The sequence below is a fragment of the Aestuariivivens sediminis genome (assembly GCF_022662105.1).
Taxonomy (GTDB): domain Bacteria; phylum Bacteroidota; class Bacteroidia; order Flavobacteriales; family Flavobacteriaceae; genus Aestuariivivens; species Aestuariivivens sediminis.
The window spans coordinates 1-115,343 of the sequence record NZ_JAKMCP010000007.1 but is presented as its reverse complement, the minus strand read 5'-3'; the positions used below and the strand labels follow the sequence as shown (position 1 = coordinate 115,343).

Genomic DNA, 115,343 nt, shown 5'->3' with positions numbered 1-115,343 from the left:
ATCCGTTGCAAATTTGTTCGCAATGTTACCAAGTCCAATAATGCCCCAGCGTATCGTTCTAGGCCGTAACTGATTTTTCATTTGTTTTAATTAATTGAAACAGGCAAGCCATAGATATAACTATAATACACCCTACGAAGTTTAACCATAGAAATGGTAAATTGATCATCTCATATTCATTTAAAACATATAAGATAAAAACAATAATCTGAGTTACAATTGCAGCGATAAATACAGCATTACCCTTAACGAATTTAAAGAAGAAAGCCAATAAAAAGATGCCCAGTACGTTACCGTAAAATATGGACCCGATAATGTTTACCAACTGAATCAAATTTTCGGCAAGATTGGCTACACAGGCTACACCAATGGCTATGATGCCCCAGGCAAAGGTAAACCATTTAGAGGCCTTTACTTTTTCAGTTTCCGTTTTTTCACCGGTATTTCTTATATACAAATCAATAGTGGTGGTTGACCCCAAGGCATTCAATTCACTCGAGGTACTGGACATGGCGGCGCTCAAGATAACAGCCAATAGCAGGCCAATAAGTCCACGCGGTAAATTATTCAATATAAAATGAATAAAAACATAATCTTTGTCGTTACTTTCAATTTTTACGTCCTGTTCTTCAGCTACTTTTTCTATAATAAGCCTGGCTTCGTGTTTTACATTGGCATTTAAATCATTCATCTTCCTAAGATCCTTTAAAGCCTGTTTTTTATCCTTAGTATTTAAGAAGTCTTTTATAATTTGTTGTCGATTATCAAATAAATTGTCTTGTTCACTTTGCAAAGCTTGAAAGGCCTCTGCTTGTTTGGAATTTAAAACGAGTTCGGTGGCAGTGGGATTAAAATTTATGGGGGCATTATTAAACTGATAAAACACAAAAACCATAACACCAACGAGCAAAATAAAAAATTGCATGGGAACTTTTAACAAGCCGTTAAAAATTAAACCCAACTGCATTTCTTTTACCGATTTTCCGGATAGATAACGCTGAACCTGACTTTGGTCTGTACCAAAATAGGATAACATTAAGAACGTCCCGCCTATTATTCCACTCCAAAAGGTATAGCGGTTATTTAAACTAAAGGAAAAGTCCAGAACTTTCATTTTGCCACTAGCACCGGCAATCTCCAAGGCTTTTGTAAATGTAATGTCTTCAGGGAGTTTACTTATGATGATAAAAAACGCCACCCACATTCCGATAAAAATAACCACCATCTGATGTTTTTGCGTGACATTCACAGCACGGGTACCGCCAGAAACCGTATAAATGATGACCAATAAACCAATAATGATATTTAAGGTCAGCAAATCCCATCCCAGGACTACCGATAGGATTATAGCCGGTGCAAAAATGGTTATGCCCGCGGCCAAACCACGCTGTATTAAAAATAATAAGGCAGCCAGTGTTCTGGTCTTTAAATCGAACCGATTTTCTAAAAATTCATAGGCCGTGTACACATTAAGCCTATAGTACAATGGAATAAAAACCATGCAAATAACAACCATGGCGATGGGTAGACCAAAGTAAAACTGAACGAATCCCATTCCGTCGTTAAAGGCTTGCCCTGGTGTAGAAAGAAAGGTAATAGCACTGGCTTGAGTGGCCATTACAGACAAACCAATGGTCCACCATTTGGATGAATTCCCACCTCTTAGATAGTCTTTAACATTCTTACTTCCTCGCGTTTGCCATGTACCATAAATTACGATGGCTAGAAGTGTAATGATGAGTACAGTCCAATCGACCCAGTTTAATGCATGCATATTAAAAGGCTTTGGTTATCAGGTAAAAGGCAATAATATACAATACATTGGCAATAAGTATTATGGAATACAGCTTAAGCCATTTCGGATTGCTATGTTTGGAGTCACGCATAATCAATCGTTCATTTTGGCTTCGAGTTCAACTTTATCTTTACCTATGGACAGCATGTTGGCAAATAAACGGTAGGCCCCGGAAACCCCTTCCGGAAATTCCCTAAAAAAACTTAGCCCCGTGTAGATGTAATAGCCTTTACCATATTTTGCGACTAATAAACTTCCATCTTTCGGCGATTCGCCCTTGTCATTCATGGATAGGATGGGGGTGTATTCTTCAGACCAATCACTTGGAAAATACAAACCGCGTTCCTGTGTCCACCCTTCAAAGTCCTGCTCTGTTATTTTGTTGGGATAATTGAGCAGTTCGTGTTGAGGGGCCAGGAACCTCACTTCAGCATTTTCATTAGTAACACGATCCCTGGAAAGTTTTATGGGGTATGGTGCTAGATCGTTGGCATGTAATTCGTATGTCGTGTTATATTGTGCAATAATATTTCCTCCTTTGGCCACAAAATCGAATAGCAGTTGCTGTTTATACTGTAAACTTTCAACGGTGTTATAGGCCCTAATTCCCAGAACTACCGCATCAAAAAGACTGAGTGTTTCGGCAGTGATTTCTTCTGGTTTTAGGGTTCTAACATGATAGCCTATTTGTTTTAAACTTTCTGGAACAACATCACCTGCCCCCTGTATATATGCAATGTTTTCACCTTTCTTTTTAAGGTCCAATCGCACAACTTTACTCTCACTGGGCAATAAAACGGTTTGAAATGGAATATGGTTATAGTCGATTTCAATAAGTTCCTTAGTGTACAGGTTATCGCCTATGTGAACTATTGGACTTACATAATCTTCACTTTGATGTTTTGAGGGTAATACTGTAAATGTGACGGTCTGTTCCTCGCCTTTATTGGCTATACTTACATTTTGTTTTTCAGGATACACCTTCCAGTCACTTGGATGGCAAATTTCCACATATCCATTCAAGGAATCTCGACCTGCTTTAACCAGGACCGAAATATCCCGCGGTTTATCCGTTTCAAAAATGATGACCTTTTCAGTAATTTTTGCTGACGCTTCTGGAATAATCTCAAATGGACGATATAGTTCACCTTTGTCAGGTTTGGAATATCTATAAATTACCGGTTTCGAATAGGTGATGGGGACCTTATTAATAAGCAGATTAAAATGGAGTTCATAAACCCTCGGTGTTTCAGGCAAACCTATTAAATCCGATTCAGGGACTTTGTACATCCCAAGCGATCCTTTTCTAATGAGCCAATAAGGAGTTGTAGGATTTTGTTGGTTTGCAATTTTCAAAGGTTCGTGAAACAGGTATGTTGTGTTTTCGGCAAGCGCAAGATCTTTGGCAATATCCAATCCTTTCGAATTGGTTATACTCATCAATTGAACAGGTACGTTCGAGCGGTTTAAAACTTCAATGTCCAAATTAACGATCTCACCGGGTGTTGCCCAGTACGTATCGGCAGAAACTTCCAGATAGAGTCCGGCGCACATTTCGATAATTGATTTGAGTGCCTTTAATTTTTGCCTTTTCCAATGTTTGTCTTGTATATTTTGCAATAATTGATAGGCTTGGAGCAATTCGGGGATATGAACTGAGGGGTCCTTAAAATTAAAGTTCTGTTCTACCTTATTTAAAATAGCACCTATGGCCTTACCGCCTTGAATACGATTCCAGGAGGTATCTATACCCGAAAAGATATCCTTTGCATCGTCAAGGGGGTCACCTTTTAAAAATTCAATGTATTCGACTTGGGAACCGCGTTGTGCTAACCTCCCAAAACCCTGACATAGGTGCTGACTGCTTGCCAATGCAGCAATTTCATTATTGGAAAGGCCCTTAATGGGATAATACACACCTATATCCAAACGTAGCATATTGCTTTTATCGGCTTTTTTGAAATTCTCTTGACTCCCGTAAAACCACCATCCGGGGTTAAAAAACAAGCGTTTAGGCTGCCAAACCCCCCATTCTTTAGCGGTTTCCGGAAATGCTGAAGCTTCATTTGATAAATTAAAGGCTTCCATGCTTAACATAGCTGAACTGGTATGGTGGCCGTGGGTTGAACCGGGGGTTCTATGATCAAAACGATTTATTATGATATCCGGTTTAAAGGACCTCAGGGTTCTCACAACATCACTTAATACTTGGTCTTTATCCCAGATTGACAGTGTTTCGTCCGGGTGCTTGGAATACCCAAAGTCATTGGCTCTTGTAAAAAATTGTTCACCACCATCAATTCGCCGAGCAGCCAAGAGTTCCTGTGTTCTTATAACCCCCAACAATTCCCGTAATTCAGGCCCAATAAGGTTTTGTCCTCCATCACCTCGCGTTAGTGACAGATATCCTGTGCGGGCTTTCACTTTGTTGGACATATACGAAATGAGCCTCGTGTTCTCATCATCGGGATGTGCGGCAATATATAGAACGGAACCTAAAAAATTAAGTTTTTGTAAGGATTCGTAGATCTCGATCGATGAAGGGGTTTTGGGGTGTTGGGCGCTGGTAAAGGATAAGAAGGAAATGGTTACTAAAGTAAGTATGGTCGATCTTAGCATAACTTCAATTGATTAGCTGGAATTCAAATATAACAAAGTTATGTCGAGGATGTTTGGCTTTTAATGTTTCTTTAACTTTAAATGATTACAACCATTTTTTCCGTTTAAAGTAGTAGAGCATGCCCAAAAATATGATGAGCATGACTCCCCAAATCATAAAATAACCATATCGGTATTTTAGTTCGGGAATATAATCGAAGTTCATGCCATAGATGCCGGCAATAAAGGTAAGCGGAATAAAAATGGAGGCCATAATGGTCAGTACTTTCATAACCTCATTCATTTTATTGCTAATGGTCGTCATGTACATGTCCATTAAACTCCAAATCATTTCACGGTAAATATCTATGTTTTCAGAAACCTGAATCAAGTGGTCGTAAATATCGCGAAAATAGGTTATGGTTTTTTTATGGATCAGTTTGTTTTCATTTTTTTCCAGGCGATTAATAACTTCGCGTAGTGGAAATATGGAACGACGCACCTTAAGGATTTCACGTTTTAAATTCTGAATATTTTTTGTAGCATCATCAGTTATGTTCCCACTAAAAATATCGGACTCAAAATCCTCAATCTTATCTCCCAATAATTCAATAACACTAAAATAATGATCTACAATGGCATCAATAAGGACATACAGCAAATAATCGGCTTGCATTTGTCTGACCCTGCCTTTGGACTGTCGAATGCGATCCCTTACCGCATCAAAAACATCACCTTCAGCTTCCTGAAATGTAATAACATAATTTTCACCTAAAATAAAACTCACCTGTTCCGATTTTATCTTTTCTTTTTCATCATAGTACAGCATTTTAACGACCACAAATAAATAGTCCTCAAATTCATCAATTTTAGGACGTTGATTCACGTTAACGATATCCTCTAATACCAAAGGGTGAATGTGATAATGTTCGCCTAATTTTTCTATGGCCTCGACATAGTTCAATCCGTTTAAGTTGATCCATGTAGTCGATTCGGAAAGTTTAAACGCAAAGCTTTCTTCAACCGATTTCAATTCCTTTTCGGTACATTGCTCTTTGCTGTAATCAAAAACGTCAATGGATAGTTTTGGTTTGGCACGGTCTCCGGTATAAATAACACTTCCGGGAACTTGACCTAATTTTTTTTTCGAAAATTGTGATCTTTTTTTAGACATTGTAGAATCCTATCCTTTACGCTCTTTAAATATAAACAATATTTATACAGCTTCACCATCGTCATCAATGGCATCTTTTTCAATGAGGGTTACGGCCTTTTGAAGGATTAAGTTGTTAGGATAGGTTACCAAATCGCCATTCTCCAGTCTTAGATGTAAATGAAACGCTCTAATATCCTCAATTATCGCAGTAATGGGAAAATCTTTGTCGTGAATTTCTATTTTATCGCCCACCTTATAGGGGAAATTGAAGAACATGATAATGCCGGAGGTTATATTACTCAGAATGGACCAAATAGCAAATAGGCCAATTCCAATGATGGCAAAAACCGAAGAAAATAATAAGGTGATTTCTTTGGGGTTGGTGCCAAAAATATAAGCTTCGACAAAAATGGCAATCACTAAGAACAATACACTTAAATAGCGACGTATTAATCGTATGCGAGCGTCATTAATACCATTTTTTTTGGCCACTTTGGTAATGGTAAAATTGGTAATCGCACGAATAATCAAAAGCGACAGGAGAACTATTCCTGAGGTTATGAGTTCATGCTTATAATCATTTAAAAAACTAATCATAGGTATTGAATTTTTTTGCAAATATACACGACATAAATTACAAATTTAATTTAGTTGCAGCGTATCTCTTAAGACCTCATCTTTATTACTGTTTTTTTGCCAATATGGCGATTTTATGGTTTTGAGTTTCGTGGCTTTTGTGGTTAAGGGGGTAGAGTTGGTGTCCGGACTGCTTTTAATCGTTTCTTCCCATTTTAAAATATCATGGGGAAACTCAGGGTTAAAGGTAATGGAAAGGGACCGTTTTAATTCCGGGTAATCTAGAGTGTAAACCTGTTTTTCCAATGTCGCAAAAGCTTTATAGGACTTAATGGAGACATGACGTAGCCTGTTAAACTCTAAGGCCGGTATGACGTCGAGTGCTCCTGTTGGTAAGGCATTCGGATCAATGCGTAGTTTGGTCCACAACTCATTTTCCAGGATGGCTTTTTCTAACTTGAAGCGTTCATCGGCTTCATTTTCGAAATAGGAATGCGATGTGACTTCAAGGGAGTCCCGGTTGTTGATTTGCGTATAGATATGACCACACCATTCTTGAACGGAACAGGATACCTTAATGGCATGTGCGTTATTCCCTAAAGGGTAAAACGTACTCTGCATGATGGAATATGGGTAAATGCCGGTATTAAATGTTTTTGTGGCATTTAACTTTAATACCGTCATCGTGCTGGTATCGCTATGTTCAGCCTTAACTTGTTTATCGGTTAAAAACGGTTCGGTAACATAAACCAGAACCGCTTTGCCTTGTCTTAGTTCTCCATACCGTGCTTGTTCAAGCTGATACGACGATATTTCTGCTTCGCCAGCAAACCAATACCGCTTGAATTCTTGTGTCAAGGGCGTTGAATTGGTGCTGCCTGGCATCACCGATGATTTTGATGGATTTTCGGTAAATACCATGTTCTTAGCATCCTTTTTACAGGAATGTGTTAAACCAAACAGCCCTAAAACAAACCAAAACAGAAGGTTTACCTTTATAATTTTTTTTAACATGCCCATCATATCTGTAAAGTTACAAACTTATATGGCCTCTGCAATATCGTTTAACGTTTTATAAACCAGGTGTGTGGGTAGGCCCATGACATTAAAATAGGACCCTTCCAATTTGGTGACACCAATTTGTCCAATCCATTCCTGTATACCATATGCGCCCGCTTTATCAAAAGGGCTGCATTTCTCTATATAGTACCTTATTTCTTCGTCGGATAAAGATTTGAAGGTCACTTTTGTAATATCGTATAGAGTTTTTTGAAAGGATTGGGTTGTAAAACTAACCGAGGTAATAACGTCATGGGTAGCATTGCTCAATGCACTTAACATACTATAAGCTTCCGCTTTGTCCTTGGGTTTACCCAGAGCCGCCCCGTCATGCCAAACAATGGTGTCACTGGTAATGAGGATGTCTTTAGGGGTTAATTCTGACTTAAAGGGCAAAGCTTTTAATTCCGATAAATAATTACTGATTTCGAAATGTGTGAGTCGCTTTGGATATTCTTCTTTTATGGGCTTTAAACGAATCTCAACATCGAGTTCCAAATTTTTAAAAAATTCATGTCGGCGAGGTGATCCGGAAGCCAAAATAATATGATAATCTTTTAATTTGTCGTTTAGCATGGTTACAGAAGAATATACTTGTATAAAAGTAGGGAAAGCATGCCAAAAAGCATCACTAGTTTTAACAGGTGACTCAAATGGTTGAAATCCTTTTTGGTTTTGGCATTTATCAATATAATACTACTATAAAGTAGTGGGCCAATAACAAAACACAAAAAGTAACCCGATGCTACAGGGTTTCTATACAGTGAATTAATAGTATACATGGAAAGGCTTATTGTAGTCATCAACATTAAAACAAATACAATAATCCGTGTCCACGAGAATCCAATGACAATAGGTAAGGTATGCATGCCCGTTTTGTTATCGCCATCAACGTCCTCCATGTCCTTAATAATTTCACGAATGAGGTTTAAAACAAAAGCAAATACAGCATAATAAAGGATGGTTTTAAATACGGATAACTGTATGTGTTGGTTTTCCGGAGTAACTGCAGGTAGCAAATCGAAAATACCAACAATTAGAATGCTTAAGGCCACTAAAATAGAAATGACAATATTACCAATTAAAAACAGACGTTTTAAATAACTGGCATACACATAAAGCAATGCCGAACTCACCACAAACACCGAAAAGAAAGCACTTTTCCCTACCAAATGGGAAACATAAAACCCCAAACCAACACCAAGAAGGTTAAAAATTATAAACCCATTAAAAGCGGCCTGTTCTGAGAGGAATTTGTTAATAATAAGTTTATGAGGTTTGTTAATGGTATCCGTGTCTATATCGTATAAGTCATTGATAATATTTCCTGCAGCAGCAATGCAAGTGGTTGCCATGATAAGGATAATAATCCCCAACACATTTAGACTTGTATTAACCCCAAGTGGTTCCAGAAGCGCATATTTTATTAATAATTGAGCCAAGGCAATCATGCATAGGTTTTTCCAGCGGATGAGATTGAGAAAATTCAAAAGTATCAGGATTTAATTAGTCTTCTTTTTTGTGTTTTTAGTGGTATGATGTGGGTCCGTCGTGAGTGTATGGGGTGCAAAGTTAAGTGGATCATGGCCTGGGGGGTTATCGTTAAAGGTAGCTTTCACGGAGGAAAATGTCTTTTTCTAAAATGGGTTAAATACTTGCTTTAGGTATGGTTTTCAAATCCCCATATATCCAGATCCGGTAACAGGTCTTCTTCGTGCTCGTTTCCATGGAAAAAAGATGTAATCGTCAATCGTTTTTGGCATCATAATAATCATTCCATTTACCTTGAACTTTTAGAACCTGTTCGATGACATCACGAGCAGCCCCTTTCCCCCCTTTTTTATGGGATACATATTTTGAAATGGCTTTTATTTCCGGTACGGCATCCTGAGGACAGCAAGGCAAACCAATCATTTTCATGGCCGGAATGTCCGGAACATCGTCTCCCATATACAACACATTTTCATGCTTGATGCCCCTTTTACTGAAGTATATGTTTAGTTGCTCCATTTTATTGTGGGCGCCTAAATAAATATCTTTAACCCCAAGACCTTCTAACCGCAATCTCACTCCTTCATTGGTTCCTCCCGAAATGATCCCGATATTATACCCTTTGTTTACGGCCATTTTTATGGCATAGCCATCCTTGATGCTCATTGTTCTGAGCATTTCACCTTTGGTAGTAACTATTACGGATCCATCGGTTAGAACACCATCAACATCAAAAATGAAGGTGGTGATATGTTCCAAATATTCCTTATAACTTTTTTCTTCCATTGTTTTTTGTTTTAGCCTAATTATTCTTCGGAATGTAATTGCCGGAAGGGACCCGAGCCATGGGTTTCCTGAATGGAGGAGGTCAGTAACTTGTAAATCTCCCTGTACTGTTTTTTATTGAGTTGCTTTAAATGACTTTTTATGGTCTTTGCATCACCGCGTTTTGCAGGACCCGTCTGCGCCATATATGGAGAAACCGTTTGGACTTTTTTTGCGGTTTCCAGGATAAGTGGTTTTAAGAGTTCGAACTCAGCCCCATGGGCCTCGGTAATTTCATGTCCAATGCGGTATAATTGATTGGTGAAATTGTTAACGAAAACTGCAGCTAAGTGTAACGAACGCCGTTGGTCACTATTCACCTTTTTGGTCGGGCTGCCCATACTAACGGCCAATTGTTTAACCAAATGGTAATCCGGCTTATGCAGGGTTTCTATACAAACCGGTACCTGACTAAAATCGATTTCTGAAGTTTTACTGAAGCTTTGTATAGGATAAAGTACGCCACGTCTGTTTTTTTTATCCAGATCGTGCACATTGACACTGCCCGATGTGTGCAATACCAATCGGTTTTCAAAAGGGAGTTGCGTCGATAATTCAGCAACCGCATCATCGCTTACCGCCAAAATATAGATATCGGACTCTCGCAGAGTATTCAGATCATCAGTGATATCAACCTTGGTTTTATAGGATGTAATGGCTCTTAGGCTCCTATTATACCATTGATTAACTGTTATGTTCTCAGCCTTTTCAAACGCTTTGTATAAATGTGTGGCGACATTACCTGCACCAAGGATGCTAACAGAAATCATGGTGCTAAAATAGGTAATAATGTGATATTTAAAAACAGGTAATCACAACTTTATGGACAAGCCACCATCTTAAAGACCGAAACAAGAATTAGAATGGGCATGACGTGTCGTACAGGGTTGTATATATGCATTTCATACTCAGTGGTACATTTCATGTAGAATACCAGAATGTTCAACATGTATAACAACGCATTAGGCTCGTGGTGGCATCCAAAAGACATTAAACCTTTAAAAGCATTTCTATCCTGTTTAGAGGAAATCTAAATGCCGTTCAATCCATTCCGTAACTATCTGTAATTTTAACACGATTAACTAAATTGAAATATGTAAATTTGCACGACCTCAAAAAGAGTGTGTACCATGCAAGAAAAACTCGCCAAAATTCTTTTTTCTACAAGGCTCACGGCTATGTTATTCATAGCCTTCGCTGCCGCTATGGCAACCGGAACGTTTTTGGATGCCGGGCAAGATACGTCGCCCACGCCATTCACCAGAACATTAATTTATAATGCGTGGTGGTTCGAGTCTATTTTGGTACTGTTTGTCGTCAATTTTACAGGGAACATTTTTAGATTCAAACTGTATAAAAAAGAAAAATGGGCAACCCTAATGCTTCATCTGGCATTTATATTTATTCTTATCGGTGCCGGTATTACACGCTATGTTGGTTTTGAAGGGATGATGGCCATTCGTGAAGGGGCCACGGAAAACACGTTTTTATCTCAAAAAACGTACATTACATGTTATATCGATGGAGATTATAAAATTGATGGTGTTGCACAAAGACGTCCTTTAGAGATTGAAGTTGATTTTTCACCACGATTGGATAACGATTTTACGGTTGAAACCGATTATAACGGACAACCGATTACAATTACCTTGGACAAGTTTATCACTGGTGCGGAGGAAGATATACTACCGGATGACCAGGGCGAAGAATATCTAAAGATTGTGGAAGCCGGTGCTAATGGGCCACATAATCATTTTTTAAAAGTTGGTGAGGTCGCGAACATCCACAATATCCTTTTTGCACTGAACAAGCCTACCGATGGTGCTGTAAATATTACGTATCAAAACGATTCGTTAAGCATCAAATCGCCATTTGAAGGGGAATATATGACCATGGCAACCATGGCTCAAGGCCAATTAATTAAAGATAGCTTACAGCCGTTATTTTTACGTTCGCGTTATGTTATTGGAAATATGCAATTGGTATTCCCTAAGCCAGTAGTTAAAGGGGTCTTTGGCGTTGTAGCAAAATCCCAAATGCTAAAAAATGATCTGGATGGCGTAGTCCTTAAAGTAACTACTAAGGGAGAGACCAAGTCTATTGGTTTACTGGGTGGAAAAGGGATAGATAATAAATTTAAACAACTACATCTAGGCGGTTTGGATTTTGCCTTTAAATATGGTTCCAAGACCTTAACCTTACCGTTTAGTATAAAGCTGAACGATTTTGTAGCAGACAAATTTCCGGGCTCCAATATAAATTCGGCCTATTCCAGTGATGTTACTGTAATTGATAAGGAGCAAGGGAGTTTCGACTATAAGATTTATATGAATAACATTCTAAACCATCGTGGCTATCGCTTCTTCCAGTCGAGTTTTGATTCTGATGAAAAAGGAACTGTTCTATCGGTAAACCATGATTTTTGGGGAACCTTCTTTACCTACATTGGCTATTTTATGCTTTTCTTTGGATTATTGGCCATTTTATTTGTCCAAGGATCCCGATTTTCCGATTTAAAGAAGCAACTTAAAAAGGTGAAATTAAAGAAGGCAAAACGGCTTGCGGTATTCTTGATATGTCTGGGGCTTAGCGGATTTTTACAAGCGCAAACGCAAGACCCGGGTCATGATCACGAGACCCAAACCGCAACTCACCTAAAGCCCGGTAAAGCCCAGATGGATTCTATTTTGGCGGTCAATATAACCCCTAAAGCGCATGCTGAAAAATTTGCGCATCTGGTTATTCAAGATTCTGATGGACGAATGAAGCCGGTAAGCACCTATGCTTCTGAAATGTTACGCAAATTGAGTAAACACGATAGTTATGAAGGTTTTGATGCCCACCAAATCTTTTTATCCATGCAGGAGAGTCCGAGGTTGTGGTACAATATTCCCATCATTTATTTAGCAAAGAAAAAAGCAGACACCATTAGGCGCATTATAGGAACCAGCATAGAGGACAAGTATGTGACCTTGGCCGATTTCTTTACCGAGCGGGGAGAGTATAAATTGCAGCCCTATCTTGAGGAGGCTTTTAACACCACTAAACCTAATGGTTATCAAAAAGAAATCCAGGAGGCCCATAAACGTGTAAATTTGTTGTACAATACCATTGAGGGAGAATCCTTAAGACTGTTTCCAATACCGAATGATGATAATAATAAATGGATTTCGGCTTACGATTACAGATTTAACACCCATAAAATTGAAGATTCGCTTTATGGGAATTTTATAAAAAATGGCCTCAGGGCCTATTTGTTTACCCTGGACAGTGCTAAAAAAAGTGGTGATTTTTCAGAAGCAGAGAAACTGTTAAGCGCTTTCACCAAGACACAGCATAAATATGGAGCCGAGGTTATGTTGACGGATGATAAGATCCATACCGAAGTCCTTTACAATAAGTACGATATTTTTAAAAACATATTCAGTTGGTATATGTATGCCGGTACTTTAATGTTTGTGTTGTTGATTGTTCAGATTTTAAGGGATAAGAGTAAATCCATAAACGTGGTCATAAATCTCTTGAAATGGATTATTGTGGGGTTATTTGTATTACATTTAATAGGTTTGATTGCGCGCTGGTATGTGTCCGGGCATGCGCCGTGGAGTAATGCCTATGAATCCATGATTTATGTGGCTTGGGCAACGATGTTATTTGGGTTGATATTTGGTAGAAAGAGTAACCTGACCCTGGCTTCCACAGCTTTTGTAACTTCAATATTATTAATGGTAGCGCATTTCCAGTGGATGGATCCGGCTATTGGTAACCTTCAGCCTGTTTTGAACAGCTATTGGCTCATGATTCACGTTGCCATTATTGTGGCAAGTTATGGACCCTTTACTCTGGGTATGATTTTAGGTGTGGTGTCTTTGTTTCTTATGGCTATTTCATCCCGAAAGAATAAAACCAAAATGAAATTGAACATTAAAGAACTGACCATTATTAATGAAATGGCCTTAACCGTTGGCCTGGTCATGCTAACCATTGGTAATTTTTTGGGGGGTATGTGGGCCAATGAAAGTTGGGGACGCTATTGGGGATGGGATCCCAAGGAAACCTGGGCACTCATTAGTATTATGATATATGCCTTTGTGATTCACATGCGATTGATTCCCGGTCTTCGTGGACGATGGTTCTTTAACTTGTGCTCGGTTATCGCCATAGCCTTTATCATTTTCACTTATTTTGGTGTAAATTTTTATTTATCGGGATTGCACTCGTATCAGTCCGGACAACAAATAGCCAGTTTTAAAATCATAGCCATTGCCCTTTCAGCGATTGCCTTGCTTGGATTTTTTGGGTACAGAGGCTATACCAAACATTTTAAATCATAGTTGCTTTTACCATTTTCTTAATGAAATGGCTTCGGTTATACCCCATATTCCTTTAGTTTTGTATATCTAAAACATGAATTATGGGATTATTTAAGGAATTTAAAGAGTTTGCTGTTAAGGGTAATATGATGGATATGGCCATTGGTATTATTATAGGAGCGGCATTTAATAAAGTAATAGATGTGTTGGTAAAAAAGGTCATGCTGCCACCGCTTTCCTTACTTACCAATGGTGTAAATTTTCAGGATAAGCGAATTATTTTAAAAGAAGCCGTTAAAAATATGGATGGCACCCTAAAAACCAATGAAGTGGCCATTGGATATGGGGCGTTTGGGGAGGCTTTTTTAGATTTTTTAATTATCGGATTTACCGTATTTGTTGTGGTTAAGTTTATGAATAGACTTCGGAATAGGGCTCACGATTCAAAAGATGACACGGTAGCCACCCCAAAGGATATAGAACTGCTGTCCAGGCTTACCGAGTTGGTTGAAGAACAGAATACGCTGTTACAATCAAAGGAAAAAAAGTAGGGTATCGCATGCCATTAGAAAAGATGGGATAATCGGTCAAAAGAGATGCTTTTAAAATCTGTGATCACCTGGTCTGCCAAAGAATAATCCTGGTTTTTGGAGTGCTTACTGTCGTACCCAACACAAAAAATATCGGCTGCACGGGCAGCTTCAATACCATTGGTGGAGTCTTCAATAACCATGCATTCTTTATGGCTGTAACCCGACGCCTGAGCCGCTTTAATAAAAATTTCGGGATGTGGTTTGGATTGGTTTAGATCGGCGCCACTTAATTTGGCCTTAAAATACCTGTTAAGCTCAAAGCGATCAAAAATGCGTTCAATATTCGGCATGGATGCCGAAGACCCTAATACCAATGTTAATCCGTTGGAATGGTAATCCTTAATTAAATCCAAAACACCATCAATAAGGGTAAAACTTTGGTCATTGTCGAACAAATATCTGTAATGCTTGCGCTTTAGGGCCACTAAGGTTTCAGGAAGTGCCTTCAGATTAAATTGTTGGCAAAGGTCCTGACAGATAGGCAAGGTCGCTTTTCCCGTATACGATTCATACAGGGCATCACTAACCTGGATGTTCACCTCTTCGAACATCAGATCATAGGCTTTACGGTGAAGGGGCTCACTGTCTACAATAACCCCGTCCATATCAAATATGACCGCTTTGAGCATAAATTTTTTTTTTTGCGAAGATACATATTGCCTGAAACCATAAGAAACAATTTTGTAGTTTTAAATTATTTGTTCATATTTGTGGCTTATGATTGTTTAATTCTACTTCCGTTTGGTATCGAGATCCTCTCGAACAAAAAAAGCGCTGGATGTCTTAGGTTACATTTGGCTACGTTTATCTTTATTATTGACTTAGAATGCAATCAAATAAAATTACCTTAAAACAATTCATTCATTATTTTAAAATAGCCGTTACAGGTAAGGAACAGGAATTTACTTCTGGAAGTATTCGAAGAGCGGTATTTATGCTATCCATTCCCATGATCCTGGAAATGCTCATGGAGTCCATTTTCGCATTGGTGGATATTCTATATGTATCTCAGGTTAGTGTAAATGCTGTCGCAACCATCGGTTTAACAGAATCCGTAATCACCCTGGTATATGCGGTAGCCATAGGTTTAAGCATGGCAGCCACGGCAGTAGTGGCTCGACGGGTTGGAGAGAAGGATTTAAAAGGGGCTGCCATGGCCACCGTTCAGGTGATCTTTCTTGGTGTCTTTGTTGCTGCAATTATAAGTACAATCGGCATATTGTTTCCCAAAAACATTTTAGCCCTTATGGGTGGGGAAACCGATTTGATTGAAGAGGGGTTTGGTTACACACAGGTACTTCTTGGTGGAAATGTAACCATTATGTTATTATTTTTAATAAATGCGGTTTTTAGGGGTGCGGGGGATGCATCAGTGGCTATGTGGACCTTAGTACTCTCCAACGGACTGAATATCATTCTGGATCCCATTTTTATTTTTGGTTTCGGGCCTATACCGGAATTTGGTGTTCAGGGGGCAGCAATAGCAACCACGATAGGTCGGGGGACGGCTGTAATATTTCAATTGGCCATTTTGTTTATCGGATACAGTAAAATTAAAATCGGGTTTAAGGATTTGATATTAGACCTCAAGGTCATGTTTAATTTAATTAAGGTGTCTCTGGGTGGCATCGGACAGTTTTTAATTGGAACCTCATCCTGGGTGTTTTTGATGCGTATTATGAGTGAGTTCGGGAGTGAAGTTCTTGCGGGTTATACCATTGCCATCCGGGTGATGATGTTCACCATAATGCCGGCATGGGGAATGAGTAATGCAGCTGCTACTTTAGTGGGTCAAAATTTAGGAGCTCAAAAACCGGAGCGGGCTGAACAGTCGGTTTGGAAAACGGGAAAATACAGTGCTATTTTTATGGGTTTGGTTTCCCTGGGATACCTGGGGTTTGCGCCACAAATTATTACCTTATTTAATACGACTCCCGATGTGGTGAACTATGGGAGTTTATGTTTGCGTATTATTGCTGCGGGCTATATTTTTTATGGTTATGGTATGGTGGTCATTAACGCATTTAATGGGGCAGGAGATACCAAGACCCCGACCTACATTAATTTTGTGTGCTTTTGGTTATTTCAATTGCCATTTGCCTATCTCATGGCCATGAGTTTGGATTTTGGGCCTTCGGGTGTATTTTGGGCCATAACGCTTGCCGAAGTATGGATTGCGATTATTGCTATAATTTGGTTTAAGAAAGGGGACTGGAAAACTGTTGTGGTGTAAACGTAAATTCGTAAATTACTGTCCTGAAACAACTAAACCAATTGTATCATGACCAAAGGAAGACTGGAAGCCTTCACGGATGGCGTTTTGGCGATCATTATCACCATTATGGTATTGGAATTAAAAGTCCCCCATGGAGGCGACTTTGAGGATTTAAAACCCTTACTCCCTGTTTTTGGAAGTTATGTGCTGAGTTTTATTTACTTAGCCATTTATTGGAATAACCATCATCATATGATGCAGACCGTTAGACATGTCACCGGTGGCATATTATGGGCAAACATGCATTTGCTGTTTTGGTTGTCCCTAATCCCATTTGTTACCGGGTGGATGGGTGAAAATCATTTTACTGCGGCATCTGTTTTCTTATATGGTATAATTTTGTTAGGTGCGGCCATAGCCTATTTTGTTTTACAGGCGTTGATTATAAAAAGTCACGGTAAAGATTCCATTTTAGCAAAAGCCCTGGGCAGGGATATCAAGGGGAAAATGTCTCCTGTTTTATATATATTAGGGATTACAGGTGCATTGCTCAACGTTTGGATAAGTGGTTTCTTTTATATCTTGGTCGCTGTAATTTGGCTTATTCCGGATCGTCGCATAGAAAAAACCTTGAAAGCTGAATTCACAGAGTAACCTTATTTCTTTCTCCAATCTGTTTTGATAAACAGCCCGACTTGAAGTCTATGCAGGTTCATCCTATTCATGGTGTTTCTGTTGAAATATCCTAGTAGAACCGTGCTCGATTTATTCCAATGGATGCCCAATCCACCATTAAACCGGTTTTCCGGGGTGTTACTCAAATTAGGAGAAAGCAGCCATTCGTTTTTTAAATAAATAAATAGCGCATGACTGAGTTTAAGTTGGGTTGCAATGCGGTATCGAAACCGGGTTACCGTTTGTTTTGATGTTGGGGTTCTTAAAAAGCGATGTTCCACTTTAAATCGATGCTCCAGAGGGACTTTAATTAAATGGTGCTTGTAAACAATATGTTCAGATATTCGGTTTTCAAGAGTATGGGGAGATGAGATATCGATTGTCCCGTCATAATCCGAATAGCCGTAAGAAATGGATCCGGATGCATGGGGCGTTATTTGATAGTTAAGACCGGCATTTAACAAGATAAAATTAAAATTATCATTGACCTCATAGAGCCATAACAGGGAATAGGTACTGATGCTGAAGTTTTCAGATATTTTATGGGTAGTCCCAAATTCATAACTAATCCCTAATTTGTCCTCAGGATTAAGTTGTGCATGACCTGTACAAAATGTTAAAGTAAAACCTAAAACGAATACAAGGTTTTTCATTACCTGTAAATATATGTGTTCTGAATTAAATTAAAAGATTAGTGTTTCTTACAATGTAAAAGGAGCTCCGGAAGAGAGCCCCTTTTACGGTTAATAAGAACCTATTAAAAGTGTTCATTTAAGTGATGGTGTTCATCAATTAGTGGTCCACCTTCAATAATTTGCTGAGACGCTTGTTGTGTGAATTTCTCAAAATTTAAATGAAATGAGTGTGCTAGTTGGATGGCTTTACCAATATAGGCCCCTTTTTGTAGCCAGGTGTTCATTGGATCCAGAATCTCAGTTGGTACACCGGGACAGTATTTGGGCATAAACAAGCCGAAAATAAAATTTTGTTCGTAATCCACGCCATCTAAATCGCCATTCAGGATAGCCGTAATCATGGCTCTTGTATATTTTAGTTTTATTCGAGATCCAATGCCATAGGGGCCGCCGCTCCACCCTGTATTAATGAGCCATACATTCACACCGGCCTCCTGCATTTTTTTGCTCAACATTTCGCCATAAACGGTTGGGTGCAATGGCATAAAAGGTTCACCAAAACAGGCAGAAAATGACGGAACTGGTTCCGTAATGCCGGCTTCTGTTCCGGCAACCTTTGCCGTATAGCCCGAAATGAAGTGATAAGCCGCCTGGCCGGGCGTTAATTTGGAAACAGGAGGTAGGACACCAAAGGCATCACAGGTCAAGAAAAATATATGCTTTGGATTATTGGCATACAGGGTTTCCTGAATATTTTCAATGTGATAAATAGGATAGCTTACCCGGGTATTTTGAGTAATGCTGCTATCTTCGTAATCCGGTTCGCCATTATCTTTAAACACGACATTTTCAAGTAAAGCTCCTGGTCTTATAGCTCGGTATATGTCCGGTTCTTTTTCTTCAGTTAAATCTATGACTTTTGCATAGCAACCTCCCTCAAAATTGAAAATGGTGTTGTCTGCCGTCCAACCATGTTCGTCATCACCAATTAGTTTTCTGTCAGGATCGGCGGAAAGTGTCGTTTTACCTGTACCTGATAACCCAAAGAAAATAGCAGTATCTCCTTTTTTCCCAACGTTGGCAGAACAGTGCATGGGCAATACATTTTTTTCGGTTGGTAAAATCAAATTTAAGGCTGAAAAGATGCCCTTTTTCATTTCACCGGTATAAGCAGATCCCCCAACCAAGGCAATTTTCTTGGTAAAGTTCAGGATGGAAAAATTACCCTGACGTATACCATACCCTTTAGGGTCCGGACATTCGTAACCGGGAGCACATAAGATAAGCCAATCTTCCTTAAAGTTTTCTAACTCCTTGGCACTTGGTCTCAAAAACATGTTGTAAACAAATAAGTTAGACCAGGGATATTCCGTGATGGTTCTTATCTGAGTTCTGTATTCCGGTTCGGCACAAACATAGCCATCCCTGGCGTAAATTTCTTTTCCCGAAAGGTAGCTTATAATTTCATTTTGCAATCGGTCAAAATTTTCGGGAGTTACCGCTTTATTCGTTTTTCCCCACCATACCTTATCTGCAGTATAATCGTCTTTAACAATAAATCGGTCCTGGGGAGAACGTCCGGTGAATTTCCCTGTATTAATGGCCAAGGTACCATTAGAGGTTTCGCGACCCATTCCTTTTTCGATAGTAATTTTTTGAAGTTCTTCCGGGGCTAAATTCCAATTCACAATACCAGCCGTTATACCATATTGTTCTAAACTCGTGTCTTTGAGTAAGGTGTCTGAAGTTTTCATTTTGTAAGGGTTTTATGGTTCTTATTTATATATTATAGCGTTAAAATGGCCAAATTATTGGCACCAGTATGAGCGATAGGATTAAAAATATTAGCAACAAAGGGGCTCCGACCTTAAAATAATTCATAAATTTGTAGTTGCCGGCAGTCATTACCATGGCATTCGTTGTGGTCCCTATTGGGGTTAAGAATGCCGTGGAAGCACTTATGGCTACGACAATCATGAATGGCTCAGGGGATAGATTCAAAGAACTCGCTGCCAGGATGGCTATCGGAGCCATGAGCACAGCAGTTGCAGAATTATTTATGACCTGACTAAAGGTTGTGGTCAAAAGAAAGACCCCGCCAAGTAACATTAACGGGTTAACGGAACCCAGATAATTTACCAAACCGTTTGCAATCAGTTGGGCAGTCCCTGTTTTTTGAAGCCCAATACCCATGGGAATCATGGCGGCTATCATAACCACGCTGGTCCAACTAATGCCCTTATATGCCTTGGATATCGGAACACATCCGGTTAACAAGATAATACCTGCCGAAATTAACGCCGCCATGGCACCAGGTACAATCTTAAATACCATAAAGAGTATCATTAGGATAAGTGAACCCAGGGCGATGTAAGATTTAAAATTGAGTTTGTCCACATTTTTGGCCATGCCTTCCGGACTTCCTATGATGACCAGATTCTCGTGTTGTTTTTTGAGATTGTCAATATCTTCCCAGGTACCTCGAAGAAGAAATGCATCTCCGGCCTTAACGGTGATTTCCTTATCCTCCAGAGGTTTATTATTTCTTGAAGCGGCGAGTAACTGTATGCCAAATCTGTTAAAATAATCGCCCAGGCGATAATGTCGTCCCACTAAAATAGAATTGGGATTAACAATAACTTCGGTCATGCCCACCTCTTGATTGATGAGATTGTTCTTGAGTTCATCTGTAATCGGCTCAAGGGGTAGGAGTCCGAGTCTGAATTTTATCATTAACCTGTTTATGGCTTCTGTATCTCCTTTTACCGTAATGATGTCATGGTATCTTAATTCCGTATTGGTACTGGGAAATTCTTCGAAGCTATGTATGCCCTTTAAGATATTGGGATGTCTTCTTTTCAATCGGATAATAGAAACTTGATAATCCTTTTCAAGATGCCAATCTTCCAGTTTGGTGTTGATAAGCGGTGATAGACTTCGTATTCTTAATCTGTAATAGTCATTGTCTATTTTATAGGCTTCAATCCATTTGTGCAATGTGGATTCAATATTTACAGGTTTATTGTTGGTATTGTTTTTTGGCAATAGCCGGTAACCGATATATCTAAAGTAGACTAAAGCGATAATTAACAGGGGAGCTCCAATTAAGGCAAACTCAAAAAATGAAAATCCCTCAAAACCGCCTTCAATCAGGGCATTACTCGCAATAATATTGGGAGGCGTACCTGTTAAGGTCAGTAATCCACCCGTGTTCGAACCAAAAGCAACAGGCATCAGCATTTTTGAGGGTAAGGTACCTATGCTCCAGGCAGAAGAAATGGTTAGAGGCATCAATGTTGCTACCGTTCCGGTATTACTCACAAAACCGGAAAGGACACCAGCACCCAGGGTAACAATAACCAGTAACTTAGGGACACTTTTTCCGGCCCATTCCACAAATTTTTTACCTGCCATTGCAGTCCAGCCTGTCTGTGCAATGCCTTCACCAATAATAAAAAGTGCGGCAATCATGATCACCGTGGGATTACTAAAACCACTGAGGGTTTCAGTGACATCCAAAATACCGGTTAGGAACAAACTGATCATGGATATGAGTGCTACAATATCCGGAGTAAATTTTCCCCATATAAAAAGCCCAATGGTTATGATTAATATGGTGAGCATTAAATAGATCATATCTGGAAATTGTTTATTAGTTTTACATGAACGACATCTTATTTAAATCATAAGAATGGATGTTATGTTTTACAAGGTAAAATTACGCTGGAACAGGACATAATTATTATGACTAATGTCATACTTTAATAAGACAAAGCACTTTTAATAAATTGTGAAAATTTCATAGCATTTAATCATTAAGTGGTATACGAAAACGTAATAGTAATGTCGCTTTTTTAAGTATTCTTAATATATTTAAGAAAAATAAAGTTAAATAAAACCAATAATTACGACATAAAATAAAAAATGAGCAAAAATTCTTCCAGAAATGGCAGCGAACCCGTTGCCTAAGGGGATCTGAAATCGTTTTTTAAGTTTAAACAATTTATGACAGATATATGAAATTAGATATACTAGCCATTGGTGCCCATCCTGATGATGTCGAGTTGGGTTGCAGTGCCACCATAGCCAAAGAAGTTGCCCAAGGTAAAAAAGTGGGGATTATAGATTTAACACGTGGAGAATTAGGAACCCGTGGTAGCGTTGAAACCAGGGAGGAAGAATCTGCTCGTGCTTCAGAAATTCTCGGATTGGCCTTTCGAACTAACATGGAATTTAAGGATGCCTTTTTCAGGAATGATCAATTCCATCAGATCGAATTAATAAAAATGATAAGGCAATACAAACCGGACATTGTACTTTGCAATGCGGTCGACGACAGACATATAGATCACGGTAGAGCCAGTAAATTGGTGAGTGATGCCTGTTTCTTAAGTGGACTGTTAAAAATTAATACCCGTTTTGAGGATGATGGGGATTGGCAGGATCCTTGGCGTCCCAAACAAGTCTATCATTATATACAATGGAAAAATTTAGAACCGGACTTTGTAGTCGATGTTTCCGGCTTTATGGATAAGAAAATGCAGGCTGTCCTGGCCTATAAAACCCAATTTTATGATGCCGGTAGTACCGAGCCGGAGACCCCCATATCAAGTAAAAATTTCACAGATAGTATTTACTATCGCGCCAGGGATTTGGGTCGTTTAATAGGGGTGGAGTTCGCCGAAGGCTTTACTGTAGAGCGGTATGTCGGTGTAGAGAGTTTGTTCGATTTAAAATAAGGACATCTGTCAGGGTTTAAAATATTAAAAAAAGGTTTTGTAGAGAAACTGAAATAAATTACATTTGCACTCGCAATAAACCTGCGATTTATATGGTGGTTGTAGCTCAGTTGGTTAGAGCGCCTGATTGTGGTTCAGGAGGTCGTCGGTTCGAGACCGATCTTCCACCCAAAAATACAAGCCTTTCAAATTTTGAAAGGCTTTTTTTGTGTATGTTACTTACGGGTTTAGTCTAAGGTAATACGCGCCTCACGATTGGCCAATTCCCATGCCATATGAAAAATTAAACGGGTACGGGTTTCCAAAAAGGCATAATTGATTTTATCCGGGGTATCGGTTGGTTTATGGTAGTCGGCGTGGGTGCCATTAAAATAAAAGATGACCGGAATGTTGTTTTTTGCAAAATTATAATGATCGGAACGATAGTAGAATCGGTTAGGGTCATCATCGGCATTATAGGTGTAATCGAATTCTAAATTGAAGTACGTTTGATTTACCGTCTCTGATAGGTCATGCAGTTCCTGACTCAGTTTGTCCGAACCAATTAAATACAGATAATTGCCTTGATCTTCATGCTTGGGGTCTACGCGACCAATCATATCAATATTTAAATTTGCGACTGTTTTTTCCAATGGAAAAATGGGATCCACATCGGTGTAGAACTTGGATCCGTACAACCCAATTTCTTCTCCGGTTACATGCAAAAACAGGAGAGAACGTTTAGGACGATCACCCGCTTTTACAGCAGTTTGAAAGGCTTCTGAAATTTCCAAAATGGCTACAGTTCCGGAACCGTCATCGTCGGCACCATTGTTAATATTCCCGTCATTGGAGATGCCTATGTGATCTAAATGTGCCGAAATAATGATGACCTCATCCGGTTTTTCAGAACCCTCAATATAGGCTATCACATTTTCAGAGTCTTGAGCCAGATTATTAAAATATGACGCCGGAATCTCCTGATAATAATCACCCTCAGCTATGGGGGAGGCAATGCCATTGGCAACGTAATGGTCCTTGATAAAGCTAATGGCTTTTTTTTGTCCGGGTTCTCCGGTTTTCCTGCCTTCAAAATCATCGGAAGCATAAACATAGAGCATGTCCTTTAATTCACCCGCCGTAATGGTCTCGGCAAATTTTGTAACCGTTGCGCTATCCGTAGAGGCTAATTTATTTGTTTGTGACGAGCTACAGGCAATCATTGAAAATGAGATGCACATCATCAGGATAAGTTTATTTGAACACATAACCTTAGGAGTTAATTTGTAATGCCATTTAAAAACGTTTGAAAGGGAAGCTATAATACAAAATTATAAGTTAAGCCTGGTCGAATTAGGTCTATTTTAACAATTCATGGTGCTCATCCGGTGCCAATTTATGGGGCTGGTTGGCCAATTGCCAGATTGTGGCAAAAATGAGTTGTGCTCTTCTTTTTAACAAGTTATATTCTATTTTGTCCGGGGTGTCACCGGGCATATGGTAATCTTCATGTTCTCCGTTAAAATAGAAGATTACCGGTATGCCGTGTTTGGCAAAATTATAATGGTCGGATCTGGTATAGTAATGGTTTTGATCATCTTCGGTATTAAACCGGTAATCCAGGTCTAAATTACAATATGCGGCATTCACTTTTTCTGAGGTATAATGAAGCTCTTTGCTTAACCGGTCCGAACCAATAAGGTAGACATAGTTAGGATGGTCCTTGTGCATGCTGTCAACCCTTCCAATCATGTCTATATTGAGATTGGCAATGGTATTTTCAAGAGGAATTACAGGATAGGTCGTATAGTATGCTGAACCTAATTTACCGATCTCCTCGGCGGTGAGATGAAGAAATAGGATACTCCTTTTAGGGCCGAATCCGTCATTCTTCGCCATTAAAAATGCTTCGGCCATCTCCATAATTGCTACAGTTCCTGAGCCGTCATCATCGGCACCATAATTAATGTCACCATTTTCGGTGATACCAAGATGATCAAAATGCGCCGAAACAATAATTAATTCGTCCGGTTTTTCAGATCCCTCAATGAACGCCAGAACATTTTCGGAAGAATTGGCGTTGTTTGAAAAAAATGAGGACGGAATGGTTTGATAATAGTTGTTATTGCCAAAGGGAGAGGCGATACCCAGGTCCTTGTAATAGTCTTTTAAGAATTTAGCCGCTAATTTTTGACCTTCTTCACCAACTTTACGCCCTTCAAATTCCTCAGAGGCAAATGCGAATAAAAGCGTGCTCAATTCTTCGGGGGTTATCGTATTGGCGTAGGTCATGACTTTGGTGCTGTCTATCAGTTTGATGCTGTTTTTAAGATTTTTAATTTTTGTACTATACTTTTCGCTAGCACAGGTCCCCAACAAGGAGAAGAAGGTGAGAGAGAGGAGAGTTTTGATAAGCATAATTACAGATTATCCCAAGCAACTTACAATTAAATCATTATCCGGAGCTAGAAATGGGTCAATTTAAAATTTTAACAATTTACTTTCAACAAATATAAACATAATAGGGAAAAATACTTACTCTTCGATATCGATATCTTCCAGACCTTCAAGGTCTTCAAGATCAAGGTCAATGTCCTCCAGGGCCTCAATAGCTTCCTCTTCAAGCTGGCTTTCCTTTGCCTCCAGAGCGGTGGTCTCAGCGACTTCGGTGCTGGTAAAAACAGCCTTATAGATCGTAAAACAGAGAGCGACGCCAGTAAGTAAAAATGTAAACGGAATGATTTTCTTGACTTCTCCTGTTTTTCTAGACCAATAAAAGGCGATCAAACCAAAAACCAAGGCTGCCAAAGCAGGTATGACCGCTAAATTCGATAGGGGTAAAACAGCAAATATTGCCGTAAGTACGGAACAAACTATGGCTAAACCTGTACATACTGTTTTCATAACTTAATGTTTTAGACCGGTGACGGATTTAATTTTAAGTTCACCATTTCCAACGGGAATTTTAAATTTACCGTAAACAATAATTTTGTTGTTGTCCGCCGTTAGCCACAACAAATTGCTGTTGTTCCCTTCAAGTATCTCAGCACTTGACCCTATGGCTAATTTATAACATTCTTTTTTACCGATAGCAGTGCTTATCGTTTCCTTTCCCAAATAGGTGATCTGTGCTTTAGTTTCCTTTCGATCAAAAAGGATGGTTAAGGATTTACTTCGACCAATTTCCATGTGTTCAAAATCAAATAGTCTAATGTGGTATAAGGTAGAGACAATGTCTTTTGTATAGTTACCAATGGATACGGTTTTGTTTTCTACGTTATTGTTTTTTTTGGTTTGAACAGATTTTACCGTGTTGGTTTTATGACTAAACGTGTACTTCATCGCTTTGTAATAACTGCCTTCATTGATGTCACGGTTGTATAAATACGGGGTAAGGGTATTTGGGTTGACGTAACTTTCATACAGGTCTCTTATTTTAAAAAAATTATCCCATTTGCTGTAAGTTGCTGCAGTGCATTTTAATCTCAACAGGGTGGCCTTTGAGGTTTTTACCGGACTGGTTTCCATTGTTACCTGTGCAATATCCGTTAAGAGGCCGGACATATTATAAGAGGCCGTGTAAATGAGCTTTTCATGGGTGCCAATGGCAGAATTTTGAGGACGTGCCGTTACAGAGAACAAGGTTAACAGAATTAGGGTAATACGCATTACATATAGTTTTACGGTTAATAAATGGGTATGGTAACATTTATTGTGCCGAAAATACAATGCTTTAATGTATTAAACTAATTTTTTGTTTTTTGGACAGTAAAAGAATACTGACTGATAATTATCATGTTTTTAACTAACTGGCCTTATTATATTTAGTAAAATTATTGAAGCACCATGAAATCGATACTTTTACCAACAGATTTTTCAAAGAATTCATTGAATGCCATTAATTTTGCCATGACCTTTTTTAAGAATCAGGAATGCCACTTTTATATCATAAATGTGCAAAAAGCATCGTCTTTTATTTCTGATGACATGATGGTGGTATCCTCTTCGGCAACCATCTACAACACCATCGTCGACGCTGCCAAAAAATCGATCCGTAATATTATAACCAATATAAAAAAGAAGTACCATAATAGTAAGCATACCTTCCATTCCATAGTAGATTATGATAACTTTACAGATGCCTTAAATCAGGTTTGCGACGCCCATGATATTGATTTAATTTTAATGGGAACCAAAGGGGCTTCAGGCCTGGAAAGGGTGATTTTTGGCAGTAACACCATCCACGTTATACAACGTTGTACCACACCGGTATTGGTTGTACCCGACGGTTATAAGTTCACGGATCTGTCAAAAATTGTTTTTGCCACTACCAATTTAGAACCATTTGCCATTGAGGATATGCAACTGTTAAAGGAATGGGTGAGGTTGTACCACTCCAATTTGTCTATTCTCCATATTGCGGATCAAAACCACCGGGCTTATGAGTCCTATGATAATCATGATTTTTTTAATACCAATTTTGAGAATGCCAATCATGATTACATCGACACGACTCAGAAAGATATCCTGGGGGAAATATATACCTATATCCACCTGAATAAAACGAAGATGCTTGTCATAAAAAACAAGAAATACTCCTTTGTACAGCGATTGTTCGCGAGCAATAGCCTGGAAAACCTGGCCTTTAAGATTGACATTCCCTTTTTTGTGTTGCCCTGTAATTCGATATTATCTTAAGACCGGAGTCAGGGGTATCCATGGTAATCTTTTACGCCTTTTAGTCTGTTTTTGCTTTTTTGAAGTGATCCTTTAAAATTTAAGGATTAACGCTTAACTTTATGCAATCATTACAAAACCGGACTTAATCTTAAAATGTATTACAAACTTTCTTTTCTAATTATCATAGTATGTTTTACTATGTCCTTTGGTCAGAGCACCGAATTGGATAGTCTTACAACGATTTTTGAAGACCAGAAAGAAGTTGATTCAATCAGGTATGAGGCGGGATTGGACGCTTTTATGGTGTTGTTTAGGCAGAATCTGGATTCGGCAAGAGCCTTTGGTTCAAGGATACTTGAATATTCCAAGGAAAAGCAAAATAAAAAATGGGAGGCTACAACGTACCGGTTCATCGGTAATACCTATGCCATACAAGGAAAATATCTGGAAGCTCTGGATTATTTTTCACGGAGTCATGAATTGCATGCCAAGTTATCCGATAGAAAAGCGATGGCTACCACCTTCAACAATATAGGAACCACCTATTACGAATTGGGTAATTTTACAAAGGCATTGGACTATTTGCTTCAGGGCCTTAAGATTGCCGAAGACTTCAACGATAAAGTCAACTTAGCGAGGGTAACCAATAATTTGGGAAATGTGTTTATTCGGCAAAAAGATCACGAAAAAGCATTGGAATATCTCAACTACAGTTTAAAATTAAAACTGGATTTGGGAGACCAACGTACCCTGGTACATGCCTATAATAATGTGGCTCTTGTATATTCCGATTTAAATCAATTCGACCTGGCCCTTAAGAATTTATTAAAATCAGCAGAGCTGGCTGAAGATGTTGGAGATAAACGAGGCGTAGCCCGTGCCTACAACAATATCGGGGAGCTGTATAACAAACAGGGCAAGTATGCGAAAGCCCTTGAATATTTGAATAAAGGGATACGTATTAAAAACGATATTGGTGATACTGACGGATTGATCACAGCGTATTTATATCGGGGTGGAGGGACTTATCTCAGCATGGGAAAATATCAATTGGCAAAAACGGACTGCGAAAAGAGTTTGAATTTGGCTGAGGCATCCGGCGTGTTAATTGCACAAAAGGAAGCTTGTGAATGTTTGAGCAGGGTTTGGGAAAAACTTGGGAATTATAACAGATCCTTAGCCTATTATAAACAATCGATACAGGCAAAGGATTCTTTGTTTAATCAAGATAAGGCCAAGGAAATTACCCGGCAGGAAATGCAATACCAGTTTGAAAGGCAGCAACTTGCAGATAGTATTGCCTTTAATACTCAAAAAGCTGAACAAGAATTGCGTTACACCCGGGCTATAAGTAAACAACGCAATAAAGTAAACCTCGTCATTTTTGGTACTATAGGACTATTGCTTGTCGGTGGGTTTTATTGGCGATCCAGACAAAAGACCTTGAAGTTAAAACAAGAACGCGAGGTCATTAGCAGATTGAAACAGGTTGATCGACTCAAGGATCAATTTTTGGCCAATACATCACATGAACTAAGAACCCCCCTGAACGGTATTATAGGTTTGTCTGAGTCTTTAAAGGATGGTGTCGCGGGGAGGCTTCCTGAAAAAGCTATCGAAAATCTGGATATGATAGTCCATAGCGGGAAGCGGCTTTCCAATTTGGTAAATGATATTCTTGACTTTTCTAAACTGAAGAACGAGGATTTGTCGCTGGCGATTCAGACCATCGATATTTTTCCAATAGTAGAACTGGTTATAAAGGTATCCAGTACCTTGGCAAAGGGGAAAGACCTTAAAGTCATAAATTCCATTTCAAAAACGGTTCCATTAGTTCTGGCCGATGAAAATAGACTCCAGCAGATTTTGTATAATTTGGTGGGCAATGCCATTAAGTTTACTGAGCAAGGCACCGTCGACATTACAGCAACTGTGGTTTCGGATGTTTTGAAAATATCGGTTTCAGATACCGGTATTGGTATCCCGAAAGAAAAGTTTGAGTCTATTTTTAAGTCCTTTGAGCAAGTAGACGGGTCTGCCTCCAGAACCTATGGCGGCACTGGATTGGGTTTAACGGTGACCAAGCAATTGGTGGAACTGCACGGCGGTAGCATTGAAGTTGAATCCGTTTTGGGTCAGGGGACAACCTTCAGTTTCACACTTCCTATAAGTCAGGAAAAGCGGGACCGTGTGGTCCCTGTTCATACGGAGCCAAGAATTCAACAGGTGCAGTATAGTACCACCGATACTGCGGCTGAAGAAGTCAGGGACACGCATATCCAACATGCTGACCTCACAATCCTCATTGTCGATGACGAACCTATTAATCGGCGGGTTTTGGAAAACCATTTAACCGTTGCAGGCTATAAAGTCGTTGAGGTTGGCAGTGGGAAGGAAGCGCTGGAACGTATTCAAAACGGTGGAGCCTTCGATTTAATCCTTCTGGACATTATGATGCCGAACATGTCGGGTTATGAGGTGTGCGAGACGATACGAAAAAAATATTCAAGCAGTGAACTCCCTATTGTCATGCTTACCGCTAAGAACAGGGTGAGTGATTTGGTTACCGGATTTAATGTAGGAGCCAATGACTATTTAACCAAGCCATTCTCCAAAAATGAATTGTTAAGCAGAATAAAAACCCATCTTAACCTCTACGGTATTCACAAGGCCACCAGTAGGTTCGTACCATCGGAATTTTTAAAGTCTGTGGGAAGGGAAGCCATTACCGAAGTCGTTTTAGGGGACCATATCCAAAAGGAGGTGACGGTTTTGTTTACCGATGTCCGAGACTATACCCATCTGGCAGAGTCCATGACCCCTGAACAGAACTTTAAGTTCGTAAATGCTTACGTAGGACGCATGGGGCCCTTGATTCAGCAACACAACGGTTTTGTAAATCAATATTTGGGAGATGGTATTATGGCGCTTTTTCCGGACCAGGCCGTTCATGCATTGCGTGCGTGTATTGCGATGCAGAAAACCATTTTAGAGTATAATTTAAGGCGAGAAAAAGAGGGATTTATGCCCATATCCGTGGGGATGGGGATGCATACGGGAGCTCTGGTCATGGGAATAATAGGTGATGTTTACAGAAATGATACCGCCATAATAGCCGATACGGTTAATACCGCTTCCCGGGTGGAAGGAACCACAAAATATTACGGTGCCAACATCGTGTTAAGCGAAGATAGTATGGCTACAATAGACGATAAGGAGGCGTTTAATTTTAGGTATTTGGGCCGGGTTAAGGTGAAAGGGAAAAACGAAGCCATTGGAGTTTATGAATGTTTTGATGGGGATGACGACATCAGTGTAGCATTAAAAATAAAGACCTTAAAGGATTTTGAAAAGGGACTTAAACATTTTTTTGGTAAAGAGTTTCCCAAGGCCTCTGCAGCCTTCGATAGGGTGCTCACTAAAAATCCTAAAGATCAGGTGGCGAAATACTTTGTAACGAAATCGGCCGAATACACGATCTCAGGGACCCCGGAGGACTGGGATATGGTAAATGTATTAGATACCAAATAATAGGAGGTGTCAAAAAACAGCCTGATAAAACGATGTCATGAAGAGCACAGTGCATAGGGGATACTTGTCTCATAATACCCCAATTCCACTGCGCTCCATATGACCTATACATCCATGAGAAGGCCTAACTGTAACAACGCTAATCCGTTATTGACTTTCTTTAATATAGCCCCAGCCTTCTTTTTGTTTCTGAATGATTTCCAATATACCGTCCGGGACACTTTTAACACCCGAAAGTAATTGGGTCGAATCCACGTCGTGTCGTTTCATGGTACCCTCACATATTACAAAGTCGATATTGTCCATTTTGGCCAGCATCTCCAGATCATCTCCAACGGTCGATTTGTCTTTAAGTACCATATCCATGGCACCACTGTACATCACGACTTCAAATTTGGAATCCGGATAGGCATTGGACATCGCTTTGACGTGTCTTATGGCAGATTCATGCACTTTCGTATTATTACTGGTAACATCAAAAACGATTTTTACCTGGTTTTCCTGAGCAAATCCCATGGAAGTCAATAATAACACGCAGCATATTCTTATTAATAGTTTCATGATTAGAGCAGTTAAATTATTCACCTGCAAAAACATAACCACATCCTTTGGCCTGTGCCCTTGCTAGTGCCCAAACACCGGATGGGACGAGTTTAATCTCATCGAGCATGCCGTTTACCCATTCTTCATAAACTTCTTCAGGATTTAAGCCCATTGTTTCTGCTACTTTGTTGCTGTAAACCTTGGTAGCCAAATCACAGGCACAGAACATAGCGCCTCTTTCCGAAAGGCTTTTTATTCCTGCCGGACCATTAATCGGGTAATCACCATCCTGTGGTTCATAAAATGGATTACGAACAGCAAAGTCGCCGGTATGGTCTTTTACACCAAAAAATTCCCCTAATTTATACTTGGCCCATAATTCATCTTTAAACGCCAAACACAGTCCGGTATGACGTATAACGGTCATTGCAGTAATGTCGCTATCCGGGGATCCTGTGGAATTGTTGGAAAGGTAAAACGCCCAGTTCCATAAGATGGGCAGACCCATATGTGGTGTAGAACCATCATAGACTATGCGATGGGTTCCATGAATTTTGTCAAACCAGTCTTCGGTTTCAGACATTTTGGAATCCGTAAAAATTCCTGATTCTGCGTACATCGGATTAGACAGCATAGAAATGGTGCTTGCAGTTGCTCCCAGTGCCAATGCGCCTAGAAATTGTCGTCTTGAATTGTTTTCCATTGTTTTCATAATTACTTGGTTTTAGTGATATTAAATTTTTGCTTATAATATTCCATTATAGGTTGGAATGGACCCAGTTGATGTTGTTCCATAGGAAAGTGATCCGCATATGGCGGATAAGGCGTAGAAACGGGTTTTTTCTTCAAGTCGGGAAAATCTTTTTCAGGGTTTGCCTTTTTTGGACGGTCCTGTGAATTTATAAACCCCGCGACATCATAGGCTTCCTCATCCGTTAGTATCGGATTATCATACAGGGTTCCGAAAGGCATATTGCCCTTAATAAATTGTGCGGCCGTGATTACCCTGGTCATGCCTGCACCATGATTATAGGAGTTGTCACCCCAAAGAGGAGGATATTCATAACCACTGCCATCCGGGCGCATCAAGCCCTGGCCATCTTTACCGTGGCAGACAATACAGTGTTTAAGAAATACCGATTTACCATGAGTTAAATCTACAGCTCTATCCGGAATTTTAATTTTTAGAAATCCGGTACCTTTAATTTTACCATCTTCAGGAGCATAACGACTCAACCAATGGAGGTAGGCGATAATACCTTTCATTTCCTTGCTGTTTTCGGGCAGCATCCTTCCGTTCATACTGCGTTCCATACAGCCATTAATCCGTTCTTCTATGGTCCCTATTTTATTTTCTCTGCCCCTGAATTGGGGAAACCTCTGGATAATGCCAATCAAAGGCGCGGAATACGGTTTTGTGCCCAAATTCAAATGGCAGTTTTTACAAGCCAGTCTATTCCCCTGATAGACCATTTTGGGGTCACCATTATCCGGACCAATATATTTGGGCGTATTGGTGAATAATTCGTATCCATAGTTTAATAACTCCGGGTCTTTAGCGTCATTTAAGATTGAAACATCATAGTTCATATAATAGATTTTATCCGGAGCATACTTGCTTTTAAAGAGATGCTTGGGCAAGGCATCGAAACAGTAAAGCATGAAAACTACAGTCAGCGTCATGAGTAAACCACAAAAGAGGACCATTCGTTTTAGTATTTTTTTATATAGCGTATGTTGTTCCATGACATTATTTTAAACCTATTAAGTACATAACCATCCGCAAGGTGCAAAGCCCATAATAATTGTAAAATGGTAAGGCGATAAATTTGGGGGACTGTAACTTTAAAGGCATTATTTTATAAGTTACAGGTTTAAAATCCAGGCCACGGATTTTTATTATGGTTAAATTACAAAAAATTTGCATTTGTCACTTGGTTTTTATTTTGGTATATCCATTTCGTTAGTCTGTTTCGAGATTCAAAAAGCGGGTTTTTATTAACCCGTTGTGCATTTTGAATAAAATTAGTATTGAGAATCAAATTTTAGTTCTTAAACTAGTGTTCTCGATACAATTTTCTATCGAAAATCACTCGAACTGACATTCATTTGTAACATATAAATCAAAATGCACAATGGGTTTTTATTAATAAAATATCATAGAATGTTCGGTTAACTTTTCAGGGGCTTCAGACAGACCGGGTTTGGCGCTGATGCCTTTATTGGCATAGGTTCTGTATCGCCTGTCAACAGCTTGTTGCATATGTGCCATTCTGCTTTCAATCGATGCGGGATCACTTTCCAACAATTTTGAAAACCGCTTTTCCAGCATGACATAGTCTTTGATTGGTATGGAAGGCGGCTTAGAATCCAATTGAAATGGATGCTCGTTGGTGCGAAGCCTTCCGGGATCGTTTCTGTATAATAGCCATTGCCCGGAATTCACAGCAGCTTCATGATACCGTCTTGGGGTTTTGGTATCTATCCCGTGTGAGTCACTATGACAATAGGCTATAATTATTGAAGGACCATCATGGCATTCTGCTTCGATAAAAGCCTTTAACGTTTGTTCCTGGTTGGCACCAATGGCTACCGAGGCCACATACACATGCTCATAATTCATGGCCATTACACCCAGATCTTTTTTCTGCTTTTGTTTGCCGTTGAAGGCAAATTTGGCTCTGGCCCCGAAGGGTGTCGCTTTGGAGGCTTGTCCGCCTGTGTTATCATAGACTTCATTATCCAGAACTAAAATATTGACGTTTTCGCCTGTTGCAATTACATGATCCAACCCCCCATAGCCAATGTCGTATGCCCATCCGTCACCACCAACAATCCATACGCTCTTTTTAACTAAAGCATCCACCACCGTTAAAAGCAGGCGGGCCTTTTTGGAATTTAAATCCTGGAGGTGATGTTTTAAGGAAGCAATCCTAAGGCGTTGTTGGTTAATGGCCTTTTCATGGTCTTGTGTGGCATGGAGGATGTCATAGACTAATTCAAAAGGCAGTTCAAAAGCGAGTTCATGAAGCAGGGTTTTGGCCTGTTCTTCCTGCTGGTTAAGGGATAGTCTAAAACCAAGTCCGAATTCGGCATTGTCTTCGAACAGGGAATTGGACCAGGCCGGTCCTTGTCCTTTACTGTTTTTGGCCCAGGGTGTGGTTGGTAGGGCCCCTCCAAATATGGAACTGGCCCCTGTGGCATTGGCAATGAGTAATCGGTCACCAAAAAGTTGAGACATGAGTTTCAAGTATGGGGCTTCGCCACAACCTGAAATGCCGGTCGAATATTTAAATAGAGGTTCCTGCAATTGCTGTTGACTTACTGCGGTGAGGTCTATCTTATCCCGGTCTATTTCCGGAATGGTTTCAAAGTAGTTCCAGTTTGATTTTTCCTGGTTAAAAACAGGCATCGTATCTGTGGGTTTTAGCGCATTTGGGGTACAGGCATCTATACAGTTGTAACACCCATTGCACTGTTCCGGGTTGATTTGTATGGTATAGTTCATGAAATCGAAGTCCTTGGAGAACATATGCTTCATGGATTGTGGAGCCTGTTCCAGGTAGGAATCGTCATATACTTTTATTCGTAAAGCAGATTGCGGACAGGCCATACTGCAGGCACCGCACTGGGTGCATAAATCGGTATTCCAGTCGGGGAGCAGCGCACTGTTTTGGGGCGCATTATATATGGAGGTATGGGTTGGATAGGTGCCGTCTATTGGAAAATCACTAACATAGAGGTCTTCCTCTTTATCGAGAAGCATCTTTCCCAAAAGGGTTTGCTTAAAGGCATCACTAAATAAAACCCTGTCTTCCTTTTCAATGGCATATTCGGAGGTATCCATTTTTTGGATGAACCGGTTAATGTGACTCAGGTTGTTGGAGTGATCCCCTGTTGTCATGGCCAGAAAGCAGGCGTGAAAGCCTGAAATTTCCAGGGTGTTCGGGCTGTGGGATTCGGGTAATCGGGTCAAGTCAACAATGTGGACCTTAATGGCCTTGTCCATAATGCTGTGCTTCACTTCAGCCGGAAGTGATGGCCATAAGTTTTGAGGTTGAACTGCCGTATGGATTAAAAGGGTGCCCTTGGGTTTAAGGTTGTCAACCACATTGTTTTTGGATAGCATGGTGTCCGTGCACGCCATAAAATCTGCCTGCTCAATAAGGAATGGGGCCTTAATGGGGTGCGAGGCGATTCGAAGGTGTTCGGCATCAAAAGCGTTGGATTTTTTATAACTGATTTTTTTATATCCCTGTACGAAGGTGTGGTGGTCTTTTCCTATAATATCCAGTGTGTTTTTGAAACTGTTGCTGTGAGATGGACTTTTTTCCCGGTAGAATATGGCTTGATAATAATCATCGCCAATCGTTATGGTATCCGAATAAGGTAGGCTAAGATGGGTCACGTCATCAACAATGCCAATGGAAAAGTTGTTTTGAGGAATACTACTTTTTAAGTTGTCGTATATGGCTTTAACCATGGAGGGGGTGAATTCTTTTGAAGACAAGCCATAACGACCACCGACTACTACTGGTAAATGGGGGATTTGATGGGTTTGGTATGCTTCGGATAGCGTTTTTACAATATCCAGGTATAAGGGTTCTCCGTTGCTTCCCGGTTCTTTTGTTCGGTCCAGAACAGCAATGGATGTCGTTGTTTTTGGTAAGGCTTCCAATAGGTGTTTGGTACTAAAAGGCCTGAATAAACGGACTTTTATTAATCCGAATTTGTGGCCCAGGGCATTTAGGTGTGCTATGGTGGTCTCAATGGTTTCTGTAGACGACGCCATAGATAGGATGACGTGTTGGGCTTCCGGATGGCCTGCGTATTCAAATAGCTTATACTGTCGATTGGTTTTCATGGCAAAGGTATCCATATGATGTTGCACGATATCCGGACAGGCGGTGTAGAGCGAATTGACGGCTTCCCGACTTTGAAAGAACACATCCGAGTTCTGTGAAGTGCCTCTAATAACAGGATGGTTCGGATTTAGAGCTCTCCTGGTATGGTTTTCAATGGTTTTGATATCCAGTAATGCCCGAATCACCTCATCCGGGAGGGTTTCAATTTTTGAGAATTCATGGGATGTTCTAAACCCGTCAAAAAAGTGAATGAAAGGAATCCTGGATTCCAGGGTAGCCATTTGGGCAATTAGGGCAAAATCCTGTGCTTCCTGAACCGATGCACTTCCCAGCATGGCATAGCCCGACTGACGCACGGCCATCACATCGCTATGATCTCCAAAGACAGAGAGGGCATGGGTGGCGATACTTCTTGTGGCCACATGGATGACATTTGGGGTTAATTCACCGGCTATTTTGTACAGGTTAGGCAGCATGAGTAACAGACCCTGAGAGGAGGTAAAGGTGGAGGACAATGATCCGGTCTGTAAGGCCCCATGCATCGTTCCGGCAACACCCGCTTCACTCTGCATTTGAAAAACAGTGGGTACCTGTCCAAAACAGTTCGGTTGGTTTTGGGCGTGCCACTCCTCAACAAGCTCACTCATTTCCGAGGCAGGCGTTATGGGATAAATGGGAAAAACAGCATTGGTTTTATACGCGATTCCGGCTACGGCTTGATTGGCGTTTAGAATGCTATGGTTTGAAGTTTTCATGCCCTGATGGTTGATTTTAAGAAAGAAGATAGATGGCTGCCTGAAGGAGGCAGCCATCTTAAACATAGGGTTACGCCTTTACGATTTCTATTGAAACGGGGGTCGGGTTGGTAATCATGTCGAATACCGGAGAAAATTTAGCCAGATTTTCAAGTTGTTCGGCGGTGGCATCCGATTTTACTTTTAAGGTAAATTTGATACCGTCAAAACCTTTGCGTACTTCGGGATCCAAGCCTAAAAAGCCGTGCAAATCAACACCTCCATTTATAGAAGACTCTGCGCCTTCAATGCTAATGCCATGAGCAGCGGCATGGTACACCATGGCCCCTGTTAAACAAGAGGCTAAAGCGTGAAGAACCACTTCAGGAGGGGTTGCGGCCTCATTTTGCCCTAATAAGACTTGGGGGTGGCTACATTCCATAGTGAAGGCTTCCTCACGAGAGGTGTCTTCCTGGCCCACACCATAAAAACTTTTAATGCTGGACACACAATGTCCGCCATCTATCCAGTTGTTTTTGGCTCTGAATTCAAACTTGGCCAATTCCGGATTTTGTTGAACGGCTCCAATTGTTTCTACTAATTGATCTACGTTTACTCCGTTTTTTACATTTGCTGTTGTAATCATGTTTTCTAAAATTTTAAATTGTTAATTGATTTTTACATATTTGCCTTATTAAGGGCATATGCTGTGCCAAAGATTGTAAAAACTTGATAATCAATTAAATAAGTTAAAATTTAACCAATAAAAGAGTAACGATAAATCATGCATTAACGAAATATCGTTATATAATTACGAAAAGTCGTGAATTTTAAAGCTGTTGTACCTTAGGCAGGGGAAGGTCCTCGTTTAAAACGTTTTGGCATCGACGTCCTTAAGAAACGTGATGACCCCTTCAAAGTATGTTTTTTGGTCATCATACTGAGACAAATGGCTGCCATTTGCACAATACAGGAATCGACCCTGTTGTACTTCCTGGGCAATCCATTTCATGTGTTCCGGGTCCATGGTGTCGTATTGGGCACCAATGGATAGGGTAGGAACCGCAATGGTATGCAACCGGTTCTTGATGTCCCAGTCTTTTAGGGTGGCATCGCCCTTTATACCAAATTCACTGGGTCCTTGCATGGTGACATAGACATCCGGATTGGTATGGTGTATGGCCCTGTTTACAGAGTTTGGCCATTGGTCCAAAGGCATTCTAAGGATATGAGCCGTGTAATAGTGCTCCATGACTAAGTTCAAATACCGTTCGTTACTGTAATCCTCATTAGTCTCATAAACCATAATTTCCTCTAAAACTTCCGGGGGTAATTGCGGGGCCAGTACCTCGTCGGAATAGTGTTGATATTCAGGAATGGAGGCTACCATGTTTGAAATGATTAACCCCTTAAGGTGCTGTTGATATTTCAAGGCATACTCCATGGCCAAAATCCCTCCCCAGGACTGGCCTAACAGATAAAAGTTATCCTGATTGAGACCCAGGGCTTGTCTCACCTGTTCCACTTCCTCCACAAAACGTGGTAAATCCCATAAGGAAAGATCGTCGGGTTGATCACTGTAATACGACCCCAATTGGTCATAATAATAATATTCAATGCCTTCCTGTGGAAAATAACCATCGAAGCATTCATAGAGTTCATGGGTCATGCCGGGGCCACCGTGCAGCAGCAAGACTTTAATTTTGGGGTTATGGCCTACGCGTTTGGTCCATACCTTGAACTCCCCCTTCGGGGTTTGTATGGGAATCATCTTAATCCCCCCTGTAAACTGATCGTCGTAATTGGAATTATCGTGATAGTCCTGAATCGACATCACCGGATTGGAGCCGGTGCTGGCAGTGGTTTCTTTTTTGGAGGTGGTATTGCAACTTGCAACGAGTAAAAGGAGGCAATAAAAAAAGGAATGTTTCATGTTTTGGTTATGGGTTATTTACCTAACCAATGTACAAAAAATATCTTTTATTATATAGGCCTTTCAATGTTTAAAGCCTTCATTTTTGAGGCTAAGGTTGTGGGGGGTATCTGTAATAATTCTGCAGCACCGTTTTTACCGGAAATTTTCCAACGGGTTCGCTTTAAGGCCTTTAATATGTTGTCCCGTTCCAAGGCTATGAGTTGTGTTGAGGTGAGAATGCGGTCTTGTTTCGGTTCTTCCGGGCCCGGATCCATAGACGTTTGGTTGGGAATAATAGATTGCCAGTTGATGTTCCCCTTTTGGGAAACGATAACCGCTCGTTCTATTAAGTTTTGCAGTTCACGGACATTGCCCGGCCAATGGTAAGATTTTAAAAAGGCCTTATCGGCATCACTCAGCGTAATGGTAGGTTTATTGAGCTTTTTTGAAAATTGTTGGATCATTTCCTCAGCAATATGTGTTATATCATTCCCCCGGTGCCGCAAAGGCGGGACCTCAATGGGAAACACATTTAAACGGTAATACAAATCTTCCCGAAATTGACCTGTTTTTGTATATTCCAGAAGATTTCGGTGGGTGGCGGCTATGACCCTGACATCGACCTTTATGGTTTCCGAGCTCCCTACGGGGTCGAATTCACCCTCCTGAATGATTCTTAGTAATTTAGGTTGCAGCTCTATGGGTAACTCACCGATCTCATCCAGGAAAATAGTACCCTGGTCTGCTAACAAAAAGCGTCCTTTTCGACTGGTGGTCGCACCGGTAAAGGCCCCTTTTTCATGACCAAACAATTCGCTTTCTATGAGATTGGCAGGAATGGCGCCACAATTAATTCGAATGAGGGGTTTGTCGTTTCTGTTGCTTTCCTTATGAATGGCCCGTGCGACTAACTCCTTACCAGTTCCGGTCTCACCCTGGATCAATACGGTAGCATCTGTTTTAGCGACCTGGTGAATATGGTTTAGGACCGTTTTCATGCTTTGGTCTTCGGCAATGATGCCATAGCTACTGGTCAACTCCTGGATTTCTTCCTCTAAATACGCCGTTTTGTTGGTTAACAGGGTAATGGTTTCTTCGGCTATTAATCGGTCTTCAATATTCCTTAAGATGAGGGTGTAATAGGTGTCTACGTCGTTGCCGTAGGTGCTAATGGTTCCTTCATTTAAGGTTTGGGTGTCGTTGGACCCTATCACTTTAATGATGCTCGGAAGGTATTTGTTGGTGGGCTTTTTCGAGGCTTCGGATTTCACGATATCTTCTATGAGTTTAGCACTGTCATCGGCTAAAAAGAACAGGATGTTGCGTTGCAGCGGGTCGTCATTTTCGAGGAGCTTGTTGGCAGAGGCATTGGTGAGTACAATTTTAAACTGGCTGTCGAACATGATAATGGCATCCATCGCGCCATTAATGAGCCCGTTCATTTTGCTGTTTGCGATTTCAATGGCTTGCTTGGATGACGCCAATCGCTCCTGAATGGTATCCAGTTCACGATGGCGTTTAATCATCACCGCCAAAATACCTTGCGCAAATCCGCTATCACGTTTCATGAGGTCTAAAAAATGAACGCGTTCTATTTTTAGAACTTTGGTGTTTTCAATAGCGGTTATCGATGCCGAACGGGGGTCGTTATCGATTAAAGCATATTCACCGAAACAGTGGCCCGATGTAAAGGTATCGTAAATATGAGTTTTATCATGCACTTTAACAGCACCCGAAACGATGGCATACATGGCATGACCTTCGTCCCCCTTTTTAAAAATAGATTCATTTTTAATATAGGTTTCTTCAGCAACATGTTGACTCAATTCCTTGAGGGATGCTTTCGAAACCTCAGAAAAAAATGGGATTTCAGATAAAAATTTTATGAGCTCTTGGGCTACTGTAGCAGACATAAACTGAACGGTTATTAGGCTAAAGATAAAAATTATTATAAAGGTATTGTATTTTGGTTTTTTAAAACACATACTTTTTAAAGATATTTAATTAAATTAGTTGTTTTACTCCATTGTATTTATGACACAGCACCGACAACTTGTTGCAATAATGTTTACGGATATTGAGGGGTATACTTCCTTGATGCAGAATGACGAAAAGGAAGCTATGCTTATCAGGAAAAAGCATCGAGAGGTATTCGATACGATTACAGGCCAATTTAATGGTGAACTCATTCAATATTTTGGAGACGGCACCTTAAGTATTTTCAGAAGCTCTGTAGAGGCCATAAAATGCGGCATTGAAATGCAAAAGGCCTTTAGGCAGGACCCCTCAATTCCCGTTAGGATAGGTGTTCATGTGGGGGATATCATCAGAACGGAATCCGACATCATTGGAGATGCCGTTAATATCGCTTCACGAATTGAATCCCTGTCTGTGGCCGGTAGCATTTTAATCTCAGATAAGGTTAATGATCAGATAAGGAACCAAAATGATATTACCACCAGGTTTATTGATTCGGTTGATTTTAAAAATGTGAATAAGGTCATTCCTGTTTTTGCCGTAGCCAATGACGATCTCGTGATCCCGGAAAAAAATTCGCTTAAAGGCAAGACCAAACCCAAGGACTCCGAAGTCTATAAAAGCTATCGTAAAAAAAGTATTTATGCCCTAATGCTTTTAACATTTATCATATTTGTCCTGATGTACTTTATCATGAAAAGGCCGGGCATGGATTATGAGCTCAAGGAGCCTACCATAGCCGTATTGCCCTTTGCAGATATGAATAACAGCAGTGAATCCAATATGTTTACGGATGGTATAACTGAAGACATTATCACCCATCTTTCCAAAATTCAACATATACAGGTGATTTCAAGAGCCTCTGCCATGCATTATAAAGGGACGGATAAGCCAATATCCGAAATTGCCAGGGAATTAGGGGTCAATTATGTGTTGGAAGGCAGTGTACGTCTGGATAACGATCAGGTCAGGATTAATGCAAATTTGGTTGATGCCGCCAGCAATAAAAACCTGTGGGCGGATAATTACGATAATACCCTGGTGCAAATATTTAAAATTCAGAGCAATGTTTCCAAGGCCATAGCCAATGCCTTAAAAATAACCTTGAGTGATACCGAGGAATCGCGCTTAAACAATGAGCCAACCAATAACCCCGAGGCTTACACCGCCTTTAAGGAGGCACAAATGTTTTTGAACAGAGGAGGCGGCAAGGTTGAAGAGTTAAGAAAGGCCGAAAGCCTGTTCCAAAGGGCCATAGATTTGGACCCTGAATTTTGCCGTGCTTATGTTGGTGTGGCCGAAACCTATCTCGAATATATTTTCTGGGGGAGGGAATCTCCCAAAAAGATGTTGGAACAGGCCTCGACTCCTGCCTTGAAAGCGCTGGCTATTAATTCTAACGATGGTGGTACCTTTGGGGCCTTAGGCGCCATTAGCTATTACAAATACGAAAAGGAAACCGCCATTCTTTACCTGAAAAAGGCTATTGAAATTAACCCGAGCTATGTGAGTGCCTATAACAAATTGGCCTGGATTTATACCTACGAAGGCAATCTGGAGTTAATGGAAGAACACTTCAATAAGGTTTTGAAATTGGATCCCTTATCCACCAAGTATATCGGCGATATGGGACAGGCTTATTATTATTTGGGGGAATATCAAAAAGCGATAGATTTGATGGATGATGGACTAAAACGCTTTCCCAATGATAATATGCTCATATGGATGAAAGCCTCCAACCTTTCAGGTTTAGGAAAATTTCAGGAGGCTATCGACCTTTATACCTCACGAAGTGTAGCCTCCCATACCAATTGGATGTTGGGCTATTGTTACGGTATGATTGGAGAACGCGACAAGGCCATGAAAATATTGGACTACCAGTTAAATAAAAATGAATTGGTGTATGTCCCCCCCTATATGATCGCTACCATATATATGGGGCTGGGGGATGTTGAAAATACCTTAACCTGGTTGGAAAAGGATTATGAGGTGGGAGGACAAGGGCTTTTCTTTTGGGGTTTGGCACAGGACATTAAATTCAGACCCATAAAAGATGAACCGAGATTTCAGGCTTTATTGGATAAGGTTCCCTAAACCAGCCTGGTAACCCCTTGACCTGTGGAGCACAAGGATTTCCCTTTTTTACTGTAAACTAGTGGCATGAGCCGGTATAGGTTTGATGGGCCTGACCCTAAAACTTGAACCAAAGCCGTGCTGATTTCCTATTTTTTTGTAACAGAATCCCTTTAATGGCGACCTATTGGTGTCAATCAAAAAATACAAGTATCATGAGAGAAGATAATCAACTTATCGTTATGACCCATTTAAGCCAGTTAATTACCCTATTAGTAGGCTTTGGCAGTTTATTACTACCCCTAATTCTGTGGTTAACCCAAAAAGAAAGGGTATATCAAATGGACCAGCACGGCAAAAACATTATAAACTTTCAATTGAGTTTAATCGTGTACTGTTTAATTTGCATCCCCTTAATCTTATGGTTTGGTCTGGGATTATTAGGCTTTATCATTCTTGGAATCATTTCTGTGGTTTTCCCTATTGTAAATGCGGTTAAGGCCAGCAAGGGAGAAATTCCTAAGTATCCTTTATCCCTTAATTTTATAGGCTAGTTTTTAGAGAAAAGGAGAAAAACAAAACGCTCACCAGAAGGGGAGCGTTTATTCTTTACAGACCATGGAAAAGTTGTCGAACAGGTCTTTTTTTTTAGGCATTTAGCATCACCGGCATGACTAACATGATAATTTGTTCGCCTTCATCCAGGCCATCGATGGGCGTCAGAATCCCGGCGCGGTTGGGTAAGCTCATCTCTAATTGCACATCATCCGACCCCAGACTGTTAAGCATTTCGGTCAAGAAACGGGAGTTGAAACCAATTTGCATATCATCCCCCTGATAATCACAGGTTAACCGTTCTTCGGCCTTATTACTATAATCGATATCTTCAGCTGAAATGTTGAGTTCTGCACCCGCAATTTTTAAACGGATCTGGTGTGTGGTTTTATTGGAGAAAATGCTCACACGGCGTACGGAGTTTAAAAACTGGTTTCTGGCTATAATTAATTTATTTGGATTTTCTCTGGGAATGACCGCCTCGTAATTCGGGTATTTTCCATCGATTAACCGACATATCAATTCGGAATTGTCAAAGGTGAATTTAGCGTTTGAATCGTTGTATTCTATGGTCACTTCCTCTTCGCTGCCCGCCAAGATGCCTTTCAATAGATTCAAGGGCTTTTTGGGCATAATGAACTCGGCCACCTGGTTGGCCTTAATATCTTCTCGCGTGTATTTCACCAATTTGTGCGCATCGGTTGCCACAAAGGTTAGGCCCTGATTTGAAAATTGGAAGAACACACCACTCATTACAGGTCTTAAATCATCATTACCCGCTGCAAAGATGGTCTTGCTAATGGCTGTTGCCAAAATATCGCCTAACAATACCGTTTTACTGGGATCTTCCAGGGAAACGGCTTTAGGAAACTCGTTGCCATTAGCATAGGCCAAGGCGTACTTACCATGGTTAGAACTGATTTCAATGGTATTGTTATCCTCGGCAACAAAGGTTAAAGGTTGCTCAGGAAAGGTTTTCAAGGTATCCAACAGCAGGCGTGCAGGAATGGCAATATTACCGGTACTAGTACTTTCCACATTCAACGTAGATGACATCGTGGTCTCTAAATCACTAGCCGAAATGGTCAGTCTGGACTGCTCTAATTCAAAAAGGAAATTATCTAAAATGGGTAAGGTGTTTGAGCTGTTGATAACACCACCTAAAATTTGTAATTGTTTTAATAAATAGGTGCTAGATACTATAAATTTCATCAGTTATTCTTTAAGGGTTTTAATGGTTGGATGTTGCCATTCATGTTTTAAATAGTTGTTGTTGTTGTTCCAGAACAACATTTAAAATCATTGCATCGTTTCATTATAAAAACAGTGTTTTTTGGTCATGAAAACTATCTACAAATATATTCGATACGGTCTAATATAGGAAACAAACTTATTAACATTTAGGCGGCGTATTTTTTCTTTCTGAAGTAATGAAATACCAAACCGAAAAGCACTAACAGTAGCAGTGGTAATCCAATGTTAATGCATTGCCACTTCACTTTTTCACGAGCTATCTTTTGAGGATTTAAAAATGCCATTGCAATTTCCCTGGTCCTAATGTTTATAAGTCCGTCATCATCCAGCAAATAATTAACGGCATTCAACAAGAATTCTTTGTTACCTATGGTTTGGTTACTCGATCGGTCAAAATCTAAAGGTAGCGGCCGGTTTCTGTCGATATCGTTTTTAATGACATCGCCATCGGCTATAACGATCATCTTCGTTGGCATACTTTGGGTTTTCTCTCCTATGACCTGAAACGGTTTGACCCGGTTATGATAGACCGAAGTGAATGCGCCTTCAAGCAGAACCGCCAGCGGTTGTCGGCCTTTGTCATACCCTGCAGGATCCTGCTTTTCGGTAGCCTTTTCCAATTGGATCTCCAAAGGGGTTCCTTCCAGTTTGGTCAATTCCGAACTTTGCAGCAGGATGGTCTTGGTAATCGTATTTTTTAGCGTATCAATGGGATTGGCAAAATCAAATTTTACAAGGTTCAAATTGTTGGTAACCGGGTGGTTTACCTGACTTGATGCCAGCGGGGAATACGGCCATTGCAGACGCATAAAACGGGTATCGTTCCCGCTTCCGGTGGCGAGCATTATGGGGGCAGAATACAGATCGCCCACAAGCACCGGGTTAATTCGAACACCATATTTAAAGAAGAAATCGGTAAGGTTCAGATCTCTGGCAACGGCAAAATTGGCACCGGCATCGTTCATCAAACTATCCTTTTCCATCGCCACAGCATCAATAAGCCATAAACTTTTGCCACCATTCATGATAAACTGATCCAATACAAATTTTTCCGCTTCCGTAAAAGCCTCTGTTGGTTTCGCATTAATTATTAAATCGAAGGCCTCCAAATCTTTCAGTGTTTTTTGGGGATCCGATTGCACACTGTCCAGAGTGAATTTGGCCAGGAAGTAATAGTCTCCCAGCTTTTGTGCAAAATCGGCAATATAGGGGTCCTTTAATTGCCCGTTACCTTTAAGTATGGCTATTTTATGGCGTTTGGGCTGCGTTAGTTTACTAAAGCCATCCGCAAAGGCATATTCCAAATGTTGTACCGAATTGCTGACCAGTTCCTGTTGGGTGCTTCCAATCTTGTTTTTTAAAAGCGGAATGCTCACGGTTGCCCCCTTATAACTGGCCAGGGCCCATGGGAAAATAATGGCCTGTGAGGCCTTTCCACTTTCCTGAACACTCAATTGCATGGGGGTTAGTCCGCGCCGGGTCAAGGCCTCGATATTCTGTGCTTTGCTTTGGTCGTTTTCTAGCGGGTCGATAAATTTAAAGACCAAATGGTTGTTTTTGGCCTGGAACTCCTCCAGCAACTGACGTGTTTCATTTTGCAGGCGTCTAAATTCAGAGGGAAAATCATGGCCTTGCAGGAAGATGTCTATTTCAACAGGGGATTCAATTCCACCGAGTAGCTTTACCGTAGCCTGGTTCAAGGTATAACGCGAGTCCTTGGTCAAATCAAAACGTTTGTAGACCTTACTGCTCAGGTAGTTCACCACCACAAGGGCCAGCACGAAGAGAATAATATGCTTCAAGGGTTTATTCAAAGGTCTTTTCTATTTGGTATTGTTTCATATGCACAACACGATCGTTCTTAAATTGGATTTCCAAATACTCGTAATTCGTATTAAAAGCACCCGGTTTAACCCCTAAATTGTAATTCCATTTATCAGGGGAATTTATTTTTAGGGAATCGTCCCAGCTATACCAGTCACATGTCCCCAGCAGTTCTTCCACATTATCTTTAGGTTTACCGTATAAAATCTTGGTTGCCATTAAATGCGCACTCATTTCATAGCGTAAAAACGGTTTCGCTTCCCAGGCCCCGCTATTAAAATACTTTTCATGATGGTAGCTGCTGAAGATATTTATTAATGGATATACCACATAAAAATATAACAGGGGCGTGGCCACCAGGGTAATGAGAAGCACCACCCATTTCCGCTTGTCTATGGTTGAGGCAAATAGCCAAACTAAAATGAAAACCAGTACCATCAACAGGATGAAAATAGGAGTCAGTATCATTTATTAGCCCGTGTTAAATTCAAGTTGGTGAGGCCGATAAAAAGGATGCTCACACTCAAAAAATAAATAATATCCCTCGTGTCCAAAACTCCGCGTCCCATGCTGTTAAAATGATAACTCATCCCCAGTTGCGCGATAAATGAACTTGAGGTAAAATCGGCAATGCCTTCAAATCCAATATAAAAGAGCAAACATATAAAGACCGCAGAGATAAAAGCCACGATCTGGTTATCCGATAGGGTGGAGCAACATACGCCAATGGCCGTATAGGCAGCCACAAGAAATAACAGACCGAAATACGACCCCAGGGTACTTCCCATATCGATATTCCCAACGGGATTTCCCAATTCATAAACCGAATAGACATACAGTAATGTTGGCAAAAGGGCCATGAGGATAAGACTAAAAGCTCCAAAATATTTACCTAAAACAATACTCAGGTGCGATAGGGGTTTGGTGAGCAATAATTCTAAGGTGCCTTGTTTTTTTTCATCTGAAAAACTGCGCATGGTTACGGCAGGGATTAAAAAGAGCAATATCCAGGGCGCCAGAAGAAAGAAGGACGACAGGTCTGCGAATCCGTAATCCAAAATATTAAAATCACCTTTAAATAACCATAGGAACAGGCCGTTAAGCACTAAGAAAATGGCAATGACCAAATACCCTATGGGGGATGCAAAAAACGAGTTTATTTCTTTTTTAAGTATGGCAAACATAACTTACAGGTACTCCCTTCAACACGGCTCCGGGCAGTTTTACGATTATGGTCCTTTTTCCCAGTCGGAATTTTAATTCACGAATATAAAACATTTTACCGTTTACTGAAACAGTTAATGGTCTTAGTTGACTGCGGCCACTTTATCAAGGCTCCAGGCTTCAGGTTTTAAGTTGAACAGGGGTTTTGTTTGTGCCCACACCGTTTTAAATACCTCGGACTGGCGGTAGTTTTCCAAAGCGGCTGCACTATCCCAAAAACTATAGGTGAAAAAAAGGCTGGGATCGGTAAGATCTCTGTACAATTCTAAATGTGCACAACCTTTAAAGGCCCTGATGGTCGATTTATGCGTTTCAAAAAGGGTTAAAAAGGTGGCGATATGATCCGAATGGAATCCCATTTTCACTATCCTTATAATCATAGATCTTCTTTTAGCTCGGTCTTAAGGGGGCGTTCGGGATACACATCGACCGTATTTTTAATGAAATTCACACTAACGGTATCCATTAACTTTAAACCCATAAGTGTGGAGGCACTGCCCACGGTATTGGAATTACTTTTATACACGGCTATCTCTAAAAAATTTCCGGAATTAAAAACGACCAGACCCCGACCTTCATCGTGGCGTTTGTCTTCAGGAATGTCAAAATTTACAATGTCGCTGTATTTGTTAAATACCTTTTTAAATTTATGGTTACGCGCCGATATTTCAAAATCGCGACCTTTTTGGACGCTTTCAAAAAAGGATCGCTTGATGTTGGTTATAACATTACCGTAATTATCGACATAAATGACACTTCCAATAATTTGGGTTTTGTCGTCGTTGATGTAAGGCACCACGTTTCTAATGGGTTTGATGTCATTAATGGGCTTGCCAATAACCTCTAAAGTGCCGCCCCTGGCTATGTGGCATGCCACCTTAACGAACACGTCGAGAACGGGAAAACTGGTCTGTATTTTGTCGTGAATGTTAATTTCAACAATTTTTTCAGGAGCAATTTCAGAACAGATCATGCTCATAATGCCGTTGTTGGCACAAATAAAAAAATGATCATCCAACTGTAAGGCAATATGCTTGTTATCCGGATTTATTTCGGAATCAATACCAATGATGTGAATGGTCCCCTTTGGAAAGCTTCTGTAGGCATTTTGAATGATGTATGCGGCTTCGGGAATATTAAAAGGAGAGACCGAATGGGAGATATCAACAATTTTAACATGGGGAAGTTCACTGTAAATAGCGCCTTTTGTGGCGCCAGCAAAGTGATCCTTTTCACCAAAATCAGTGGTTAATGTGATGATCGCCATGGGCAAAATTGTTGATATTTTTTTAGCATGTGGTCGCTCAAATTTATGTATTTTTGAGCATCAATTATATTGTATTACAAATTACAAAACTAATAAATCATTTCATCAGAGTACATATATTTTTTATTTATGTATGATGAAGTTGTAAACAAAAAACGAGCCTTTGAACGAAATTATTATCGAACTTGAACAGATTACTCCCAAAGAATTTTTTGGAGACCATAATGTAAACATCGAACTTTTAAAACAATACTTTCCTAAACTAAAAATTGTTGCCCGCGGAAATAAACTGAAAGCCTTTGGCGATGAAGAATTATTAGAAGAATTCGATCATCGGATTACCATGCTTCTCAAACATTTTGCAACGTACAACAAACTCGATGAAAACACCATTGAGCGTGTATTGACGAGCCAGAGCAGTGAGGACTACAATACCTCAAAGGAGAGTGGAGAGGTCATAGTACACGGGGTAAGTGGCAGGATCGTCAAGGCTCAGACGGCCAACCAGCGCAAACTGGTGGAGAGTATGAAAGTGAACGACATGGTTTTTGCCATTGGTCCGGCCGGTACGGGTAAGACCTATACAGGGATAGCCTTAGCGGTACAGGCCTTGAAGAATAAGAGCGTAAAACGTATTATCTTAACCAGACCGGCGGTGGAAGCAGGAGAAAACCTGGGGTTTCTTCCGGGGGATCTCAAGGAAAAACTGGATCCTTATATGCAACCCCTGTATGATGCCTTACGCGATATGATCGCACCCGAAAAACTGGCCCATTATTTAGAAAACGGCACCATACAAATAGCGCCTCTGGCCTTTATGCGCGGGCGTACCCTGGACAATGCCTTTGTTATTTTAGACGAGGGCCAGAACACGACCCATGCTCAAATGAAAATGTTTTTGACGCGGATGGGAAAGAATGCCAAGTTTTTATTGACGGGCGATCCCGGTCAGATAGATTTGCCTCGCCGTACCATTTCAGGGCTCAAGGAAGCCTTGTTGATTTTAAAAAATGTAGAGGGCGTAGGGATGGTCTTTTTAGACGACAAGGATGTGATTCGGCATAAACTGGTAAAAAAGGTGATAGAGGCTTATAAAAGTATTGAGAACAGAGAGTCTTAAGCTTTGGAGCCCTAATCGGATGACCGCCTTAGGACCGGTCGGGGCATTGCCGGTATACTGTGAGGCTCCCATCCGGACTCAAACCATAGGAACAAATAATATTTAATACCGTTACCAACTTTTGACAACAGCAAGCAATACCATTACAGAGACCCATTTCAATTTTCCCGGACAAAAAAGTGTGTATAAGGGGAAAGTTCGTGAAGTGTATAATATCAATGATGAGCAATTGGTTATGATCGCGACCGATAGGCTTTCGGCCTTCGATGTCGTGATGCCCAAAGGAATCCCCTATAAGGGGCAAATTCTAAATCAGATCGCCACCAAAATGATGGCCGCTACCCGGGATATTGTTCCCAATTGGTTAACGGCTACCCCGGATCCCAATGTAGCTGTGGGGCATTTGTGCGAACCCTTTAAGGTAGAAATGGTTATTCGCGGCTATATGTCCGGTCATGCCGCCCGTGAGTACAAAGCCGGTAAGCGCTCGTTGTGCGGGGTGCCTATGCCCGAAGGCATGAAAGAAAACGATGCCTTTCCGGAGCCTATCATTACACCGGCCACCAAAGCGGAAAAAGGCAACCATGATGAGGATATCTCCAAAGCGGATATTTTAAAACGCGGTATTGTTCATGAGGCCGATTATGCGGTTCTGGAAGATTATACCCGTAAGCTTTTTAAACGGGGCAGTGACATTGCGGCCTCAAGGGGCCTGATCCTGGTGGATACCAAATACGAATTTGGTAAGACCAAAGACGGTAAAATCGTATTGATTGATGAGATCCATACGCCCGATTCCTCGCGCTATTTCTATGCCGAAGGCTATGAAGAACGTCAGGCCAATGGTGAACCTCAAAAACAATTGAGTAAAGAATTTGTACGCCAATGGTTAATAAGCAACGGCTTTCAAGGTCTGGAAGGACAAACGGTACCCTATATGAGCGATGCATACATCGAAACCGTTAGTGAGCGTTACATAGAGCTTTATGAAAACATTACCGGAGAATCTTTTGTAAAGGCCGATGTATCGCACATCCAGGAACGTATTGAAACCAATGTCCTGGCCTATTTGAAATAAAAATACATTCAGGGCGCCTCCCGGCAAAGTGCCCGGGAGGCGCTCTGAACGATAGGGATGCTATTCGGTCTGTTCCTGTGGCATATTGGAGTTAAAAATATCCCTGCACAGGAGCCACTGGCCATCCACCCGTTTCCAAAGGACTAAATACTTGCCATGGTCTATTGGAGTGTCGTCGGCCGATAAGGTATATTCCCCTTCTTCCGTTACCAGATCTTCTGTTCCCCAAACCTCGATGGTGGTGAGCTCCAGTCCGTTTACCCCGGAATTGATAAAACCGGACATCACAGAGGTAATGGCTTCCCGTCCAACAATAGATGGACTGCCCGTCATCATGAACTTCCCATCGGTGGTGTATAAATTGGCCACTCCCGCAGAGTCCTTGGCCATAAAGCGCTGCTCGAAAACGTCATTGGCCGCTATGATCTCGGTTTTGGCCGTGGCAAGATCGAATGCCGGTTCGGCAGCGGGCTCTTCGGATTGTTCGGTTTGATTTTTACAACCGGTCATGACCGCCATGCAGCATAAAAGTATCGCGACATAGCGTATCAGTTCGATATGTTTTTTCATTGTTATGGGTTTTAGTTATGCCTACTCTTTACGGTTTTCGGCGGCTCCGAAGGTACCCTAACAAAAATGGATTAAGCGGTATTCTGTGGGTTTGCCGGGACACCTCAAACCAGGACTTCACTAATTTGTACCACAGGTTCAATATTGGTAAAATTAGGAAGGTCTCCCATGATCTTATCGGCATGGGCACCAAAGGAATTCTGAAAGCTCTCGATAGATTCAAAATAGATATTTCCCATGGCGACATAAGGGGCAGCGCTGTCCGGAGCGCCTCCTGACAGGCCTTTTTCGATGGTAGCCCCGAGGAGGGCATCCCCTAGAAGTCCCCCGACCATGGGAACATGCTGATGGCAATAGTAATCCATGTCGAAGGTGCTTCCGGCCTTACCGGGATACAAAACGCTGACTTTAATAGTTCCTTTTTTCATAGGGTTGGTGGTTTAAATAAATGCCTACTCTGAACGGTTTTCGGCGACTCCGATAGTGTAAATCTCAAGTGAAGGACATGCTAGAGCGGGTGCAAAACCACATGTTTTACCGTAGTGGTTACAAGTAGGAAAGATACTAAATTTATAGACGTATTGGAGGGGATTATCATAGAAAGTGATATGCATAAAGGCGTATTTCGGTTTGAATGCCATAAAGGGCCCGGTTCGCGGTAAAAATGCTTGTGGTGAATTACAGCCGCTTTCACCCATTGCGGTTATTGGGTTTCGAGAACACAAGGCCTACGGCATGGTCGTAGGGGTACTTGCCCTATTTATTCCCTGGTTCTTATTGCTTTCTTTCGGGAAACCAGCTATCCCGTAAAATCATCCAGTTTCCATTTTCTTTTTTCCAAACCACCAGATAGGTGCCTTTTCCCACCACTTGTCCGTTTTCATGAGACCATACTCCGGTCCCTTCCTCTACAAGTAATTGGTCATCCCCCCACAGTCCTATGGTGTTGAAGCTCGAACCCGTGATACTATCCCGGATCATGCTCCCAAAATTCTTTACAATAGCGTCTTTTCCAGTCAAAGAGGGCATGATCACCGCATCAGCAAGATACATATTGCCCAACGCTATGGAATCGCCATTCCGCAGATGGTTTTCAAATTCACGCAAACGCTGTGCAATTTCCTTTTCCAAAACGGAGAGGTCTGCCGGATTCGATGCCATGCCCTTTTCAGTGTCTTTTCCGTTACAACTGGAGAGGAACAGGCCGGCAATTAAAACCGTTAGAAAAATAGCATTGGTCAATTGAGTTGTTTTCATGGTTTCGATATTTAAATGGTTTTAAAGGATTCGTGCTCCGGCCAATCGGGTTTTCAATCTCAGTCGCTTTCAGGATTCCCCAATTCTTCAGTCCTAAATTTAAGGAAAACCCCCAAATAATACACCTTGTCCAGTGATATATTGGCCACCGGGTTATCAATACATCCAAAATAGGATAGGATTCCTGCCATTTACTTTTCAGGACCCTCGGGGTGCAGATCCCGGTAGGGCTCTGGCAATCCAACAGGTCATGGGTTCTAGGTATGACCAACTTTGGAGTCGCAGGTCGGAATCGTAAGGCCTAAAAGATAGTCTATTTTAGTTTGGATTGGTTGCAGTGCCATGAATTATCAAGGTTCTCTGGCGTGGTTAAATCTTAGATGTAGGGATTACCAGGGGAGGTTCAGAGCTTTGATTTCAGAATGATAGAGCTGTTCAAGCTTTGCGATCAGATCTTGAGCGATGGCAAGATCGGCACTTCGGACATTAGCGCTGAGCTGTTCCAAATTGGTATTGCCGGGAATCACGGTGGACACCGCCTCATAGGCTAAACAAAAGGCTATGGCGAATTGGGCCAGGTTTTTTTCTGGTCCAACAATGGCCCTCAATCGATCCACCAGGGCCGCTCGCGTTGTAATATCGGCTTTGGTCCAACGACTGCGAATGTCATCAAACCGGCTTTCAGCAGTGTATTTGCCCGTTAACCAGCCGGAATCCAGTGGAATTTTCACAATGATAGCCACGGCCTTATCTTTTGCCATGTCAAAGCCGCCGCGGGTATCCTGGTGAAAGATATTAAAGAAGGCCTCAATGACTTTGGAATTGGTGGTTTCCATTAAGAGCTTCATGTCCTCACAGGTATCCAAAGACGCCCCGTAGGCCTTTATTTTACCTTCATCCATTAAGGTTTCCAGGATCTCGTAATGGTCATTTTTATGGCCGTCGAAATAGGAGGAAGGCGGATTGTGAATCATTAAGGAATCGACATAATCCACCTGAAGTCGTTTTAAGCTGCCTTCCAGAGAAGTTCTGATATAATCGGGGCTAAAGTTTAAAGCCCCCGTAACGGTATGGCCGAATTTAGTGTTTATGACCATACGGCTCCTGTCCATGCCTTTAAGGGCCTTACCCAGGCGTTCCTCGCTCGTACCATGACCATAGTTTGGAGCAGTGTCAAAAAAATTGAGGCCAAAATCAATGGATTGGTGAACCAGTCTTAGGGCCTCAGTTTCCGACATGTTTGTCCAACCGGAGTGCTGTCCCAGTTGCCATGCGCCAAGGCCAATTTCGGAAATGGCGATGGTGTCTTTTAGGTAGGGTCTATATCGCATAAAGTCTTAAATGAGGCTTTAGTGAGTTATACATTCCGCCATAGACAGCGTTTTATGCTTTAAGGGTCCTGAGACTCAGGCGGATTTAAAGTTAAGGTTTTTTGGGCTAATGGGGATTGGTACATCGCCATGGCTTTTACCGGTGATGGACTAGCGTGATTTATGGGTTCAATTCATGGGCTATCATGTGAATGATATTCATGGCCTTATCGATTCATGTTTTGGTCTCCTGGTTGGTGATCATACATAATACGGCCCTTCTATTGAGGATATTCAGGAACTCCTTATTGTTCAGAAGTGCGGCATAATCACTGGTCATAATGGCATTGTCGGGGAGGCGCTCCAGGGTAATATCATGGAAGCGTGCCCGTGGAAAGGCAAACACTTTCACCAAGTCATTATAGCAAATATGTTTGGACAATATTTCTAAATAGCGCCCCAGGTATAAGTCGTTTTGACTGATTTCATCTTCGATCACATCGGCCACATCCCCCGGCAATCCTGCAGCTAAAGGCGTTTTGCCTGTTAGCAATGCAGCTCTGGAAGGCGAACAAACGGATGCGGCAGCATAAAATTGCGTAAACCGTACTCCGGTTTCCGCCAGCATATCAATATTAGGGGTATACAGGTCCTTAGCACCATAACAATTGGCGTCGATGGTTCCCTGATCATCGGTGTAGATGATAAGGACATTGGGTAATCGGTTTGCATTTTGAGGGCTGTTATGACAGGCATATGCAGTAAGAACAACTAGTAATGCAATACTAAGGGGTCTCGTTCTGAATGGTTGTCTCATCATGATTCTCATAGTTTTATATTATTAACTGCAATGGTCTTGTATAAGCATTGGTACCATGTTTAAAGATTGTATTTTTTCGGTTTAGTGAGCAGGATCGCATCGGCCGACACCAGTGCAGTGACCTGGTATAAGCCAATGACCGTCCTGTAGTGTGGGGCTTTCGGTTTTCTTAATTATGAGATCTTCGTGTTTTCAAGGTCCCCGTTATAGGACTTTGCCTTCAATGGGATTGGTCTTCCAGGTACCTGTCAATGATGGTTTTGATACGTCTGATGTCCTTTAAGACCACATTCAGGTCATAAAGATTGCCATATTTGATTTCTTTGGCATAATCCAGAAGTCTGTGAAAGTCGCCGTTGTTTTTTAGATCTTCAAAATTCTTCGGGTAGTACAATTTTGCGGGTAATTGGTTTTTCCTCATTTCAAATTTGATCTGCCCGAAGTATTCCTGGAACTGAGGGGTTAAGTAGACATAGGTCACTTTTTCTGCCGTTTCCTCACGTTCTTTTAAAAACGAATATTGAGTCTCATAAAGATAGGTAATCGCCTTTCTAATGGAATCCTCAACGATAATTTGAAACCCGATATTGGAAAGATTTTTATAGCCACTGGTATTAAGGGTATAGGTGGGATTGAAGGTAATACTCCCAAAACTGCGGGTTAAGGCGTCCGTCAATGTGCCGTTTGAATCCAGGATTCCTTCAATGTCCTGCACAGTTTTAATGCCTTCTTCGTTCAATCTAATATCATTTTGAAGGGATAAAAGGTCTACACCCAGGTTTTCAGAGATTTCTTTGAGCACCTTTATTTCAGTAATAGCCGCTTTCCTGTTCTCATTCCAATTATTTATGGCTAATGCAATCAAAATCCCGATAACCACGAGAATAATTTCCCCGATGGCATATTTAACATAGGTTCCGGTTTTTCCGTCTGAAAGTAATTGCTGGCGGAGTTTTCTAAAAAAGGTAATCATAATGAAGTGGGATAGGTATGCTGTGAGCGGCTATCGCAACCAAGGGGCTGCCCGACCTTTGATGTTGTAGGGCAACATGGTGTTTCGATAAACTTAAGCAGTTTAGCATGCGTTGGATGAATGAATAATGAAAGATAAGGAAAATGAATATAAAGGAGGTATTGGTGGGTTTAAAATTCATTTAAAAGCCAAACAAAACAAAGTAATAGAGTGTAAATCCCTCTTTTTGTTTAGGTGTTTTTACTTATATTTAATAAGCATTAATTCATTAGTGTAAATTAAGGATGATTAAAAAGAACAAATTCGGTACTTCACCCGTTTTTTTTACTGCAATATCAACAATTTTAGGGGCGATAATGTTCCTAAGATTTGGTTTTGCAGTTGGTTCTGTAGGATTTTTAGGAGCTGTCTTAATTATATTGATTGGTCATATGGTTACTATACCAACAGCCATGGCCTTAGCCGAAATCGCTACGAACCAAAAAGTGGAAGGTGGAGGTGAGTATTTTATTATTTCCAGGTCTTTTGGTATCAATATCGGTTCGGCAATTGGCATTGCCCTATATTTCTCTCAAGCCATTAGTGTGGCATTTTATATTATCGCATTTGGTGAGGCATTCGAAGCCATTAAGCCATGGGTGGAAACGGAATGGGGATATATCATTTATGATAATAGGTTGTTTAGCGTTCCTGCATTACTATTGTTGATATGGTTAATGGTAAAAAAAGGCGCTAATTTAGGGGTAAAGGCACTATATATGGTAGTAACGCTTTTGGGTATTTCTTTAATCCTGTTTTTTTGTGGTACTACAGGATATTCAGAAACTTTTGATCCTTCAACATTGTTTAAAAATGTTAGCCCGGAAAAAGGATTTTTTTATGTTTTTGCAATCATCTTTCCTGCTTTTACTGGCATGACCGCAGGTGTAGGCCTTTCGGGTGATTTAAAAGATCCTAAAAGGTCTATACCACTTGGGACATTGACAGCCACAATTGTGGGGATGATCATTTATTTCTTTATTGCATACAAGTTGGCATCCTCGGCATCCTCGGCTGATTTAATTGAAAATCAGTTGATCATGGCGGAAATTGCAATCTGGGGGCCCATAATTCCAATAGGATTGGCCGCGGCAACCATCTCTTCAGCTTTAGGTTCATTTATGGTAGCGCCGAGAACCTTACAGGCCATTGGAGGAGATAAGGTATTTCCGAATAAATTCTTGAATTTTTGGGTCGCAAAAGGAACAAAAAACAGTAATGAACCAAGAAATGCCACCATTGTTACCAGTATTATAGCATTATTGTTTGTTTTGATGGGAGATGTGAATGCCGTTGCGGAAATAATAACAATGTTTTTTATGGTAACCTATGGTTCACTTTGTCTTATTTCTTTTTTTCAGCATTTTGCAGCTGATCCTTCATATAGGCCATCGTTTAAGTCCAAGTGGTACCTTTCCTTTTTGGGAGCGATTATGTGTGTCTATTTAATGTTTAAGATAAATACACCTTACGCACTTACTGCTGTGTTCTTAATGGTATTGCTTTATGTATATATTTCTTCACAAAGTGATAACCATAAAGGAATGGCCAATATTTTTCAAGGAGTCATCCAACAATTGAGCAGAAGGTTGCAGGTATTTCTTCAAAAATCAGAAAAAGCAAGTGCCGAAGAAGACTGGAGACCTTCAGTGGTTTGCTTAGCTTATGATAGTTTTGAGCGTTTTGATACATTAGAATTAATGAAATGGATTTCGCATAGCTATGGTTTTGGTATGTATGTCCATTTAGAACATGCCTATCTTTCAAGTACCACAAAAATTTCTGCAGATGAAAAACTTGAAAGACTCATACATTATGTGGCCATTAACAAATCGAATGTATTTGTAGAAACATTGGTTTCCCCATCAACAACTTCAGCTATTGCTTTTATTATTCAATTACCGGGAATTTCAGGACAGCCCAATAATATGGTTCTTTTCGAATTTAAGAAAGGTGAAACAGCATGGTTGTCAGATGTACTTGACAATTACAACCTAATAAAAACAGCTGGTCATGACGTGTGCATTCTTGCAAGCTCCGATAAAGGCTTTGGCTTTAGAAAAGAAATTCATATTTGGATCAAAAAAGAAGACTATGAAAATGCGAATTTAATGATCTTACTATCATATATTATTTTGGGCCATGCTGATTGGAAACATGGTCAAATAAAGATTTTTGCCGCTTTTCGTGAGGAAAATATTGCGAAAGAACAGGAGAACTTGATTCAGTTGTGTTCTTCAGGAAGATTACCTATATCTCCGAATAACATTAATGTTATTCCTTTGGAGGAAAATAAAAGTAAAAATCATTTAATTAATAAATATTCTGAAGATGCAGACCTTACCCTAATTGGTTTCCATGAAGGCCATGTTAAATCTGAAGAGCATAAAGTATTTGAGGGATATGAGAATATAGGTAATATTCTTTTCGTCAATACCTTAAAGCCAAAATTTATTAAATAATCATTATCAGATAGCAATCGCAATTCCATACTGTTTGAATGTTATATTCGTTTGAGTCCCGTCCGGACGGCAACTAAGATGTGGTCTTGTTTATACCAAATAGGGATAACGTAGTGAAAGCCCATTAAAATGGGAATTTCAATGCGGAGCTTTCCTTTTTTCTTAATAAGAAAATTGAGATGCCTGCCTGTCGGCAGACCGGTTTTTTTGTTTTAGGGGTATTCTAACGCTATTGAAAAGGGGTACATAACACAAGTTCTTCTGTGGACTTTTTTGTGTTTTTATACCAAACACCATTATTTAATTTGAGTCAAATAAAATATGTTTTAATCCTCTTAGGGTGTTGAGTTTTAACTGATAATAATCCTTACCTATTTTAACGAGTTCATTAATCTCTTTGAAAAGGATCTTTTTGTCTTCTATATTATAACTACATGTGTAGGCTAGTTTTATTATTCTTTGTATATTTTGATAATCGTTATTTTTTCTAATTTCGCATTGGACCTCATTTAAATTGGAAATACAAGTTTTACTTTTAATAAATTCAACTTCATCATTTGATATCACAAAGTTGGCATTCGCACAATAGGTTAAAACGTAGGCTTTTAATTGATTCTTTTTATAATCTTGTTTCATAAATTCCATTTTAAAAATTTTCAATACTTTTATTAATTGAATATAGCCAGGCATCAAATAATTTTTGAGCAAGCTTCTCTTTTTTAAGCCTTTTAATTAAATCCACTCTGGTACCTTTTCCTTGATGATAAACCGTTTGTCCTTGTTTGGTATCAAATACAAAAATGTGTTTGGTGTCTAAAAAGTCTCTTATTTTGTCGGATAGCTTATAGTTTTTTGTTTGTCTCGCTTCCTCTCTTATGTCAATAAGTTCATCAATATATATGTTATCAAAATCCATGATTCTTTTTTTTGATTATTATGATATTTTATAAATATGTTAATACTAGATTTAAACTAAATTGAATAAAATTTGTATGAATAGCTTCTATCTCAATATGTTAAATGAGATAATAATTCAGAATTAAGAAAGCTATTTAATGTTTCTCCTTAGAGGCTCTTGTGCTTTTTGCTAGAACTTACTTTATGTTTCATTAAAATGACAATCTTAAAATACGAGAGAAGAACGCATCATTTTAATAATCGTTCTCCTGTAAAGGCGAATTGTTCCCATTTCGGTAAAGGATGAAAAGGAGATGCCTGTATATCTCTAAATAAACGTTCAAGTACGTTAGACCTGTAGAAACTTTGTCCTCCAATAGCTTCCATGGCATATTCTACAGTTTTCTTTGCATTTTCACCGACATTAGTTTTGTGAGATAGTACATCTACAGTTAGGTCTTCAGAAGGAATAAAATCCAATTCATTAGTAATTGCACACATCGCTTTCCATTCCGTTTGAGCACTTAGCAAGACATTATTCAACCTACCTATAAGAGTAGTTATATGCTTTTGGTTTCTGTGATATTTCTTGCCTTTTTGTATAGCTATTTCTTTAGCCTTTTCTGCGATACCTACATATGCAGACATTATTAAAGGTAATGCTACAGTAAGCACAACATTCCATACTGGATGAAATTCATTTTTTGGTCTTGATAGGGATATTGCAGAGTCAGGTATAAAAACATTTTCAAATAAAATAGAATTAGAACCTGTTCCCCTCATACCCATAACATCCCAATTATCTAAAATTGAAACACCATTTGTTGTCATTGGAACTGCAAAATGTAGAACTTCCCAATTATTGTTATTAAGGTATGTTCCACTAGTCACAACCAAGTCGCCACCAGCAGATTGACTGGCAAAATGTTTAGTGCCAGAAAATAAATACCCGCCATTTCTTTTCTTAAGTTCACCATTAGATCCAAGCCAGTCTCTAGCTCCAGTACTTATAAGTGCTAATTCATTATTAGCCACATTACGTAACATATCCACTCCTATGCCTTCATTTTTGTATTTCCATACAGTTGCAGATATTAAGTGTTGATGCATTGAGAAAGCTAAAGCTGTTGAGCTACAATAATGGGCAATAACTCTAATAATATCACACATTTCTTTATGTGATACGCCTCCACCACCGAGCTCTTTAGGAATGGCAGCAGAGAAGAATTTTAATTCTTTTAGCTGTAGATAGTTGTCTTTCACAAAGGAGCCATTAAGATCATATTCAAAGGCTCTATGTGCAAAGTCTTTGCCAATACTATGTGTTTTTATTATCCAATTTGTTGATTTTAAGGTTGCTTCCATAATACTATATTATTTAAATTAGTATTACAAATTTCGCAGATTACATAGGGTTAAACTTTGCTTAAAAGTTTAAAAAATAGCTTGAGAAGGTCAATATCCTACGAGGTGATTCTTTTTGAGAAGGAGCTCGGAGTCACACCATACTTTGATTTAAAAACCCTACTAAAGTGAGATACGTCTTCAAAGCCGCTTTCAAAGGTTATTTGAGTTATATTTAAGGATTTTTTTAAAATCAAACTAGCTGCATATTCAAGTCTCTTATTCAGAAGCCATTTACCTGGGGTAGTATTATAATGGTTAAAAAAATCTCTCTTAAATGTTGATAAACTCCTATGGCATAATTTTGCATATTCCTCTAGCTTTAAGTTATATGAAAAATTGGTCTCCATTATATGCGTGAGAGAGGGAACTGGATTTACGGTAACAGATTGTAAGTAAGAAATTAATAAGTCATTTTCACAATTGTATAAAATGTTAATGAGCAACTCTTTTAATTTCAACCTGAGAATAGCCTCAGGAGGTTCTTTTTTATCCTTGAAATAGGGATACATAGATTTAATAAAATCATTAATGTAATCTTTTGGGAGGAGTTTTGTTGCGGTAAATTGATGTATATTAATTTGATTGTTGACTGGGATATTATGAATTACATCTTTTAGAGCTTCCCTTATAATGTCATCTGGCAAGAAAAACCCAAACATGCAAAAATCATCATCAAAGAATTGCTTGACAATGGCAGCTCCTTTTTTGACAAATAAGGTTTGTCCCGCTTCCATTAACCATTCATTCTCAATGGTACGCCAAGTCTTTTTACCACTTAGAACATAGATCAAATAATCAGATTGTGTATAAATACCTACCTCTTCATCAACAACGCCACATGTATATTCAACACAAACTAATTCATCCAGTGAAAATTTGTTAAATACTAAACTGTCCTTTATGTTTTCAAATAAGTTATCCATAAAATTTAAAAACAGATGTAGGGTTGTCACAAAACCTAATCTTAAATAATAGCCGGTCTAACAAATTTAATCATAAAATATAAATTCAATATTGAGATTACAACAACTACCCTAAATCAACACTTTAATTTCCTGATTTTATATAACCCCAACCTTCTCCTTGTTTTTTTACAATTTCATCGATAGCATTATTTACAGTTTTTACGCCATCCAGAAGTTGTTCTCTTTTAATGTTAAATAGAGACATACTTACTTCACAAGCTGTGAAACTTATGTTTTTGTTTTCTATATATTTAGATATTTCATCTGAAACTACAGATTGATTTTTCATCATCATAGGGACGGCTTCTCCATAAGCTATCACATCAAACTGTGTATTAGGATGGCTATCCGTCATAATTCTAAGCGTTAGTAAAACAGATTGGTACACCTTGAAATTTGTGCTAGTTACATCTATAATTATTTTACGATTTACATCCTGCGCAGAAACACTAAAGATTAATAATCCAAAAGCGAAGCTTAAACATATTTTTTTCATGATTTTAAAGTTTTAATTATTTGAAGCAAAGAAAGACTAGAAAACAATTTTAAGTTTTGCTTAAAAGTTCAATGATTTGATTTTAAAGTTAGCTTTAGAAAAGAAACAAAGCAGATAGCTATAGGTTTTTGAGCTTAATACATTGATAATGAGGGTGTTTTAAAGTCTTTTTTAGTCCCGTCCAGACCGCTATTAAAAAGTAGTATCGGTCCTGGAAAGGTGACGACGTAGTTTAGTAACAGACGGAGAAACTTTTCCTTATTGGGGAGGGGTTTTTTTGTTTAGAACCGAGGTAAGGACAAAAAAGCATTAGCCTATGGCGACAGGCTTAATTCTAAATTTTTTGATTTTAGACGTCAGTGTTGTTCTTGGAAGGTTGAGTAACTCTGCAGCACCACCCTCACCGGATATTTTCCAATTAGTAATATTTAATGCTTTAATGATATTGTCCTTTTCAAGCTTTAAAAGTTGATCACTGGTAAGAATACGGGAGTTTTCTGCTTCGTCAGGAATGGGTTTACCAGGCATTGGTAAAATAGAATCCAAATTAAAATTTCCATCAGAGGACGTAATTATGCCGCGCTCAATCACATTTTGTAGCTCCCTGACATTTCCAGGCCAATTATAGGTAGTCAATTTATTCAAATTTTTTGTTGTAGGAGGCATTACATAAAGCGCTTTATTTTTTGTAATCTTTTCAAAAAATGCTTTAGCAATAAGAATTATGTCATTTCCTCTTTGTCTCAAAGGAGGTATATTGATTGGAAAAACATTTAATCTATAGAACAGATCTTCTCTAAATTTACCTTCTTCTATTCGTTTTTCCAGGTTTCGGTGTGTAGCAGCAATGATTCTCACGTCCACTTTTTTAGTTTCAGAGCTACCCACCGGCTCAAAAGTTCCTTCCTGGATTACCCTTAATAGTTTTGCTTGCAAGGGCAGAGGCAGTTCGGCTATCTCATCCAGGAAAATGGTACCATGATCTGCTAAAGAAAACCGTCCTTCCCTTGATGTTAAAGCACCTGTAAATGCGCCTTTAACATGGCCAAACAGTTCACTTTCAATTAATTCAGAGGGAAGAGCAGCACAATTAAGAGTTATCATGGGTTTAGATTTCCTTCCACTTGATTCATGTATCGCTTTTGCGAATAATTCTTTTCCCGTTCCTGTTTCACCCAGTATCAATACATTGGCATCTGTTGGTGCCACCTGAATAACCAGATCAAGACATTTTTTGATAGGCTCGCTTTTACCGATTATATAGTTGAATTGTTGTGCATTCATCTTTTCTTTTAACATAATCGTTTCAACATTCAGTTCCTTTATTTTTAATTTGTTCGAAACTTCATCTTTTATGTTTCTTATATACAGGGCATAATATAAATGCTTTTCAAAGTGATAGGATGAGATATTGATTTTAGCCGGAAAAGATTCTCCTTTACAATTAATACAAACCAGAGGTTCTTCTAAATGTAATGTGCTCTTAGTATTATTTGCAGCATTGTATTTTAAAAGCGCTGAATTTAACTGTGTTAATGAGGCATAATCAAAAACAGTCTTGATATCCGTTCCAATGAATGTTTTGTTTGCAACTTCAAATATTTGATTTGCAGCTTGATTGGACTGTGTGATTTTAAATTCGGAATTAAATTCAAGTATTGCATCATTTGTACCATTGACCAATCGGTTTAATTTGGATTCGCTTTCAATAACTTTTCTTTGTATAATTTCACGTCTTAATTCCGCTCCTGCTCTCGAAGCAAATATCTTGAATATAGCGTATACTTCAGGAATTTCAGGCATGGGCTTATTGTCTAATAAAGCCAGATGACCAAGTATTTTACCATCGATATCCTTTAATGAAATGCCCATATAACTAACCGCTCCAAATGGTTTTAGGTCAGTATCTTTAGGATAAAGATCAACGACTTTATCCGGAATATGACACAGGTCTTGATTTTCTATGACATCCTGACAAGGTGTATCTGTAATAGAATATTCGTATTTCTCAACATAATCCCCATTTAACCAAAAGGCTAAAGCTTTTAATTTATAGTGTTCTTCCAGATATTCTGTAACCCAAACGCCATGAACATCCAAAATTTCCGACAAATGTTTTACGAGTGCTCTAAAAAACGCTTTCCCTGTAAATTCTGAAGTTGTTTCAATTATTTGTTTTAATGCAATTAGGGCTGGTACTCTTTTACGTTCTTCCATGACACACGATAAGAATTGACCAAATTAAGGTACCCAAAAATTTAATTATGACGAAATTTCGACAATAATATTTTTGCTCTTATTTTGTAAAACATTGAAAAACAGATTGTTATGATATTGGCATTTAATGTGCTTATCACAAAGCATGATTAACAATAAATTCTTATAACAATGGAAACATTACAAAAAACAACAAATGGAGTAGACCTTAATAGGTTACACGCCACAATTAAAGCAATTGGAGAGAATCCAGCGATTGCAGATTTTAAATTCAGAGCATCCAACAAATGGGTTGATGGAGCTAACAATGTATCATCAATTAAAGGCTTTTACGGCGCTTGCCAGGAAGATACTTCCAGAGATGTCAATTTGGTATTGGAGGCAGATGAACCTGATGTATTGCTAGGGACCAATAATGGCCCGAATCCTACAGAAACCTTATTGCATGCCTTGGCGGCCTGTATCACAACCACCTTGGTTTATCATGCCGCAGCAAAAGGCATTCAATTAAAAAGAGTGGCTTCTACCTACGAAGGCGATCTGGACTTACATGGATTCCTGGCTTTAGACCTGAATGTGGACCCCGGCTATAAGGTTATCAGGATTACATTCGATATTGAAGGAGAGAAAAAACTTTCAGACCGACAAAAACAAAGATTGTTAGATGTTGGCAGACAATTTTCTCCAGTACATTCCATGGTTTCTAAAGCCGTGCCAATGGAGGTACTATTGAAGTAATTGACTTGGGGCAGGGACATGTTCCCTGCCTGTAACATTTTAGTAAAATAAAATGGGTGAACATAAATACAAGCGACAATTAAAAATTAGAAAAAATGTATAAAAATTATGAATTATTAAAAGGAAGTAGAAATACTGTGAATAATAATATTGCCAAATATAAATATTTAGGAAATTCATTACGGATCGTTATTTTACAAAGCAGGCGATATAGAGCCATTTAGTAAAAATTAGATATTAAGATATAAACCAAAAATTAATAAAAATGAAAACAAATTTTAGAATTAAAAACACAGTGGTTTTATTCACTTTAACAATGTTCTGTTTAAACTCATGTAATACAGAAGAATTAGGAACACATGAGGCAGATCTTTTTACGAGCAATTTAGTGGCTGGTAAAGGGCATGGTAAGGTTCTACATCATGTAAATTTAGGATCCAATGATGTGTGTACTTTTATTGGACAACCAAATGGATGTGATGCAAATTTCTCATTAGTTGCCAATTTGTATGCAGATGGTTTTGTAACCGGGCAATGGCAAGACTCCTTTGCTGATGGTGGAGAAGGCATTCACGTCGATATTGATTGTGCAAATTTTGGTTACGGCCCTAATGGAATTACATATGCCATAGTTTCCGGAATAATAACAAATGGAACCATTTTGGGTCAAGATGTAACCGGCCAACGTGCTACGACTTTTGCAGCTGATCATGGGCCTGGTAACCAAGAGGATTATATGAGCTTCTCTATTTTGCCTGGAGATGTAGATTGCAATCTTTTAACGGATGAAGATGCCATAATTTACACTTCAATTATTCCTTTAATAACAGGCGAAGTAGTTGTATGGTAAACCCATTTGAGTAATGAAACAAAAAGCTTATGACTATTGTTGTAGGCTTTTTTATCTAATCAATTAATAAGTAGTAATAATGAAAACGTTGTGTTTTTACATGAAATATGAAAGAGGCGGGGCGCAACTTCAAAAATCAAAGACCAATGATGCACAGTAAATTAATCATTTTATCAACTTTTATTTTACAATCCTGTATGACCATTTCTAAACAAACTAAACTGATATTTGAACCTGTAAAATTGACGTCAACATATGAATTCAAACTCTCACTTGGCACAAAAGAAATAAATATTGAAGTAGAAAAGGGCATTTTTCTCAATGGTTTCCTCTATGAGAAAGAAGAAAACAAGCTCCTCATGATATATTTTCAAGGTAATGCTAAAAACCTTCAAAACTTTCTAGATAACCATAGTATGGTTTTAAACTGGGGTTACAATGTTCTAGTTACAGATTATAGGAGTTTTGGAAAATCTAACGGTAAACTGAGTGGGCAGTCGCAAATGTATGACGATGCTGATAAAATTTATGACTATGGAATACTATTGGGATACAAACCACAAAATATAATTTTGTATGGCTATTCAATGGGAACCGCGATGGCAGGTTATTTGGCTTCAACAAAAGAAGCAAAAGCGCTAATATTGGAAAGCGCCTTTTCGTCAATACCAGAAATAGGTTGGGTAGGCAATAAAGCTCCAAATTACGAACTTAATACCGCTGAAAAAGCTAAACAAATAAACATTCCTACATTATTAATTCACGGTGACAAGGATAATGTAATTTCACCAGATCACTCTCAACGAATTTTTGGTAACTTAAGGAGTTCAAAGAAAAAAAGAATTGTATTACAAAATGGAGGGCACGGTGATTTACGTAAACGCCCTGAATATCAAATGTTAATAAACGAATTTATAAATCAAAACTAAAACAAGAAAGTCGCCATGGGGTAAACAATAACAGCTAGAAATCTTGTCGTGGTATATTTGTCAATTATGATTCATAATGATGTAGAAATGAATAAAGTATAAGAATTGAAAATAATTTAAATTAAGTATCACGCGCCAACCTTATGGCCAATTTAAGGATTGGGTTAAATTACAGGTTAGCCACAATATAAACAGAACGCAGTACAAAATGAACGATATAGAAATAAGATTAGCAACTAAAAAAGATGCTCAATTTATAGCACTACTTGGAAGAATTACATTTACCGAAACTTTCGGACATTTTTTTAGAGATGAGCAAGATTTATTGAATTATTACAATTCAACATTTTCGGTTGAAAAAATTGAAAACGGAATTGAGAAATCAAATAATGTTTTTTGTATAGCTTTTGCAAACCGACTACCTGTTGGTTACGCAAAACTCAAGTTGAATTCCAAATCAGAATTTATTGACACGGAAAACACTTGCCAACTTCAAAAAATATACGTTTTGAAAGATTTTTTGTCAAAGAAAATTGGATTTGAATTACAAAATCTACTCTTAAAAAAAGCCAAAGAACTTGAATTTACAGAAATTTGGCTTTCTGTGCTAAACAGTAACGAACGAGCAATAAGCTTTTACAAAAAAAGCGGATTTGAAAAAATTGGAAATCATTACTTTCAAATTGGAAAAGAAAATTTTGAGTTTTCTGCATTGAAAAAAAAAATACAAAATACTGTGGTTAACAATGTATAAACGCAATAGCGGCTAAAGGGTTTAATCGAAAGTTATTTCGCAAATTTAACACCAGTAATAAACCGAAAGTTCGGCTTCAAAATCCGCTACTGCGTTTACACGAGACCGTTAAACAAAATTTTTTACAAGGCATTATAAGTTTATAACATTATATTTAAATCATTCAACCAAATAATGAAAATTACAATTCAAGACATTTTAAGCGCGCAAAAACGGATTTCACCTCATGTTTTTGAAACCCCTTTGGAATACTCCATTGACCTTTCTAAGGAAATCAACACGAACGTATATCTTAAACTAGAAAATTTACAGGTGTCAGGAAGCTTTAAACCAAGAGGAGCTTTTAATAAAATTCTTAAGCAGCAAGAAATAAACCCCAAAACAGAATTTGTAGCTCCAACTGCTGGTGGACATGGTGTGGGACTATCCTATGCGGCCAAAAAATTGAATTCAAAAGTTCATATTTTAATGCCTAAAGATGCGGATAAGGATAGATTGAAGGACATTAGAACCAATAATGCATCCATTCAATTATTTGAATCGGTAACTGAAGCAAGATTGGAAGCGAAGCGATTGGAAAAAGAAAAGGGATTTTGTTATGTTTCAGCTTACAATGATGTTGAAATGATTGAGGGAGGTGGAACCATTGGGTTGGAACTTTTGGAGCAATTGCCTAATGTGGACTGTTTGGTTTGTGGTGTAGGAGGAGGTGGTTATTTGGCAGGATTGGGCATAGTAATGAAGAGTATCAATCCTAATATAAAACTATATGGTGTTCAGCAAGAAAATGCTCCATTTTTGGCAAACTGGTTTAGATCTAAAGTCTATCCCTCAAACTTTAAAATAAAGCCTTCAATAGCTGAAGGAATTGGAGCAGAAGTAGAAGAAGATTCAATTACCTGGAATTATATCAACGAATTTGTAGAGGATTTTTTAATTGTATCTGAAGCTGATATTATTGATAATATAAAATGGACAATAAAAAACCACAAACATTTTGTAGAACCTTCAGGCATTGTTGGATTGGCAGGGATAAGAAAATATCCTGAAATATTTAACAAATTTAAAAATGTGGCAACAGTAATAACTGGGAGAAACATGTCGTATGAAAAATTTTTAAGGATTATAAAATAAAGAAGTTCTCATCTAGTTTATGAGATGCCGAAATCGATTAAACAGCCTATGGGTTTCAAAAGCGTTTGGGCACTTAAGTATTCAATAACTAAATGGGAAACTTAATGCTAAAAACGGGAGTATAGCACAAAATATCGATCATTTAATGAATACCAATAAATCTTATTTTATGATAATCGAACAGGCAAAAAAAGGGAGGTATAGAAAACCATATTCAGCAAAAATAGGAATGTTGGTAAACTTTTTTGGAAAGGTTATATTAAAATCAATTAACCCGAATAGAAAGAAAAAGTCACGAACATTTAAAATTTGGGAACCAAACAAAACAGGAGTATTTTAGGATATTATAATTGATTTTAAAAATCATCAAAATGAATTAAAGAAATTGATGACAACTCTTGAGATTTGATCACAAGTGATTTTGTCATTTTCTCACCAGTCCATAGGCATATTGTCTATAAATTGGAAACCGTCTTTGAAATCATTATACGTCACGAAAATCGACATTTTAAACAGGCTAAAGAGGTATTAAAGGACAAAAATTTGATACTCTGGAAAAAATGTTTTAATGGTTTCAAGTTGGCAACAACATACTTGGGCTTTAGGATTGTATTTAAAATTCATTTTCAAATACTGCAATAGCTCTTACTGGAGAGCCTGTTCCTCCTCTTATTTTTAAAGGCAGTCCAATAAACCTGAAACGTCCACGACCAATTAAAAGATGAAGATTGATCATATTTTCATAGTGTGTAAAACCCATTCTACCACAAATTCTATGAACTTCCTTATTTGAAATACCTGATACTCCGGGAGACATAGTTTCTACGCCAAAGGCAGATATCCTTTTTCTTCCAAGCCATGCGGCAGCTTCCGAAGTTATACCCGGACCATTAGGCCAGTCAAGGGTATTATAGGTCTTACGATAATGATCTGTATAAATCAATACAGTATCTCCCGTATTGATTTCAACCTTTTGTTGTCTGCAAGCTTCTTCTATTTCTAGAGATGTAATCAATTCTTTCAAGTTCTTGCGTGAAAAGTCCAGGCAAATGCCTTCAGTATAAAACATTGAAAGCGGCATAGTGTCTATTGAATTTTCCTTAAACTCTTTCGCCATGTGGTTAAGCGCATCTACATGTGTACCTGTATGCTCTCCCAATTCCAATTTATAAACAGCTGGTGTAACTGTACCAGAATCTTTAACACCGTCCCACTCCTCGTGTGTATTATGAATTGTCATTTTTACTTCGGGAAGTCCTTTATACACTGGCATACCCCCATATATTTCTTGGCTTAAGTCAATTATTTTGGTCATACAATTCTAAATAAGATTTCCTAAAAGTACGAAAAGACTAATTATCTATTCAAGTCCTGTCCTGATTGCCACTAAAATAAGGTGTGGGTTATCCCAAAACGGGTTAATGTAGTGAACCCCTAAGAAATCAGGCTATCCCATGCGAAGCTTTCCTTTTTTATTTATGAGAACATCGGGGTATTTGCCTGTCGGCAGACCGGCTTTTTTGTTTTAGGACATAATGGTATAAAATATTTTTTTTAAAAATAATAAAGGATACGCAACGGAATGTCAAAGATCGTGTAACTAGGCTTATTTGAATAAATGTCATTTACAGGGTCATAATAATCTTTATTAAATTTACCAGCACCATATTTCATAACTATTGAAAGTTTAAGCTCTTTATAAACCTTAAATTCATAACCTAAACCTAATTTATAACCTAAGCCAGAACTATTAAATATATAATCACTCTTTGGACTGTGGTAATAATCTATAATGCCACCTTCCAAATTAATTAAAAAGTTAAATTTTTTAAAGGGGAAAAACTGAATCTGTGCAAACCAATTTGTAATAGCAGTACTTTCATAAGGGTTATCAAATTGAAAGGCGCTGTCATTTTCATATTCTTTGTATATGCCATCTGTCACATTAAAAAGCAAGCCCACATGGAGCCATTCTAGAGGGATATAACCTGCACAAAACCCGACAATGAAAGAAGAAGAATGCTCATTTTTAATGCTTTCAGGAGATGCCTTTAACCAACCGCCTCCTAAATCCAAACCAATATAAATTTTCTTCCAATTGACATTTTGTTTCCTCTTTTTAAATGTGTCTGTTTCTTGTCCATAGTTATTGTAATTGTTGCAAATAATGAACATAAATGGTAATAAGTATTTAAAGATCCTTGCCATTTTTTTAAAGATTTTATCAACTAAAAGATCAGGTAAATTAGCTAATCTCATAGAAGCAATTTAAACTTATAAGTATGGGCAGGACATTTGTAGTTGTGTATAAGGAGCTGAATTAGTGAGATTTATAAAGATACAAAAAAGACATATCAAATATTCGATAATCAGAAAATAAAAGAAGGTTAACAAAAAACAATTCTATTCTAATACGTTTTTAAATTAGAGGAAGGACTCTAGTTTATACCATATTTTAGTGTACCCTTGGGGTACCATTTTCTTCAAAGGGGCACCATAATGCATCATTTAATTAAAAATCATGAAATTATATATTACCGATATGCTTGATAAAGCAAAAAACCAATTCAAAAAGTAATTGGCATATAAGGTGCAGACAAACATTTGCCAAGAAAAGAAAAGAATGTTCAACAGGACTTTTAATGAACCCTAAAAACTGGAACGCTAAGAAACAATTTGTAGAATCACCAGAACCAGATCCTGAACGCATAAACACATAAACACATAAAAACCTGATTAAGAACAAACTTAGCCAGGTTTTTAAGTTTTTATAACTTGATTTTAGGCACTTTTCACCTTATTATAAACCATACTGGTTAAAATACCTAAAATGCCGTAAAATATGAGATTCAATATGCCATTAATGATTGTGCCTGACATATCCATTATGTTAGCAAAAGCCAAATCATACCATCTTTCTCCAAATCCAATAAAGAGACCAACTAATAATCCATAAGTTGCTCCATGAGCGATGGTATGCCCATTATTAGATAATTTAGAATAAATTGTAGAAAAAGCAAATGCCACTATAACACCGGCGATAATATTATGCATGAGATCAGGGGTCTCCTTCCAGACTCCGGTTGCAGTGCCTTCATGTCCTGCAAAGAATGATGATCCAAGCTTTATCCAAAGCAAGTAACCTCCAATGTAGGACCACACGGCTCCTACTAATGTTGAAACTAAATTCGTTTTTGAAAACATAAATAAAGATTTTAATTGGTTAATACGCAACCTAAAGTAGATAAAATTATGATATATGTAAAAAAAACCTTAAAAATTTACGAACAATGTAATTTATAAAATAGTTAATAACTGTTGGACTACATTCAGGCAATTTATAGGAGCTAGTTCTTCTTTAAAATGACTTCATTATAATTTGGGAAAAGGCCATAAATTTGATGTGAGTAGCAATCCCATGCGAAGTTTTCCTTTTTTGTTTTGAGCAAGGCCAAAGCCATGATCGTAGAGGTGGGATTGACCCCGGCTCCCGTCGTGAACGAACTGCCGTCCACCACAAACAGATTGGGCACACTGTGCACCTGGTGGTCCCTGTTCACCACCGAATGGCGTTCTGTGGTGCCCATCCGGACCGTGCCCATTAAATGGGCCATATTGGTGGGATGTGCCGGCATGTTTTTCGAATTTTCTGAGAGCGCATAGGTCTCTTTGGCAGCGACAAGGTGGGTCGTGGAGGCCTGGGGGATTGGATAGAAGAAACCACAGTTCCCCAAATCAGATATGAACGGCCGGAAGAGAAAATGGAACAGCTTAAAGCAAATTTCAGGCAGGTGGTTTTTTTGATATCTGATGGCTTTAAAGTATTGCATTGAGGCTTTGTGGATCAATCAAAATCCTTATTTTCGGTACATTCCCTAATGAAAAACTCGAACGAATGGGTATTTGTCGACAAAATTTTCAAAATCTACAAATGGTAAATTTAATATGTATTTTTATCATTGGAATGAATCTTTGTTGTAATAATTAATTAAAGTTTCCTTTTACTTGGAGAAGCGTTAGAACTTATCAGGAAGTAATATGGCCAATTAGACAACCAATAGAAATGTCATTTTACCTAAAAACTTTACGTATTAAATTTAAAATAAGATAAGCATTGTCAAACCCCTTTCTTATTTTCTTGAATGCCGTGCGCATATGGGATTCAACTGTTTTTTTTGATATTTTCAGCGTTTCAGCTATCTCAGCATAATTTAATCCACGAAGTTTATTTAGCTCCAGTACCTTTTTTGGCATAGGCGGTAAGGCCTCTATTAACTGTTTTAATTTTTTTATGCGAACATCAATAATTTCTGGATCTTCCTCAATGGCTTCTCTTAAGGCTTTTTCCTTAAAATCATTAAGCAAGGTCCTTCTTCTTTTGATCTTTCTGTAATGGTCTAAAAAGGCGGTGTAGGAGACCCAATATAAATAACCTTTAACCGTTTTAGCAATTTTTATTTGGTGCCTGTCACTCCAAAATGAAACGAAAATATTTTGGACAATGTCCTCTGCGATTTGAACATCGTTGGTATGAGATACAATATAAACAACAAGGGGATGATAATATTTTTTAAATAATTCATCAAACGCACGTTGGTCATCATTTTTAATCTTATCAAATAAAGCCCAATCTTCCATGTATTATCAATTAATCCCTAAGTGATTTTTAACGCCGAAATATACAAATATAATTTCTTAATTTTTTTTGATTTTAACTAAGGGTTTTTGAAAACTCATGACGATATACTAATAAATGGAGAACGATTTAATTAAATGCAGAAAATAATTATAAAATACTTGGTTGACACCTTAACCGATGCACAAACCGAAAAATTAACGGAATGGCTTAAAGATTCCAAGAACCAAAGGAAGTTCAAAAAGATGGTAAAGGAGAATTATGCCATTAATTTAGCATCGTATAAAATTAATGAAGAGGCTGCACTATTAAAGGTTAGAAAAATAATTGAAGACCGAAATAAGCCTGTAAGAAAACTATTTAGATACATTGCTGCCGCATCGGTTTTGCTGTTTGTTGTGCTCACAGTTGTTTTAAATCACAAAGGAAGTCTTGATCAGCAAACGGAATCTCCTGTAATTGTAAATACAAAAATAGTACCTGGCACCAATAAAGCCACCTTAACCCTAGAGGATGGTTCTCAAGTGCCATTGGAAAAAGGAGCTTCTTTCCAGACGTCCAATGCCAGTAGTAATGGAGAGCAAATTGTTTATTGGCGTAAACGTATAAATACTATAACAAAGGAAATCGAATACAACTATCTAACCATCCCAAGAGGTGGGCAATTTTATGTTGTGCTTTCAGATGGCACCAAGGTTTGGTTAAATTCAGAGTCGCAATTAAAATACCCGGTAGCATTTAATGATGGAGAAATCCGTACAGTAGAATTGGTATATGGAGAAGCCTACTTTGATGTTTCTCCAAGCACACTGCATAAGGGATCGAAATTTAAGGTGCTTCATAAGGCTCAAGAAGTTGAGGTGTTGGGTACTGAATTTAATATCAAAGCGTATCAGGATGAAAAAAATGTATACACCACCTTGGTTGAAGGAAAAGTAGCTGTGAGCGCATCTAATATGAAACACGTATTATCGCCGAATCAGCAAACAAATCTGGATCTGGATAGTAACGCGATGACATTAACCAAGGTTAGCGTTTATGACAACATTTCATGGAAAGACGGCATTTTCAGCTTTCAAAGCAAGCCCTTACAAGATATTATGAAAGTGCTTTCCAGATGGTATGATGTAGATGTGGTCTTTGAGAATAAAGCACTTGAAGATATTACGTTTACCGGGGTATTGGGAAAACATCAAAATATCGATAAAATTCTATCTACCATAAAAGCCTTAAGTATAATTAAAAACTATGAAGTAAATGACCAAACCATAACACTAAACTAAGAATAGGGGAATAAAGTTCAGACCTTGGAAATCTTACGACTTCATCCCCCATTATAGATTACTAATTAATTAAATGTTTAACTAACTAATAACCATGCAAATTTATGGAAATTAAACTAAAAGAGGCTCTTTCCTGTTTTAGAAAGAAATTACTAATTATTATTATGAAAACCTTCATTTATTTATTTTGTTTTGCGGCTTTAAGCTTTGTGCCAAGCAATGTCCTGTCTCAAAACATTAAGATAAAGATAGATGAAGATAAGACCTTGACAGTCGAAGAGGTATTCGGTTTAATAAAAGAGCAAACGGATTATAAATTCATTTATCAAGATAGAATATTTAAAGATTATCCTAAAGTCGAGTTGAAGAAGGGTTACATATCCGCAAATGATTTGTTGAAAAAAAGTTTGTCTAAAGGAAATCTTATTGTAACGCTTGAAGCCGATAACACTATTTGGGTAAAAGAAGAATCGTTGGATGTTGTCAAACAGCAGGGCATCCAGGTTTCGGGTGTCATTACGGATTCCAACGGACAGCCTTTGGCGGGAGCTAATATAATTGAAAAGGGGACAATCAATGGTACTCAAACCGATTTCGATGGTAGGTTTAGTTTGGAGCTTAAAAATGAAAATACACGTTTAGTCATATCCTATTTGGGCTTTGTAACCCAAGAAATAGGTATTACTGAATCACGAACATTGAATCTCACTTTGAAGGAGGATACTTCCAAACTTGATGAGGTGGTGTTAATTGGGTATGGAACTACAAAGGTGAAAGACCTCACGGGTTCTGTTGTAAAGATTGACTCAAAAGATTTTCAAAAGGGTTTCGTAACCAATGCAGAGCAGTTGATTGCCAATAAGGTTGCAGGTGTGCAAATTACGCCAATAAGTGGGAGACCTGGGGCAGGAAGTTCCTTCCTTTTAAGAGGGGGAGCCTCTTTAAGTGCTTCCAACAATCCGCTATTTGTTATTGATGGAGTTCCGGTAGGCGCTTCTGACGGGCCAGGGATTTTAAGTGCTTTAAATCCTGAAGATATTTTATCATTTAGCGTCTTAAAAGATGCATCGGCAGCGGCTATTTATGGTTCAAGAGGGTCAAATGGGGTAATTATTATTACTACTAAAAAAGGGGGTGAAGGTGAATTCAAGGTATCCTTTTCTTCTGGAACCTCGATATCAACAAATATTTTTAAGCAGGATGTTTTAACTGGAAATCAATATAGAGCTGTTGCCGAAGAAGCTTCTATAATATCAGGAATTCCAATTGAGGATTTCAATTTAGGAAATGAAAATACAGATTGGCAGGATGAGATCTACCAGGATGCCTTAACAACTGATAATACCATTAGTGTTAGTGGAGGTATTAGAGGATTGCCATACCGTTTGTCACTTGGATATTTGGATCAGGATGGGACGCTTAAGACAGGGAATTTTAAAAGAAGCACTTTGAATTTAAATTTAAGTCCTAGTTTTTTTGATCAGCATTTAAAAGTCAATGTAAATATAAAGGGGATGAGTCAAAAAGAGCGAATAGCAAATGAAGATGTGATTTATAGAGCTGTGACTTTTGATCCTACTCAACCGGTTTATGATAGCGACTCTTATTATGGCGGATATTGGCAATACGAACAATTTGCATCAAACCCGTGGATTTTGGGGTCACATCATAACCCTGTTTCACAACTGTATCAAATTGATTCACGGGCAACCAGTCTCAGAAGTATTGGTAATATGCAATTGGAATATAAGCTTCCTTTTTTTGAGGACCTGTCTTTTAAATTGAATACAGGTTATGATATTGCAAGAAAAAAATCAAGAAGGTTTATTCCGGCAACAAATTTTTTATACAATGTTGCTAATGGTGAAATATCTGGAGGAGACCCTTCTCAAGAAGTGAATAATTTATTTGGGGAATTTACGATAAATTATATAAATGAATTAAAGGCTATCCTTAGTAAAATAGAGGTTTTAGCGGGGTATTCTTATAATAGTTTTAAAACGAAGAATTATAACTACCCTGTTTACGATGAAGATGGTGTAGAAAACCCCGGCTCTGTTCCTAATTTTAATTTTGACAATATTGAGAGCACTTTGATTTCCTATTTTGGGCGACTGATTTATACCTTAGATAATAAGTATGTCCTCACAGGTTCAATTAGAACGGATGGGTCTTCACGGTTCTCCAGAGCGAATAGATGGGGTGTGTTTCCCTCGGTATCGGCAGCATGGAAAATAAATGAGGAAAATGTCTTAAAAGACTCCCGAACTATATCAACCTTAAAACTAAGAGCGGGATATGGAATAACGGGACAGCAAGATGGCATTGGCGAATATGAATACATCCCGGTTTATCAATTTGGAGCTGCAAGTTATACATATCCTATAGGGAATAGTTTGATACAGGGCTTTTATCCTCAGGCTGTAGATAGAAACAGAAAATGGGAACAATCTGAAACAACTAATATTGGATTGGATTGGGGGTTGTATAGGGACAGACTTACCGGGAGTTTTGAAGTGTATAAAAGGGATACCAAAGATTTGCTGAACGATGTGGCCTTACCCTCAGGAACTAATTTCGCCAATTCCATTGTAAAGAATATTGGAAGTTTGGAAAATACAGGTTTAGAAATTAAGCTCAACGGCAGTATCGTTCGAAATGAAGATTTAAACTGGAACCTTTCAGCCAATTATAGTTATAATGAAAATAAAATCACGCGATTGGGAGAGGGCGATGATAGTGAGGTAGGCTTACTTAGCAGTAGCCGTATTGTTAATACGGTTGGATACCCAAGAAACACATTTTTTCTTTACCATCAGGTTTATGATGTTAACGGAAATCCTATTGAAAACCAAATGGTTGACCTCAATAAGGATGGCCTTATAAATGAAGAAGATCGTTATCGAACGAAAAGTTCGGCTCCTGAACATATTATAGGGTTTAGTTCAAGCATTAATTACAAAAAGTTAACCTTGAGCATGGCTTTTCATTCAAATTTGGGGCAATATATATATTTTCAACCCAAGGATAATTTGAGAGAGCTCTATTTTGAAATTATACCTTACAATTTCAGTACGACTTATTTTCAAACAGGCTTCATTAAAGATAACTCAATCAATCAGGATTTTAGTGACTTTTACTTGCAGAATGCATCCTTTTTAAAGATGGATAATATCAATTTGAGCTATGATTTTGGAAATATCATTAACTCCAAAAAAAGAAATTCCAACTTAGTGGTTTCAGCCTCGGTTCAAAATGTATTTGTTATTACAAATTATACAGGTGGTGACCCAGAAGCTCCATGGAATTGGGGAGCAGGGTTAGGAGGTCTATATGGCGCTCCAAGAACCTATTCAATCTCTTTAAATCTGAATTTGTAGTGTAGTAAGAGCGTTGTAGAACTAAAAAAACAAAAATGAAAATATTAAGTATAAAATTATTGAGCATTTGTTTGGTGGTATTATTAGGTTTATCGTCATGTGCAAATGATTTAGACTTGTTTCCAACAAACGAAATTCAAGGAGATGAACTTTTTGTATCAGTAGAAGCATATAAACAAGGACTTTCAACTGTTTATCAGAATTTGTCCGGATTTGACGGTAGTGGTGTATATAGATATTATTGGACATTACAGGAATCGGGAACCGACGAAATGGCAAGTAAATGGGATGGTGGACAGCAGACAACCCAATTGATTTGGTCTTCGGATCATAACATGTCGGCAGAACGATATAGGGAAATACTATATCTAGTGAGTTTATGCAACAATTTTATTTTAGAGGCTAGTCCAGATGTATTACAAAAACGTGGTTTTTCTGAGGCTGATAAAGCAGAAGTTGAAATTTATCTTAGTGAAGTGCGTTTTGTCAGGGCCTATGCTTATTGGATGTTACTTGATTTATTCGGGAATCCAACCTTTGCGACCGAAGTTACTTTAGCCAATGGAGATACGCCAAGTCAGATTAAACAAGGGGATTTATTCGAGTTTATTGAATCAGAATTACAAGACATCGAATTGAACATGGTCGAAGCCAGATCTAATGAATATGGCAGGGCAGATAGAGCAGCGGTTTGGTCTTTATTAGCGCGATTATATTTAAATGCCGAAATCTATTCGGGGGAGGCGCATTTTACCGAAGCAATTAGCTATAGTAAAAAAGTAATCGATGCGGGTTATGCATTAGAACAGAAGCATGCATGGTTAATGTTAGGAGACAACCATCTTAACACCAATGAATTTATTTTTACGTTTAATTATGACAATGAATTTGGCAATCCATGGCGCAGTACAAATGTCAATATTCTTGGACCGGCAGGTGTGCCACCTTCGATAACAGGCTTGACGGCAAGTTGGGAAGGTTTGCGCGTGAGATCCGAAATCCCGGCGTTGTTTCCCTCTTATGATCCAAGCATTGATAAAAGAGCTGTATTCTGGACCGATAATCAAACCTTGGAAATTGAGTCCTTGTTAAATCCAAGACATGGATACTCTATTTATAAGTTTAGAAATGTAGATAGAAATGGGGTTCCAATTCTACAAAAGAACACGAACAATAGTGCCAGTGACGTTGATTTTCCTGTTTTTCGATTGGCAGAAATCTATTTTATTTATGCCGAGGCTGTTCTAAGAGGGGGTACTGGAGGAGATATTGCAATAGCTTTGTCATACATTAATAGAATTAGAGGACGAGCGTATGGCGATAATCCGGATAGCACTTTAGGCAATATTTCTTTGTCGGATTTGACATTGGATTTCATACTTGACGAACGCGCAAGAGAATTACTTTGGGAAGGGCATAGAAGAACGGATTTAATTCGTTATAACCGATTTACCACAGCCGACTATTTATGGGAATGGAAAGGTGGTGTGAAATCTGGAACTTCTGTGGACAGTAAGTATAATTTATTCCCTATTCCAATATCAGACCTACTTACAAATCCTAATTTAAAGCAAAATCCCGGTTATTAGTAAAACGGCAAAAGAACCCATCTTAAACCTAAGGACAACGGTGCTCTTAATTATAATCAATGTAGAATTAAAATCCATATAGCTTCTAAACGATTTAATATTGAGTTAACATGCTGAAACAATTCAAAAACAAAAATATTAACTAAAACTAAATGTAAATTATGAAAAAGGCAATACTTTTTTTAGCGGTTTGTACGTGCTTAATTTTTAAGTTAAATGCACAAAATAGTGTGTCAATGACCAATTATATCACATCACAAGGACCAGGTTTAGATGTGTCGGTAGATTACTCTTACACAAATAGTGAATCGTTTGAAATGGAGTTTCATTGTGCGATAGAACGAAGAGACCCGGCAGTGGGCTGGCAACCGGTTTCAGATGTTGCACGAACCACTCTAAACGTACCGGCCGGGACCTCCGATTCGGGTACACTGGTTTTAAGTATTCCGGAATTAACCACTTTATCGGCAGATTTACCGGGAGATGAGTTTTACAGAATTACTGTGGAGTTAAGAAAACCAGGGTTGTGGACCGAAGACCCAACGGGTTGGTGGGATTGGTACGCAGGAGCGTATGACAATTTTGAGATAGCAGTTCCCCTGGTATCAATGACTAATTATGTGGTTAAACAAGAAGTTGGTGGTGATGTATCTGTAGATTATTCTTATATGAATAATGAAGTGTTTGATATGGAGTTTCATTGTGCGATAGAACGAAGAGATCCTGCAGTAGGATGGCAACCGGTTTCAGATGTTGCCCGAACCACCTTAAATGCACCGGCCGGGACGTCTGATTCAGGGACACTTGTTTTAAGTATTCCGGTATTAACCACTTTATCAGCGGATTTACCGGGAGATGAGTTTTATAGAATTACCGTGGAGTTAAGAAAACCGGGGTTGTGGACCGAAGACCCAACGGGTTGGTGGGACTGGTACGGAGGATCGTATGACAACTTTGAAATAGTTGCTCCAAGTTTAGGTGTCGATGATCAAGTCATCTATAATAGAATATCAATCTACCCTAATCCCGTACAAAGCAGATTGAATATTTCTAATTTAAAAGAGAACCAGGTAAAGTCCTATCAAATTACAAATATTCTTGGAAAATCAGTGTATAAATCAATTGAGAACGATTTAAACTCCGTGGATGTTTCAATGTTGAAAAGAGGGATGTATATATTGTCTTTAGGCACTGATTATGGATATAAACACATCAAATTTGTAAAAGAATAAAAGATAAATTTTAATAACCCATATTACCAATTTGGACTAAGGGATAGGGCTTTTTTACCATAAGTTCCGGCCCAAAGTGTCAATAAAAAAAATTAACAAATGAAAAAAACATCTAATTTAATGGTATTTCTACTGGCTGCAATCATGTTTTATTCCTGCGATGAGAAAATCCCAATTTTTATTGCTGATTTGAGTTCCGAAACCATTGAAATACAAACCAATCTTTCAGAGGAATATTTACTTTCTAAGGAAACAGAAAATAATATTGCCGATCGAATAATCTGGAATGAAACGACCTTAGGGACTAATATTAATTATCAGGTTCAGATGTCCTCAGACCCTTCGTTTAACTCATTTATTTTGGTAGGAACAACAAGCGCTAACAATTACGTTATCCTAGTAAAGGATTTCTTGAGATTAGCGGGTGATTTAGGCTTGGATAGTGATCCGTTAACAACAGATATTGATGGGAATCCGAATAATAGGGGTACGGTATATCTAAGAGTAAAGGCTTCTATAGGTAACGGTGGGGCAGGTTCAGATGAGATTTTTTCTGAGATAAAGAGTACAATTATTACTTTAATAGAAGTATCTGAAGCGGATGATTCATGTGATCCATTATGGTTGGTTGGTGATACACTTCAAAATGTCGGCTGGGGATGGTCTTCTCCCTTAGAAACCACTTGTGAAGCCGGCATTCATACCGTTAAAGCTTATTTTATTAATGGGGTGGACAATGGAAAATCCTTCCGTTTTTTTGCTGTGTTTGATAGTTGGGACACAAATAACAGTTATCAATATTATGTAGACCAGGGTTATGCCATAGATAGTAAATTTATTGGCAGTCAAGACACCGATAATTTTGTGTTTACAGGAACAGACGGGATATACGTATTAACTTTGGATACCAACACGAAGGAAATTATTCTTACAGCTTCGGAGTCTTTTTGGGCTATTGGTGGGGCGACTCCCGGGGGTTGGAATTTAAACTTTAATGACGCTACAGAACTACCAGAGATATCTCCAGACCTGTGGCAAACTACGCTTGATTTGTCCAATGACAGTTTCAGATTTTTTGATACTTCGGCTATAAATGCTGGAGATTGGACTTCGGTTTACAATTATGACTATTTTATCGATTTAGGGTATTCGATTGACAACCGGTTTGAAAGTGATGGCGGCGGAGATTCTAATATTGTATTTACAGGTGTTTCCGGAAGCTATGTACTTACCATTAACGCAAGCGATAAAGTAATTACTCTGGAATAAATAATGATACTTCGCACTTAATTAAGTAGGGATTTGGTTTGCTTTTTTTTGTGAAGACGAAATAGGGAGGAGTTACTTCCTCTCTATTTTAATTTTAAAAGTGTGTTTGGTGAACGATTATTTTCTCCTGGCTAAAGGATAAAAAACGTTATAAATGGGCATAGATAAAGTGTAAAAGAACAGAGAATTCTTCCAAGTTAAGTCCCAAATTTTCAAATGATTAAAAATAAGATAGGAAGAATCGTAATTAATACACTATCTAAAAAAATCAAAAAAATAGAAATGAAAATTTTTAGAAATATAATTTTGGCTATTTTTTTGGGCTTTTTTTTCGGATGTAGTGAAGGGAATAGTCCCTTTATAAATAAGAAGAAGTTCAACGATGGTTGGTCGTTTAGAGTGGAAAATGATTGGGATTCCATAAATACACTTTCTAGAAAACTTGTTGCCATTGAGAAATGGAAGGAGGTAGAATTGCCTCACACCCCTAGAATAGAACCGGAAGTCGTTAATAACCAATGGCAAGGCATTTGCTGGTACAGAAAGAATTTTAAGTTGTCAAAATACCATAAAGGGAAGCAATTACTGTTGAAGTTTGAAGGTGCCATGAATATTGCAGAGGTATGGGTAAATGGCGTTAAACTGGTGGAACATCATGGAGGGTATTTACCTTTTGTTGTAGATTTTACTGAACAAGCTATTTTCAACGGGTCAAATACAGTAGAGGTACGTTTAGATAATAGGGATAACCCCATTACCGGACCTAAACCCCTAAAGGTGTTAGACTTTAATACATACGGAGGCATCCATAGAAATGTCTGGTTAATAGTTAAAGATGGTTTACATATAACCGATCCCATTTTAGAAAATAAAACGGCAAGCGGTGGTATTTTTGTTACATATCCTTTCGTGTCGGATAATCTGGCTAAAATAAATGTTCAAACCCACGTTAAAAACAAGTACGAAAAAAGCGTATCGTTTCGAGTACAAAATACAGTACTGAAAAAGGATAGTATAATTGCTATTGTTAAAAGCAAGGAGCAGGTTTTAAAATCAAATAAAAATAAAAAGGTTGTACTTGGAATAAATGTTGAAAATCCAGAGTTATGGTCCCCGGACTCACCTCATCTTTACCAATTAAAAACAGAGATTTTACTTGATGACATGGTGGTCGATCAAGAAATTACAAGGATTGGTATCAAGACGATAAAGTTTGTTGGGCAAGATTTTTACTTGAATGGTAAAAAGACCTTTTTAAGAGGCGTTAACAAACACCAGGAATATCCTCATATTGGATACGCACTCTCGGATAATGCAAATTATAGGGATGCAAAAAAAATCAAGGAAGCAGGATTCGACTATGTGCGATTGTCACATTATCCACACGCCCCGTCTTTTATGGACGCTTGCGATGAACTTGGGATAGTAACTATCGATGCCATTTTGGGCTGGCAGTATTTTAGCGAAGACAAAAGGTTTCAGGAGCACGTGTTCCAAACAGCCAGGGATTTGGTTAGAAGGGATAGGAACCATGCATCGGTTTTGGCATGGGAAGTATCGCTAAACGAATCTTGGATGTCCGAGACATTTATGGATTCCTTGCATACTATAGCGCATCAGGAGTACCCGGGAGATCAATGTTTTACCGCCGGATGGCAACCTTATGGTTACGACATTTATTTGCAGGCCAGACAACATCGTTTAGAACATTACGATTCAGAATTAAAAAAACCGTACAACGTATCAGAATATGGGGATTGGGAATATTATGCCATGAATGCAGGACTCAATCAAGACAGTTGGGACAACGTGCTGCAAGCGGATAGGTCAAGTAGGCAATTACGAACAGTGAGTGAAACACGTTTGTTACAGCAGGCAACAAATGTGCAGGAGGCCCATAATGATAATTTAAGCACCCCGGCTTTTGCCGATGGGTATTGGGTGATGTTTGACTATAATAGAGGATATTCAAATGATTTAGAGGCCTCTGGAATCATGGATATTTTTAGATTGCCAAAGCCGGCCTATTACTTTTTCCAAAGTCAAAGAGATCCAGATGCTTCATATGGCCAACCAATGGTTCATATAGCCAATCAATGGAAGAAAGATAGCCCACTTAACATACGGATTTTTAGTAATTGCGATGAGGTAGAGTTGTTTTTAAATGGCACAAGTTTAGGACGTAGAAAACCTGATAAAAATTTGATTTCGGACAACCTGAGGCACCCGCCTTTTACCTTTCAATTAGAAAAGTTTATTGCCGGTAAGATAGTAGCAAAAGCCTATTTGGATAGCGAGATAGTCGCTGTGCATGAAGTACAAACCCCGGAAAAGGAACATAGAATGTTTTTGTCTGTGGATTTAAATGAAAGGACATTAGAAACAAACGATATGGTTTTTGTTTACGCCAGTATAGTGGATGAAAAAGAAACATTAGTTACTGATTACAATGGAGATGTCGCGTTTCATATAGAAAGTGGAGATGCAGAACTAATAGGAGAAAATCCGGTATTCTGTAAAGCTGGTATTGCTTCCATTTTATTAAAGACAAATAAACATTCCAGTCAACTCAAAATCTCTGCATCTTCTTTTGTGAAAAAGTCAAATTTATTATTAAGTGATTCATTGAGTTATTGGGTAAAAGATGAAAAAATCAATTAAAAGAAATAGCGTGTAACTAATTTAGAATTAGAATAGGAAGAGCATTAAAATAAAACTTGTGATTCAAGTTTTATGATAGTGATGAATTTGTAAAATTAAATGAATATAATAAACATGAAAACTCCAAAACAATTAAAGGCGAAAACAACAATTGTTCTAATAATAACAGTTATATGTGCTTTTGTAGCCTGTAGTAATAGCGAAGATACCGGTTTACCAAATATAGAAGATCCAACTCCTGACAGATTCATGATTAAGGCCATAGATGCTTCTTTTGTTCCTGAATTAAGAGCACTTAACATTGAAACATTTGATACATCCGGTATGAAACTGGATTTTTTGGATATTTTATCAAATTCAGGCTTTAATACCATTAGATTAAGACTTTGGCATACTCCCGATAATGAGCATTCAAGCTTAGCTGAGGTTAAGTCCTTTGCAAATGAAATTAAAGCAAAGGGCATTAAAGTCTGGTTGGACATTCATTATTCCGATACCTGGGCAGATCCAGAAATGCAAGAAAAACCAAAAGCCTGGGACAATCTCAGTTTAGAGGTATTAAAAGATAGTGTTTTTCAATACACCTCTAAGGTTATCTCACAGATTGAACCAGATTATGTACAAATAGGAAATGAAGTGAATAATGGTTTTTTATGGCCAGAAGGTCATAGTAGTGATTTAACCGCTTTTAAAAACTTGATACAGGAGGGCGTTCAGGCTGTAAGAAGTACTTCCCCAGAAGCAAAAATAATGCTCCATTACGCGGGGCACATTGGAGCTATAGATTTTTTCAGAGATTTAAACGATATAGATTATGACATCATTGCATTGTCATACTACCCGTATTGGCACGGGAATAAATTAGAACATTTTCAATTTAATTTTAACCTGTTGTCAAGTGACTTGAACAAGGAAATTGTAGTAGCGGAAACCATATACCCTTTTGCGTCTTTAGAAGGAACAGATCGTTTTTTGGTTTCTTCTTATCCTGCTACACCTGTTGGGCAAAGAGATTTCGTCGAAAAGATAAACGAAATAGTCGAAGATAACCCAAAAGGATTAGGAATTGGAATTTGGGGAGGGGTAACTGGTGCATATATGCGGCCAAAACCAGATACCTATAATGGAACGCATTGGGAAAACCAGGCAGTGTTAAACTATGATAATGTTCAATTACCAATACTGGAAATCTTTCAATAATGAGACTTTTTTTGATTCACAATCAAATTTAAGATTGTGCTCTCCAAATAAACACAATAACATAAATTCTATAAATAAATGTTTGAATTAACCCTTAAAATAGTAACTCGGTTATATATAATCCTTCTATTAACTATTGGCAATCCTGTTTTTGGGCAAGGCTTTGGAAAATCACAAACTCTAAACGACTGGTATTTTCATTATGGTGATGTTCATTTAGGAGGAAGACAGACACTGGATCATAGCACGTGGGAAAAAGTTCATGTGCCTCATGATTGGTCAGTAACCTTTCCTGCAAGTCCCGATAAAGCCAGTTGTACAGGTTACTTGCCCGGGGGAATAGCGTGGTATCGTACGAATTTAGATATCCCGGAGGACAAGGATGGAAAGCGATTGTATTTGTATTTTGAAGGGGTCTATAGAAATAGTGAAGTTTATATCAATGGTAAATGGTTAGGGAAAAGACCAAGTGGTTATGGGTCATTTATATATGAGATAAGTGAGTATGTAAATTATGGAGGAATCAATGTGGTAGCGGTAAGAGTGGATCATGAAGAAGATGCAGACTCCAGATGGTACACGGGTTCTGGAATTTATAGAGATGTACATTTGGTTACTGCAGCACCAACACATTTTGATCTCTGGGGCGTTAATTATACCACTGAAATAAAGGAGAATAAAGCAGAAATAAAAGTAACAAGTCAATTAACCAGTACTTTAGGTTCTGGTGCTTTTAAAGTGAAGCAAGAACTTGTTGACGCTACAGGTAAAGTAGTTGCTACATCTGCTCAAAAAGTAAAAATTACTTCAGAAAAAAAAGTTAGTTCAAATCAAATTCTTAAAATAACCAATCCTGAACTATGGCGTATAAATAATCCCTATTTATACCAATTGAGAACAACACTCTATCAAGAAAGCAAAATCATGGATACGTCATTAACCAATGTGGGAATTCGTTCTATTGACTTTGATGCAGATAAAGGATTTGCACTTAATGGGAACCGGATGAAAATCAAGGGGGTATGTTTACACCATGATGCAGGGGTATTAGGGGCTGCCGTCCCAAAGGAGGTTTGGAGAGAACGGATTCTAAAATTAAAGGAATTAGGGACTAATGGAATTCGTACGAGCCACAACCCACAGGCAACAGATTTGTATGATTTATGCGATGAACTAGGAATGTTGGTAATGGACGAGGCCTTTGATGAATGGGAATATCCAAAAAAAAAATGGATAACGGGTTGGAATCATGGCGTACCCCAATTTCAAGGCGCCGCAAAAGATTTCAGAGAATGGGGGAAACATGATTTAGAAACCATGGTAAAACGTGATAGAAATCATCCGTCAATTATTATGTGGAGTATAGGGAATGAAGTAGATTATCCTAATGATCCTTATAGTCATCCGGTATTAGCAACTGGGGCTATTAGTCAGCATTTTGTAAAAGGCTATTTGAAAGATCACCCTCATGCCGATCGATTAGGCGATATTGCCAAAGAATTAGTGCCTATTGTAAAATCGATAGATACCAGCAGACCTGTAACTGCGGCTTTGGCAGGAGTCCTAATGTCTAACGAAACAGCATATCCCGGAGCATTGGATATTGTAGGGTACAATTATACAGAGAGTAGATATGAGGAAGACCATGCAAAATACCCCAACCGTATACTCTATGGAAGTGAAACACGTCACGACTTTCATGCCTGGAAAACTGTAAGAGATAAAGATTTTATTTTCGGACAATTTATCTGGACAGGCATTGATTATCTGGGAGAAGCACATGCCTGGCCGTCCAGAGGGTTTGAATCAGGATTGTTAGATTTTGCTGGCAATATAAAGCCCATAGGCTATTTTAGACAATCCTTATGGGCTGAAAATCCAATGGTTTATATTGGAACCTACCCCGTAAGTACCAACAATGGATTAGCAATTGATGCACCAGATGTTTGGGACTATAAAGATGGTGATCTCATAAGGGTGGTGTGTTATACCAATACAGAGAAGGTGTCTTTGTATTTAAATGGAGAGCAAATAGGGAAAAACCGGGAGTATGATGATGAAACGGGCATAGTGTATTGGGATGTCCCTTTCATAAAAGGAGAATTGAAGGCAGTAGGTTATAGGGATGATGTTGAAATGGTTTCAAAGACAATACAAACTACATATCGACCTGAATATTTAGAATTAGAAATAAAACAGGCCAGGTTAAAATCTAAAAACGATGTTGCTATTATTGAAGTCAGAGCCATAGATGCCAACGGGAATTTAGCCAAAAAAGCGGATAATGAAATTACCTGCATTGTTAGAGAAGACGGAGAACTTTTAGGCATTGAAAATGCATCAGGCAATGTGGCAGAGAACTATACAGACAATAAGCATAGACTTTTGGATGGAAGGGCAACAATTTACCTAAGAGCAACTAAAGATAAAGGAGAAATCGAATTGAATGTTTCAACGCCATATTTACCGATAGTGCATAAAAATGTAACGATAGAATAGACGTGCTAAATGGTAAGAGTATGGTGAACTATGTCACAATTATTTTAGTCTTGGATATTTTCTTTTTCTTAGATGCAAGACCACATTATGAAAATTAAAAAGTCATCAGAAATGACGAATTACGGAATAGAGAATGGAAATGTTGGAATCTCATTGGGGGCTACACAGCCTTTAAACTGTTTACGCTTGACTTTTTCGATTTGAGTAAAGAAACTATTCGTAATGCGCCTATTTTAAAGCAGGTAATGCATAAAAAGCACTTATTGTAATGAAAAACACAAAAAAAATATCACATCTGCTGGTTACATGTCTTGTGTTTTTATCAAATAGTTCTTGGGGTCAAATGGAATCCGCCAATTGGTATTTTGGATACCATGCCGGATTAAGTTTCAGTGAAACAGAAGTGAACCCACTTTCTGATGGGAAATTAAGGACAAACGAGGGGTGTGCCACGATATCCAATAACAAAGGAGAACTTCTCTTTTATACTGATGGCGTTACAGTTTGGGATAGAAACCATTGCGTTATGCCTAACGGGAAAGGCCTTTTGGGTAATATATCAAGTACGCAGTCAGCCATAATAGTTCCTAAGCCGGACTCAAAAAGTATATACTATATATTCACTGTGGCAAATGCAGCTCAATCAGCCGGCTTAAGATATACGGAGGTTAATATGGAACTGAATAATGGATTAGGAGACATAACTTTGTTGAAAAATATTTTTCTAATGGGGCCTTCTACTGAAAAAATTTCAGCAGTTAGGCATGCCAATGGAAGCGATTTTTGGGTAGCATCACATACTTGGAATGGTGATGACTTTCTGGTTTTCGAGGTTAACGACTCCGGAGTAGTTCAAGTCCCCGTTGTTTCAAAAGTTGGCAGTTTTCATGGAGGTGAAGTTAAAAATAGTATTGGATATCTTAAAATAGCTCCAAATGGTAAAAAACTGGCTTTAGCTAAATGGCATATCAATAGTACCGTCGAAGTATTTGATTTTGATACGAGAACGGGAATGGTGTCAAATCCGATTTTGTTGGATGAAATTTTTAGAAAAGGCCCTCGTAATGGCGCTTATGGAATTGAATTTTCACCTGATGGTAATTTGCTGTACGTGACAGATTTGGATTTGATTGACTTTTCTAGTTTACTTTACCAAATGGATTTACACAATTTTAAAAAAACGGCTATAATCGATTCTGTTTTACTGTTGTATGAAGGGCAAGAACTTTTATCGGGTATTCAATTGGCAATAGATGGAAGGATATATATATCCAATGGGTTAACCTCTTTTTTAGACTATATTGAGAAACCCAATGTCTTGGGCTTAGGTTGTAATTATGTAAATAAGGGAACGGATCTCAATGAGGGGCTTGCAGTCTATGGGCTTCCGCCTTTTGTGCAATCTTCATTTATAGGCTCTATTGAATGTGAAAATGTTTGTTTAGGAGAAATGAGTGTTTTTGGTATAAGTACAGATTTACCCCTGGATGAGGTGCATTGGGATTTTGGGGATGGTACCACCTCTGGGGAATTGGAACCGGAACATCAATTTGTTACCACAGGGACATTTGAAATAAAAGTGAAAATACAATCCGGATATAACACCTATTTTTTATCCTATTCCTTAGAAGTTTTTGAAAATCCTGTTATTGATATGGCGAATACTTGGACCATATGTGCGGGTGAAGAGGAGAAAATTTATGTAAACAGTTTACATGATTCTTATTTATGGTCCACTGGCGAAACTGCACCTGAGATTATGGTGAATACTCCCGGTGTCTACTCACTAACCGTTTTTGATGGGGAGTGTTCCGCTTCTAAAAATATTAAAGTTATCATGTCCGGACGCCCTGATAACGTAAATATAAGCAAGATGGATTGGACGATATTCAATAATTCTATAGAGGTAAGGGTTAATGGAGTAGGGAATTATGAATATTCCTTGGATGGTGTCAATTATCAGAATAGTGCAATCTTCAAAAACTTAAATTCTGGAAGCTATAACATTTATATCAAGGATAAAATTGGATGTGGAATAATGGTAAAGGAGGTTCATGTTTTTGACTATCCAAAATACTTTACACCCAATGGCGATGGGTACAAAGACTTATGAAATATAACACTTCCTTGCTAATAAAGACTACTTTTTGTTGTAAGAAAAAAATAATGGTATGCTGCAACACCGGGATTCCCCCGGTGCCGTATAGGCTCATCCCTGTGGTAAAGGCGCCTGACGGTCCCTATCCATGCCATGCCATTCGGCGGTCCCAGATCCTATCGGCTGCCCGTAAGGCCAAAGCCATGATTGTAGAGGTGGGATTGACTCCCGCCCCCGTCGTGAACGAACTGCCATCCACCACAAACAGATTGGGCACACTGTGCACCTGGTGGTCCCTGTTCACCACCGAATGGCGTTCTGTGGTGCCCATCCGGACCGTGCCCATTAAATGGGCCATATTCGAAGGGGGCGGGACATGGACGGATATCGCGCCCGCAGCCTCCAGTAATTCCGTGGCCTTTTTCGCGGCATGTGCCAGCATGTTCTTCGAATTTTCGGAGAGCGCATAGGTCACTTTGGCCGCGGCAATGCCATTGGAATCCACAACCGTATCATCCAGTGCCACCGTATTGCCGGGCTCGGGCAGATCGTCTACCAACACGGTGAGTCCCACCTGATGCGGAAATTGTTCGCGAAAAGCCTTATGGTGCTGGGCCCCCCAGGGGATGTTGGAGGTCTGACTCAAGGGCCCGAAGGTCCGCTCCCCGTAGAGCATATACCCCCGTTTAAAGCCGCGCCGCTCGTCGGTTTCATAAAACTGCTGACTGTACAGCGGACTGCCCATGGGGCCAATATGCCCATCCATAGCCTCTTCAAAGATACCATGGACGAACAGGTTGGGGTGCACCATAAAATGGGTGCCCACCAGGCCCTGGGTATTGCCCAGCCCGTCCGGAAATAAGGACGACCTGGAATTCAATAAGAGGCGTGGGCTTCCAATGCCGTTACAACATACCACCACCACCTTGGCCCGGATCTCATGGATCTGTCCCGCCTTATCAAAATAGATAGCGCCCCTGGCCCGACCATTTCGGTCTACTGTAATCTCCTTGACCCTGGACCAGGTCCTGATCACGGCACCCCGGTCTATGGCCAGGGGCCAGTAGGTGCGGTCGGTCGTTACCTTGGCGCCCATGGGACAGCCAAACATGCATTTTCCATGGAGCATGCAGGGGTTCCGGTTCTTATAGGCTTTGGAGATAATACCCTGGTCGCTCACCCACCAGTGCCAGTTGAGCTTCTCAAAACCCTTTACCAGGGTGTGACCCATCTTACCGATGGGCAGCGGCGGAGTGGGCCGTGGCGGTCTGGGGGGATTGGCCGGATCCCCGGAAAGTCCTGAAACGCCGATCATCATGTCGTTCAGGTTATAATAGGGCTCCAATTCCCGGTAGGTCAGGGGCCAGTCGTCGGCAACCCCATCCAGGGTTCTGACTTTAAAATCGGAGGGATGGAACCTGGGGAAAATGCCCTGCCAATGGATGGTGGAGCCCCCAACGGCATTAAACATCATGATAAAGGGCGGATGCTCGCCATGACTCGTTACAGGATAGTCCTCCGGCCGCTTGCGCATATTCGGACTCAAACTGAAGTCCCCATCCCTCATAAGCTGGGTTTCGTAATTGGAATTTAGAGAGGGAAAGGTGGCGGGGTCTACCCAGCCGCCCTGCTCCAAACAAACCACCTTGGCTCCCTTTTCGGTTAATCGCCACGACAGGGCCGCTCCGGCCGCCCCGGCACCTATCACCAGTACATCAACGGGATCTTGCTTCATGACTTCAGATTTTGGTATAGAAGGGTGCGGATTGCTTCACACGATCCAACAGGGCGTCATCGAAAGGCTCCATTTTAGGGCCGGTGGATCCCGTGGGATGGGGTTCGTAACCAATTAAGGGAAATACGCTTTCATTGGTGTAATAGCTTTCATAGGTAAAGTCCTTAAGAACCTTGAATACATCGGGGTGTTGCTCCTCCAGAGCCTTTAAAACGGTAACCCGTTCGGGGGAACCCATTTTGGAAAACTGATAGCGGGAGGCCTCATCGATCCGGGCAATAAGCCCCTCAAACAGGGGCGCCAGCTCCGGCAGTTCCTCTATAAGGGTCATGATATAGGCGACGCCGCCCACCTGGGATGCCGAGGGCATGTCATGACTGGCGGGAATAAGTTCATCCATGGCCCATGACAAGGTCTCTTGTTGGGCCGCATCCAGGGGGGGATCGGATTTGGATTTTTTGGTGGTGGTGCAGGCCAGGGGGAGGGTCAGGGTGCCCGAAGCCAACAGGCATTGGGCAAAAACAACAGCCTTGCTAAAGCGTCTTCTGGACCAGGGTTGGTGAGGATTCATAGTCTACAGCTTTAAAGAGGCTAAGCCTGAGAGGGTAGACATCGGTATCACCAATGCAATGGGTTCCAAAAGGTAATTAAAAAAGATGAATAATTCACAGGATGCATCCACTTTTTAGACTCCGGGAGTCACCAAAGAACAGTTTGAAACTCCTGTTTTCGGCCCTGTCCATGGCCTTAAAAAATCCCTGCGAAAGAATTCAAATTTTCTGCTTGGAAAATTTATTTTTCTAAGCAGAAAATGGAAAACTTCTAGGCAAAAAAAATATTTTTCTAAGCAAAGAAATTAATTCTCTAAGCATCCTTCTTAGGCCCTGTAAACACTGGTGTTCCGAACGATTTTTTCGAATTTTATGGCAGGAGCATGGCTGTCATGTTGGGGTCCCGGGGCCGGTCATGAGGAAACGGGCCTCAGGCCGAAACCGACCCTCATGTTAAGGGCGTTTGGGTTTAGGCTGCATCCTATGGTGCCTGGGCCTCCTCGTAAATGGCATCCAGCAAACCCTCCGTCTTGCTGTCTGAAGTCAGTTGCCAGAACATGATCCCGCCCAGTTTCCCGGACCTGGCATAGGCCGTTTTTAAACGTACTGAGGTCGTGTCGTCGTATGAAATAAAGATACTGTCCCGGGCATGGTACAGAAAGGGGGCCTGGGCCGTACTATCCCAGTACTTTACAAATCCGTTTTTATTTTCCTGGTTGGCCTGGAGACCGCGAAAATTGGCCCAGCCTTGCCATACTCCGGTATTGGGCTGGAACAATCCGTGGTTTTCCGGGGGTACCCCTTGCCAACCGCGACCGTAAAAGGCGGCCCCGATAACCAGCTGCTCCGGTTTTACACCAAGGCTCTCGCAATAGGCGACAATGGCTTTGGCCGAGCGTTGTTTCAGGTCGGGATGATCGGAATGATACGGACTTAAATTGGTGTGGTGGCTGGTAATCGGCGACCCCCCCGTTGCGAAATCGTAGGTCATGATATTCATGTAATCGGCGTATTTCATGACCTCTGGAGTTTCGACATGCTCATAATAGCGCTCCCATCCTGCTGAGGCAAAGGTTAAGGTCATGGGTCGGTCCAGAGTGTCCATGGCCTCACGAAGTTCCTTCATTAGGGCCGTAAAATTTTCTTTGTCGGCAGGCCGATGCACATTACCGGCACCTTCCAGGCCGGGATATTCCCAGTCTATATCCACGCCATCCAGGTCGTATTGGTTTATAAAGGCCACCGTACTTTGTACAAAGCCTTGTCGTAATTCCGGATCGTTGGCCATATCGGAAAAACCACCACTGCCACCCCAGCCACCACAGGCGATCATCACCTTAAGATGGGGATGGGTCTTTTTATAGGCCACCAGTTTTTTCAATTCCTCATCATAGCGCTCATGTTTAAACTGCATTTTGTTATCGATCACCTCGGTAAAGGAAAACAGGATATGGGTTAATTTTTCAAAGGGGATGTCCTCAGGGGTATAGTCCCGGGACGGGACATAATAGGCCATGATCGCAAAAGGGCTCTTAGGGGGCTCGGATTGGCAGGACCCCAGAAGGGCTCCCGCAATACAAATAAATACAAGGCGTGTTCTTAACGGTATCATGATGTTTGTGTTTTCGGTTTCTTTTTACTGGCTTTGGCCATGGGGTTAAAGGCCAGGCACAGATCCAGCCAATAGTCTAAATCGGTGTCGGTATCCAATCCTGCAGGGGTCACATAAATATAGCCGCGCATGGGGCGACCGGTAAAATCCATGGGCAGACATTCAGGTTTACGCAATGCGGCTTCATAGGCGGCTTCCCCAATTCGGGCCATAAGGAGACTGTCGCCGGTGTTTTTGGCCGTGAGCAGTCCGCATAGCATTTTGTGGTCCACTTTAAAACAAAGGCCTCCCATCATTTTTAATTCCGTAAAAATAATGTGTTTCTCTTTGAGTTGCCGTCGTATCCTATCGGCTAAAAATTCGTCATAGGCCATATGCGGTTGCGCTTTGTTGTGGGGTATCGATCATTTGACAGAGGGGCGTATAAGTTGGAACAATTTCCTTAGTTTTCCAAACAACCTTCCAAAAAATCCGTAAAGGAACGCATTGGTCTTTGCATAATGGAAGGCGATAAGGCATACCAGAACGATAAAACCAAGGGCCCCTATAATCGCTTCTGCAGGCGTTAAGGATTGACTAAAATAACGTTTTAAACCGTAACCGGTATAGCTGCCATAAATAAGGATGAAATGAATGACGTAAATGGATAAGGTCTTCTGTCCGATTTTAGTGATCAGGGACTGCTTCAAAAACCGCTCAAAGGTGTAGAACAGTGCAAACAGTACCAAAACATTGCCAAAACGGGTAAAGAGGTAATTATAGTTGGCCGAAGCTTTTAGGAGCTCCACATCGGTGGCGTGGTACAGTTGTATGAGAAACCACGAGGAACAGTGGATCAGCAAAAGGCCCACACCCAAAAAGGTGAGTATGGTCAACAACTTGAACTTTGGCCTGTGGACATGCCTGAAGAACACCGTTGCCAACCAGGCCCCGTAGGCCGTATAACCCAGCCAGGGTAAAATGGTAAATACCGAACCATGGGCTTTGCTCAGATAATTTTCAAGGAACAGGGGGAGGGCGGGGACGGCTAAATGCCGATATAAGGGTTCCGTTACAAAGCAGGCCGTACCGAAAATAGCCAAAACAGTGGATAGGACATAGCTGTGCCGTTTCAGGATGAGGTGGAGGCCCACCAAAAGGATAAGGGACAGGCCGATACATTGCAATACATCAACGGCCAAAAAATTAGTGTTGAAATGTCCCGTTAACCAGTTGAACACATTAATGCGTAAACTATACCCGATACCAATCAGCAATATCCCCCGGGAGAGGCCTTTACGGATTCTGGGGGCATCGTCTCCCTTGGCGTAGGCTCTCAATAACAGATACATAAATACCAATCCCGATATGGTAAAAAAGGTCGGTGCGGTGATGCCCCTAAAATATAACCAAACCCTATAAAGGGCATTTGAAGGGTCCCTGAAACCCGGATGGATTAAGGTGTCGATAAAATGACCCTGGAGCATCATCAAAATAGCAAATGCTCTTACCGTATCTATAAAATACAACCTGATGGTTTGCAAAATAATGGTTTTGGTCAGGCTAAAGATACTTCGAATTATTTTAAAATTTACTGGGCTAAAATGATATATTTATAAAATATTTGCAGATCATAGTCGATTTATGGAGCAATTCCTCAGGGATTTTTCATCGTTTGTTTGGGGCTTACCCTTACTGATACTTTTAGTGGGTGGTGGCTTATATCTGTTGCTCCTGTCACGGTTTTTACCCTTTCGTTATTTGGGTCACGCCCTACAGGTATTACGAGGAAAATACGACAATCCCAATGATTCCGGACAAATCAGTCATTTTCAAGCCTTAACCACGGCTTTGTCGGCTACCGTGGGTATGGGCAACATCGCGGGGGTGGCCGTTGCGATTTCTATTGGGGGACCGGGGGCCATTTTTTGGATGTGGATCAGTGCCATTATAGGGATGTCCACTAAATTTTTTACATCGGCACTGGCCATCATGTATCGCGGAAAGGACGGGGCCGGCGTATTGCAGGGCGGACCCATGTATTTCATCGTAGAAGGTTTGGGAAAAGCGTGGAAACCGCTTGCAGTCCTGTTTAGTGTTTGCGGACTGGTGGGGGCCCTGCCCATATTTAACGTCAACCAAATGACCCAGGCCATCAATGATATTTTATTGGAACCCCGGGGTATTGCGGTAGGATTTAAAACCAATATCATTATTGGATTGGTACTGGTGGTCCTAACAGGGGTGGTCATTCTGGGTGGCCTGAAACGCATTAGCCGAACGGCTTCCAAACTGGTACCGGCCATGGTAGTGTTGTATTTTGTTTCCGTACTTGTGATATTAGTGAAGAACATGGACGTGATCCCCTATTATATGGCCTTAATTTTTGAGGATGCCTTCGATGGCAGTCTCTTTAAGGCGGATTGTTTTTTAGGCGGATCCCTGGGTGGCATCATCCTGTTGGGCATTCGCCGTGGGACCTTTTCCAATGAAGCCGGTATAGGTACGGCGCCCATGGCCCATGGGGCAGCCAAAACCAATGAGCCCATACGGGAAGGCCTGGTAGCCATGTTGGGCCCGGCCATAGATACCCTGGTGGTGTGTACCCTTACCGCACTGGCTATTTTGGTAACCGGTGTCTGGGAAACTACCGATGCCAACGGGGTGAGTCTAACGGCTTCGGCATTTGCCGATGCCATGCCCGATTTTGGGACCTACGTGCTGTTAGTATGCATTGCCGTTTTTAGTTTGTCATCCTTGTTCTCCTATGCCTACTACGGGACCAAGTGCATGTCATTTCTCTTTGGGGATCGCCATAAGCATTACTACAATTACATTTACATTGTGAGTATCGTCTTAGGGGCAACCACGACCTTGTCCATGATGATTAACCTGATCGATGGGTTTTTTGCCTTGATGGCCATTCCAACCATGACGGCCACATTGATTATGGCGCCCCGGGTGACCAAAGAAATCAAGGCGTATTTTCGGCGCATGAATGCCAACACATGATGGAACAAATTCCTATAAAATCAATAGAATTACCAACAAAAAATTATATTTGATACCTGTAGCAAGAAAAAAACGGCGTTGTAGGAAGGACAAATCCCGGATTTTAAATACCGTAATACTGTCACAAACCGATAAACTAAACGATTAGAACATGGATAAAAACGAAAAGATCAAAGCCAGTGCCTATTGGCGTGAAAACATTAAATATGTGCTGCTGTTATTGGCCATTTGGTTCCTGGTGTCCTTCGGTGCGGGCATATTGTTTAAGGACGAACTCAATCAATTTAAGATCGCAGGTTTTAAACTGGGCTTTTGGTTCGCACAGCAGGGGGCCATGTACGTCTTTGTCATCCTCATCTTTGTATATGTTCGGCTCATGAATACCCTGGATAAAAAATATGGATATGATGAGTAGTATGATTGTTTTGGAAGGAATCGGGGTTCAGGAGTGGACCTATATCCTCGTTGGATTGACCTTTACGCTCTATATCGGTATTGCCATATGGTCTCGTGCCAATTCCACCAAAGATTTTTACGTTGACGGTGGCGGTGTGTCCCCACTGGCCAATGGGATGGCTACGGCTGCCGATTGGATGAGTGCGGCCTCCTTTATTTCCATGGCCGGGATCATTTCTTTTGCCGGTTACGACGGGGCCGTTTATCTCATGGGGTGGACCGGAGGCTATGTGTTGCTGGCCTTGTTGTTGGCACCCTATTTACGAAAGTTTGGAAAATTTACGGTTCCCGATTTTATTGGGGATCGGTATTACTCTAAAACGGCACGACTTGTGGCCATATTTTGTGCCCTGCTGGTATCCTTCACCTATGTGGCAGGGCAGATGCGAGGGGTAGGTATCGTATTCTCCCGATTTCTCGAGGTGGATATCAACACCGGGGTTATTATTGGGATGTTTATCGTGTTGTTCTATGCCGTTTTAGGAGGGATGAAAGGCATTACCTATACCCAGGTAGCCCAATATTGTGTCCTCATTTTTGCCTTCATGGTCCCTGCCATTTTCATTTCCATACAAATGACCGGAAACCCCGTTCCCCAATTGGGTTTTGGTAGTGAGCTGGCCGATGGTTCGGGCACCTATCTTTTGGATAAGCTGGATGGTTTAAGTACGGAGCTTGGTTTTAACGCCTATACCGAGGGTTCCAAATCCATGATCGATGTGTTTGCCATTACCCTGGCCTTAATGGTCGGCACGGCAGGCCTGCCGCATGTGATTGTGAGGTTTTTTACGGTGAAACGGGTCAAGGACGCCCGTAAATCGGCGGGTATCGCCCTTTTATTGATCGTGATTCTCTATACCACAGCACCGGCAGTGGCTGTTTTTGCAAGAACCAATATGATCGAAACGGTTTCCGATAAACCCTACGCCGGCGTTCCGGATTGGTTTAAAAAATGGGAAACCACCGGTTTGATCACCTTTAACGATAAGAATAATGACGGCCATATCCAATACCTGGCCGATGACACTGCCAATGAATTGGTGGTGGACCGGGACATCATGGTATTGGCCAATCCGGAAATTGCAAAGTTACCCAATTGGGTTATCGCCTTGGTCGCTGCAGGAGGATTGGCGGCAGCCTTATCTACGGCTGCAGGATTGTTGCTGGTCATCTCGGCATCGGTATCCCATGATTTGGTTAAAAAGATAATCAACCCTAAAATATCCGAAAAAGGGGAATTGATAGCCGCTCGCCTTTCGGCTGTGGGTGCGGTATGTGTTGCGGGTTACTTTGGCATCAACCCCCCGGGATTTGTGGCAGCCGTAGTGGCTTTGGCCTTTGGCCTGGCCGCGGCCTCATTTTTTCCGGCCATCATTTTGGGGATTTTCTATAAACGTATGAATAAGGAAGGGGCCATTGCCGGTATGGTGGCCGGTATCGTTTCCATGTTGTTGTATATGATCAAATACAAATTAGGGTGGTTTGATGAGACCTTACCGGACCAAAGCGAATGGTGGTTTGGCATTTCCCCGGAAGGGTTCGGTACGGTGGCCATGCTGCTTAATTTTATCGTGTCCATTAGCATTATGACCTTGACTCCGAAACCCCCAAAACGGGTACAAAATATGGTGGAAAAAATTAGAATTCCCAGTGGGGCCGGGAAGGCAACCGGGCATTAAAACAGGGATCTCAAAAGGTTTCCTATTGAGATCCCCTGATTCTAAAATGAAACGGGTTTCCGTTTAAAGGATAAAGGACAAACTTAAAATAAGCTGGTCGGGGCGGGTATCCAGGCGGTCCGGATTGGTGGATAGTTCGTCTATAAAAAATTGGGCCTCATTGTCGCTAAAACCCCTTTCGTAGCGCAGGTCGATACCCAGGCGTTTGAAATTGAGTCCAATTCCGAAATTTAAACCCAGTGTAAAATCATTTTCAATGTCGTTAATGGAAATGCCGTCGTATTCGGTATCCAGGATATATTGAAACGCTGGGCCTCCAAAGACACTTATAGGGCCAAGTACCTTGATACCCACCAGAAGCGGCGCATCCAATTTTTCCATTTTAAAGGTATCGTTATCATAGTCACTTTTCGTACTGGTGTAAATCAGCTCGGGTTTAAAATACACCTGATTCCCGATTTTACCGAAAATGCCCAGGTGATAGCCAATATTTCTATCCGGGTTTTTGGCATTGTTGCTTATGGATTCAAAATACTTGCCATTGGCATTGTAGTTTAAGCCTCCTTTTAATCCGAAACCGGTGGCCGTTTGTGCGTGTACACCGGTAACCATGAGCATGGCTAGTACGGGAATCAAAAATAATCTGTTCATAATACAAAGTTTTAAGATTTAGGTTTGTCATTAATCAAAAACGCTGCCAAAGCGGTTTTATTTTCCTTTTTTGGTTTTTAATTGAGGGCCTCTTCAGGCGCTGAGCACCTTGCCATGAGCACCAAAAGCATGTAGAGCCCCCATAAATTTTGGTATATGGGATATACTTAAGGTAGGGACATCAAGCTGTTTTCGCCACATGGGTTCTAACGAAGGGGTTCCAAAGGGGTGAACCTTCAGCCGATTTTACCCAAAGGCTGAACTAGAGCGAATATGTTTATATTTTTTGGGATAAAATATGTAGGTTTGTTGCCCCGGGAGAATTAAACATATGAAATTCGAATTACTTAAGACCGATCCAGAAAGCAAGGCGAGGGCAGGTACGATAACCACCGATCACGGGAGTATTGAAACCCCCATTTTTATGCCGGTAGGAACTGTGGCATCGGTAAAAGGCGTGCATCAGAGAGAACTTAAGAATGACATTAATCCCGATATTATCTTAGGGAACACCTATCATTTGTATTTAAGACCCCAAACCCCAATTTTGGAAAAGGCCGGTGGACTGCACCAATTCATGAATTGGGACAGAAATATCCTGACGGATTCGGGAGGCTATCAGGTCTATTCCTTATCTGCCAACCGAAAAATAAAAGAGGAAGGGGTTAAGTTCAAATCCCATATTGATGGGAGTTATCACGTTTTTACCCCGGAAAATGTGATGGACATTCAGCGTAGCATAGGAGCCGATATTATTATGGCCTTTGATGAATGCACACCCTATCCTTGCGATTATCAGTATGCCAGGCGTTCCATGCACATGACACACCGTTGGCTGGACAGGTGTATCGATCAATTAAAAAAGGTTCCGGTAAAGTACGGCTACGACCAGGCCTTTTTTCCTATTGTGCAAGGGAGTACCTATAAGGATTTACGCGAGCAATCGGCAGAATATATCGCAAATGCGGGAGCGTTTGGGAATGCCATTGGAGGATTGTCGGTAGGCGAACCCGCAGAAGACATGTATGCCATGACCGATGTGGTATGTCATATTTTACCAGAGGATAAACCCCGTTACCTCATGGGTGTGGGTACCCCGATAAATATTTTGGAGAACATCGCTCTGGGCATTGATATGTTCGACTGTGTGATGCCAACCCGAAATGCCAGAAACGGGATGCTGTTTACGGCCCATGGGACGATAAACATCAAGAACAAAAAATGGGTGGACGATTTTTCTCCCATTGATGAGATGGGCATCACTTTTGTGGATACCGATTACACCAAAGCATATTTAAAGCACTTGTTTTCGGTTAATGAGTTGTTAGGCAAACAAATTGCGACCATTCACAATTTAGGGTTTTATTTATGGTTGGTTAGAGAAGCCAGAAAACATATATTAGCAGGAGATTTCAGGTCCTGGAAAAATAGTATGGTAACACAAATGGATAAGCGTTTGTAGAGCCATGAATGGATACGGTAAACCATGCGTTTATCACGGGGTAAGTGTTAAAATTTAATTCCAATAGTGCTGCGCTCCATGAGCGTCAACAACAATGAAGATACTGGATTGGTACATATTAAAGCGATATCTGTTCACATTTTTTATGATGCTCCTGTTGTTTATTCCTATTGGAATAACGGTGCATCTCGCCGAAAAGATTGGCCGGATCTTAGAAAATGAAGTGCCATTTGGTGAAGTCATGCTTTACTTTTTGGACTTTACCATTTATTTCGCTCACCTGTTATTTCCGCTGTTTTTGTTTTTGTCGGTCATCTGGTTTACCTCGAAATTGGCAAACAATACGGAGGTCATTGCCTTTTTAAGCTCCGGCGTGTCCTTTACACGATTTTTAAGGCCCTATTTGATCGGTGCCTTTTTTGTGGCCCTATTGGCCATTGTTTTGGGGCTGTACCTTGCACCAAAGGCCAGTGAGGGCTTTAATGATTTTAGCTACAAGTATTTAAAAAAGGGGAGGAGTGCTGTTGAAAACACCAATGTGTACCGACAGATAAACGATAACGATATCATTTATGTAAGTCGATTTGATGTTAAGAACAAACGGGGTTATGACTTTACTTTCGAGCACTTTGAAAATAATAAACTGATTTACAAAATCAACGCAAGTACCATTACCTATGTTGAAAAAGACTCCACCTACCTGCTCACCAATTATGTAAAGCGGAAGATCGGTGAAGTTGAAGATGTTATAGAAGAGGTGAAGCGAAAGGATACCCTGTTTTCCTTTGATGTGGACGATTTAACCCCTGTAATTTATATCGCGGAGACCTTAAGTTATCCGGAGCTGAATGAATTTATTAAAAAGGAAGAGCTCAGGGGGTCTTCCAATATCGGGAGATATAAGCTGGTAAAATATCGAAAATGGAGCTTGCCGGTATCCGTATTCATTCTGACCATAATAGCGGTGGCGGTGTCCTCCATAAAGCGACGCGGGGGTATGGGGGTCAATCTGGCGGTTGGGATTTGTATTGCCATGGTATTCGTATTTTTCGACAAGATCTTCGGCGTCATGGCTGAACAATCTGATTTTCCTCCGGTCATTGCCGTATGGTTTCCTAATGTCATTTTCGGTATTTTAGCCGTTTATCTTCTTAAAAATGCCAAACGCTAAACTCAAAAACTATCTGCACCTCCATTTCTTGGTGTTTGTTGCCGGTTTTACAGCTATTTTGGGAGAAGTTATTTCAATTTCGGCCGTCCCATTGGTTTGGTTTCGGATGGCCATGGCTTCCATTTTGATTTTGGCCTATGTAAAAGTGGCCGGCATACGGTTAAGAATTCCGCCAAAGGCCATCTTGCGATATACGGTTGCCGGAATAATTATTGCCCTGCACTGGATTACCTTTTTTGGAGCCATAGATGCGGCAAATGTGTCCATAGCGTTGGCCATGTTTTCCACCGGGGCCTTTTTTGCGTCCTTTATCGAACCTGTCATTTACAGGCGGAAGGTGATCTGGTATGAAATCGTATTCGGTCTGGTGGTCGTTATTGGGGTCTATATTGTTACCCAAAGTGAGATGCGCTATCTTACCGGCATTATTTTAGGGATTATTTCGGCGTTCCTATCCTCCTTATTCGCCGTTTTGAACGGCACGTTCTTAAAGCAGCATACGGCTACCGTTATTTCGTTTTACGAGTTTGTTAGTGGTGTCTTGTTCATTACCCTTTTTATTCTCATTTTTAAAGGCGGCTTTTCACTGAGCTTCTTTTCATTGCGCCTGTCCGATTTCGGGTATCTGTTTATATTGGCGTCCGTATGTACGGCCTATGCCTTTATTGCCGCGGTGCATGTCATGAAACTCATTAGCCCTTATACGGTGGTTTTAACCTATAATTTAGAACCGCTTTACGGCATAATAATGGCCGTAATGTTATTCCCTCAGAAGGAACAGATGAGCAATTCGTTTTATTATGGGGCCACCATTATTATAGCGACGGTGCTTTTGAACGGGATTATAAAAAATACCAAAGCCCTAAAAAGAAAACGGACTTCATGAGTTAAGACGATTAAAGTTTTTATATTTGTAGGCTAACTAAAACTAAAGATTTCATGGAATATTTAGAGTTTGAACTTCCCATAAAGGACCTTGAGGAACAATTGCAGAAGTGCAAGATAATTGGGGAAGAGAGTGAAGTGGATGTGACTGAAACCTGCAAGCAGATTGAAAAAAAGTTACGAGAAGCGCGAAAGGAGATCTATAAAAAATTAACACCATGGCAGCGCGTTCAGCTGTCGCGTCACCCGGATCGCCCCTATACCATGGATTATATCAGAGCCATTTGCGGGAGTACCTTTTTAGAGTTGCATGGGGATCGAAATTTTAGGGACGATAAGGCCATGATTGGCGGATTGGGAAAAATTGGCGATCAAAGTTTTATGTTCATCGGTCAGCAAAAGGGGTATAATACCAAAACGAGGCAATATCGGAATTTTGGTATGGCCAATCCGGAAGGGTATCGCAAGGCCTTGCGCTTAATGAAATCGGCCGAGAAATTCGGGATTCCCGTGGTGACCATCCTGGATACCCCCGGGGCTTATCCGGGACTGGAAGCCGAGGAGCGCGGACAGGGGGAGGCGATCGCCAGAAATATTCTGGAAATGACCCGCCTAAAGGTACCCATCATCACGGTGATTATTGGAGAAGGCGCCTCGGGAGGGGCACTCGGGATTGGTGTCGGTGATAAAGTGTTGATGTTGGAAAATACCTGGTATTCCGTAATATCTCCCGAATCCTGTTCCTCCATTCTGTGGCGCAGCTGGGAGTATAAGGAACGGGCCGCTGAAGCACTGAAACTAACGGCCGCCGATATGAAGAAATTGAAATTGGTGGATGATATTATTAAAGAACCATTGGGAGGCGCCCATAGAGATCGGGAAAAGACCTTTAAATTAGTTAGCCATGCCATCGTAAAATCTTACGACGAGTTTAAAAACTTATCACCAAAAGATTTGGTGTCCCAGCGCATGGAAAAATATTCCAACATGGGGGTCTTTAAAGGGTAATCCTTTTAAAATCATACTTTAATAAAAATCTGAAGGTTTTATTTCAGATTTTTTTATGCTTATTCACAATATTTTTAAGTTGTTAACAGTTCAATTGTTAATTACCGGTTAACAACAGAAAATCGCAATTCGGCTAATAAACCGTCTTTTTAGTTACTTTCGTAGTTATGAAACAACCCAACCCAATGCAAGGCTTTAAAGTTGATAAGAGCACGCTTATCAATTTAGAAAAAGGGAAATTACCTCCACAAGCACTTGATTTAGAGGAAGTTGTGTTGGGAGCCATGATGATTGATAAGAAAGGTGTCGATGAGGTTATAGATATTCTAAGTCCCGATGCGTTTTACAAGGAAGCCCACCAACATATTTTTGAAGCCATTTTCCAATTGTTCGAAAATAGCGAACCCATCGATTTATTAACCGTTTCGAGCCAATTAAAGAAAAATTCGAAATTGGAATTGTGCGGGGGTGACTTTTATCTGATTTCTTTGACCCAAAAAGTCTCTTCTTCTGCCCATATTGAGTTCCATGCCAGAATCATTTTACAAAAATTCATCCAACGGAGCTTAATTAAAATATCAAGTGAAATTATTGAAGATGCCTACGACGAAACTAAAGATGTTTTCGATCTGTTGGATAAAGCCGAGGCGAAGCTTTATGAAGTGACCCAGGGGAATATTAAGAAGTCCAGTGAAACGGCTCTGGATTTGGTCATTCAGGCCAAGAAAAAGATTGAGGATATCTCCAACAAGGAAGGTCTGAGTGGTATTCCAACGGGCTTTACCAAATTGGATAAATTAACCTCGGGATGGCAACCATCGGATTTAATTATTGTAGCCGCACGTCCCGGTATGGGTAAAACGGCACTCACCTTGTCTATGGCGAGAAACATTGCGGTAGACCTAAATATTCCGGTGGCCTTTTTCTCCCTGGAGATGGCCTCCGTACAGTTAATTACGCGTCTGATTTCCAGTGAAACCGGTTTATCTTCGGAAAAATTAAGAACCGGTAAATTGGAAAAACATGAATGGGAGCAGCTCAATGTTAAAGTCAAGGGCCTTGAAAAAGCACCGCTTTATATCGACGATACCCCCTCATTATCTATTTTTGATTTACGTGCCAAGGCCAGACGACTGTCCTCCCAGTATGGCATTAAACTGATCATGATTGACTATCTTCAATTAATGACGACAGGAGGTAATAATTCCGGGAATAGAGAACAGGAAATTTCAATGATTTCAAGGAACCTGAAAGCATTGGCTAAAGAGTTGGATGTGCCGGTAATAGCCTTATCGCAGTTATCTCGTGCGGTAGAAACGCGGGGGGGAAGTAAGCGTCCCTTGCTATCCGATTTAAGGGAATCCGGAGCCATTGAACAAGATGCCGATATTGTAAGTTTTATCTATAGACCGGAATATTATAAAATAGACGAATGGGACGATGAAGAACGGTCCCCTACAGAAGGCCAGGCCGAGTTCATTGTAGCGAAACACCGTAATGGAGGGCTGGATAGCATCCGATTGAAATTCATCGGTCATCTAGGAAAGTTTGATAATTTGGATAATTTCGATTCGCCGTTCGAGTTCCACAGTAAAATGAATGCTGCGGCCAATGATGACACCTTCAGGCCCGATTCCTTTAAAGCGAATCCCGATGAGGCCTTCGGCAGTTCCTCTAATGACGAGGACGATGAAGTCCCCTTCTAAATCCTTTTAGGTCTAATATTTTCTTAAATAGTTTAACCCGGAATAATTTTTAAGTATCTTCAACAAAAATTAGTAATATCATTTCGACCCCAATCTCTGGGGTGAGAAATCTCCTAAAGATGGATCTCATTTTGAAAAAGATAGTTTTGGTTCTCCTGTTAACGATCATTTCTCTCAGAGCGTTTGCCTCCTATGTGCTCATACCCATGGATGCCAGCAGTCAAAAGAACCATTTAAAGGCCTACGGTATAACGTACTGGACGCTCAGTAAACAATTAAAGGTAAAATGGCTGCTCAATTACAGGGGCGGGTCCTTTTTATTGCCGGATACCGAAGCCATCCAAAAGGAATGCCAGATTAGAGGGGTTAGTTTTGAGCTGGTATCGAATACAAAAGCCGAAAGTATTTTAGAGGAAATAAACAGTCCGAGTCAAAATATGGAAGCGGTTGTTTTGGAAAAAGCACCTAAAATTGCGGTGTATTCGCCGCCGGAAAATCAACCTTGGGATGATGCCGTTACCATGGTTTTAACTTATGCTGAAATACCCTATGAGACCATCTATGACGAAGACGTCCTGAATGACGGCTTATTGTTATTTGATTGGTTGCATTTGCACCATGAAGATTTCACCGGGCAATATGGTAAATTCTACGGGGCCTATCGGGCACACTCCTGGTATATCGAAGAGAAAAAAGTGGCCGAAGCCCTGGCAGAACGGTTGGGATACAGCAAAGTGTCCTTAGAAAAATTGGCAGTGGCCAAAAAAATTCGAGACTATGTTATTGGTGGAGGGTTTATGTTTGCGATGTGCAGTGCAACAGACAGTTTCGACATTGCCTTAGCGGCTGAAGGGGTAGATATCTGTGAGCCTATGTTTGATGGCGATGGCAGTGATCCTGCCTACCAGAATAAAATAGATTACCGAAAAGCCTTTGCCTTTACCAATTTTATTCTGGAAAAGAACCCCCTTATCTATGAGTTCTCCTCCATCGATATGACGAGAAAACGCATGATTCCTAAAACGACCGATTATTTTTCTTTAATGGAATTTTCGGCAAAATGGGATCCCATCCCGACCATGTTATGTCAAAATCATACGGCCCTGGTAAAAGGGTTCATGGGACAGACCACGTCCTTTACCAGAGATGAAATAAAACCCAATGTTTTAGTCATGGGCGAAAATAAGGCCAATGGAGAGGCCAAATACATACATGGTATTCGAGGAAAGGGATTTTTTACCTTCTACGGAGGCCACGACCCTGAGGACTATCAGCATAGGGTGGGCGATTCTAAAACGGAATTGGATCTCCACCCCACTTCGCCGGGGTACCGCCTCATTTTAAACAACGTGCTATTCCCGGCAGCGCGAAAGAAAAAACAAAAAACCTAAACCGGTCTACTCTGCCACCAATACACGTTGAAAGGTATAAATAAACCCATCGGCTGCAGGACCCCCCGAGGTTTCATTTTCATCGATAACCATGGAACTCTGAGTGACTACCACTTCGCCCATTTCGGTGCCGTCAACGGAGAGAAACGTGCTGGAACCTTCCTGGATAACGGAATAACTGTAAGTTCCGGTGTCCAGCCCGTCTTGTTTGGTGTCATCCGTATTATTATTTTCTACGGTGAGTATGGCATCCACTTCATTGAAGGTCCAGATAATCGTTTCCAGTTCAAAATCGTCATTCACCCCCGAAACGCCGCCCGATACATTTCTTAAATGCCAAAGACTTTTGTAAGATTGTTGATTGTCGTTGGTGTCTGTATTCAGGGAGCAACTTGTAAAACTTAGTGCCAGAATTAATAAATAGATAACAGGTCTTTTCATGATTTATATTGTGTTTTTAATAAGATGTAAAAATGTAAAATGGTTGCGTAATAAAAAAGAAAAGCATGATCATTTATAACTAAAATTGTAAATTTAGCAAATTACTGTATGCATATGAATAAAATGATGACAAGACTACTTTGTGTGGCGGTTATGGCGCTGCTTTTTAGCTGTAAAGAGAACGAACAAAAATCGGAATCCGTTGAAAAACCCAATATCCTTTTTGTGCTTTCCGATGATCACACCTCTCAGGCCTGGGGGATTTATGGTGGGATTTTAAAAGATTACGTCAAGCAGGATAATCTAAAACGACTGGCCAATGAGGGCGTGGTGTTGAACAATGCGTTTTGTACCAATTCCATCTGTTCACCAAGCAGAGCCAGTATATTAACCGGACAATACAGTCATTTAAATCAGGTTTATACCCTAAGTGAACCCTTACCCCAGGGGCATCCCAATATTGCCAAAACGCTTCAGGACCATGGTTATCAAACCGCATTAATAGGCAAATGGCACTTGGTGAAACAGCCGGAGGGCTTTGCGTACTTTAATGTGTTACCGGGTCAGGGCCGATACTGGGATCCCATTTTTAAAAGCAAAGACCAATGGAAGGACGGTTCCGACGGCTCTTCGGGAACGGTATATAAAGGATTCTCAACCGATATCATTGCAGATTTAACCATAGAACACCTAAAACAGAGGGATACGACCAAACCTTTTTTCATGATGTGCAACTTTAAGGCGACTCATGAACCCTTTGAGTACCCCGATCGTCACAAGAACTTATATCGGGATATCGACATCCCGGAACCTGAATCCTTACTGGATTTCGGTTTTGGTAATGGGGGACGTACCTTTTTAGGTCAGAAGCTGGAAAATTTGGAAGCCCGATGGCAGGAAGCCTATTTACATCCCGATACATTCTGGACCGGTTATCCGGGGTTGCCTTTTGAAAGGGAAGGCCTGGACAGTACGGCTTTGAGGAAGAAGATCTATCAAAAATTCGTCAAGGATTTTATGCGATGCGGAGCGGCTATTGATGATAATATAGGTAAACTGCTCGATTATTTACAAACGGCCGGTATCGCCGATAATACCATTGTGATCTATACGGCAGACCAAGGTTATTTTTTAGGGGAACACGGGTTTTTTGATAAGCGCCTGATCTATGAGGAATCGCTCAGAATGCCTTTTGTCATTAGATATCCCAAAGAATTGAAGGGGGGAAAACGCATCGATGATATTATTTTAAATATTGATTTTGCGGCCTTACTGGCCGATTACGCCGGTATTGAAAAACCGGAGTACATCCAGGGCGAAAGCTTTAGGGACAATCTCATGGGGCAGACTCCGGACCATTGGAGACAAAGCATGTACTACCAGTACTGGTTACATCACCCTGATAGACCGGCACATTATGGTATAAGAAACCACAGGTATAAACTGGCCTATTTTTATGGCAAGGGATTGCATAAACACGGTGCTTCCAACGAGGATACCCCGCCTACCTGGGAGTTCTATGATCTTGAGAAGGACCCCAAAGAGCTTCACAATGCGGTTAATGATACCGTTTACAGTACGATAATCCACCACATGAAAGCGGAACTTAGAACCCTGCAGCAGCAGTATCAGGTTCCCCATATAGAATAGGCCCATGCATTTTTTTCAAACAGAACTACAATTAAAACCCTATCCCAGAGGCTTTCATCTCATAACGGAGACCGTGCTACAGGCCATCCCGGAAATCAAAATCATCCATAGGGGACAATTGCAGGTATTTATAAAGCATACTTCAGCCAGTTTGTCTATCAACGAAAATGCGGATGATACCGTGAGACATGATTTTGAACGGCATTTTAATGTGATGGTCCCTGAAAATGCACCTTATTACGAGCATACCTATGAGGGAAAAGACGATATGCCTGCCCATATTAAATCCGCTTTGTTAGGGGCTTCCGTACAAATCCCGGTGACCGGGGGTCAATTAAATTTAGGAATTTGGCAAGGCATTTATTTATGCGAGCATCGCGACCATGCCTCCGGTCGAAAACTCGTTATTTCCGTTTTCGGATCATAGCTGTTTTAACAATTTTTTTCCAATTATTTTGCCCCAAATTTTATGCATTCTTGCTGAGGGATGTAGGCTGTCTGAGGCTATCAAACCGGGTTGTACCAGCATATTTCTTGAGGATTTGGTGACATCTATAAACAAGACATGCTTCTTTTCGGCCTGGGATTGGATGATCTGATTGAATGCTGCGATCTCCTGTGTAATCCGGTTTTTGTCCCTGAATCTTGCAAATGGGGTTACCCCCCAATCGGGAATAGATACGACAAAGACTTTGGTTGAATCGCCATTGGCCAGGCCTAAAGCCGTGTCCAGTAAATCAAGGAGGTCTGTTTCAAACGCCTCGGGGGATAAGCCACGAAATTGGTTGTTTACACCAATCATCAGACCTATGAGTCCGTATGTATTTTTTAAAGGAGCACGTTTCACTTCTGCCATCAGCGTTGTGGTGGTCCAACCGGGGCCTGCTATAATGATGGGTTCCGAAATGGGGATGTCCTTTTTTAAGAGATAGTCGACCATTTGATAGGGCCATCCGTTTTCAGTTTTCTCACTTGTGGCCGCGGTATAGCTATCGCCGAGAGCCAAAAAACTAATGGGGTTTTCCTGTGCCCAAAGGAAGAGGGGCAGGGATACCAAAAAGACGCGTAAAACTATGCTGTGGTAGGACATTGGCCGGGTTTTGGAAAATTAAAATAAAAAAAAATCCGATCAAACCAAAAGGCGATCGGATTTTACATTAAGCGAATATATTGTTTTACAATAGGCGAAACGCCTTATTTTACTTTATCAATAACGGCTTTAAAAGCCTCAGGGTTATTCATGGCCAGATCGGCTAAAACCTTACGGTTAAGTTCGATATTATTGGCCTTCAATTTACCCATGAATTGCGAATAAGATAATCCGTGTTCTCTGGCCCCGGCGTTAATACGCTGAATCCATAAGGCACGAAACGTTCTCTTTTTGTTTCTGCGGTCTCTGTACGAATATTGCATCGCTTTATCCACCGCATTTTTGGCTACTGTCCAAACGTTTTTACGTCTTCCAAAATAACCTTTTGCTTGTTTAAGAACCTTTTTTCTTCTGGCTCTTTTTGCTACAGAATTTACTGATCTTGGCATAATTTTTAATTGTTTTTGTAGTGGGCGGTTACCTCTGTTGTCCGTCTACCTATGAGATTTCAAACGGTTAACACTTTTGGGCCACACTCCAGGGTTTATAAATTAATTTAACCGGTTAAACGGTGTTACTTCAAACGTAACATGAGTTTAACGTTATTTTCGTCGGCCTTATCCACCGTAGTGGTATGGGTTAACGCGAGCTTCCGCTTTTTAGACTTCTTGGTTAAGATGTGACTTTTAAAAGCGTGCTTTCTTTTAATCTTACCAGTGCTGGTTAACTTAAAACGTTTTTTAGCACTAGATTTTGTTTTCATTTTAGGCATTGTTTTCTCCTAGTTTTTAATTAATTCGCTTAATTATCTTCGGTTAACCAACTTAAACGACTCCGGTTTAAGTCCGTTAAACATTATTCATTCATTATTTTTTTGGCGCTATAAACATCGTCATTCGCTTCCCTTCCAGTTTTGGCATTTGCTCCACCTTACCAAACTCCTCTAAATCCTGAGCTAATCGTAACAACAATATTTGTCCTTGCTCCTTAAATATAATCGAGCGTCCCTTAAAAAACACAAAGGCCTTTAGTTTGGCGCCTTCTTTAAGGAACTTCTCCGCATGTTTCTTTTTAAATTCGTAATCATGGTCGTCTGTTTGTGGTCCAAAGCGAATTTCCTTAACGACCACCTTACTCGCTTTGGCTTTCAGGGCCTTCTCCCGTTTCTTTTGCTCATAAAGAAACTTTTTATAATCCATAACTTTGCATACAGGAGGATCTGCCTTTGGGGAAATTTCAACAAGGTCTAAGCCCTGGTCATCGGCCATACTCAGTGCTTCTTTAATACTGTATACGCCTACTTCCACATTTTCGCCCACCACTCTTACTTTGGGCGAATTGATTTTAGCGTTAATTCTGTGTTTATCCTCTTGCGAAACCCTTTGGGGTTGTCTTCTTCTTCTAATTGCTATGACTTATAAATTTTAGTTAAACTGTTCTTTTAAAACGATTTTAGCGTTTTACGGATCTCTTCTTCTATTATTGCAGCAAAGTCTTCGATGACCATCATCCCTAAATCTTCACCGCCATGTTTACGCACCGTTACTTTGCCCTGGTTCTCTTCTTGCTCACCAATGATGAGCATATAGGGATACTTTTGCATTTCGGCTTCCCGAATTTTTTTTCCTATAGTCTCATTTCTATGGTCTACGAGGGCGCGAATTTCGTGATTTTCTAGCAAATTTAAAACTTTTTCAGCGTATTTTTCATATTTCTCGCTAAGCGACAGGATTTTAACCTGTACGGGCATCAGCCAAATTGGAAAATTACCACCGGTATGTTCTAATAACAAGGCTACAAAACGTTCCATGCTACCAAAAGGAGCACGGTGGATCATCACGGGACGGTGCATGTCGTTATCACTCCCTTTATAGGTTAAATCAAAACGTTCCGGTAAATTGTAATCCACTTGAATGGTTCCCAATTGCCAACGTCGGCCCAGGGCATCTTTTACCATAAAATCCAACTTTGGACCATAGAACGCGGCCTCTCCGGTTTCAATAACAAAATCCAGTCCCTTATCGGAAGCCGCATTGATAATGGCTTGTTCGGCTTTTTCCCAATTGGAGACATCCCCAATATATTTGTCGGGATTTTCGGGGTCTCTCACGGATACCTGTGCAGTAAAGTTGTCGAAGCCCAGTGCGCCAAATACGTAAAGCACCAAATCGATGACATCTTTGAATTCTTTATCCAATTGATCGGGCGTACAAAACAAATGGGCATCGTCTTGAGTAAACCCTCTAACACGTGTTAGGCCATGGAGCTCACCACTTTGTTCGTAGCGATAGACCGTTCCAAATTCGGCGTAGCGTATGGGCAAATCCTTATAGCTCCATTGGGAGTTTTTATAAATCTCACAGTGGTGCGGGCAATTCATAGGTTTTAATAGAAAGGCTTCATCCTCCTTTGGGGTATGAATCGGTTGAAAACTGTCTTCCCCATATTTAGCAAAATGTCCGGAGGTCACATATAATTCTTTCTGACCAATATGCGGGGTAACGACCATGTCATAACCCGCTTTTTTCTGAGCGGCTTTTAAAAAGTTTTCCAGGCGCTCCCGTAAGGCGGCCCCTTTGGGCAACCATAAGGGCAATCCCTGTCCCACCTTTTGAGAGAAGGTAAACAGTTCCAGCTCTTTTCCTAATTTTCTGTGGTCTCTTTTTTTGGCTTCTTCAAGAAGTTCCAAATATTCGGTCAGATCCTTTTGTTTGGGAAATGAAATGCCATAAACACGCGTTAATTGGGGTTTGTTCTCATCCCCACGCCAATAGGCCCCGGCAACACTTAACACCTTAACCGCCTTGATGATACCCGTATTGGGGATATGTCCGCCACGACACAAATCGGTAAAGGTCGAGTGGTCGCAAAATGTAATGGTACCGTCCTCAAGGTTTTCTATAAGTTCCGTTTTAAAGGCATTGTCCTTATACAGGTCTAAAGCTTCTGCTTTTCCTACGGAGCGCATTTTAAAATCGTGCTTGCCTCTGGCAATCTCGAGCATTTTATCCTCAATAGTTTTAAAATCCTTCTCAGATAGGGTATGCGCTCCAAAATCGACGTCGTAATAAAACCCATTTTCAATTGCAGGACCAATGGTGAGTTTTGCACCGGGATATAATTCCTCGAGGGCCTGGGCCAAGACATGCGCCGAAGAATGCCAAAAAGCCTCCTTACCTTCATCATCCTTCCAGGTATACAGTACCAGGGAGCCATCGGTGGTCAATGGGGTCACTGTTTCAACTTTAGTACCGTTAAATTTGGCTGAAATGACGTTTCTGGCAAGTCCTTCACTAATGCTTTTTGCGACATCCATTGGTGTTACACCTTGGTCAAATGCTTTAACACTGCCATCGGGTAAAGTTATATGTATCATTAATATGAATTAAAATTTGGCTGCAAAGATAAGAGTATAACCAAACACATACAATATATATTGGTGTATAATTTGAGTTAGGCCGTTTCTGTTTATGTAGTGTGAAAGCCTTTTTTGTAGTCTGCGCGTTCTCATACCGAGAGTACATGTACAGGCTTTGTGCCGTGATGCATGTATTTGGTTTGATGTCCTTTTAAGGATCGGATGCCATCCGGGATATAAATATTTGTTGTGGCCAAGGCCTTGTTTGATTTTTTTTTTGCACTAAATATCGCTCTTTTAGGTTGTTAAGGATTGGGCTAAAAAAAAAGTTTAAAAAAGTCTTGTGAAGCGGTAAAAGGGTTGTATGTTTGCAGCCGCAAAAACGGATACGTTTTGGTTAAGATGTAGATGCCTCGGGTATTGGGTTTGTTGGGTTTTCGGGTCTGGCGGATTTTTTTTCAAAAAAAGTGAAAAAAGTATTGTGGGGGAATAAAAAGGGTTTTATATTTGCACCCGCAAAAGCGACAAAGTCGTTTTTAGTAAGAAGCAAAG

The 115,343-nt window shown here is 40.0% G+C and carries 101 protein-coding genes and 1 tRNA gene (1 of these 102 running past the window's edge); 41 read left to right on the top strand and 61 right to left on the bottom strand.

The window, feature by feature from the left end; genetic code table 11:
- The 10 genes from MR054_RS15035 to MR054_RS14990 all read right to left on the bottom strand — a co-directional run.
- Positions 1-81: the 5' portion of a Gfo/Idh/MocA family protein gene (locus tag MR054_RS15035; RefSeq protein ID WP_242158614.1), read on the bottom strand. Its footprint begins 909 nt before the window's first position; the window shows 81 of its 990 coding nt (coding positions 1-81); the start codon lies at positions 79-81; the stop codon falls past the left edge of the window.
- Positions 59-1,774, bottom strand: a complete 1,716-nt coding sequence (locus MR054_RS15030; RefSeq protein WP_242158613.1) for a sodium:solute symporter family protein — start codon at positions 1,772-1,774, stop codon at positions 59-61. Before MR054_RS15030 ends, MR054_RS15035 begins: the two co-directional genes overlap by 23 nt.
- 114 nt (positions 1,775-1,888) lie before the next feature.
- Positions 1,889-4,414 carry a PIG-L family deacetylase gene (locus tag MR054_RS15025; protein WP_242158612.1) on the bottom strand — a complete coding sequence of 842 codons (2,526 nt, stop codon included), beginning with the start codon at positions 4,412-4,414 and terminating at the stop codon, positions 1,889-1,891.
- 85 nt (positions 4,415-4,499) lie between these two features.
- Positions 4,500-5,567, bottom strand: coding sequence for a magnesium/cobalt transporter CorA (corA, locus tag MR054_RS15020; protein ID WP_242086375.1), 1,068 nt, complete (start codon positions 5,565-5,567; stop codon positions 4,500-4,502).
- Positions 5,568-5,609: 42 nt separating this feature from the next.
- On the bottom strand, positions 5,610-6,146 hold the full coding sequence (locus MR054_RS15015) for a mechanosensitive ion channel domain-containing protein (protein ID WP_242158611.1): 537 nt from the start codon (positions 6,144-6,146) through the stop codon (positions 5,610-5,612).
- A gap of 45 nt (positions 6,147-6,191) precedes the next feature.
- Positions 6,192-7,139, bottom strand: a complete 948-nt coding sequence (locus MR054_RS15010) for a septum formation inhibitor Maf (protein ID WP_242158609.1) — start codon at positions 7,137-7,139, stop codon at positions 6,192-6,194.
- A 27-nt stretch (positions 7,140-7,166) separates the two neighbouring features.
- Complete coding sequence (locus MR054_RS15005) at positions 7,167-7,760, bottom strand: Maf family nucleotide pyrophosphatase (protein ID WP_242158607.1); 594 nt, start codon at positions 7,758-7,760, stop codon at positions 7,167-7,169.
- A 2-nt stretch (positions 7,761-7,762) separates the two neighbouring features.
- Entirely contained in the window at positions 7,763-8,674 is a 912-nt protein-coding gene (locus tag MR054_RS15000) for a geranylgeranylglycerol-phosphate geranylgeranyltransferase (RefSeq protein WP_242158606.1), read from the bottom strand.
- Positions 8,675-8,930: 256 nt separating this feature from the next.
- A complete protein-coding gene (locus tag MR054_RS14995) occupies positions 8,931-9,461 on the bottom strand; it encodes a KdsC family phosphatase (protein ID WP_242086388.1) in 531 nt (176 codons plus the stop codon).
- 20 nt (positions 9,462-9,481) lie between these two features.
- Positions 9,482-10,270 carry a Rossmann-like and DUF2520 domain-containing protein gene (locus MR054_RS14990; protein ID WP_242158605.1) on the bottom strand — a complete coding sequence of 263 codons (789 nt, stop codon included), beginning with the start codon at positions 10,268-10,270 and terminating at the stop codon, positions 9,482-9,484.
- A 360-nt stretch (positions 10,271-10,630) separates the two neighbouring features.
- Between MR054_RS14990 and MR054_RS14985 the strand changes: the two genes are divergently transcribed.
- Positions 10,631-13,834, top strand: coding sequence for a cytochrome c biogenesis protein (locus tag MR054_RS14985; RefSeq protein WP_242158604.1), 3,204 nt, complete (start codon positions 10,631-10,633; stop codon positions 13,832-13,834).
- Between the two features lie 80 nt (positions 13,835-13,914).
- Complete coding sequence (mscL, locus tag MR054_RS14980) at positions 13,915-14,364, top strand: large conductance mechanosensitive channel protein MscL (RefSeq protein ID WP_242158603.1); 450 nt, start codon at positions 13,915-13,917, stop codon at positions 14,362-14,364.
- Between the two features lie 14 nt (positions 14,365-14,378).
- Here mscL and MR054_RS14975 read toward each other — a convergent pair whose 3' ends face one another.
- A complete protein-coding gene (locus MR054_RS14975; RefSeq protein WP_242086394.1) occupies positions 14,379-15,035 on the bottom strand; it encodes an HAD family hydrolase in 657 nt (218 codons plus the stop codon).
- A 197-nt stretch (positions 15,036-15,232) separates the two neighbouring features.
- Between MR054_RS14975 and MR054_RS14970 the strand changes: the two genes are divergently transcribed.
- Together MR054_RS14970 and MR054_RS14965 are read left to right on the top strand one after the other, a co-directional pair.
- Positions 15,233-16,639, top strand: coding sequence for an MATE family efflux transporter (locus MR054_RS14970; protein ID WP_242158602.1), 1,407 nt, complete (start codon positions 15,233-15,235; stop codon positions 16,637-16,639).
- Between the two features lie 48 nt (positions 16,640-16,687).
- Positions 16,688-17,275, top strand: a complete 588-nt coding sequence (locus MR054_RS14965) for a TMEM175 family protein (protein ID WP_242086405.1) — start codon at positions 16,688-16,690, stop codon at positions 17,273-17,275.
- 2 nt (positions 17,276-17,277) lie between these two features.
- On the opposite strand, the gene MR054_RS14960 is transcribed toward MR054_RS14965, so the two are convergent.
- The 3 genes from MR054_RS14960 to MR054_RS14950 all read right to left on the bottom strand — a co-directional run bounded on the left by MR054_RS14960 (position 17,278) and on the right by MR054_RS14950 (position 21,567).
- Entirely contained in the window at positions 17,278-17,949 is a 672-nt protein-coding gene (locus MR054_RS14960) for a DUF2490 domain-containing protein (RefSeq protein ID WP_242158601.1), read from the bottom strand.
- 104 nt (positions 17,950-18,053) lie between these two features.
- Positions 18,054-19,685, bottom strand: a complete 1,632-nt coding sequence (gene pckA / locus MR054_RS14955; protein WP_242158600.1) for a phosphoenolpyruvate carboxykinase (ATP) — start codon at positions 19,683-19,685, stop codon at positions 18,054-18,056.
- A 40-nt stretch (positions 19,686-19,725) separates the two neighbouring features.
- Positions 19,726-21,567 carry an SLC13 family permease gene (locus MR054_RS14950; protein ID WP_242086411.1) on the bottom strand — a complete coding sequence of 614 codons (1,842 nt, stop codon included), beginning with the start codon at positions 21,565-21,567 and terminating at the stop codon, positions 19,726-19,728.
- 380 nt (positions 21,568-21,947) lie between these two features.
- Between MR054_RS14950 and bshB1 the strand changes: the two genes are divergently transcribed.
- On the top strand, positions 21,948-22,670 hold the full coding sequence (gene bshB1, locus MR054_RS14945) for a bacillithiol biosynthesis deacetylase BshB1 (protein ID WP_242158599.1): 723 nt from the start codon (positions 21,948-21,950) through the stop codon (positions 22,668-22,670).
- A 94-nt stretch (positions 22,671-22,764) separates the two neighbouring features.
- Positions 22,765-22,840, top strand: a tRNA-His gene (locus tag MR054_RS14940).
- Between the two features lie 57 nt (positions 22,841-22,897).
- On the opposite strand, the gene MR054_RS14935 is transcribed toward MR054_RS14940, so the two are convergent.
- The 4 genes from MR054_RS14935 to MR054_RS14920 form a co-directional block, all read right to left on the bottom strand.
- Positions 22,898-23,890, bottom strand: coding sequence for a M28 family metallopeptidase (locus tag MR054_RS14935; RefSeq protein ID WP_242158639.1), 993 nt, complete (start codon positions 23,888-23,890; stop codon positions 22,898-22,900).
- Between the two features lie 118 nt (positions 23,891-24,008).
- Positions 24,009-25,061, bottom strand: a complete 1,053-nt coding sequence (locus MR054_RS14930; protein ID WP_242158637.1) for a M28 family peptidase — start codon at positions 25,059-25,061, stop codon at positions 24,009-24,011.
- Positions 25,062-25,184: 123 nt separating this feature from the next.
- Positions 25,185-25,553, bottom strand: coding sequence for an FUSC family protein (locus tag MR054_RS14925; RefSeq protein WP_242158597.1), 369 nt, complete (start codon positions 25,551-25,553; stop codon positions 25,185-25,187).
- 3 nt (positions 25,554-25,556) lie between these two features.
- A complete protein-coding gene (locus tag MR054_RS14920; protein ID WP_242086415.1) occupies positions 25,557-26,318 on the bottom strand; it encodes a DUF3108 domain-containing protein in 762 nt (253 codons plus the stop codon).
- Between the two features lie 177 nt (positions 26,319-26,495).
- Here MR054_RS14920 and MR054_RS14915 point away from each other — a divergent pair, with 177 nt between their 5' ends.
- Both MR054_RS14915 and MR054_RS14910 read left to right on the top strand, forming a co-directional pair.
- Positions 26,496-27,347, top strand: a complete 852-nt coding sequence (locus MR054_RS14915; RefSeq protein ID WP_242158594.1) for a universal stress protein — start codon at positions 26,496-26,498, stop codon at positions 27,345-27,347.
- A 180-nt stretch (positions 27,348-27,527) separates the two neighbouring features.
- A complete protein-coding gene (locus MR054_RS14910; RefSeq protein WP_242158593.1) occupies positions 27,528-30,860 on the top strand; it encodes a tetratricopeptide repeat protein in 3,333 nt (1,110 codons plus the stop codon).
- A gap of 147 nt (positions 30,861-31,007) precedes the next feature.
- Here MR054_RS14910 and MR054_RS14905 read toward each other — a convergent pair whose 3' ends face one another.
- The 7 genes from MR054_RS14905 to MR054_RS14875 all read right to left on the bottom strand — a co-directional run bounded on the left by MR054_RS14905 (position 31,008) and on the right by MR054_RS14875 (position 40,830).
- Positions 31,008-31,421 carry a DsrE family protein gene (locus tag MR054_RS14905; protein WP_242158591.1) on the bottom strand — a complete coding sequence of 138 codons (414 nt, stop codon included), beginning with the start codon at positions 31,419-31,421 and terminating at the stop codon, positions 31,008-31,010.
- Between the two features lie 16 nt (positions 31,422-31,437).
- Positions 31,438-32,115 carry a twin-arginine translocation signal domain-containing protein gene (locus tag MR054_RS14900; protein WP_242086420.1) on the bottom strand — a complete coding sequence of 226 codons (678 nt, stop codon included), beginning with the start codon at positions 32,113-32,115 and terminating at the stop codon, positions 31,438-31,440.
- Positions 32,116-32,117: 2 nt separating this feature from the next.
- The gene (locus tag MR054_RS14895) at positions 32,118-33,149 is read right to left on the bottom strand and encodes a c-type cytochrome (protein ID WP_242158590.1); all 1,032 of its coding nucleotides are present in this window, start codon (positions 33,147-33,149) and stop codon (positions 32,118-32,120) included.
- 400 nt (positions 33,150-33,549) lie between these two features.
- Positions 33,550-37,023: a 4Fe-4S binding protein gene (locus MR054_RS14890; protein ID WP_242158589.1), complete on the bottom strand. Its 3,474-nt coding sequence runs from the start codon at positions 37,021-37,023 to the stop codon at positions 33,550-33,552.
- A gap of 70 nt (positions 37,024-37,093) precedes the next feature.
- Complete coding sequence (locus MR054_RS14885; protein WP_242086424.1) at positions 37,094-37,648, bottom strand: OsmC family protein; 555 nt, start codon at positions 37,646-37,648, stop codon at positions 37,094-37,096.
- 222 nt (positions 37,649-37,870) lie between these two features.
- Positions 37,871-38,935 carry a proline iminopeptidase-family hydrolase gene (locus MR054_RS14880; RefSeq protein WP_242158588.1) on the bottom strand — a complete coding sequence of 355 codons (1,065 nt, stop codon included), beginning with the start codon at positions 38,933-38,935 and terminating at the stop codon, positions 37,871-37,873.
- A gap of 50 nt (positions 38,936-38,985) precedes the next feature.
- Entirely contained in the window at positions 38,986-40,830 is a 1,845-nt protein-coding gene (locus tag MR054_RS14875; RefSeq protein ID WP_242158587.1) for a sigma 54-interacting transcriptional regulator, read from the bottom strand.
- Positions 40,831-40,951: 121 nt separating this feature from the next.
- Between MR054_RS14875 and MR054_RS14870 the strand changes: the two genes are divergently transcribed.
- Together MR054_RS14870 and MR054_RS14865 are read left to right on the top strand one after the other, a co-directional pair.
- Positions 40,952-42,988 carry an adenylate/guanylate cyclase domain-containing protein gene (locus MR054_RS14870; RefSeq protein WP_242158586.1) on the top strand — a complete coding sequence of 679 codons (2,037 nt, stop codon included), beginning with the start codon at positions 40,952-40,954 and terminating at the stop codon, positions 42,986-42,988.
- A 194-nt stretch (positions 42,989-43,182) separates the two neighbouring features.
- Positions 43,183-43,521: a DUF4870 domain-containing protein gene (locus MR054_RS14865; protein ID WP_242086437.1), complete on the top strand. Its 339-nt coding sequence runs from the start codon at positions 43,183-43,185 to the stop codon at positions 43,519-43,521.
- A gap of 94 nt (positions 43,522-43,615) precedes the next feature.
- Here MR054_RS14865 and dnaN read toward each other — a convergent pair whose 3' ends face one another.
- From dnaN to MR054_RS14835, 6 genes are all read right to left on the bottom strand, one after another.
- Positions 43,616-44,734 (bottom strand): DNA polymerase III subunit beta, encoded by a 1,119-nt coding sequence (gene dnaN / locus MR054_RS14860; protein WP_242086439.1) that lies wholly within the window; start codon positions 44,732-44,734, stop codon positions 43,616-43,618.
- 188 nt (positions 44,735-44,922) lie between these two features.
- Entirely contained in the window at positions 44,923-46,578 is a 1,656-nt protein-coding gene (gene gldG / locus MR054_RS14855; protein ID WP_242158585.1) for a gliding motility-associated ABC transporter substrate-binding protein GldG, read from the bottom strand.
- 4 nt (positions 46,579-46,582) lie between these two features.
- Positions 46,583-47,068, bottom strand: a complete 486-nt coding sequence (locus tag MR054_RS14850; RefSeq protein ID WP_242158584.1) for a hypothetical protein — start codon at positions 47,066-47,068, stop codon at positions 46,583-46,585.
- Entirely contained in the window at positions 47,065-47,784 is a 720-nt protein-coding gene (gldF, locus tag MR054_RS14845) for a gliding motility-associated ABC transporter permease subunit GldF (RefSeq protein WP_242086446.1), read from the bottom strand. The genes MR054_RS14850 and gldF overlap by 4 nt, the downstream gene beginning before the upstream one ends.
- A gap of 123 nt (positions 47,785-47,907) precedes the next feature.
- A complete protein-coding gene (locus MR054_RS14840; protein WP_242086447.1) occupies positions 47,908-48,204 on the bottom strand; it encodes a putative quinol monooxygenase in 297 nt (98 codons plus the stop codon).
- Entirely contained in the window at positions 48,201-49,091 is an 891-nt protein-coding gene (locus MR054_RS14835) for an SAM hydrolase/SAM-dependent halogenase family protein (protein WP_242086448.1), read from the bottom strand. Before MR054_RS14835 ends, MR054_RS14840 begins: the two co-directional genes overlap by 4 nt.
- A gap of 163 nt (positions 49,092-49,254) precedes the next feature.
- Here MR054_RS14835 and MR054_RS14830 point away from each other — a divergent pair, with 163 nt between their 5' ends.
- Both MR054_RS14830 and MR054_RS14825 read left to right on the top strand, forming a co-directional pair.
- A complete protein-coding gene (locus tag MR054_RS14830) occupies positions 49,255-50,211 on the top strand; it encodes a PhoH family protein (protein ID WP_242086449.1) in 957 nt (318 codons plus the stop codon).
- Positions 50,212-50,332: 121 nt separating this feature from the next.
- Positions 50,333-51,289 carry a phosphoribosylaminoimidazolesuccinocarboxamide synthase gene (locus MR054_RS14825; RefSeq protein ID WP_242158583.1) on the top strand — a complete coding sequence of 319 codons (957 nt, stop codon included), beginning with the start codon at positions 50,333-50,335 and terminating at the stop codon, positions 51,287-51,289.
- A gap of 60 nt (positions 51,290-51,349) precedes the next feature.
- Here the strand turns inward: MR054_RS14825 and MR054_RS14820 are convergent, their stop codons facing one another.
- Together MR054_RS14820 and MR054_RS14815 are read right to left on the bottom strand one after the other, a co-directional pair.
- Positions 51,350-51,859 carry a YybH family protein gene (locus MR054_RS14820; protein WP_242158582.1) on the bottom strand — a complete coding sequence of 170 codons (510 nt, stop codon included), beginning with the start codon at positions 51,857-51,859 and terminating at the stop codon, positions 51,350-51,352.
- A gap of 104 nt (positions 51,860-51,963) precedes the next feature.
- Positions 51,964-52,287 carry an EthD family reductase gene (locus tag MR054_RS14815; RefSeq protein ID WP_242086453.1) on the bottom strand — a complete coding sequence of 108 codons (324 nt, stop codon included), beginning with the start codon at positions 52,285-52,287 and terminating at the stop codon, positions 51,964-51,966.
- A gap of 175 nt (positions 52,288-52,462) precedes the next feature.
- On the opposite strand from MR054_RS14815, the gene MR054_RS14810 reads away from it, so the two are divergent.
- Positions 52,463-52,669 carry a hypothetical protein gene (locus tag MR054_RS14810; RefSeq protein ID WP_242158581.1) on the top strand — a complete coding sequence of 69 codons (207 nt, stop codon included), beginning with the start codon at positions 52,463-52,465 and terminating at the stop codon, positions 52,667-52,669.
- Here MR054_RS14810 and MR054_RS14805 read toward each other — a convergent pair.
- From MR054_RS14805 to MR054_RS14790, 5 genes are all read right to left on the bottom strand, one after another.
- On the bottom strand, positions 52,634-53,116 hold the full coding sequence (locus tag MR054_RS14805; RefSeq protein WP_242158580.1) for a YybH family protein: 483 nt from the start codon (positions 53,114-53,116) through the stop codon (positions 52,634-52,636). The genes MR054_RS14810 and MR054_RS14805 overlap by 36 nt on opposite strands.
- 59 nt (positions 53,117-53,175) lie before the next feature.
- Positions 53,176-53,307: a hypothetical protein gene (locus MR054_RS16715; RefSeq protein WP_276520193.1), complete on the bottom strand. Its 132-nt coding sequence runs from the start codon at positions 53,305-53,307 to the stop codon at positions 53,176-53,178.
- 198 nt (positions 53,308-53,505) lie between these two features.
- The gene (locus tag MR054_RS14800; RefSeq protein ID WP_242158579.1) at positions 53,506-54,447 is read right to left on the bottom strand and encodes an aldo/keto reductase; all 942 of its coding nucleotides are present in this window, start codon (positions 54,445-54,447) and stop codon (positions 53,506-53,508) included.
- Positions 54,448-54,661: 214 nt separating this feature from the next.
- Positions 54,662-55,246: a sulfatase-like hydrolase/transferase gene (locus MR054_RS14795; RefSeq protein ID WP_242158578.1), complete on the bottom strand. Its 585-nt coding sequence runs from the start codon at positions 55,244-55,246 to the stop codon at positions 54,662-54,664.
- Between the two features lie 220 nt (positions 55,247-55,466).
- A complete protein-coding gene (locus MR054_RS14790; RefSeq protein WP_242158576.1) occupies positions 55,467-56,219 on the bottom strand; it encodes a DUF6090 family protein in 753 nt (250 codons plus the stop codon).
- A 284-nt stretch (positions 56,220-56,503) separates the two neighbouring features.
- Between MR054_RS14790 and MR054_RS14785 the strand changes: the two genes are divergently transcribed.
- On the top strand, positions 56,504-58,720 hold the full coding sequence (locus MR054_RS14785) for an APC family permease (RefSeq protein WP_276520191.1): 2,217 nt from the start codon (positions 56,504-56,506) through the stop codon (positions 58,718-58,720).
- 300 nt (positions 58,721-59,020) lie between these two features.
- Here the strand turns inward: MR054_RS14785 and MR054_RS14780 are convergent, their stop codons facing one another.
- The 6 genes from MR054_RS14780 to MR054_RS14755 form a co-directional block, all read right to left on the bottom strand.
- Positions 59,021-59,356 carry a hypothetical protein gene (locus MR054_RS14780; RefSeq protein ID WP_242158572.1) on the bottom strand — a complete coding sequence of 112 codons (336 nt, stop codon included), beginning with the start codon at positions 59,354-59,356 and terminating at the stop codon, positions 59,021-59,023.
- A gap of 10 nt (positions 59,357-59,366) precedes the next feature.
- A complete protein-coding gene (locus MR054_RS14775; protein ID WP_242086524.1) occupies positions 59,367-59,636 on the bottom strand; it encodes a hypothetical protein in 270 nt (89 codons plus the stop codon).
- Positions 59,637-59,866: 230 nt separating this feature from the next.
- Positions 59,867-60,982, bottom strand: a complete 1,116-nt coding sequence (locus MR054_RS14770; protein WP_242158571.1) for an acyl-CoA dehydrogenase family protein — start codon at positions 60,980-60,982, stop codon at positions 59,867-59,869.
- Between the two features lie 98 nt (positions 60,983-61,080).
- Complete coding sequence (locus MR054_RS14765) at positions 61,081-61,947, bottom strand: helix-turn-helix domain-containing protein (protein ID WP_242158570.1); 867 nt, start codon at positions 61,945-61,947, stop codon at positions 61,081-61,083.
- A gap of 124 nt (positions 61,948-62,071) precedes the next feature.
- Positions 62,072-62,485, bottom strand: a complete 414-nt coding sequence (locus MR054_RS14760; protein ID WP_242086531.1) for a DsrE family protein — start codon at positions 62,483-62,485, stop codon at positions 62,072-62,074.
- Between the two features lie 309 nt (positions 62,486-62,794).
- On the bottom strand, positions 62,795-64,702 hold the full coding sequence (locus MR054_RS14755; RefSeq protein WP_242158569.1) for a sigma-54-dependent Fis family transcriptional regulator: 1,908 nt from the start codon (positions 64,700-64,702) through the stop codon (positions 62,795-62,797).
- 171 nt (positions 64,703-64,873) lie between these two features.
- Here MR054_RS14755 and MR054_RS14750 point away from each other — a divergent pair, with 171 nt between their 5' ends.
- From MR054_RS14750 to MR054_RS14730, 5 genes are all read left to right on the top strand, one after another.
- Entirely contained in the window at positions 64,874-65,440 is a 567-nt protein-coding gene (locus MR054_RS14750) for an OsmC family protein (protein ID WP_242086535.1), read from the top strand.
- A 265-nt stretch (positions 65,441-65,705) separates the two neighbouring features.
- Entirely contained in the window at positions 65,706-66,290 is a 585-nt protein-coding gene (locus MR054_RS14745) for a hypothetical protein (RefSeq protein ID WP_242158568.1), read from the top strand.
- Between the two features lie 146 nt (positions 66,291-66,436).
- A complete protein-coding gene (locus MR054_RS14740; RefSeq protein ID WP_242158567.1) occupies positions 66,437-67,219 on the top strand; it encodes an alpha/beta hydrolase in 783 nt (260 codons plus the stop codon).
- Between the two features lie 208 nt (positions 67,220-67,427).
- Complete coding sequence (locus tag MR054_RS14735; protein ID WP_242158566.1) at positions 67,428-67,973, top strand: GNAT family N-acetyltransferase; 546 nt, start codon at positions 67,428-67,430, stop codon at positions 67,971-67,973.
- A 174-nt stretch (positions 67,974-68,147) separates the two neighbouring features.
- Positions 68,148-69,107 carry a threonine ammonia-lyase gene (locus tag MR054_RS14730; RefSeq protein ID WP_242158565.1) on the top strand — a complete coding sequence of 320 codons (960 nt, stop codon included), beginning with the start codon at positions 68,148-68,150 and terminating at the stop codon, positions 69,105-69,107.
- A gap of 613 nt (positions 69,108-69,720) precedes the next feature.
- Here MR054_RS14730 and MR054_RS14725 read toward each other — a convergent pair.
- Together MR054_RS14725 and MR054_RS14720 are read right to left on the bottom strand one after the other, a co-directional pair.
- Positions 69,721-70,422 (bottom strand): cyclase family protein, encoded by a 702-nt coding sequence (locus MR054_RS14725; protein WP_242158564.1) that lies wholly within the window; start codon positions 70,420-70,422, stop codon positions 69,721-69,723.
- A gap of 239 nt (positions 70,423-70,661) precedes the next feature.
- Positions 70,662-71,366 carry a hypothetical protein gene (locus tag MR054_RS14720; RefSeq protein WP_242158563.1) on the bottom strand — a complete coding sequence of 235 codons (705 nt, stop codon included), beginning with the start codon at positions 71,364-71,366 and terminating at the stop codon, positions 70,662-70,664.
- 287 nt (positions 71,367-71,653) lie between these two features.
- On the opposite strand from MR054_RS14720, the gene MR054_RS16830 reads away from it, so the two are divergent.
- Positions 71,654-71,827, top strand: coding sequence for a hypothetical protein (locus tag MR054_RS16830; protein ID WP_420868351.1), 174 nt, complete (start codon positions 71,654-71,656; stop codon positions 71,825-71,827).
- 61 nt (positions 71,828-71,888) lie between these two features.
- On the opposite strand, the gene MR054_RS14715 is transcribed toward MR054_RS16830, so the two are convergent.
- From MR054_RS14715 to MR054_RS14705, 3 genes are all read right to left on the bottom strand, one after another.
- Positions 71,889-72,311, bottom strand: coding sequence for a hypothetical protein (locus tag MR054_RS14715; protein ID WP_242086550.1), 423 nt, complete (start codon positions 72,309-72,311; stop codon positions 71,889-71,891).
- 143 nt (positions 72,312-72,454) lie between these two features.
- Positions 72,455-72,937: a GMC family oxidoreductase gene (locus MR054_RS16710; protein WP_276520190.1), complete on the bottom strand. Its 483-nt coding sequence runs from the start codon at positions 72,935-72,937 to the stop codon at positions 72,455-72,457.
- Positions 72,938-73,178: 241 nt separating this feature from the next.
- A complete protein-coding gene (locus MR054_RS14705; protein ID WP_242158561.1) occupies positions 73,179-73,745 on the bottom strand; it encodes an RNA polymerase sigma factor in 567 nt (188 codons plus the stop codon).
- Positions 73,746-73,880: 135 nt separating this feature from the next.
- On the opposite strand from MR054_RS14705, the gene MR054_RS14700 reads away from it, so the two are divergent.
- The 9 genes from MR054_RS14700 to MR054_RS14660 all read left to right on the top strand — a co-directional run bounded on the left by MR054_RS14700 (position 73,881) and on the right by MR054_RS14660 (position 90,969).
- On the top strand, positions 73,881-75,026 hold the full coding sequence (locus MR054_RS14700; RefSeq protein WP_242158560.1) for a FecR family protein: 1,146 nt from the start codon (positions 73,881-73,883) through the stop codon (positions 75,024-75,026).
- Between the two features lie 164 nt (positions 75,027-75,190).
- Complete coding sequence (locus MR054_RS14695; protein ID WP_242158559.1) at positions 75,191-78,406, top strand: SusC/RagA family TonB-linked outer membrane protein; 3,216 nt, start codon at positions 75,191-75,193, stop codon at positions 78,404-78,406.
- Between the two features lie 35 nt (positions 78,407-78,441).
- Positions 78,442-79,995 carry a RagB/SusD family nutrient uptake outer membrane protein gene (locus MR054_RS14690; protein WP_242158558.1) on the top strand — a complete coding sequence of 518 codons (1,554 nt, stop codon included), beginning with the start codon at positions 78,442-78,444 and terminating at the stop codon, positions 79,993-79,995.
- A 161-nt stretch (positions 79,996-80,156) separates the two neighbouring features.
- Positions 80,157-81,227: a T9SS type A sorting domain-containing protein gene (locus MR054_RS14685; RefSeq protein WP_242158557.1), complete on the top strand. Its 1,071-nt coding sequence runs from the start codon at positions 80,157-80,159 to the stop codon at positions 81,225-81,227.
- A 99-nt stretch (positions 81,228-81,326) separates the two neighbouring features.
- The gene (locus MR054_RS14680) at positions 81,327-82,496 is read left to right on the top strand and encodes a SusE domain-containing protein (protein ID WP_242158556.1); all 1,170 of its coding nucleotides are present in this window, start codon (positions 81,327-81,329) and stop codon (positions 82,494-82,496) included.
- Between the two features lie 282 nt (positions 82,497-82,778).
- Complete coding sequence (locus MR054_RS14675; protein WP_242158555.1) at positions 82,779-85,157, top strand: glycoside hydrolase family 2 TIM barrel-domain containing protein; 2,379 nt, start codon at positions 82,779-82,781, stop codon at positions 85,155-85,157.
- A 114-nt stretch (positions 85,158-85,271) separates the two neighbouring features.
- Positions 85,272-86,357 carry a glycosyl hydrolase 53 family protein gene (locus MR054_RS14670; RefSeq protein WP_242158554.1) on the top strand — a complete coding sequence of 362 codons (1,086 nt, stop codon included), beginning with the start codon at positions 85,272-85,274 and terminating at the stop codon, positions 86,355-86,357.
- A gap of 78 nt (positions 86,358-86,435) precedes the next feature.
- Positions 86,436-88,856, top strand: a complete 2,421-nt coding sequence (locus tag MR054_RS14665; RefSeq protein WP_242158553.1) for a glycoside hydrolase family 2 TIM barrel-domain containing protein — start codon at positions 86,436-86,438, stop codon at positions 88,854-88,856.
- Between the two features lie 268 nt (positions 88,857-89,124).
- Positions 89,125-90,969, top strand: coding sequence for a PKD domain-containing protein (locus tag MR054_RS14660; protein WP_242158552.1), 1,845 nt, complete (start codon positions 89,125-89,127; stop codon positions 90,967-90,969).
- Between the two features lie 127 nt (positions 90,970-91,096).
- On the opposite strand, the gene MR054_RS14655 is transcribed toward MR054_RS14660, so the two are convergent.
- Positions 91,097-92,689, bottom strand: coding sequence for a GMC family oxidoreductase (locus tag MR054_RS14655; RefSeq protein ID WP_242158550.1), 1,593 nt, complete (start codon positions 92,687-92,689; stop codon positions 91,097-91,099).
- Between the two features lie 4 nt (positions 92,690-92,693).
- On the bottom strand, positions 92,694-93,059 hold the full coding sequence (locus MR054_RS14650; protein ID WP_242158548.1) for a gluconate 2-dehydrogenase subunit 3 family protein: 366 nt from the start codon (positions 93,057-93,059) through the stop codon (positions 92,694-92,696).
- Positions 93,060-93,110: 51 nt separating this feature from the next.
- Here MR054_RS14650 and MR054_RS14645 point away from each other — a divergent pair, with 51 nt between their 5' ends.
- Positions 93,111-93,275, top strand: coding sequence for a hypothetical protein (locus tag MR054_RS14645; protein WP_242158547.1), 165 nt, complete (start codon positions 93,111-93,113; stop codon positions 93,273-93,275).
- A 446-nt stretch (positions 93,276-93,721) separates the two neighbouring features.
- Here MR054_RS14645 and MR054_RS14640 read toward each other — a convergent pair whose 3' ends face one another.
- The 3 genes from MR054_RS14640 to MR054_RS14630 are packed head-to-tail and all read right to left on the bottom strand — an operon-like array spanning position 93,722 to position 96,375.
- Positions 93,722-94,852 carry a glycoside hydrolase family 18 protein gene (locus MR054_RS14640; protein ID WP_242158546.1) on the bottom strand — a complete coding sequence of 377 codons (1,131 nt, stop codon included), beginning with the start codon at positions 94,850-94,852 and terminating at the stop codon, positions 93,722-93,724.
- Positions 94,849-95,226 (bottom strand): TfoX/Sxy family protein, encoded by a 378-nt coding sequence (locus MR054_RS14635; protein WP_242086562.1) that lies wholly within the window; start codon positions 95,224-95,226, stop codon positions 94,849-94,851. The genes MR054_RS14640 and MR054_RS14635 overlap by 4 nt, the downstream gene beginning before the upstream one ends.
- Before the next feature lie 30 nt (positions 95,227-95,256).
- Positions 95,257-96,375, bottom strand: coding sequence for a heparan-alpha-glucosaminide N-acetyltransferase domain-containing protein (locus MR054_RS14630; RefSeq protein WP_242158545.1), 1,119 nt, complete (start codon positions 96,373-96,375; stop codon positions 95,257-95,259).
- Between the two features lie 100 nt (positions 96,376-96,475).
- Here MR054_RS14630 and MR054_RS14625 point away from each other — a divergent pair, with 100 nt between their 5' ends.
- The 3 genes from MR054_RS14625 to MR054_RS14615 all read left to right on the top strand — a co-directional run bounded on the left by MR054_RS14625 (position 96,476) and on the right by MR054_RS14615 (position 99,978).
- Positions 96,476-97,843, top strand: coding sequence for an alanine/glycine:cation symporter family protein (locus tag MR054_RS14625; protein ID WP_242158544.1), 1,368 nt, complete (start codon positions 96,476-96,478; stop codon positions 97,841-97,843).
- 151 nt (positions 97,844-97,994) lie between these two features.
- A complete protein-coding gene (locus MR054_RS14620; RefSeq protein WP_242158543.1) occupies positions 97,995-98,258 on the top strand; it encodes a DUF4212 domain-containing protein in 264 nt (87 codons plus the stop codon).
- A 19-nt stretch (positions 98,259-98,277) separates the two neighbouring features.
- Positions 98,278-99,978, top strand: coding sequence for a sodium:solute symporter family protein (locus MR054_RS14615; protein WP_242158636.1), 1,701 nt, complete (start codon positions 98,278-98,280; stop codon positions 99,976-99,978).
- A 63-nt stretch (positions 99,979-100,041) separates the two neighbouring features.
- Here the strand turns inward: MR054_RS14615 and MR054_RS14610 are convergent, their stop codons facing one another.
- Positions 100,042-100,629, bottom strand: a complete 588-nt coding sequence (locus tag MR054_RS14610) for an outer membrane beta-barrel protein (protein ID WP_242158542.1) — start codon at positions 100,627-100,629, stop codon at positions 100,042-100,044.
- Between the two features lie 331 nt (positions 100,630-100,960).
- On the opposite strand from MR054_RS14610, the gene tgt reads away from it, so the two are divergent.
- The 6 genes from tgt to MR054_RS14580 all read left to right on the top strand — a co-directional run bounded on the left by tgt (position 100,961) and on the right by MR054_RS14580 (position 108,252).
- Positions 100,961-102,091 carry a tRNA guanosine(34) transglycosylase Tgt gene (gene tgt / locus MR054_RS14605; protein ID WP_242086573.1) on the top strand — a complete coding sequence of 377 codons (1,131 nt, stop codon included), beginning with the start codon at positions 100,961-100,963 and terminating at the stop codon, positions 102,089-102,091.
- 94 nt (positions 102,092-102,185) lie between these two features.
- On the top strand, positions 102,186-103,262 hold the full coding sequence (locus tag MR054_RS14600) for an LptF/LptG family permease (protein WP_242086575.1): 1,077 nt from the start codon (positions 102,186-102,188) through the stop codon (positions 103,260-103,262).
- Positions 103,249-104,148, top strand: a complete 900-nt coding sequence (locus MR054_RS14595) for a DMT family transporter (protein WP_242086577.1) — start codon at positions 103,249-103,251, stop codon at positions 104,146-104,148. Before MR054_RS14600 ends, MR054_RS14595 begins: the two co-directional genes overlap by 14 nt.
- A 53-nt stretch (positions 104,149-104,201) precedes the next feature.
- A complete protein-coding gene (locus MR054_RS14590) occupies positions 104,202-105,155 on the top strand; it encodes an acetyl-CoA carboxylase carboxyltransferase subunit alpha (protein WP_242086579.1) in 954 nt (317 codons plus the stop codon).
- 167 nt (positions 105,156-105,322) lie between these two features.
- Positions 105,323-106,861 (top strand): replicative DNA helicase, encoded by a 1,539-nt coding sequence (dnaB, locus tag MR054_RS14585; protein WP_242158541.1) that lies wholly within the window; start codon positions 105,323-105,325, stop codon positions 106,859-106,861.
- A gap of 206 nt (positions 106,862-107,067) precedes the next feature.
- The gene (locus tag MR054_RS14580; protein WP_338081535.1) at positions 107,068-108,252 is read left to right on the top strand and encodes an asparagine synthetase B; all 1,185 of its coding nucleotides are present in this window, start codon (positions 107,068-107,070) and stop codon (positions 108,250-108,252) included.
- 6 nt (positions 108,253-108,258) lie between these two features.
- Here the strand turns inward: MR054_RS14580 and MR054_RS14575 are convergent, their stop codons facing one another.
- Positions 108,259-108,693 carry a hypothetical protein gene (locus MR054_RS14575; protein WP_242086585.1) on the bottom strand — a complete coding sequence of 145 codons (435 nt, stop codon included), beginning with the start codon at positions 108,691-108,693 and terminating at the stop codon, positions 108,259-108,261.
- 123 nt (positions 108,694-108,816) lie between these two features.
- On the opposite strand from MR054_RS14575, the gene MR054_RS14570 reads away from it, so the two are divergent.
- Together MR054_RS14570 and MR054_RS14565 are read left to right on the top strand one after the other, a co-directional pair.
- Positions 108,817-110,343 carry a sulfatase family protein gene (locus MR054_RS14570; RefSeq protein WP_242158538.1) on the top strand — a complete coding sequence of 509 codons (1,527 nt, stop codon included), beginning with the start codon at positions 108,817-108,819 and terminating at the stop codon, positions 110,341-110,343.
- A 4-nt stretch (positions 110,344-110,347) separates the two neighbouring features.
- The gene (locus tag MR054_RS14565; RefSeq protein WP_242158536.1) at positions 110,348-110,770 is read left to right on the top strand and encodes a secondary thiamine-phosphate synthase enzyme YjbQ; all 423 of its coding nucleotides are present in this window, start codon (positions 110,348-110,350) and stop codon (positions 110,768-110,770) included.
- Here MR054_RS14565 and MR054_RS14560 read toward each other — a convergent pair.
- From MR054_RS14560 to thrS, 5 genes are all read right to left on the bottom strand, one after another.
- Positions 110,765-111,433 (bottom strand): SGNH/GDSL hydrolase family protein, encoded by a 669-nt coding sequence (locus MR054_RS14560; protein WP_242158534.1) that lies wholly within the window; start codon positions 111,431-111,433, stop codon positions 110,765-110,767. The two genes, MR054_RS14565 and MR054_RS14560, sit on opposite strands and share 6 nt — an antisense overlap.
- A gap of 104 nt (positions 111,434-111,537) precedes the next feature.
- Positions 111,538-111,882 (bottom strand): 50S ribosomal protein L20, encoded by a 345-nt coding sequence (gene rplT, locus MR054_RS14555; RefSeq protein ID WP_242086595.1) that lies wholly within the window; start codon positions 111,880-111,882, stop codon positions 111,538-111,540.
- A gap of 125 nt (positions 111,883-112,007) precedes the next feature.
- A complete protein-coding gene (gene rpmI, locus MR054_RS14550) occupies positions 112,008-112,205 on the bottom strand; it encodes a 50S ribosomal protein L35 (RefSeq protein WP_242086597.1) in 198 nt (65 codons plus the stop codon).
- Positions 112,206-112,299: 94 nt separating this feature from the next.
- A complete protein-coding gene (gene infC / locus MR054_RS14545; protein WP_338081534.1) occupies positions 112,300-112,845 on the bottom strand; it encodes a translation initiation factor IF-3 in 546 nt (181 codons plus the stop codon).
- Positions 112,846-112,874: 29 nt separating this feature from the next.
- Positions 112,875-114,809 carry a threonine--tRNA ligase gene (gene thrS / locus MR054_RS14540; RefSeq protein ID WP_242158532.1) on the bottom strand — a complete coding sequence of 645 codons (1,935 nt, stop codon included), beginning with the start codon at positions 114,807-114,809 and terminating at the stop codon, positions 112,875-112,877.
- Positions 114,810-115,343: the final 534 nt, after the last annotated feature.

Excerpts from the sequence above, each read along its gene's own strand:
- MR054_RS14730 (WP_242158565.1), top strand. The coding sequence starts at position 68,148 with ATGAAAATTACAATTCAAGACATTTTAAGCGCGCAAAAACGGATTTCA.
- MR054_RS14870 (WP_242158586.1), top strand. The coding sequence starts at position 40,952 with ATGACACAGCACCGACAACTTGTTGCAATAATGTTTACGGATATTGAG.
- MR054_RS14895 (WP_242158590.1), bottom strand. The coding sequence starts at position 33,149 with ATGGAACAACATACGCTATATAAAAAAATACTAAAACGAATGGTCCTC.
- MR054_RS14765 (WP_242158570.1), bottom strand. The coding sequence starts at position 61,947 with ATGGATAACTTATTTGAAAACATAAAGGACAGTTTAGTATTTAACAAA.
- MR054_RS14790 (WP_242158576.1), bottom strand. The coding sequence starts at position 56,219 with ATGATTACCTTTTTTAGAAAACTCCGCCAGCAATTACTTTCAGACGGA.
- dnaN (WP_242086439.1), bottom strand. The coding sequence starts at position 44,734 with ATGAAATTTATAGTATCTAGCACCTATTTATTAAAACAATTACAAATT.
- MR054_RS14910 (WP_242158593.1), top strand. The coding sequence starts at position 27,528 with ATGTCCTTTGGTCAGAGCACCGAATTGGATAGTCTTACAACGATTTTT.
- bshB1 (WP_242158599.1), top strand. The coding sequence starts at position 21,948 with ATGAAATTAGATATACTAGCCATTGGTGCCCATCCTGATGATGTCGAG.
- MR054_RS14600 (WP_242086575.1), top strand. The coding sequence starts at position 102,186 with ATGAAGATACTGGATTGGTACATATTAAAGCGATATCTGTTCACATTT.
- MR054_RS14800 (WP_242158579.1), bottom strand. The coding sequence starts at position 54,447 with ATGCGATATAGACCCTACCTAAAAGACACCATCGCCATTTCCGAAATT.
- MR054_RS14770 (WP_242158571.1), bottom strand. The coding sequence starts at position 60,982 with ATGGAAGCAACCTTAAAATCAACAAATTGGATAATAAAAACACATAGT.
- MR054_RS14745 (WP_242158568.1), top strand. The coding sequence starts at position 65,706 with ATGAAAACAAATTTTAGAATTAAAAACACAGTGGTTTTATTCACTTTA.
- MR054_RS14970 (WP_242158602.1), top strand. The coding sequence starts at position 15,233 with ATGCAATCAAATAAAATTACCTTAAAACAATTCATTCATTATTTTAAA.
- MR054_RS14635 (WP_242086562.1), bottom strand. The coding sequence starts at position 95,226 with ATGGCCTATGACGAATTTTTAGCCGATAGGATACGACGGCAACTCAAA.
- MR054_RS14935 (WP_242158639.1), bottom strand. The coding sequence starts at position 23,890 with ATGTGCATCTCATTTTCAATGATTGCCTGTAGCTCGTCACAAACAAAT.
- MR054_RS14915 (WP_242158594.1), top strand. The coding sequence starts at position 26,496 with ATGAAATCGATACTTTTACCAACAGATTTTTCAAAGAATTCATTGAAT.
- thrS (WP_242158532.1), bottom strand. The coding sequence starts at position 114,809 with ATGATACATATAACTTTACCCGATGGCAGTGTTAAAGCATTTGACCAA.
- MR054_RS14685 (WP_242158557.1), top strand. The coding sequence starts at position 80,157 with ATGAAAAAGGCAATACTTTTTTTAGCGGTTTGTACGTGCTTAATTTTT.
- MR054_RS14725 (WP_242158564.1), bottom strand. The coding sequence starts at position 70,422 with ATGACCAAAATAATTGACTTAAGCCAAGAAATATATGGGGGTATGCCA.
- MR054_RS14690 (WP_242158558.1), top strand. The coding sequence starts at position 78,442 with ATGAAAATATTAAGTATAAAATTATTGAGCATTTGTTTGGTGGTATTA.
- MR054_RS14560 (WP_242158534.1), bottom strand. The coding sequence starts at position 111,433 with ATGTCCTACCACAGCATAGTTTTACGCGTCTTTTTGGTATCCCTGCCC.
- MR054_RS15015 (WP_242158611.1), bottom strand. The coding sequence starts at position 6,146 with ATGATTAGTTTTTTAAATGATTATAAGCATGAACTCATAACCTCAGGA.
- MR054_RS14965 (WP_242086405.1), top strand. The coding sequence starts at position 16,688 with ATGACCAAAGGAAGACTGGAAGCCTTCACGGATGGCGTTTTGGCGATC.
- MR054_RS14680 (WP_242158556.1), top strand. The coding sequence starts at position 81,327 with ATGAAAAAAACATCTAATTTAATGGTATTTCTACTGGCTGCAATCATG.
- MR054_RS14760 (WP_242086531.1), bottom strand. The coding sequence starts at position 62,485 with ATGAAAAAAATATGTTTAAGCTTCGCTTTTGGATTATTAATCTTTAGT.
- MR054_RS14660 (WP_242158552.1), top strand. The coding sequence starts at position 89,125 with ATGAAAAACACAAAAAAAATATCACATCTGCTGGTTACATGTCTTGTG.
- pckA (WP_242158600.1), bottom strand. The coding sequence starts at position 19,685 with ATGAAAACTTCAGACACCTTACTCAAAGACACGAGTTTAGAACAATAT.
- MR054_RS14875 (WP_242158587.1), bottom strand. The coding sequence starts at position 40,830 with ATGTCTGCTACAGTAGCCCAAGAGCTCATAAAATTTTTATCTGAAATC.
- MR054_RS14620 (WP_242158543.1), top strand. The coding sequence starts at position 97,995 with ATGGATAAAAACGAAAAGATCAAAGCCAGTGCCTATTGGCGTGAAAAC.
- MR054_RS14835 (WP_242086448.1), bottom strand. The coding sequence starts at position 49,091 with ATGGCGATCATCACATTAACCACTGATTTTGGTGAAAAGGATCACTTT.
- MR054_RS14805 (WP_242158580.1), bottom strand. The coding sequence starts at position 53,116 with ATGAAAACAACTCAATTGACCAATGCTATTTTTCTAACGGTTTTAATT.
- MR054_RS14840 (WP_242086447.1), bottom strand. The coding sequence starts at position 48,204 with ATGATTATAAGGATAGTGAAAATGGGATTCCATTCGGATCATATCGCC.
- MR054_RS14995 (WP_242086388.1), bottom strand. The coding sequence starts at position 9,461 with ATGGAAGAAAAAAGTTATAAGGAATATTTGGAACATATCACCACCTTC.
- MR054_RS14795 (WP_242158578.1), bottom strand. The coding sequence starts at position 55,246 with ATGATGAGACAACCATTCAGAACGAGACCCCTTAGTATTGCATTACTA.
- MR054_RS14700 (WP_242158560.1), top strand. The coding sequence starts at position 73,881 with ATGCAGAAAATAATTATAAAATACTTGGTTGACACCTTAACCGATGCA.
- MR054_RS14590 (WP_242086579.1), top strand. The coding sequence starts at position 104,202 with ATGGAATATTTAGAGTTTGAACTTCCCATAAAGGACCTTGAGGAACAA.
- MR054_RS14880 (WP_242158588.1), bottom strand. The coding sequence starts at position 38,935 with ATGAAACATTCCTTTTTTTATTGCCTCCTTTTACTCGTTGCAAGTTGC.
- MR054_RS15005 (WP_242158607.1), bottom strand. The coding sequence starts at position 7,760 with ATGCTAAACGACAAATTAAAAGATTATCATATTATTTTGGCTTCCGGA.
- MR054_RS14705 (WP_242158561.1), bottom strand. The coding sequence starts at position 73,745 with ATGGAAGATTGGGCTTTATTTGATAAGATTAAAAATGATGACCAACGT.
- MR054_RS14655 (WP_242158550.1), bottom strand. The coding sequence starts at position 92,689 with ATGAAGCAAGATCCCGTTGATGTACTGGTGATAGGTGCCGGGGCGGCC.
- MR054_RS14625 (WP_242158544.1), top strand. The coding sequence starts at position 96,476 with ATGGAGCAATTCCTCAGGGATTTTTCATCGTTTGTTTGGGGCTTACCC.
- MR054_RS16715 (WP_276520193.1), bottom strand. The coding sequence starts at position 53,307 with ATGGCAGGAATCCTATCCTATTTTGGATGTATTGATAACCCGGTGGCC.
- MR054_RS14565 (WP_242158536.1), top strand. The coding sequence starts at position 110,348 with ATGCATTTTTTTCAAACAGAACTACAATTAAAACCCTATCCCAGAGGC.
- MR054_RS14990 (WP_242158605.1), bottom strand. The coding sequence starts at position 10,270 with ATGATTTCTGTTAGCATCCTTGGTGCAGGTAATGTCGCCACACATTTA.
- MR054_RS14575 (WP_242086585.1), bottom strand. The coding sequence starts at position 108,693 with ATGAAAAGACCTGTTATCTATTTATTAATTCTGGCACTAAGTTTTACA.
- rplT (WP_242086595.1), bottom strand. The coding sequence starts at position 111,882 with ATGCCAAGATCAGTAAATTCTGTAGCAAAAAGAGCCAGAAGAAAAAAG.
- MR054_RS14640 (WP_242158546.1), bottom strand. The coding sequence starts at position 94,852 with ATGATACCGTTAAGAACACGCCTTGTATTTATTTGTATTGCGGGAGCC.
- MR054_RS14920 (WP_242086415.1), bottom strand. The coding sequence starts at position 26,318 with ATGCGTATTACCCTAATTCTGTTAACCTTGTTCTCTGTAACGGCACGT.
- MR054_RS14750 (WP_242086535.1), top strand. The coding sequence starts at position 64,874 with ATGGAAACATTACAAAAAACAACAAATGGAGTAGACCTTAATAGGTTA.
- MR054_RS14985 (WP_242158604.1), top strand. The coding sequence starts at position 10,631 with ATGCAAGAAAAACTCGCCAAAATTCTTTTTTCTACAAGGCTCACGGCT.
- MR054_RS14595 (WP_242086577.1), top strand. The coding sequence starts at position 103,249 with ATGCCAAACGCTAAACTCAAAAACTATCTGCACCTCCATTTCTTGGTG.
- MR054_RS14780 (WP_242158572.1), bottom strand. The coding sequence starts at position 59,356 with ATGAAACAAGATTATAAAAAGAATCAATTAAAAGCCTACGTTTTAACC.
- mscL (WP_242158603.1), top strand. The coding sequence starts at position 13,915 with ATGGGATTATTTAAGGAATTTAAAGAGTTTGCTGTTAAGGGTAATATG.
- MR054_RS14650 (WP_242158548.1), bottom strand. The coding sequence starts at position 93,059 with ATGCCCTCGGCATCCCAGGTGGGCGGCGTCGCCTATATCATGACCCTT.
- MR054_RS15010 (WP_242158609.1), bottom strand. The coding sequence starts at position 7,139 with ATGTTAAAAAAAATTATAAAGGTAAACCTTCTGTTTTGGTTTGTTTTA.
- MR054_RS14735 (WP_242158566.1), top strand. The coding sequence starts at position 67,428 with ATGAACGATATAGAAATAAGATTAGCAACTAAAAAAGATGCTCAATTT.
- MR054_RS14720 (WP_242158563.1), bottom strand. The coding sequence starts at position 71,366 with ATGAGATTAGCTAATTTACCTGATCTTTTAGTTGATAAAATCTTTAAA.
- MR054_RS14850 (WP_242158584.1), bottom strand. The coding sequence starts at position 47,068 with ATGATACTGACTCCTATTTTCATCCTGTTGATGGTACTGGTTTTCATT.
- MR054_RS14580 (WP_338081535.1), top strand. The coding sequence starts at position 107,068 with ATGGATGCCAGCAGTCAAAAGAACCATTTAAAGGCCTACGGTATAACG.
- MR054_RS16710 (WP_276520190.1), bottom strand. The coding sequence starts at position 72,937 with ATGCAATACTTTAAAGCCATCAGATATCAAAAAAACCACCTGCCTGAA.
- MR054_RS14695 (WP_242158559.1), top strand. The coding sequence starts at position 75,191 with ATGAAAACCTTCATTTATTTATTTTGTTTTGCGGCTTTAAGCTTTGTG.
- MR054_RS14885 (WP_242086424.1), bottom strand. The coding sequence starts at position 37,648 with ATGATTACAACAGCAAATGTAAAAAACGGAGTAAACGTAGATCAATTA.
- MR054_RS14670 (WP_242158554.1), top strand. The coding sequence starts at position 85,272 with ATGAAAACTCCAAAACAATTAAAGGCGAAAACAACAATTGTTCTAATA.
- MR054_RS14815 (WP_242086453.1), bottom strand. The coding sequence starts at position 52,287 with ATGAAAAAAGGAACTATTAAAGTCAGCGTTTTGTATCCCGGTAAGGCC.
- rpmI (WP_242086597.1), bottom strand. The coding sequence starts at position 112,205 with ATGCCTAAAATGAAAACAAAATCTAGTGCTAAAAAACGTTTTAAGTTA.
- MR054_RS14675 (WP_242158555.1), top strand. The coding sequence starts at position 82,779 with ATGAAAATTTTTAGAAATATAATTTTGGCTATTTTTTTGGGCTTTTTT.
- MR054_RS14785 (WP_276520191.1), top strand. The coding sequence starts at position 56,504 with ATGATTAAAAAGAACAAATTCGGTACTTCACCCGTTTTTTTTACTGCA.
- MR054_RS14755 (WP_242158569.1), bottom strand. The coding sequence starts at position 64,702 with ATGGAAGAACGTAAAAGAGTACCAGCCCTAATTGCATTAAAACAAATA.
- MR054_RS14905 (WP_242158591.1), bottom strand. The coding sequence starts at position 31,421 with ATGAAACTATTAATAAGAATATGCTGCGTGTTATTATTGACTTCCATG.
- gldF (WP_242086446.1), bottom strand. The coding sequence starts at position 47,784 with ATGTTTGCCATACTTAAAAAAGAAATAAACTCGTTTTTTGCATCCCCC.
- MR054_RS14975 (WP_242086394.1), bottom strand. The coding sequence starts at position 15,035 with ATGCTCAAAGCGGTCATATTTGATATGGACGGGGTTATTGTAGACAGT.
- MR054_RS14665 (WP_242158553.1), top strand. The coding sequence starts at position 86,436 with ATGTTTGAATTAACCCTTAAAATAGTAACTCGGTTATATATAATCCTT.
- MR054_RS14715 (WP_242086550.1), bottom strand. The coding sequence starts at position 72,311 with ATGTTTTCAAAAACGAATTTAGTTTCAACATTAGTAGGAGCCGTGTGG.
- dnaB (WP_242158541.1), top strand. The coding sequence starts at position 105,323 with ATGAAACAACCCAACCCAATGCAAGGCTTTAAAGTTGATAAGAGCACG.
- MR054_RS14925 (WP_242158597.1), bottom strand. The coding sequence starts at position 25,553 with ATGAAAACAGTATGTACAGGTTTAGCCATAGTTTGTTCCGTACTTACG.
- MR054_RS14570 (WP_242158538.1), top strand. The coding sequence starts at position 108,817 with ATGATGACAAGACTACTTTGTGTGGCGGTTATGGCGCTGCTTTTTAGC.
- MR054_RS14865 (WP_242086437.1), top strand. The coding sequence starts at position 43,183 with ATGAGAGAAGATAATCAACTTATCGTTATGACCCATTTAAGCCAGTTA.
- MR054_RS15025 (WP_242158612.1), bottom strand. The coding sequence starts at position 4,414 with ATGCTAAGATCGACCATACTTACTTTAGTAACCATTTCCTTCTTATCC.
- MR054_RS15030 (WP_242158613.1), bottom strand. The coding sequence starts at position 1,774 with ATGCATGCATTAAACTGGGTCGATTGGACTGTACTCATCATTACACTT.
- MR054_RS14890 (WP_242158589.1), bottom strand. The coding sequence starts at position 37,023 with ATGAAAACTTCAAACCATAGCATTCTAAACGCCAATCAAGCCGTAGCC.
- MR054_RS14900 (WP_242086420.1), bottom strand. The coding sequence starts at position 32,115 with ATGAAAACAATGGAAAACAATTCAAGACGACAATTTCTAGGCGCATTG.
- tgt (WP_242086573.1), top strand. The coding sequence starts at position 100,961 with ATGAAATTCGAATTACTTAAGACCGATCCAGAAAGCAAGGCGAGGGCA.
- MR054_RS14775 (WP_242086524.1), bottom strand. The coding sequence starts at position 59,636 with ATGGATTTTGATAACATATATATTGATGAACTTATTGACATAAGAGAG.
- MR054_RS14740 (WP_242158567.1), top strand. The coding sequence starts at position 66,437 with ATGATGCACAGTAAATTAATCATTTTATCAACTTTTATTTTACAATCC.
- MR054_RS14950 (WP_242086411.1), bottom strand. The coding sequence starts at position 21,567 with ATGATCTATTTAATGCTCACCATATTAATCATAACCATTGGGCTTTTT.
- MR054_RS14820 (WP_242158582.1), bottom strand. The coding sequence starts at position 51,859 with ATGAAAAAACATATCGAACTGATACGCTATGTCGCGATACTTTTATGC.
- MR054_RS14960 (WP_242158601.1), bottom strand. The coding sequence starts at position 17,949 with ATGAAAAACCTTGTATTCGTTTTAGGTTTTACTTTAACATTTTGTACA.
- MR054_RS14610 (WP_242158542.1), bottom strand. The coding sequence starts at position 100,629 with ATGAACAGATTATTTTTGATTCCCGTACTAGCCATGCTCATGGTTACC.
- corA (WP_242086375.1), bottom strand. The coding sequence starts at position 5,567 with ATGTCTAAAAAAAGATCACAATTTTCGAAAAAAAAATTAGGTCAAGTT.